General features: G+C 68.6%; 115 protein-coding genes (1 of these 115 cut by a window edge). 62 read left to right on the top strand and 53 right to left on the bottom strand.

Features of this window, described 5'->3' with window-relative positions:
* Positions 1-218: the beginning of a hypothetical protein gene (locus AB0F86_RS08430; RefSeq protein WP_356982940.1), read on the bottom strand. 229 nt of this gene lie to the left of the window's left edge; only the first 218 of its 447 coding nucleotides appear in the window; the start codon lies at positions 216-218; the stop codon falls past the left edge of the window.
* 60 nt (positions 219-278) lie between these two features.
* On the opposite strand from AB0F86_RS08430, the gene AB0F86_RS08425 reads away from it, so the two are divergent.
* Positions 279-1067 (top strand): SDR family oxidoreductase, encoded by a 789-nt coding sequence (locus AB0F86_RS08425; protein ID WP_225279771.1) that lies wholly within the window; start codon positions 279-281, stop codon positions 1065-1067.
* Here AB0F86_RS08425 and AB0F86_RS08420 read toward each other — a convergent pair.
* From AB0F86_RS08420 to AB0F86_RS08400, 5 genes are all read right to left on the bottom strand, one after another.
* The gene (locus AB0F86_RS08420; RefSeq protein ID WP_225279772.1) at positions 1043-1435 is read right to left on the bottom strand and encodes a hypothetical protein; all 393 of its coding nucleotides are present in this window, start codon (positions 1433-1435) and stop codon (positions 1043-1045) included. The two genes, AB0F86_RS08425 and AB0F86_RS08420, sit on opposite strands and share 25 nt — an antisense overlap.
* Positions 1436-1634: 199 nt before the next feature.
* On the bottom strand, positions 1635-2525 hold the full coding sequence (locus AB0F86_RS08415; RefSeq protein ID WP_356982939.1) for an RNA polymerase sigma-70 factor: 891 nt from the start codon (positions 2523-2525) through the stop codon (positions 1635-1637).
* A 22-nt stretch (positions 2526-2547) separates the two neighbouring features.
* The gene (locus tag AB0F86_RS08410) at positions 2548-3729 is read right to left on the bottom strand and encodes an FAD-dependent oxidoreductase (protein ID WP_356982938.1); all 1182 of its coding nucleotides are present in this window, start codon (positions 3727-3729) and stop codon (positions 2548-2550) included.
* An 87-nt stretch (positions 3730-3816) separates the two neighbouring features.
* Positions 3817-4755, bottom strand: coding sequence for a sigma-70 family RNA polymerase sigma factor (locus AB0F86_RS08405; protein WP_356982937.1), 939 nt, complete (start codon positions 4753-4755; stop codon positions 3817-3819).
* A gap of 10 nt (positions 4756-4765) precedes the next feature.
* A complete protein-coding gene (locus tag AB0F86_RS08400) occupies positions 4766-5944 on the bottom strand; it encodes an FAD-dependent oxidoreductase (RefSeq protein ID WP_356982935.1) in 1179 nt (392 codons plus the stop codon).
* Positions 5945-6055: 111 nt separating this feature from the next.
* On the opposite strand from AB0F86_RS08400, the gene AB0F86_RS08395 reads away from it, so the two are divergent.
* The 5 genes from AB0F86_RS08395 to AB0F86_RS08375 all read left to right on the top strand — a co-directional run bounded on the left by AB0F86_RS08395 (position 6056) and on the right by AB0F86_RS08375 (position 10325).
* Positions 6056-7141, top strand: a complete 1086-nt coding sequence (locus AB0F86_RS08395) for a saccharopine dehydrogenase NADP-binding domain-containing protein (protein ID WP_356982933.1) — start codon at positions 6056-6058, stop codon at positions 7139-7141.
* 60 nt (positions 7142-7201) lie between these two features.
* Positions 7202-7429, top strand: coding sequence for a DUF6480 family protein (locus AB0F86_RS08390; protein WP_067638667.1), 228 nt, complete (start codon positions 7202-7204; stop codon positions 7427-7429).
* A gap of 77 nt (positions 7430-7506) precedes the next feature.
* Complete coding sequence (locus AB0F86_RS08385; RefSeq protein ID WP_356982931.1) at positions 7507-8403, top strand: D-alanyl-D-alanine carboxypeptidase; 897 nt, start codon at positions 7507-7509, stop codon at positions 8401-8403.
* 50 nt (positions 8404-8453) lie between these two features.
* Positions 8454-10001 carry an MFS transporter gene (locus AB0F86_RS08380; RefSeq protein WP_356982929.1) on the top strand — a complete coding sequence of 516 codons (1548 nt, stop codon included), beginning with the start codon at positions 8454-8456 and terminating at the stop codon, positions 9999-10001.
* A 162-nt stretch (positions 10002-10163) separates the two neighbouring features.
* Positions 10164-10325, top strand: coding sequence for a hypothetical protein (locus AB0F86_RS08375; RefSeq protein ID WP_181697111.1), 162 nt, complete (start codon positions 10164-10166; stop codon positions 10323-10325).
* A 4-nt stretch (positions 10326-10329) separates the two neighbouring features.
* On the opposite strand, the gene AB0F86_RS08370 is transcribed toward AB0F86_RS08375, so the two are convergent.
* Positions 10330-10698, bottom strand: coding sequence for a cupin domain-containing protein (locus tag AB0F86_RS08370; RefSeq protein WP_356982927.1), 369 nt, complete (start codon positions 10696-10698; stop codon positions 10330-10332).
* A gap of 92 nt (positions 10699-10790) precedes the next feature.
* Between AB0F86_RS08370 and AB0F86_RS08365 the strand changes: the two genes are divergently transcribed.
* A complete protein-coding gene (locus AB0F86_RS08365; protein ID WP_356982926.1) occupies positions 10791-11393 on the top strand; it encodes a hypothetical protein in 603 nt (200 codons plus the stop codon).
* A 4-nt stretch (positions 11394-11397) separates the two neighbouring features.
* Here the strand turns inward: AB0F86_RS08365 and AB0F86_RS08360 are convergent, their stop codons facing one another.
* From AB0F86_RS08360 to AB0F86_RS08350, 3 genes are all read right to left on the bottom strand, one after another.
* A complete protein-coding gene (locus AB0F86_RS08360; RefSeq protein WP_356982925.1) occupies positions 11398-12669 on the bottom strand; it encodes a hypothetical protein in 1272 nt (423 codons plus the stop codon).
* A 76-nt stretch (positions 12670-12745) separates the two neighbouring features.
* Positions 12746-13930, bottom strand: a complete 1185-nt coding sequence (locus tag AB0F86_RS08355; protein WP_356982923.1) for a glycoside hydrolase family 76 protein — start codon at positions 13928-13930, stop codon at positions 12746-12748.
* A 187-nt stretch (positions 13931-14117) separates the two neighbouring features.
* Complete coding sequence (locus tag AB0F86_RS08350; protein ID WP_181697116.1) at positions 14118-14321, bottom strand: hypothetical protein; 204 nt, start codon at positions 14319-14321, stop codon at positions 14118-14120.
* A 138-nt stretch (positions 14322-14459) separates the two neighbouring features.
* Here AB0F86_RS08350 and AB0F86_RS08345 point away from each other — a divergent pair, with 138 nt between their 5' ends.
* Both AB0F86_RS08345 and AB0F86_RS08340 read left to right on the top strand, forming a co-directional pair.
* Positions 14460-14798, top strand: coding sequence for a hypothetical protein (locus AB0F86_RS08345; RefSeq protein WP_067489573.1), 339 nt, complete (start codon positions 14460-14462; stop codon positions 14796-14798).
* 141 nt (positions 14799-14939) lie between these two features.
* A complete protein-coding gene (locus AB0F86_RS08340) occupies positions 14940-15560 on the top strand; it encodes a hypothetical protein (RefSeq protein ID WP_356982921.1) in 621 nt (206 codons plus the stop codon).
* A gap of 4 nt (positions 15561-15564) precedes the next feature.
* Here AB0F86_RS08340 and AB0F86_RS08335 read toward each other — a convergent pair whose 3' ends face one another.
* Positions 15565-15825: a hypothetical protein gene (locus AB0F86_RS08335; protein WP_181697118.1), complete on the bottom strand. Its 261-nt coding sequence runs from the start codon at positions 15823-15825 to the stop codon at positions 15565-15567.
* Between the two features lie 209 nt (positions 15826-16034).
* On the opposite strand from AB0F86_RS08335, the gene AB0F86_RS08330 reads away from it, so the two are divergent.
* The 4 genes from AB0F86_RS08330 to AB0F86_RS08315 all read left to right on the top strand — a co-directional run bounded on the left by AB0F86_RS08330 (position 16035) and on the right by AB0F86_RS08315 (position 21536).
* Positions 16035-17261, top strand: coding sequence for a glycosyltransferase (locus tag AB0F86_RS08330; RefSeq protein ID WP_356982919.1), 1227 nt, complete (start codon positions 16035-16037; stop codon positions 17259-17261).
* Complete coding sequence (locus AB0F86_RS08325; RefSeq protein WP_356982917.1) at positions 17258-19291, top strand: glycosyltransferase family 39 protein; 2034 nt, start codon at positions 17258-17260, stop codon at positions 19289-19291. Before AB0F86_RS08330 ends, AB0F86_RS08325 begins: the two co-directional genes overlap by 4 nt.
* A 68-nt stretch (positions 19292-19359) precedes the next feature.
* A complete protein-coding gene (locus AB0F86_RS08320) occupies positions 19360-20061 on the top strand; it encodes a response regulator transcription factor (RefSeq protein WP_356982915.1) in 702 nt (233 codons plus the stop codon).
* Positions 20058-21536, top strand: coding sequence for a HAMP domain-containing sensor histidine kinase (locus AB0F86_RS08315; protein ID WP_356982913.1), 1479 nt, complete (start codon positions 20058-20060; stop codon positions 21534-21536). The genes AB0F86_RS08320 and AB0F86_RS08315 overlap by 4 nt, the downstream gene beginning before the upstream one ends.
* Here the strand turns inward: AB0F86_RS08315 and AB0F86_RS08310 are convergent, their stop codons facing one another.
* Complete coding sequence (locus AB0F86_RS08310; protein ID WP_356982911.1) at positions 21537-22421, bottom strand: bile acid:sodium symporter family protein; 885 nt, start codon at positions 22419-22421, stop codon at positions 21537-21539.
* A 123-nt stretch (positions 22422-22544) separates the two neighbouring features.
* Positions 22545-23909: an MFS transporter gene (locus tag AB0F86_RS08305; RefSeq protein WP_356982909.1), complete on the bottom strand. Its 1365-nt coding sequence runs from the start codon at positions 23907-23909 to the stop codon at positions 22545-22547.
* Positions 23910-24025: 116 nt separating this feature from the next.
* Between AB0F86_RS08305 and AB0F86_RS08300 the strand changes: the two genes are divergently transcribed.
* From AB0F86_RS08300 to AB0F86_RS08265, 8 genes are all read left to right on the top strand, one after another.
* On the top strand, positions 24026-24709 hold the full coding sequence (locus AB0F86_RS08300; RefSeq protein WP_225279788.1) for a PAS and ANTAR domain-containing protein: 684 nt from the start codon (positions 24026-24028) through the stop codon (positions 24707-24709).
* A 132-nt stretch (positions 24710-24841) separates the two neighbouring features.
* A complete protein-coding gene (locus tag AB0F86_RS08295; RefSeq protein WP_067489596.1) occupies positions 24842-25417 on the top strand; it encodes a TerD family protein in 576 nt (191 codons plus the stop codon).
* 97 nt (positions 25418-25514) lie between these two features.
* A complete protein-coding gene (locus AB0F86_RS08290) occupies positions 25515-26294 on the top strand; it encodes a M12 family metallopeptidase (protein ID WP_356982907.1) in 780 nt (259 codons plus the stop codon).
* 105 nt (positions 26295-26399) lie between these two features.
* Entirely contained in the window at positions 26400-28364 is a 1965-nt protein-coding gene (locus AB0F86_RS08285; RefSeq protein ID WP_356982905.1) for a serine protease, read from the top strand.
* A gap of 22 nt (positions 28365-28386) precedes the next feature.
* Entirely contained in the window at positions 28387-29610 is a 1224-nt protein-coding gene (locus AB0F86_RS08280; RefSeq protein ID WP_356982904.1) for a peptidoglycan DD-metalloendopeptidase family protein, read from the top strand.
* A 26-nt stretch (positions 29611-29636) separates the two neighbouring features.
* Positions 29637-32507: a hypothetical protein gene (locus tag AB0F86_RS08275; protein ID WP_356982902.1), complete on the top strand. Its 2871-nt coding sequence runs from the start codon at positions 29637-29639 to the stop codon at positions 32505-32507.
* Entirely contained in the window at positions 32504-34591 is a 2088-nt protein-coding gene (locus tag AB0F86_RS08270) for a WD40 repeat domain-containing protein (protein ID WP_356982900.1), read from the top strand. The genes AB0F86_RS08275 and AB0F86_RS08270 overlap by 4 nt, the downstream gene beginning before the upstream one ends.
* A complete protein-coding gene (locus AB0F86_RS08265) occupies positions 34584-38027 on the top strand; it encodes a hypothetical protein (protein WP_356982898.1) in 3444 nt (1147 codons plus the stop codon). Before AB0F86_RS08270 ends, AB0F86_RS08265 begins: the two co-directional genes overlap by 8 nt.
* Positions 38028-38062: 35 nt before the next feature.
* On the opposite strand, the gene AB0F86_RS08260 is transcribed toward AB0F86_RS08265, so the two are convergent.
* Complete coding sequence (locus AB0F86_RS08260) at positions 38063-38926, bottom strand: caspase family protein (protein WP_181697129.1); 864 nt, start codon at positions 38924-38926, stop codon at positions 38063-38065.
* Positions 38927-39135: 209 nt separating this feature from the next.
* Between AB0F86_RS08260 and AB0F86_RS08255 the strand changes: the two genes are divergently transcribed.
* Entirely contained in the window at positions 39136-39540 is a 405-nt protein-coding gene (locus AB0F86_RS08255; RefSeq protein WP_181697130.1) for a hypothetical protein, read from the top strand.
* Between the two features lie 138 nt (positions 39541-39678).
* Here the strand turns inward: AB0F86_RS08255 and AB0F86_RS08250 are convergent, their stop codons facing one another.
* Positions 39679-40419 (bottom strand): hypothetical protein, encoded by a 741-nt coding sequence (locus AB0F86_RS08250; RefSeq protein ID WP_356982896.1) that lies wholly within the window; start codon positions 40417-40419, stop codon positions 39679-39681.
* 219 nt (positions 40420-40638) lie between these two features.
* On the opposite strand from AB0F86_RS08250, the gene AB0F86_RS08245 reads away from it, so the two are divergent.
* The 3 genes from AB0F86_RS08245 to AB0F86_RS08235 all read left to right on the top strand — a co-directional run bounded on the left by AB0F86_RS08245 (position 40639) and on the right by AB0F86_RS08235 (position 46219).
* Positions 40639-42450 (top strand): peroxidase family protein, encoded by a 1812-nt coding sequence (locus tag AB0F86_RS08245; RefSeq protein WP_356982894.1) that lies wholly within the window; start codon positions 40639-40641, stop codon positions 42448-42450.
* Entirely contained in the window at positions 42447-43544 is a 1098-nt protein-coding gene (locus AB0F86_RS08240) for a catalase family protein (RefSeq protein ID WP_181697133.1), read from the top strand. The genes AB0F86_RS08245 and AB0F86_RS08240 overlap by 4 nt, the downstream gene beginning before the upstream one ends.
* Before the next feature lie 83 nt (positions 43545-43627).
* Entirely contained in the window at positions 43628-46219 is a 2592-nt protein-coding gene (locus tag AB0F86_RS08235) for a LuxR C-terminal-related transcriptional regulator (protein ID WP_356982892.1), read from the top strand.
* Positions 46220-46368: 149 nt separating this feature from the next.
* On the opposite strand, the gene AB0F86_RS08230 is transcribed toward AB0F86_RS08235, so the two are convergent.
* Positions 46369-46836, bottom strand: a complete 468-nt coding sequence (locus AB0F86_RS08230; RefSeq protein WP_356982890.1) for a hypothetical protein — start codon at positions 46834-46836, stop codon at positions 46369-46371.
* 140 nt (positions 46837-46976) lie between these two features.
* Positions 46977-47678 (bottom strand): TetR family transcriptional regulator, encoded by a 702-nt coding sequence (locus AB0F86_RS08225; RefSeq protein WP_356982888.1) that lies wholly within the window; start codon positions 47676-47678, stop codon positions 46977-46979.
* A 78-nt stretch (positions 47679-47756) separates the two neighbouring features.
* On the opposite strand from AB0F86_RS08225, the gene AB0F86_RS08220 reads away from it, so the two are divergent.
* Both AB0F86_RS08220 and AB0F86_RS08215 read left to right on the top strand, forming a co-directional pair.
* Positions 47757-48644, top strand: a complete 888-nt coding sequence (locus tag AB0F86_RS08220; protein ID WP_356982886.1) for an alpha/beta fold hydrolase — start codon at positions 47757-47759, stop codon at positions 48642-48644.
* 156 nt (positions 48645-48800) lie between these two features.
* Positions 48801-48995 (top strand): hypothetical protein, encoded by a 195-nt coding sequence (locus AB0F86_RS08215; protein WP_067490330.1) that lies wholly within the window; start codon positions 48801-48803, stop codon positions 48993-48995.
* A gap of 5 nt (positions 48996-49000) precedes the next feature.
* On the opposite strand, the gene AB0F86_RS08210 is transcribed toward AB0F86_RS08215, so the two are convergent.
* Positions 49001-50647, bottom strand: coding sequence for a bifunctional 3'-5' exonuclease/DNA polymerase (locus AB0F86_RS08210; protein ID WP_356982884.1), 1647 nt, complete (start codon positions 50645-50647; stop codon positions 49001-49003).
* A 99-nt stretch (positions 50648-50746) separates the two neighbouring features.
* Between AB0F86_RS08210 and AB0F86_RS08205 the strand changes: the two genes are divergently transcribed.
* From AB0F86_RS08205 to AB0F86_RS08190, 4 genes are read left to right on the top strand one after another with little or no spacing between them, the layout of a single operon-like run.
* Positions 50747-51163, top strand: coding sequence for a phage holin family protein (locus AB0F86_RS08205; RefSeq protein ID WP_356982883.1), 417 nt, complete (start codon positions 50747-50749; stop codon positions 51161-51163).
* On the top strand, positions 51160-51531 hold the full coding sequence (locus AB0F86_RS08200; protein WP_225279803.1) for a DUF3618 domain-containing protein: 372 nt from the start codon (positions 51160-51162) through the stop codon (positions 51529-51531). The genes AB0F86_RS08205 and AB0F86_RS08200 overlap by 4 nt, the downstream gene beginning before the upstream one ends.
* Complete coding sequence (locus AB0F86_RS08195) at positions 51528-51785, top strand: DUF4235 domain-containing protein (protein WP_225279804.1); 258 nt, start codon at positions 51528-51530, stop codon at positions 51783-51785. The genes AB0F86_RS08200 and AB0F86_RS08195 overlap by 4 nt, the downstream gene beginning before the upstream one ends.
* A gap of 16 nt (positions 51786-51801) precedes the next feature.
* Entirely contained in the window at positions 51802-53583 is a 1782-nt protein-coding gene (locus AB0F86_RS08190; RefSeq protein ID WP_356982881.1) for a thiamine pyrophosphate-requiring protein, read from the top strand.
* Positions 53584-53622: 39 nt separating this feature from the next.
* Here AB0F86_RS08190 and AB0F86_RS08185 read toward each other — a convergent pair whose 3' ends face one another.
* Positions 53623-54168, bottom strand: a complete 546-nt coding sequence (locus AB0F86_RS08185; protein ID WP_225279806.1) for a hypothetical protein — start codon at positions 54166-54168, stop codon at positions 53623-53625.
* 259 nt (positions 54169-54427) lie between these two features.
* Here AB0F86_RS08185 and AB0F86_RS08180 point away from each other — a divergent pair, with 259 nt between their 5' ends.
* Positions 54428-55243, top strand: a complete 816-nt coding sequence (locus AB0F86_RS08180) for an NAD(P)H-binding protein (protein ID WP_356982879.1) — start codon at positions 54428-54430, stop codon at positions 55241-55243.
* 68 nt (positions 55244-55311) lie between these two features.
* Here the strand turns inward: AB0F86_RS08180 and pepN are convergent, their stop codons facing one another.
* A complete protein-coding gene (pepN, locus tag AB0F86_RS08175) occupies positions 55312-57786 on the bottom strand; it encodes an aminopeptidase N (protein WP_356982878.1) in 2475 nt (824 codons plus the stop codon).
* Positions 57787-58140: 354 nt separating this feature from the next.
* On the opposite strand from pepN, the gene AB0F86_RS08170 reads away from it, so the two are divergent.
* From AB0F86_RS08170 to AB0F86_RS08150, 5 genes are all read left to right on the top strand, one after another.
* Positions 58141-59055 (top strand): TauD/TfdA family dioxygenase, encoded by a 915-nt coding sequence (locus AB0F86_RS08170; RefSeq protein WP_356982877.1) that lies wholly within the window; start codon positions 58141-58143, stop codon positions 59053-59055.
* Between the two features lie 99 nt (positions 59056-59154).
* Positions 59155-59799 (top strand): ABC transporter permease, encoded by a 645-nt coding sequence (locus tag AB0F86_RS08165; protein ID WP_181697146.1) that lies wholly within the window; start codon positions 59155-59157, stop codon positions 59797-59799.
* Positions 59796-61049: an ATP-binding cassette domain-containing protein gene (locus tag AB0F86_RS08160; protein WP_181697147.1), complete on the top strand. Its 1254-nt coding sequence runs from the start codon at positions 59796-59798 to the stop codon at positions 61047-61049. The genes AB0F86_RS08165 and AB0F86_RS08160 overlap by 4 nt, the downstream gene beginning before the upstream one ends.
* Positions 61046-61783 (top strand): ABC transporter permease, encoded by a 738-nt coding sequence (locus tag AB0F86_RS08155; RefSeq protein ID WP_181697148.1) that lies wholly within the window; start codon positions 61046-61048, stop codon positions 61781-61783. Before AB0F86_RS08160 ends, AB0F86_RS08155 begins: the two co-directional genes overlap by 4 nt.
* The gene (locus AB0F86_RS08150) at positions 61780-62745 is read left to right on the top strand and encodes a glycine betaine ABC transporter substrate-binding protein (RefSeq protein ID WP_181697149.1); all 966 of its coding nucleotides are present in this window, start codon (positions 61780-61782) and stop codon (positions 62743-62745) included. Before AB0F86_RS08155 ends, AB0F86_RS08150 begins: the two co-directional genes overlap by 4 nt.
* 7 nt (positions 62746-62752) lie before the next feature.
* Here the strand turns inward: AB0F86_RS08150 and AB0F86_RS08145 are convergent, their stop codons facing one another.
* Positions 62753-62953 (bottom strand): hypothetical protein, encoded by a 201-nt coding sequence (locus tag AB0F86_RS08145; RefSeq protein WP_181697150.1) that lies wholly within the window; start codon positions 62951-62953, stop codon positions 62753-62755.
* A gap of 117 nt (positions 62954-63070) precedes the next feature.
* Between AB0F86_RS08145 and AB0F86_RS08140 the strand changes: the two genes are divergently transcribed.
* Both AB0F86_RS08140 and AB0F86_RS08135 read left to right on the top strand, forming a co-directional pair.
* Positions 63071-63493 carry a ChaB family protein gene (locus AB0F86_RS08140; protein ID WP_181697151.1) on the top strand — a complete coding sequence of 141 codons (423 nt, stop codon included), beginning with the start codon at positions 63071-63073 and terminating at the stop codon, positions 63491-63493.
* 1 nt (position 63494) lies between these two features.
* Complete coding sequence (locus AB0F86_RS08135) at positions 63495-63842, top strand: hypothetical protein (protein WP_356982873.1); 348 nt, start codon at positions 63495-63497, stop codon at positions 63840-63842.
* Positions 63843-63891: 49 nt separating this feature from the next.
* Here AB0F86_RS08135 and AB0F86_RS08130 read toward each other — a convergent pair whose 3' ends face one another.
* Positions 63892-64074 (bottom strand): hypothetical protein, encoded by a 183-nt coding sequence (locus AB0F86_RS08130; RefSeq protein ID WP_225279811.1) that lies wholly within the window; start codon positions 64072-64074, stop codon positions 63892-63894.
* Positions 64075-64108: 34 nt separating this feature from the next.
* Positions 64109-64594 carry an anti-sigma factor antagonist gene (locus AB0F86_RS08125; RefSeq protein ID WP_356982871.1) on the bottom strand — a complete coding sequence of 162 codons (486 nt, stop codon included), beginning with the start codon at positions 64592-64594 and terminating at the stop codon, positions 64109-64111.
* A 110-nt stretch (positions 64595-64704) separates the two neighbouring features.
* Here AB0F86_RS08125 and AB0F86_RS08120 point away from each other — a divergent pair, with 110 nt between their 5' ends.
* Entirely contained in the window at positions 64705-65172 is a 468-nt protein-coding gene (locus AB0F86_RS08120; protein ID WP_356982869.1) for an ANTAR domain-containing protein, read from the top strand.
* Between the two features lie 5 nt (positions 65173-65177).
* Here AB0F86_RS08120 and AB0F86_RS08115 read toward each other — a convergent pair whose 3' ends face one another.
* The 11 genes from AB0F86_RS08115 to AB0F86_RS08065 all read right to left on the bottom strand — a co-directional run bounded on the left by AB0F86_RS08115 (position 65178) and on the right by AB0F86_RS08065 (position 74507).
* Positions 65178-65732 carry a type 1 glutamine amidotransferase domain-containing protein gene (locus tag AB0F86_RS08115; RefSeq protein WP_067638597.1) on the bottom strand — a complete coding sequence of 185 codons (555 nt, stop codon included), beginning with the start codon at positions 65730-65732 and terminating at the stop codon, positions 65178-65180.
* Complete coding sequence (locus tag AB0F86_RS08110; protein ID WP_356982867.1) at positions 65714-67045, bottom strand: aldehyde dehydrogenase family protein; 1332 nt, start codon at positions 67043-67045, stop codon at positions 65714-65716. Before AB0F86_RS08110 ends, AB0F86_RS08115 begins: the two co-directional genes overlap by 19 nt.
* A gap of 38 nt (positions 67046-67083) precedes the next feature.
* Positions 67084-67797, bottom strand: coding sequence for a phosphodiesterase (locus AB0F86_RS08105; RefSeq protein WP_356982866.1), 714 nt, complete (start codon positions 67795-67797; stop codon positions 67084-67086).
* Positions 67794-68255 (bottom strand): DUF4383 domain-containing protein, encoded by a 462-nt coding sequence (locus tag AB0F86_RS08100; protein WP_181697159.1) that lies wholly within the window; start codon positions 68253-68255, stop codon positions 67794-67796. Before AB0F86_RS08100 ends, AB0F86_RS08105 begins: the two co-directional genes overlap by 4 nt.
* A gap of 148 nt (positions 68256-68403) precedes the next feature.
* On the bottom strand, positions 68404-69369 hold the full coding sequence (locus AB0F86_RS08095) for a PfkB family carbohydrate kinase (protein ID WP_356982865.1): 966 nt from the start codon (positions 69367-69369) through the stop codon (positions 68404-68406).
* Entirely contained in the window at positions 69366-69977 is a 612-nt protein-coding gene (locus tag AB0F86_RS08090; RefSeq protein ID WP_356982863.1) for an SIS domain-containing protein, read from the bottom strand. The genes AB0F86_RS08095 and AB0F86_RS08090 overlap by 4 nt, the downstream gene beginning before the upstream one ends.
* Entirely contained in the window at positions 69974-70507 is a 534-nt protein-coding gene (locus tag AB0F86_RS08085; protein WP_356982862.1) for an HAD family hydrolase, read from the bottom strand. The genes AB0F86_RS08090 and AB0F86_RS08085 overlap by 4 nt, the downstream gene beginning before the upstream one ends.
* Positions 70508-70584: 77 nt before the next feature.
* The gene (locus AB0F86_RS08080; protein ID WP_181697163.1) at positions 70585-71601 is read right to left on the bottom strand and encodes a glycosyltransferase family 9 protein; all 1017 of its coding nucleotides are present in this window, start codon (positions 71599-71601) and stop codon (positions 70585-70587) included.
* Positions 71598-72575: a glycosyltransferase gene (locus AB0F86_RS08075; protein WP_356983756.1), complete on the bottom strand. Its 978-nt coding sequence runs from the start codon at positions 72573-72575 to the stop codon at positions 71598-71600. The genes AB0F86_RS08080 and AB0F86_RS08075 overlap by 4 nt, the downstream gene beginning before the upstream one ends.
* A complete protein-coding gene (locus AB0F86_RS08070; RefSeq protein WP_181697165.1) occupies positions 72572-73273 on the bottom strand; it encodes an SDR family oxidoreductase in 702 nt (233 codons plus the stop codon). Before AB0F86_RS08070 ends, AB0F86_RS08075 begins: the two co-directional genes overlap by 4 nt.
* Positions 73274-73298: 25 nt before the next feature.
* A complete protein-coding gene (locus tag AB0F86_RS08065; RefSeq protein ID WP_356982861.1) occupies positions 73299-74507 on the bottom strand; it encodes a glycosyltransferase in 1209 nt (402 codons plus the stop codon).
* A 204-nt stretch (positions 74508-74711) separates the two neighbouring features.
* On the opposite strand from AB0F86_RS08065, the gene AB0F86_RS08060 reads away from it, so the two are divergent.
* Positions 74712-75872, top strand: a complete 1161-nt coding sequence (locus AB0F86_RS08060) for a glycosyltransferase family 9 protein (RefSeq protein ID WP_356982859.1) — start codon at positions 74712-74714, stop codon at positions 75870-75872.
* A 125-nt stretch (positions 75873-75997) separates the two neighbouring features.
* On the opposite strand, the gene rfaE2 is transcribed toward AB0F86_RS08060, so the two are convergent.
* The gene (gene rfaE2 / locus AB0F86_RS08055) at positions 75998-77482 is read right to left on the bottom strand and encodes a D-glycero-beta-D-manno-heptose 1-phosphate adenylyltransferase (protein WP_356982857.1); all 1485 of its coding nucleotides are present in this window, start codon (positions 77480-77482) and stop codon (positions 75998-76000) included.
* A 137-nt stretch (positions 77483-77619) separates the two neighbouring features.
* On the opposite strand from rfaE2, the gene AB0F86_RS08050 reads away from it, so the two are divergent.
* A complete protein-coding gene (locus AB0F86_RS08050) occupies positions 77620-78702 on the top strand; it encodes an NAD-dependent epimerase/dehydratase family protein (RefSeq protein ID WP_356982855.1) in 1083 nt (360 codons plus the stop codon).
* 3 nt (positions 78703-78705) lie between these two features.
* Here the strand turns inward: AB0F86_RS08050 and AB0F86_RS08045 are convergent, their stop codons facing one another.
* The 5 genes from AB0F86_RS08045 to AB0F86_RS08025 all read right to left on the bottom strand — a co-directional run bounded on the left by AB0F86_RS08045 (position 78706) and on the right by AB0F86_RS08025 (position 82471).
* Positions 78706-79875: a zinc-dependent alcohol dehydrogenase gene (locus AB0F86_RS08045; RefSeq protein ID WP_356982853.1), complete on the bottom strand. Its 1170-nt coding sequence runs from the start codon at positions 79873-79875 to the stop codon at positions 78706-78708.
* On the bottom strand, positions 79875-80369 hold the full coding sequence (locus tag AB0F86_RS08040) for a hypothetical protein (protein WP_356982851.1): 495 nt from the start codon (positions 80367-80369) through the stop codon (positions 79875-79877). The genes AB0F86_RS08045 and AB0F86_RS08040 overlap by 1 nt, the downstream gene beginning before the upstream one ends.
* On the bottom strand, positions 80366-80545 hold the full coding sequence (locus tag AB0F86_RS08035) for a hypothetical protein (RefSeq protein WP_181697276.1): 180 nt from the start codon (positions 80543-80545) through the stop codon (positions 80366-80368). Before AB0F86_RS08035 ends, AB0F86_RS08040 begins: the two co-directional genes overlap by 4 nt.
* A gap of 18 nt (positions 80546-80563) precedes the next feature.
* Complete coding sequence (locus AB0F86_RS08030) at positions 80564-81658, bottom strand: Vms1/Ankzf1 family peptidyl-tRNA hydrolase (RefSeq protein WP_356982849.1); 1095 nt, start codon at positions 81656-81658, stop codon at positions 80564-80566.
* Between the two features lie 63 nt (positions 81659-81721).
* The gene (locus AB0F86_RS08025; protein WP_356982847.1) at positions 81722-82471 is read right to left on the bottom strand and encodes a uracil-DNA glycosylase; all 750 of its coding nucleotides are present in this window, start codon (positions 82469-82471) and stop codon (positions 81722-81724) included.
* 86 nt (positions 82472-82557) lie between these two features.
* Here AB0F86_RS08025 and AB0F86_RS08020 point away from each other — a divergent pair, with 86 nt between their 5' ends.
* Positions 82558-84090, top strand: a complete 1533-nt coding sequence (locus AB0F86_RS08020; RefSeq protein WP_356982846.1) for a carboxylesterase/lipase family protein — start codon at positions 82558-82560, stop codon at positions 84088-84090.
* Complete coding sequence (gene car / locus AB0F86_RS08015; RefSeq protein ID WP_356982844.1) at positions 84087-87509, top strand: carboxylic acid reductase; 3423 nt, start codon at positions 84087-84089, stop codon at positions 87507-87509. Before AB0F86_RS08020 ends, car begins: the two co-directional genes overlap by 4 nt.
* On the opposite strand, the gene AB0F86_RS08010 is transcribed toward car, so the two are convergent.
* On the bottom strand, positions 87470-88444 hold the full coding sequence (locus AB0F86_RS08010) for an oxygenase MpaB family protein (protein ID WP_356982842.1): 975 nt from the start codon (positions 88442-88444) through the stop codon (positions 87470-87472). The genes car and AB0F86_RS08010 overlap by 40 nt on opposite strands.
* Positions 88445-88563: 119 nt before the next feature.
* Here AB0F86_RS08010 and AB0F86_RS08005 point away from each other — a divergent pair, with 119 nt between their 5' ends.
* The gene (locus AB0F86_RS08005) at positions 88564-89205 is read left to right on the top strand and encodes a TetR family transcriptional regulator (protein ID WP_356982840.1); all 642 of its coding nucleotides are present in this window, start codon (positions 88564-88566) and stop codon (positions 89203-89205) included.
* Here AB0F86_RS08005 and AB0F86_RS08000 read toward each other — a convergent pair.
* Positions 89202-89753, bottom strand: coding sequence for a TetR family transcriptional regulator (locus AB0F86_RS08000; protein WP_181697178.1), 552 nt, complete (start codon positions 89751-89753; stop codon positions 89202-89204). The genes AB0F86_RS08005 and AB0F86_RS08000 overlap by 4 nt on opposite strands.
* A gap of 93 nt (positions 89754-89846) precedes the next feature.
* Between AB0F86_RS08000 and AB0F86_RS07995 the strand changes: the two genes are divergently transcribed.
* Genes AB0F86_RS07995 through AB0F86_RS07985 form a run of 3 tightly spaced genes read left to right on the top strand, consistent with a single transcriptional unit; the run spans position 89847 to position 92087 of the window.
* Positions 89847-90314, top strand: coding sequence for a DUF4334 domain-containing protein (locus AB0F86_RS07995; RefSeq protein ID WP_067489764.1), 468 nt, complete (start codon positions 89847-89849; stop codon positions 90312-90314).
* Entirely contained in the window at positions 90314-91402 is a 1089-nt protein-coding gene (locus AB0F86_RS07990) for an NAD(P)-dependent alcohol dehydrogenase (RefSeq protein WP_356982837.1), read from the top strand. The genes AB0F86_RS07995 and AB0F86_RS07990 overlap by 1 nt, the downstream gene beginning before the upstream one ends.
* A 31-nt stretch (positions 91403-91433) precedes the next feature.
* A complete protein-coding gene (locus tag AB0F86_RS07985) occupies positions 91434-92087 on the top strand; it encodes a TetR/AcrR family transcriptional regulator (protein WP_181697180.1) in 654 nt (217 codons plus the stop codon).
* Here AB0F86_RS07985 and AB0F86_RS07980 read toward each other — a convergent pair.
* Entirely contained in the window at positions 92076-92741 is a 666-nt protein-coding gene (locus tag AB0F86_RS07980) for a TetR/AcrR family transcriptional regulator (protein ID WP_067489773.1), read from the bottom strand. The two genes, AB0F86_RS07985 and AB0F86_RS07980, sit on opposite strands and share 12 nt — an antisense overlap.
* Positions 92742-92893: 152 nt before the next feature.
* Between AB0F86_RS07980 and AB0F86_RS07975 the strand changes: the two genes are divergently transcribed.
* Genes AB0F86_RS07975 through AB0F86_RS07960 form a run of 4 tightly spaced genes read left to right on the top strand, consistent with a single transcriptional unit; the run spans position 92894 to position 97339 of the window.
* Positions 92894-93688: an alpha/beta fold hydrolase gene (locus AB0F86_RS07975; protein ID WP_356982835.1), complete on the top strand. Its 795-nt coding sequence runs from the start codon at positions 92894-92896 to the stop codon at positions 93686-93688.
* Positions 93685-95133 carry an NAD(P)/FAD-dependent oxidoreductase gene (locus AB0F86_RS07970; RefSeq protein ID WP_356982833.1) on the top strand — a complete coding sequence of 483 codons (1449 nt, stop codon included), beginning with the start codon at positions 93685-93687 and terminating at the stop codon, positions 95131-95133. The genes AB0F86_RS07975 and AB0F86_RS07970 overlap by 4 nt, the downstream gene beginning before the upstream one ends.
* Positions 95130-96794 (top strand): GMC family oxidoreductase, encoded by a 1665-nt coding sequence (locus AB0F86_RS07965; protein WP_356982831.1) that lies wholly within the window; start codon positions 95130-95132, stop codon positions 96792-96794. Before AB0F86_RS07970 ends, AB0F86_RS07965 begins: the two co-directional genes overlap by 4 nt.
* Positions 96795-96805: 11 nt before the next feature.
* Positions 96806-97339, top strand: coding sequence for a DUF4334 domain-containing protein (locus tag AB0F86_RS07960; protein ID WP_181697184.1), 534 nt, complete (start codon positions 96806-96808; stop codon positions 97337-97339).
* Positions 97340-97348: 9 nt separating this feature from the next.
* On the opposite strand, the gene AB0F86_RS07955 is transcribed toward AB0F86_RS07960, so the two are convergent.
* Complete coding sequence (locus AB0F86_RS07955; RefSeq protein ID WP_181697269.1) at positions 97349-97966, bottom strand: LysE family translocator; 618 nt, start codon at positions 97964-97966, stop codon at positions 97349-97351.
* Positions 97967-98073: 107 nt separating this feature from the next.
* Between AB0F86_RS07955 and AB0F86_RS07950 the strand changes: the two genes are divergently transcribed.
* Entirely contained in the window at positions 98074-98421 is a 348-nt protein-coding gene (locus tag AB0F86_RS07950) for a DUF6766 family protein (protein ID WP_067638546.1), read from the top strand.
* Between the two features lie 43 nt (positions 98422-98464).
* Here the strand turns inward: AB0F86_RS07950 and AB0F86_RS07945 are convergent, their stop codons facing one another.
* Complete coding sequence (locus AB0F86_RS07945) at positions 98465-100615, bottom strand: catalase (protein WP_305082680.1); 2151 nt, start codon at positions 100613-100615, stop codon at positions 98465-98467.
* A 155-nt stretch (positions 100616-100770) separates the two neighbouring features.
* Between AB0F86_RS07945 and AB0F86_RS07940 the strand changes: the two genes are divergently transcribed.
* On the top strand, positions 100771-101073 hold the full coding sequence (locus tag AB0F86_RS07940) for a hypothetical protein (RefSeq protein ID WP_181697186.1): 303 nt from the start codon (positions 100771-100773) through the stop codon (positions 101071-101073).
* A gap of 69 nt (positions 101074-101142) precedes the next feature.
* Positions 101143-101982 carry an SDR family oxidoreductase gene (locus tag AB0F86_RS07935; protein ID WP_181697187.1) on the top strand — a complete coding sequence of 280 codons (840 nt, stop codon included), beginning with the start codon at positions 101143-101145 and terminating at the stop codon, positions 101980-101982.
* 24 nt (positions 101983-102006) lie between these two features.
* Here the strand turns inward: AB0F86_RS07935 and AB0F86_RS07930 are convergent, their stop codons facing one another.
* Together AB0F86_RS07930 and AB0F86_RS07925 are read right to left on the bottom strand one after the other, a co-directional pair.
* The gene (locus AB0F86_RS07930; protein WP_356982830.1) at positions 102007-102624 is read right to left on the bottom strand and encodes an NAD(P)H-dependent oxidoreductase; all 618 of its coding nucleotides are present in this window, start codon (positions 102622-102624) and stop codon (positions 102007-102009) included.
* Between the two features lie 25 nt (positions 102625-102649).
* On the bottom strand, positions 102650-104113 hold the full coding sequence (locus AB0F86_RS07925) for an ornithine decarboxylase (protein ID WP_356982828.1): 1464 nt from the start codon (positions 104111-104113) through the stop codon (positions 102650-102652).
* Between the two features lie 107 nt (positions 104114-104220).
* Here AB0F86_RS07925 and AB0F86_RS07920 point away from each other — a divergent pair, with 107 nt between their 5' ends.
* The 6 genes from AB0F86_RS07920 (at position 104221) to AB0F86_RS07895 (ending at position 107732) form a co-directional block, all read left to right on the top strand.
* The gene (locus tag AB0F86_RS07920) at positions 104221-104475 is read left to right on the top strand and encodes a hypothetical protein (protein ID WP_181697190.1); all 255 of its coding nucleotides are present in this window, start codon (positions 104221-104223) and stop codon (positions 104473-104475) included.
* 74 nt (positions 104476-104549) lie between these two features.
* Positions 104550-105248, top strand: coding sequence for a PAS and ANTAR domain-containing protein (locus tag AB0F86_RS07915; RefSeq protein ID WP_356982826.1), 699 nt, complete (start codon positions 104550-104552; stop codon positions 105246-105248).
* Between the two features lie 54 nt (positions 105249-105302).
* Positions 105303-105740, top strand: coding sequence for an anti-sigma factor (locus AB0F86_RS07910; protein WP_181697192.1), 438 nt, complete (start codon positions 105303-105305; stop codon positions 105738-105740).
* Positions 105741-105832: 92 nt separating this feature from the next.
* Entirely contained in the window at positions 105833-106669 is an 837-nt protein-coding gene (locus AB0F86_RS07905; RefSeq protein WP_181697193.1) for an RNA polymerase sigma factor SigF, read from the top strand.
* A gap of 134 nt (positions 106670-106803) precedes the next feature.
* Positions 106804-107220, top strand: a complete 417-nt coding sequence (locus tag AB0F86_RS07900; protein ID WP_356982824.1) for an STAS domain-containing protein — start codon at positions 106804-106806, stop codon at positions 107218-107220.
* A 74-nt stretch (positions 107221-107294) separates the two neighbouring features.
* The gene (locus AB0F86_RS07895; RefSeq protein WP_181697195.1) at positions 107295-107732 is read left to right on the top strand and encodes an ATP-binding protein; all 438 of its coding nucleotides are present in this window, start codon (positions 107295-107297) and stop codon (positions 107730-107732) included.
* Here the strand turns inward: AB0F86_RS07895 and AB0F86_RS07890 are convergent.
* The 5 genes from AB0F86_RS07890 to AB0F86_RS07870 form a co-directional block, all read right to left on the bottom strand.
* Positions 107698-108705 (bottom strand): iron-containing redox enzyme family protein, encoded by a 1008-nt coding sequence (locus tag AB0F86_RS07890; RefSeq protein ID WP_356982823.1) that lies wholly within the window; start codon positions 108703-108705, stop codon positions 107698-107700. The two genes, AB0F86_RS07895 and AB0F86_RS07890, sit on opposite strands and share 35 nt — an antisense overlap.
* Positions 108705-108890 carry a CDGSH iron-sulfur domain-containing protein gene (locus tag AB0F86_RS07885; RefSeq protein ID WP_225279844.1) on the bottom strand — a complete coding sequence of 62 codons (186 nt, stop codon included), beginning with the start codon at positions 108888-108890 and terminating at the stop codon, positions 108705-108707. Before AB0F86_RS07885 ends, AB0F86_RS07890 begins: the two co-directional genes overlap by 1 nt.
* A 10-nt stretch (positions 108891-108900) precedes the next feature.
* A complete protein-coding gene (locus AB0F86_RS07880) occupies positions 108901-109575 on the bottom strand; it encodes a HemK2/MTQ2 family protein methyltransferase (protein ID WP_356982822.1) in 675 nt (224 codons plus the stop codon).
* Positions 109572-109841 (bottom strand): hypothetical protein, encoded by a 270-nt coding sequence (locus AB0F86_RS07875; RefSeq protein WP_356982820.1) that lies wholly within the window; start codon positions 109839-109841, stop codon positions 109572-109574. Before AB0F86_RS07875 ends, AB0F86_RS07880 begins: the two co-directional genes overlap by 4 nt.
* Positions 109842-110066: 225 nt before the next feature.
* Positions 110067-110645 (bottom strand): dihydrofolate reductase family protein, encoded by a 579-nt coding sequence (locus AB0F86_RS07870; protein WP_356982819.1) that lies wholly within the window; start codon positions 110643-110645, stop codon positions 110067-110069.
* A gap of 142 nt (positions 110646-110787) precedes the next feature.
* Here AB0F86_RS07870 and AB0F86_RS07865 point away from each other — a divergent pair, with 142 nt between their 5' ends.
* Complete coding sequence (locus AB0F86_RS07865) at positions 110788-111519, top strand: hypothetical protein (protein WP_181697200.1); 732 nt, start codon at positions 110788-110790, stop codon at positions 111517-111519.
* Positions 111520-111601: 82 nt separating this feature from the next.
* Here the strand turns inward: AB0F86_RS07865 and AB0F86_RS07860 are convergent, their stop codons facing one another.
* Positions 111602-112186: a TetR/AcrR family transcriptional regulator gene (locus AB0F86_RS07860; protein ID WP_356982818.1), complete on the bottom strand. Its 585-nt coding sequence runs from the start codon at positions 112184-112186 to the stop codon at positions 111602-111604.
* Between the last annotated feature and the right edge of the window lie 38 nt (positions 112187-112224).

The raw sequence follows: 112224 nt of genomic DNA, 5'->3' as shown, positions 1-112224 counted from the left end.
CCGATATCGATGCCGATGCCCTCCACCGCGATCCAGATCTCGGCCGGTCTGCGCCTGCGGAAGACCGGTGAGTCGCTGAAGCCGGAGGTGTGTCCCGCGATGGCGTCCCACACCGTTTCTACCCGGGCGTCGGTGATGCCGTGTCGTTCGAGGAACTCGGCCGCGAAATCGGCGCCGGTGCTGTCGGGTGGCGACGCCGATACGGGGATAAGGTGCACACGGCGTTCTTTCTTGTCGGAGTCCGGTGGCCGCCGGACCGTTCTGAGGAAGTGGTGCGCGTGCGAATCGATCTGACCGGGAAGACAGCGTTGGTCACCGGCTCCACCCAGGGCATCGGCGCGGCCATCGCACAGGGTCTCGCCGACGCGGGTGCCCGCGTGGTGGTCAACGGGCGCACCGCCGACCGGGTGGACGCGGCGGTCGCCGACATACGCGCTACCGGTGGGGACGCGCTCGGTGTCGCCGCCGATGTCACCACCGAGGAGGGAGTCGAGCAGCTGCTGCGCGAACTGCCCGACGTCGACATTCTGGTGAACAACCTCGGCATCTTCGAGGCGGTGCCCGCGCGCGAGATCACCGACGCGCAGTGGCGGTCGTTCTTCGAGGTGAATGTGTTGTCGGCGGTGCGGCTGATCCGGGCGTACCTGCCCGGCATGACCGAGCGCGGGTGGGGTCGCGCCCTGCAGATCGCCAGCGATTCCGCCGTGGTCACTCCCGCCGAGATGATCCACTACGGCGTATCCAAGACCGCGCTGCTCGCGGTGACCCGTGGCTTCGCCAAAGATGCTGCGGGGACGGGCGTCACGGTGAATTCGGTGATCGCCGGACCCACCCACACCGGTGGCGTGGAGGAGTTCGTGTACCAGCTGGTCGACCGGTCGTTGCCGTGGGACCAGGCGCAGCGCGAGTTCATGCGCGTGCACCGCCCGCAGTCCCTGATCCAGCGGCTGATCGAACCGTCGGAAATCGCGAACATGGTCGTGTACCTGAGTTCGCCGCTGGCATCGGCGACGACCGGCGGAGCCCTGCGCGTCGACGGCGGCTACGTCGATTCGATCCTGCCGTAACGCCCTTGCCAGGCGGCGAGCCAGCCGATCTCCATCGCCGCGTCGATGAGGTAGGTCTTGCGGATGGTCCCCTTGGGGACATAGATCAAGTCGATCGTCAGCAACCATCCCGCTGTGGTGAGACCGAGCCGACGTGCGCTTGCCAGACCTGCCGGTGTGCGCGCTGCCGTCAGCTGCACGAGGCCGTTGCCCGCGAGCAGTCCGGCGACGGTGAACTGCAGCCAGCGGTCGTACTTCTGGCCGAAGATCGCCTCGAAGCTGCGTCTGCTGAGGAGCGGCCATACGCCGCCGACAACGTTGAAGGCGCCGTGCGCGCGGGCGAGAGCCGCGGCTGGAGCCGGCCTGGTCGAACGATCGTCGGCGGACATCGCACTCCTCACAGAGAAGGGCTGGATGTTCGCCGCGTACCCCCACGGCGAGTGCGAAAACACGCGAGAACTAAAGCGGGCGGGCCGGCTCCAGGGAGTGGGTGGTGCGGGTAGTGCGGTGCCGACCCGCCCGCACACTATTCGTGCGTGGGGGAGTCGTGGATGGGTGCAGGTGGCTGCAGGAACGCCTACGTGCATCTCATCTCAGAGTGAGCGGGGTCGCCGCGTCGATGTGAGTCAGCTTCTGCGGGTTGCGCACGTAGTAGATGCCGGTGATCCGGTCGTCCTCGACGCGGACGGCGAGCACACCGTCGCGCTCGCCGTCGATGGACACCGCGAGCGCGGGTCCGCCGTTGACCAGCGTCGGCTCGACGACGAGGTCGACAGCGTGCTTGGTGAGGCCGCCGACGATGAAGCGCGACACCTTGTCGGCGCCGACAACCGGGCGCGGGTTTGCCTGCTTGATTCCGCCTCCGTCGCTGACGGCAACCACGTCCGGGGCGAGGACATCGAGCAATCCTTGCAGGTCACGGGTCTCCAGCGCTCGCTGGAACGCTTCGATCGTCGCTTCGGCCTGCTGTGCGCTCACCGTGCGCCGTGGCCTGCGTTCCTCCACGTGCCGGCGGGCGCGACTGGCGATCTGGTGCACGGCGGCGGGCGACTTGTCGACCGCCGCCGCGATCTCGGCGTAGCTGATGCCGAACGCCTCGTGCAGCACGAACACCGCGCGTTCGGTCGGGGTCAACGTCTCGAGCACCAGCATCAATCCCATCGACACGCTGTCGGCGAGTTCGACATCGGCGGCGACGTCCGGTGCGGTGAGCAGCGGTTCCGGCAGCCACGAACCGACATAGGACTCCCGTCGCCGCTTGAGCGAGCGCAACCGGTTCAGCGCCTGGCGGGTGGTGATGCGCACCAGATACGCGCGCCGGTCCGTCACCTGCTCCAGGTCGGCCTTCACCCACCGCAGCCAGGTCTCCTGCAGTACGTCCTCGGCGTCGGCCGCCGAGCCGAGCATCTCGTAGGCCACCGTGAACAGCAGATTGCGATGCTGCACAAAGGTTTCCGTCGCGTCGAGGGGAGTGGTCATCGTCGGTTCTCCTGTCCGTGGCTCAGGCTGTGGTGATCGTGGCGCGGCGGTCGCGCAACACCTGTGGACGGCGTTTGCCGTCCTTCGGCCAGGAGTGCGAACCGGGCTTGTTCGCCTCGGTGACCAGGTGCTTCACACTGGCCGCGCACGAGAACTCCTTGAGCGCGCGACCGGCCGGGCCGGTGAAGTACAGGCCCATCGCGGTGTCGTCCTTGTGGCCGAGCTGGAAGATTCCCGCTCGGCGGCCGAAGCTGATGCACATGGCCTGGAAAGCCAGGTCGATCGAGGTGGGTTCGGTCCCGTCGATGCGGTGCGCGATGGTGTCGGCGGCGTGCGCGCCGAGGCAACCGGCCACATAGGCGCTCATCCGGAACGGGAGGTCCGAGGGTGCCGACGAGTCACCGGCCGCGACGATCCGATCGTCGTCGACGCTGGTCAGAGTCTCGTCGGTGAGCAGCCGCCCGGCGGCGTCGGTACGCAGTCCACTGTGCGCCGCCAGTTGCGGTATCCCGAAACCCGCTGCCCAGATGGTGATCTCGCTGGGCAGCGCCGTTCCGGTCGCCAGCCGCACCGACGTCTGCGTCACCTCGGTGACGACCGATTCGGGGCCTTCGAGCAACCCGACACCCAGTTTCGTCAGGTACTTGCGGGCGGTTCGCCGAGCCCGGGGATGCAGGTACGGGCCGAGCGTGCCGCCGCAGACCAGGGTGACCGATCGGCCCTGTTCGGCGAGTTCGGTCGCGGTCTCGATCCCGGTGGGGCCGCCGCCGACCACGGTCACCGGCGCCGACATGGCCCGGTCGAACAGGATCGACCGCAACCGCTGCGCTGCCTCCAAAGTGGCGACCGGATAGGCGAATTCGGCGGCACCGGGCACCTGCGGTTCCGCGGCGCCGCTACCGGCGGCGTAGACGAGGTAGTCGAAGTCGAGGTCCGCGCCGTCGGCCAGGGCGACGCGGCGGGCGCCCGCGTCGATCCCGGTGACACTGTCGACGACCAGCGAGACACCCTCGGCCAGCACGTCGCGGTAGTCGACGATCGCGTCGTGGGTTCCACCGACCAGCTGATGCAGGCGCAGCCGGGGCACGAAGACGGGGCGCGGGTTGATCACGGTGATCCGCACATCCTGGCGCGCGCTGAGCCGATTGGCCGCCATCACCCCGGCGTATCCGCCGCCGATCACGACCACGTGGTTGGTGTTCATGGTGTCTCCTTCGCTCCGAGGGGTTCGAGCACAAGACACCGCACGGGCGAAGATCCTGACACGATGTGACTCAGATCACCAGCGGGTCTACCAAGCCTCGATGAGTGGGCTGTCGTGGTCGGTGCGCTGCCACCGCTGGGCGAAACGGGCCAACCGGACCGGGTTGGCGATGGCGCGCAGACCCGCGATCCGGCCGTCGCGTACCTCCATGATCGCCACGCCGAGGACCCGGTCGTCGAGCGTGAACACGAGGGCCGGGCAGCCGTTGACCAGGGCGGCGTGGAGATCGGGCACGCGATCGTCGAGGTGGCGTCTGATCGTGTCGGGCCGCAAACCCGCCCGCATGGCGATCGCCAGCCGCGACGGGCCGGTGAACCGCACGAGCTTGCGGGCGGTTCCGCCCACACCGTCGGAAGTACCGGTGGCGTCGGCGGTGAGCAGGGCGACGAGCTGTTCGGTGCGCCCCGACGACGCGGCCGCGACGAACGCCTCCACGATGCGTCGCGCCGCTACGTGGTCGGTGCCGGTTCCGTTGCGGGCGGCGGTGATCCGGCGCTTGGCGCGATGCGCGTGCTGCTGACTGGCCGATTCGCTGATGCCGAGAATGTCGGCGATCTCGGCATGGCTGTAGGAGAACGCTTCGCGCAGAACATAAACGGCGCGTTCCACCGGTGTCAGCTGTTCGAGCAGCATGAGCACCGCCAGCGTCACCGACTCCCGTTGTTCGGCGGTGTCGGCGGGCCCGAGCATGGGGTCGCCGTCGAGCAGCGGTTCGGGCATCCACGCGCCCACCGCCCGTTCGCGGCGCACTTTGGCGGAGCGCAGACGGTCGAGAGCCAGATTGGTGACGATCTTGGTGAGCCAGGCCTCGGGTACCTCGACATGGTCGCGATCCGCGGCCTGCCACCGCAGAAAGGCGTCCTGCACCGTGTCCTCGGCATCGGCGGCCGACCCGAGCAGGCGGTACGCGAGCGAGGCCAACCGGTCGCGGTTGGCCTCGAAACGCGCGACGGTCGCGGTGTCCATGAGCACGACTCTAGGCGGCGAGGACCCCGCGCGACGGTGCGCCCGCGGCCGCACGGTAGTGGTGGTCGAGCTTGCCGAACGTCGGGTGGCTGATCGCCCAGCCGCTGGTCCCCACGATGGCCGACTTCACCCAGGCGGCGGGTCTGCCGCACAGGGCGCCCGGCTTGGCGCGGGCATCGCCGTCGACGAACTGGAAGATCGCGTCCTTGCGCCCGAGGCTCACATGGTTGCCGACGTAGCTCAGCGAGGTTCGCTTGATCGCGCGTCCGGTGAGCTCGCCGATGATCGTCGCCGTGGCCTGCTGTCCGGTGAACCCGGCCGACGCGCACGACATCGGCAGCGGCTGACCGTTCCCGCCGATGACGAATCCGCTGTCGCCCGCGACGAACACATTCGGGTGCGACACCGACCGCAGCTCGCGATCCGCGGTGATCTGCCCGTCGGGTTCCACCGCGAGCCCACTGGCGGCGGCGATCGGGTGGACGGCGAATCCGGCCGCCCACACCGTCGCGTCGGAGACGAAGGCGGTGCCGTCGGCCGCGAACGCCGCACTTTGTTCGACGCGCTCGACCGTGGTGTGCTCGTGCACGGCGATGCCGAGCCGGTCGAAGGCTCGCAGCAGATGCCTGCGCGCTTTCGGCCCGAGCCAACCGCCCACCTCGCCGCTGGTGGCGAGAGTGACCCGCAGGCCGGGACGGGCCTCGGCGATCTCCGTCGCGGCCTCGATGGCGGTGAGATTTCCGCCGACGACCAGCACGTCACCGTGCGCCCCCAAGTCGTCGAGGCGGGCACGTAGCCGCAGCGCCGAGGGGCGTCCGGCCACGTTGTAGGCGTGTTCGGCGACGCCGGGGACACCGTGGTCGGCGATGGTGCTGCCGAGCGTGTAGAGCAGGGTGTCGTAGCCCAGGTGGCCGCCTTCGTCGAGGGTGACCCGACGCCGGTCGACGTCGAGGGCGGTCACCCTGGCCACCCGCAACCGGATGCCGGTGCCGGCGAAGACCTCGGCCAGCGGGCGATGCGGCAGGTCGTGTCCGGCGGCGAGCTGATGCAGCCGCAACCGCTCCACGAAGTCCGGTTCGGCATTGACGACGGTGATCTCGACGTCGTCGCCGTGCAACTGGCGGGCAAGGAAACCGGCGCTGAAGGCCCCGGCGTATCCGGCCCCGAGAACAACGATGCGGTGCTTCATGATTCGCTCCTGTCTGGTTCGCGTACACCCTGAACGAGACAGCTCCCGAATTCCTGACAGCGCGATCGAGTGAACTGGACCACACGCTGATCGAGCGCTTAGTGTTCCCCTATGTCACACCTGGACGGCGCGCCGACTGTGCTCATCTACGGCGCCTACGGATACACCGGTGAACTCGTTGTCGCCGAAGCACTCTCGCGCGGATTGCGGCCGCTGATCTCGGGTCGCTCGGCCGAGCGGGTCGGTGAAGTCGCCGCCCGGCACGGCCTGACCGCGCGCCCGTTCGACCTCGCCGACCCCGACAACGCCGCCGCGCAACTCGCCGACGTCGACATCGTGCTGCACTGCGCCGGGCCGTTCGTCCACACCTACGCACCGATGCTCGAGGCCTGTCTGGCCAGCGGAACCAACTATCTCGACGTGACCGGCGAGACGCAGGTATTCGCCGCGATCTACGCCCGCCACGACGACGCGGTGCGTGCCGGGATCACCGTGATCCCCGGCGTCGGCTTCGATATCGTCCCGACCGACCATCTCGTGGCTCGCCTGGTCGGCGACGTGCCCGACGCGGTCGGCGCCGACGTGGCGATGATCAGCCGCGGTGGTTTCAGCCGGGGCACGTTGCGTACGGCGGTCGACGGCATCGCCCGCGGCAATCTGGTGCGTTCCGGCGGTGACCTGGTCGCGGTGCCGCACGCGCACCGTGCCCTGACGATCGATGTGGGCCGAGGTCGTCCGGTCGGTGTCGCGAGTACGCCACTGGGCGATGTGTGCAGCGCGGGCCACGGCTACGGGCTCACCGAGGTGGCCACGTTCACCGCCGTTCCGTTGTCGCCGGTGGTGCGGGCGCTGAGCACGCCGCTGCGGTTCGTCACGGCCAGCGGGGTCGGTCGGACCGTCACCGACCTGGTGATCGACCGTATTCCGGTTCCCGATCAGGCGACCCGCGACGCCACTCGCAGCACCGGTTGGGCCCGCGTCTACCGCGCCGACGGCAGCGGCCTTTCGCTCGCCGTCGACGTGTCCAACACCTACGCCTTCACCGCGCGTTCGATGGTGCATGCGGCGATCACCCTGCACTCCCGGCCCGCTCCACCCGGCGCGCACACCCCCGCGAACGCGCTCGGCGCCGACTTCCTGCTGTCGATCCCCGGTGGGGACATCAGTTGGCCCTTCCCGGAGCCACGGCCCGCCTGAGCGGCGATTGAGGACGCCGACCCAGGGTAAGCGCGCCGTGTCAGGAAGGCAGGTGACCCCATGACCTCGATGGATCCCGACCCGCGCAATACCCCCGACCTCGAGCCGGGTGGGGGCGTACCGCCCGGCTCCACCCCGCCGGAATCGCCGCAGACCTCCGGTTTGTCGGCGCCGGAACCGAGCACCCGCCACCACTTCCCGCTCACCGGGATCGCTGCCGTGGTCGTCACGCTGGTGCTCGTCGCCGTGTTCGCGGCCGTGATCGTCGGGGTGATCGCCGCGATGTAGAGACACCGCGACGCGCGGAAATCCCGCAGGCCGCGGGATTTGTGCGCCAGACTGTGCGCATGCCGACATTTGCCAGGGTGTTGCACACAGTTGTGGCCGGGGCGCTGGTCGTCGCGGCTGGTCACGGCGTCGCGGGCGCCGCACCGTCCGGGAGTGCCGAGGCGCCGTGGGCGGGCGGACCCGAGGGCGTGCAGGCCGCGGGAGCGGCGCTCGCCGACGGATTCACCGGCACGGTGCTGTGGGGTCGCGAGGCGAACACCCCGGTCCCGATCGCCAGTATCGCCAAGGTGATGACCGCCGTGGTCGCGATCAGCACCGGTGACCTCGAACGACCGGTCACCGTGCCGGCCGAGTCGGGCGCCTACTGCGCCCAGCACAACGGCAGCACCGCCGGACTCACCGCGGGTGAGGTGCTCACCGCCCGCCAGCTCCTCTACGCGCTGCTGCTGCCCTCGGGTTGCGATGCCGCCTATGCCATCGCCGAGTCCTTCGGGCCCGGCCAGGCCGGTTTCATCGGCCGCATGAACGACGCCGCCCGGGTGATGGGCTTGGGCGCCACTCAGTTCACCGATCCCAGCGGGTTGCCCAACCCGACGGACAATTCCACGCACTCCACCCCGGCCGCGCTGGTCGCGCTCGGCGTGCGCGCGATGGCACTGCCCGCCTTCCGTGAGATCGTCGCCGCGCGCGACCACCACGTCCCCGCCGACCACGACAACCGTGAACACCATTGGGAGACAACGAACAAGCTGCTGCACGAATACCCCGGGGCCATCGGCCTGAAGACCGGCAACACCAATGCGGCCGGGCACTGCCTGCTGTTCGAGACGGTGCGCGCGGGCATCCCGCTGATCGGGGTGGTGCTGCACAGTTCCGACACCAGCAGCGCGGTCGCCCGCGAAGACGCCACCCGAATCCTGAACTGGGCCTACGACCCCGTCCTGAGTGTGTTGGAGCCCATCGGCGTGCGCTGAGGGCCGAGCGAGGGTCGGCGCGGTCGCACGATCGCCAGTAACCTTTGCCCGTGATCACGTTGGGCAAAGGCGCGGCTCGGCCGAAGACGGCATTGGCCGCGGTCGTGGCGGTGGTGTTCGTAACCTTCCTCGATACGACGGTGGTGAGTGTCGCGCTCGGCGCGATCCGGACCGAACTCGGCACCGATGTGACACTGCTGCAGTGGGTGGTCAACTCCTACACGGTGGTTTTCGCCGGGCTGATGCTCGCCGGTGGATCGCTCGGTGACCGGTTCGGGCGCAAGAAGGTGATGATCGCCGGTCTGGTGATCTTCTGTGCGGGATCGGTGGTTTCGGCGATGGCGAGTACCGTCGGCATGCTCATCGCCGGGCGGGCGATCATGGGACTCGGCGCGGCGGCCTCGGAGCCGGGGACCCTGTCGGTGCTGCGCCACATCTTCCCCGACGACCGGGCCCGGGCGAAGGCGATCGGTGTGTGGGCCGCGGTCTCGGGCTTGGCGTTGGCGGCCGGGCCGGTGCTCGGCGGTGTGCTCGTGCACGCGTACGGGTGGCGGTCGATCTTCTGGTTCAACCTGGTGATCGGCGCGGTGGCGCTCGGCGCGGCGCTGTGGTCGGTGCCCGAGAGCTCCGACCCGAGTCCCGAACCCATCGATTGGGCGGGTGCCGTGCTCGGTGCCACCGCGTTCGGTGCGGTGATCTACGCCGCGACCGTCGGTCAGGACCGTGGGTACACATCCCCGCCGGTGCTGGGCTTCTTCGCGCTCGGTGCCGTGGCGCTGGTGGCGTTCGTCCTCGTCGAAACCCGCGCTCGCGCACCGATGCTCGACCTGAAGTATCTGCGGATGCCCGTGGTGCGCAGCGCGCTCGTCGTCGCGTTCGCCGTGTACTTCGGGATCTTCTCGATCTTCTTCTTCACCGCGATGTATCTGCAGGTGACGCAGTCGTATTCGGCCGCGCGCACGGCCGCGATCTTCGCGCCGATGGCCGGGACCATCGTGATCGGGTCGCTGGCCGCCGGGTACTGGGTGTCGCGCCGGGGTGCCCGCGTGCCGATGATCCTCGGCTGTGTGGTCGGTGCCGGTGGCATCCTGCTCACCCGTCAGGCGATGAGCGGAACACTGCACGATCCGACGATCGCGGCGGCGATGGCGGTGGCGGGCATCGGGTTCGGAATCGCCGTCGTGCCGTTGACCTCGGCGGTGATGACGGGCGTGCCACCGCAGCACTCGGGAATGGCTGCGGCCGTGACGAATACGATGCGCCAGGTCGGTTCCGCGTTCGGGGTGGCGATCCTCGGCGCGGTCGTGAGCTCGTTCCTCTCCGCGGACCTCAAGGCCAAGATGACCGAACTGGGCGTGCCGACGACCCTGCAGCCCGATGCCGTGGAGGCCGTCGAACGCGGTCGCCTGCCCGAGGGTGCCAACCCGTTCAAGTACCTGCCCTACATCAGGGATGTGATGGACGCGGGCAAGGCGGCCTTCCACCAAGGCCTCGACGCGGCCCTGCTCGCCTCGGCGATCCTCATCCTCGCCGCCGCAGCCTTCACCGCCGTCGACGAACGACCCCGCAAACGACAGCAGCTGGCCGAGACCGTCTGAGCACATCACCGGTGGGAATGGGCGCCAACCCCTAGTCCCCTTAACTCCGTGCCGAGGCACCCCCAATCCTCGCGCCGACCCATGACCTGCGCAAATCCGTCCCATACAGTGATCTCAGACCCGGTCGCACCGCATCATTCCCCGCCCCGAAAGGACGAGGCCATGACCGCCCACCGAGCTCCGAGCACCCCTCTCCAGCGCAACTTCGGCCAGATGCGCCGCGCCCTGCCCACCCCTTGGACAGCCGCCCTGTCCGATCGCCCCGCTCCCGGCACAACAACCCGCGCCCGCCCGGTGCTCCGCATCCACGCACTCGAGGGCTGACTCCTCAGAGGAACGAGTCGTCCATCTGAGCGGTGAGGGGCCCTGCTGTATCACCGGTATTGCGAACACCCGCAGGCTCGATCAGCATCGCGTGCACCTCACCGTCCGCAACCGGACAGTGCTCGACCCCTCGCGGCACCACGAACATCTGCCCCGACCGCAGCACGACGTCACCGTCTCGCATCCGAATAGTCAGTTCGCCCGCGACGACGAAGAACAGCTCATCGGTCTCGTCGTGTTTGTGCCACACGAACTCACCCACGAGCTTCACCAGCTTGATCTCATAATCGTTGACTCGTGCGACCACTTTCGGCGACCACCGCTCCGAAAACGCCGACAGAGTGGCCGCAACGTCGACTACTTTGTTCGCCATACACCGATCCTGGCACTCGACGGACCTGGATTCGCAACGGATCGCTACATTCTCCCCATGTTTTCGGCGGATCGGCCGGATAGGTTTCCGGTGTGAGCGAGCGGAAACGGGTGTGGGTGTGGCCGGTGGTGAGCGGCGGCGTCATGATCGCGGCGGTGGTGACGAGCCTGCATTCGGGATGGGTCGTGACCGTGCTGTGGATTATGGCGCTGCCGTTGCTCGCCGCGTTCTGGTTGGCGGTGGTGGTTGTCGCGGTGACCGCGGTGTGGCGCACGATGAGGGGTGGACGGCGATGGCCACAGGTCGTCACCGGTGTCGCGGCCGTCGTGAGTATCGGTGTGCCGGTGATGTTCTACCTCTGGCCGCAAGCGCGGGTGTGGACACGGTTTCAGCTCGAGCGTCCCGCATTCGACGCGGCGGTGGCCAGGGATCTGAGTGTGCGGGACTACTACGGGACCGACCTGCCGACGCATCTTTGCTGGGTGTCGGCCAATTGCAAGGTGGCCGTGGTGCGGACCGCCGACGACCACACGGCGCGCTTCGTGCCCGACTATGTCGGGATTCCCGACGGCGCAGTCGGTTACGCGCACCTGGACGGTGAACCACCCGCCGAGCCGTTCGAGGTGTTCGGGGACCAGCTGTGTCCGGTCATCGAATTGGGTGACGGGTGGTGGTGGCTGGGCCGGTGCGGATAACGGCTCAGCCGAAGAAGGAACTGCGGACAGGGCCGGGGGAGCGGACGGGGGTGCGGGGGCCGAGGAGCCAGGTGTCGGCGGTGGTGGTGACGAAGGTGGTGAAGGTGGGGTCGAGGTCGGGCGGGGCTTCGCCGTCTCCGGCGTCGGGGGTGGGGTCGGCGGCCGCGATCTCGGCGGCGATCTCCGATTCGGGCCGGGAGTCCGCAGGGACCGGTTCGAGGCCGTTCTCGCCGACACGCTGGGTGGGTGCCCAGGGCGCGATGACGGTCTGGTGGAGCAGGCCGCTGATGTCGGCCGTCACCGGCGGAGGCTGAGTCCAGCAGGTGGCGTGTTCGAACAGGATCTGACCGGGGGCGCGCTCGTGCAGGGTGACGACGAGGTCGGGGTCGACGGTGCGCAGGTCGTAGGCGACGACGAGGGTGTCTTCGGCGCCGGGCTCGTACTCCTGGGTGGGGAGGTCGAGGACGCGGGCCGTGGCGAGACCGAGGATGCGATCCGCCCGATCGGGGAGCAACGACACCGTACGTGGCGCACGGCCGGCCGCCGACAGTGCGAGACCCACGCGGTGGATGCTGTATCGGCACAGGGCGGCGTTGTCGCCCAGATACGCCCAGCGCCCGGTCATTCCGGCGTCGAACCCGTACGGCGACATCGTCGCGAGGTAGCCGCCGGTCAGGGTGAACTGCCAGCCACGCAAGTCCCGATGGTCCAGGGCGCTCACGGCGGCCGCACGATCGGCGCGAATCAGCATGCGGCTCACCCGATCACGGGCGAACACCCAGTCGTCGTCGGGTTCGGGCAGGTCGGCGAACTCGGCGCGGGCGGTGGCCGGATCACCCGCCAGGATCGAGTTGTACACCAGCAGATAGTGTTCCGCCCACTCGCGCGGACTCGAGGCATACCGCCCCAACACCTCGACGGCTTCGGCATGACGGTGTTCGTCCTCCAGCGCGGCGACCAGCTCCGCGAGCGCCTGGCGCACAGTGGAATCCACCCGCAACGCTTCGTGCAGAACCGGGACCGCGGCGAACGACAGGCCGTACTCCACACAGTCGTAGCCGAGCATCGTGAGCGCGCGTGCATCGGTGGCGTCGGGGAGTGCCGCCCGTGCGCTGGTGGCCAGCGGTTCCAGCTCGGCGGCGTCGGCCAGCTCGATCAGGAAGGTCACGAGTTCGGGGAGCGGAAGCTGCTCGGCGACCGGCCGCAGAGAACGCACGGACCCGCCTAGATGCCCCTGGGCGAGCAACTCGCGAGCTTCGTTCAATTCGATTGTCATCGCCACCATCCTGGGTGAGAAGCGGGTCGGCGGCAACTGGGATTCGCCTCCGAACGGTGTCGCGCCCGATGGATTCTCAGACCCCGACAGCTGTCAACCGGCAATCCGCTTCCAGCACCATCCATGCGCTCAACTGGATCGAGAGGTCCTGGGGCGGCTCGGTCCCGTAGTCACCGAGCCGGTTCAGCCTGGCAGGCACCGCGACCGGACGAGACCAGTCCGATCCGAACAGCGGCAGTCCGTCGACCTCGGCCCGATGCTCCCACGCCGCCCGTGCGGAGGCATGCACGATCCCCGCTGCGGTCGTATCGCCGAGCACCAGCGCGGTTTCGGTGAGATAGCGCGCGAGGATACCCATGAACAACCCGGAGTCGTCATCGGTGGCACCACTGATCACTCCGTCGTCGGTGAGGAGTTCGCCGACGGCACGCACCAGGTCCCGCGCACGCTCGCGGTACCCGGATTCACCTGTCCGCGCGAACAATTCGGTATCGAGGCCGATCGCGACACCCTGGCAGTAGGTGTGCACCGTGCGGTCCATCGAGCCGCCCGGCTCGTGCACACCGTCGAGAATCAGCCCGCTGGCGGTATCGCGCAGCCGGGTGTGCAGGAACTCCGCGAGCCGCACAGCGCGGGGAAGATCGCCGAGCCGGGCCAACGCGATACCTGTCGGCCCGATCGCGGGTGTGTTGTAGAAGTCGTCGCCGGAGCGCCACGGCACCGCGCCGAGCACCGGATTCCAGCCGTCGACCACCGCGGAGCGCAGGTCGGCGAGCGCGTCGTCGAACCGCACATCGAGCAACCGTTGCGCACGTTCGAGCGCGATCAGCAACCACGCCATGTCGTCGTAGTACCGGTTCGTCCACCCGGTGACATTGCGGGTCCGGATGCCGCGTGCCAGCGCGACCACCCGGTCGACCCGCTCGGGGGTGCGGGCGCGGTGGGCGGCGTCGATCGCACAATCGACCAGGTGGGCCTGCCACCAATAGCACCAGCGGCCGAACGACTGATCGGTGAGCGAGGCGGGCCAGACCAGCGTGCCGAGCCGGCGCTGCGGCAGTCCCCACAGCGACCGCACATGCCGCGCGACGATCGCGCGCTCGGCCAGATCCGCGCGCCGCTCACACTCCCCGGGCACGGCCGCGGCGCCGCGCGTGATCGCCGCGGTCCTGGTCGGCTGGGCCAGGGCGGTGAGCGCCACCGCCGCGCCCGCACCCCACAGCACCCGACGTCGGCTGATCCCGTCGCCACGCCGTTCCACTCGACTCCCTCGCTGGACACCGTCTCCGGGTCCGGCACCGTATCGCCGCTGTCCGGCGTCGGCATGGCGAGCAGCTGAACCGCGCGGGTAGCGCACGAATCGATCGGTTGAACACCGTGACAGCCCGCCTGGGGAGGCGTCGATACGCGACACGAGAAATGTTCAGCCGCAAGATGTCTCACCATTTTCAGGCCACGGCGGCTACGGTGGTGCCGTGGCAGGGACGAGATGTCCCACCGGCCCGCTGATCGTGCGGGTGCTCGAAGGCCACGGCGTCGAAGAACCATCGCAGCGATACCGAGCTCGACAGTGCGGATACACCGGCGTATTCGTCCTGATCGGCAGCGGTAGCGTGCTGATGTCGTTGGGGTAGCCAGGATGTGACGAGCACGATGCTGACAAGTAGCCGACAGCAGCAGTTTTCGTGTCGAAGTCGTGTCTTCGTACGAGTCTTCCCCAAAAACGTCCGCGATGCGGTAACTTAGCGGCTGCTTTGCCAATGATTGTCTGTGTGAAAGGAATTGGATTCATGGGATTCGAGGCCACGGGAGCGATCGGCGACCACTACAACGAGGCCGGTGGCGCGTCGAGCCCCCTCGGTGAGCCGATCTCGGCCGAACTGGACGCCCCGGGCGGCGGCAAGTACCAGGAGTTCACCGGCGGCGTCATCTACTTCAAGCTCCCCACCGGAGCCAAGACCGTCTACGGCGCGATCCGTCAGGCGTGGGAGGCCGAGGGCGGCGCGGGCGGCCGTCTCGGCTACCCGACCTCCGACGAGCAGGACATCGAGGGTGGCAAGATCAGCCACTTCGAGAACGGTTCGATCAGCTACTCGATCGCCGACGACGCAGTGACGATCAACGCCTAGCGTGTGATCTGCACAGGTGGGCACCGATCCGACGGGTCGGTGCCCACCGTCGTCTCCGGGTAGTGATTGCCCGGTGCCTGCGTATTCGGTCCGGCGCGGGGTACACGCCACCCACCTCTGTTGTCGATGATGGGAGGCGTCATGGTGAATGTCGACGAGAAAGGCGCGGCCGGGCGCGGCGGTAAGCTGCACATCCCGCGTAGCCGAGGCGCGCTGGGCGGTCTGGCGGTGCTGCTGCTCGGTATCTGGGGCGCGCTCATACCGTTCATCGGTCCGTACTTCGATTTCGCCTACACCCCGGACGAACCGTGGGTCTGGACGACGGCGCGCGGCTGGCTGCAGGTGCTGCCCGGCGTGGTCGCCATCGTGGGCGGCCTGCTCATGCTGATGAGCCGCAATCGGGTGGTCGCCAGCTTCGGCGCCTGGCTCGGTGTCGCGGCGGGCGCCTGGTTCGTGATCGGACCGTTCCTGGCCGCCTGGTTCCGGCTCGGGGACATGGGTGAACCCGTGGCCGGATCGGACGTCAAGCGCGCACTGCTGCAGCTGACGTTCTTCTACGGGCTCGGCGCGCTGATCCTGTTCTTCGCCGCGAGCTCGCTTGGCAGGCTGTCGGTGCGCAGCACACGTGACATCGCCTTCGCCGAACGCACCCGCGTCGTCGGCGACGATCGGGCTCGCGTCGTGGAGGAAGAAGTCGTCCCCACCGAGGGAACGCACACCCGAGGGTTCGGAACGCGCGGTATCCGGCACCGCCCGGTGTGAGCGGTCAGGCGGTCTTGACCGTGACCACCGTATCGGCGCTGGGGTAGTCGAGGACGCGCAGCCGCCCGGTGACCAGGTCGACGGTATCGGCGACCACGCGACCGGCGCGGCGCGCGTCGTCGGCGAAGCTGGTGCTCACCACCCGGTAGCTGCGTTTGGCGGTGAGCACGATGTCACCCGCGCGCAGGTGCCCGGCGGACCGGGGTGCTCCTTCGGCGTCCTCGGCCGCGCCGGTTCCCCTGATGAGCTCGATCAACTTCAGCACTGTGTTCTCCCAGTATGTGAAAACGCCGTCTGACGTCCCGCGCGCCGGGTCGGCGAGCGGTATCCAGCTCTCTGTACCCCGAATCGTGATGGTTGAACCCTCCGATTCCGGGCACTCCTCGCCATTCGGCAGACCCGTGATCGAGGCTTCCAGGAAATTCCCAGGTCAGACGCAGGTCTGCTCCAGTCTCGCCGGTCACCGTCGGTGTCATGACCGACACAGAGACCGCCACCTGCGCGGCAACCGTGGCCGAGGTGATCACCACCCCCGGGGTGGACGTGGTCGTCCCGGTGCACAACGAGGAAAACGACCTGGCCGACTGCGTGCGCAGGCTGCACGCCTTCCTGCATGACGGGTTCCCGTTCAGCGCGCGCATCACCATCGCCGACAACGCTTCCACCGACAACACGCTGGTGATCGCCGAACACCTCGCCACGGAACTGGACGGTGTGCGGGTGGTGCACCTGGACCGCAAGGGCCGCGGGCGGGCACTGCACGCGGTGTGGAGCGGCTCCGATGCCCGGGTGGTCGCCTACATGGACGTCGACCTGTCGACCGACCTCAACGCCCTGTTGCCGCTCGTCGCACCGCTGATGTCGGGGCATTCCGATCTCGCGATCGGTTCCCGGCTCGCCACGTCGGCCCGGGTGGTGCGCGGGCCCAAACGGGAGCTGATCTCCCGCGGCTACAACCTGCTGCTGCGCACCTGCCTGCAGGTGCGGTTCTCCGATGCTCAATGCGGCTTCAAGGCGATGCGCGCCGAGGTGGCCCGCGAGCTGCTGCCGCTGGTGCGCGATCGGGAGTGGTTCTTCGACACAGAAGTGCTCGTGCTGGCCGAGCGGGCGGGGCTGCGCATCCACGAGGTGCCCGTCGACTGGATCGATGATCCCGACAGCCGTGTCGACATCCTCGACACCGCGCGCAAAGATCTGCTGGGGATGTGGCGGGTCGGCCGGGAACTGGTGAGTGGGCGCCTGCCGGTCGCGGAGCTGCGGGCCGCCATCGGGCGAGAACCACTGGTCCCCGGTGTGCCGGTGGGCATGGTCGGGCAGCTGGTGCGTTTCGCCCTCGTCGGTGTGTTGTCGACGCTGGCCTATGTGGCGCTGTATCTGCTGATGCAACCGGCCGTCGGTGCGCAGGCGGCGAATCTGCTCGCCCTGCTGGTGACAGCGGTGGCGAACACCGCGACCAACCGCGCCTTCACCTTCGGCATCCGTGGCCCGGAAAGGCTTGCGGCGCACCATGTTCAGGGGCTGCTGATCTTCCTGTTCGGTCTCCTGATCACCAGTGGGTCGCTGTTCGCGTTGCATCGGTGGGCGTCGGGCGCGTCGGTGCAGGTGGAGCTGGCTGTGCTGGTCGTCGCGAATTGTGTTGCCACGCTCGCCCGTTTCGTCGGGCTGCGCTGGGTTTTCCGTGGTGCGGGTGATCGCCGATGACCGCGCTGACGACGAAGCCGGAGGCCGAATCGGTAGTCGAGAACTCGTTGATACGACCACGATGGGAGTTTCCCGCTCTTGCCGCGCTGCTGATCGGCACGGCGGTGGCCTATCTGTGCAACCTGACCGCAAACGGCTGGGCCAACTCGTTCTACGCGGCCGCCGTGCAGGCCGGCTCGGTATCGTGGAAGGCGTTCTTCTTCGGATCGTCGGACGCGGCGAACGCGATCACGGTCGACAAGACCCCGGCCGCACTGTGGCCGATGGAGTTGTCGGCGCGAGTATTCGGATTCGGCAGCTGGAGCATGCTGGCACCGCAGGTACTGCTCGGCGTCGCGTCGGTGGCGCTGTTGTGGGCGACGGTTCGCCGCTACCACGGTGCGGCGGCCGGTCTGCTCGCCGGTCTCGCCCTTGCCCTGACTCCGGTGGCGGCGTTGATGTTCCGCTTCAACAACCCAGACGCACTGCTGGTGTTCCTGATGATCGCTGGGGCTTGGGCGATGTTGCGCGCCACCGAATCCGGGCACTGGCGCTGGCTGGTGCTGTGCGGGCTGTTCATGGGATTCGGGTTCCTGGCCAAACAGCTGCAGGTGTTGCTCGTTCTCCCGGCGCTGGTCCTGGTGTACCTGTTCGCGGGGCCGCCGAAGGTGGGTACCCGGCTGCTGCAACTGTTCGCCGGCGGTGCGGCGATGGTCGTGGGTGCGGGCTGGTGGGTGCTGATCGCGCAGCTGTGGCCGATCGACTCGAGACCGTATTTCGGTGGTTCCCAGAACAATTCGATCATCGAGCTGACCCTCGGCTACAACGGTCTCGGTCGGCTCAGCGGTGACGAGACGGGCAGCGTCGGTCCCGGTGGTGAACTTCCCGCCGGTGGCAACGGAATGTGGGGGCAGACCGGTATCACCCGCTTGTTCGACTCCGCTCAGGGCGGGCAGATCGCGTGGCTGCTGCCTGCGGCGCTGATCCTCACCGTGGTGGCACTGGTCTTCTACGGCCGTGCACCACGCACCGACCGCCGACGGGCATCGGTAATGCTCTGGGGCGGTTGGCTGCTCGTGACCGGGCTGGTCTTCAGCTTCATGAAGGGGATCTTCCACCAGTACTACACGGTCGCCCTCGCGCCTGCGGTCGCCGCGCTGACCGCGATCGGCGCCGTCCTGCTCTGGCAGCACCGCGACCGGATGGCGGCTCGTGTGTGCGCCGCCGCGACGATGGGCGTGACCACGGCCACGGCCTGGGTATTGCTGTCGCGCACCAGCGATTTCGTGCCTTGGCTGCGATGGATGATCCTGGTCGGCGGTCTCGGTGCGGTGCTCGCGCTGCTGCTTCCGCCCACACCGAAGCGGTCGGCGTTCGCGGCCGTGCTCGCCGGGATCCTCGCGCTGAGCGGGCCCGCCGCCTACACCGCCGAGACCATCGCCTCGGTCAATGCTGGATCCATTCCCAGTGCGGGCCCGGAAGTCCGTGGCGGACGGGGTATGCCAGGACCTGGTGGCGAAATGCCGGACGGGCGAGGCGGAATGGGAGGTCGCGACAACGCACCGATGGGCGGCACAGTGCCCGCAGATGGAGCTCCCGGCAACGGTTCCGGTCGGGGCGGCGCACCGAGCGGGACGGCTGAGACAACTGCGCCCGATGGGGGTGCTGGTGGAAGTGCTGGGCCGAACGGCGGGGCCGACGGCGGCGGCTTCCTCGGTGGGGCGAGCCAGGTGAGCGACAAGGTGATCGCGCTGCTCACCGCCGACGCGGACAACTACACCTGGATCGCGGCGGCCACCGGCTCGAACTCGGCCGCCACCTACCAACTGGCCACCGAACTGCCGGTGATGTCGCTGGGCGGGTTCAACGGCAGCGACCCGTTCCCTACGCTCGCTCAGTTCGAGCAGTACGTGGCCGACGGCCGGATCCACTACTTCATCGCGGGAGGCGGTCCCGGGGCGCGGGGCGACGATGCGATCGCCGCCTGGGTGGCGGCGAACTTCACCGCCGTGCAGGTCGACGGCGTCACCGTTTACGACCTGATCAGCTGAAAGCTGTTCACAGGAAACCCCCAGTTTCCTTCCAGGTCCGTGTGCGGTGGGCCAGCCATGCTGAATCCATGACCGTCGAACCACCCGAAGCCCGCATCCTCGTCGTCGACGACGAGCCGATGATCGTCGAGCTGCTGAGCACCAGCCTGCGATTCCAGGGCTTCGAGGTGGCGACGGCCGCCGACGGTGCGGCCGCGCTCGACACCGTGCGCCGCTTCCGCCCCGATGCCCTGGTCGTGGACGTGATGATGCCCGGCATGGACGGCTTCACCCTGCTGCGCAGGTTGCGTGCCGACGGCGTCCAGGCGCCCGTGCTGTTTTTGACCGCCCGCGACCAGACCGAGGCCAAATTGACCGGCCTCGGTCTCGGCGCCGACGACTACGTGACCAAACCGTTCAGCCTCGAGGAGGTGATCGCCCGCATCAGGGTGATCCTGCGGCGTGCGGGCGCGGGCGCTCCGCAACGCAACCCCCGGCTGCGTGTCGCCGACATCGAGCTCGACGACGAGAGCCACGAAGTGTGGAAGGCGGGGGAGCCGGTGAGCTTGTCGCCGACCGAATTCACCCTCCTGCGCTACTTCATGGTCAACGCGGGCAAGGTGCTGAGCAAACCGATGATCCTGGATCACGTGTGGCACTACGACTTCGGCGGTGACGCGAATATCGTCGAGTCCTACGTGTCGTATCTGCGGCGCAAGATCGACACCGCCGAACCCAAACTCATCCACACGCTGCGCAGCGTCGGTTACGTGCTGCGGGAACCGAGGTGAGCGTGTCGGCCTGGGCCGCACGGCGTTTCGCCGCCGTGCCGCTGCGCGTCGGGCTGGTGCTCGTGCTGCTCGCGCTCGCGGCGGTGGTGCTCACCGCGGTGGGGGCAGTGGTGACCTCGGTGATGTCGAACTCGCTCACCGACCGGGTCGACGAACAGCTCATCGACGCCTCGCGGACCTGGGCACAGCCGAGAGCGATGAAACAGGTCACCGACTCGGCGGGCAACACCCGCTGGGTGCCCGCCGACGCACCGAACGCCATCCCGATGGAAGGGGAACAGCCGCGCCGGTTCGCCGAGATCCGCACCGGACCCGACGGCGAGGTCTATCTCGAGTCACCCGGCGCCACCGACGGCTCGTCCGGGCTGCCGGACGTCACCGGTGACGAGCGCAGCCCGCGCACAGTCGGATCCCGCAGCGGTCCCGACACCGACTGGCGGGTGCTGACCACCACGAACGGCCACGGCTCGGTCACCGTCGGCCTGTCGCTGTCGGAAACCAGGCAGACGATCATGGGCCTGCTTCTGGTGCAGGTCGTCGCGGGTGTCGCCGCATTGCTGCTGCTCGGCATCGTCGGCTATCTGGTGGTGCGGTGGAGTCTTCGCCCGTTGCGGGCGGTGGAGGAGACAGCGGCCGCCATCGCCGACGGTGATCTGCACCGCCGTGTTCCGGTGCGCGATGTCGACACCGAGGTCGACCATCTCGCCCGCTCACTGAACGTGATGCTCACCCGGATCCAGGACGGTGTCGCCGCGACCGAGGCCTCCGAGGCGGCGGCGCGGCGTTCCGAGGCGAGGATGCGTGAGTTCGTCGCCGACGCCAGCCACGAATTGCGCACCCCGCTCACCACCATCCGGGGATTCGCCGAGCTGTACCGGCACGGGCATCGCACCGACCCCGAGACCCTGTTCGGCCGGATCGAGGCCGAGTCGATCCGCATGGGCGGACTGGTCGGTGACCTGCTGACGCTGGCCGATCTCGACGCCAACCGACCCCTCGAGCGGACACCCGTCGACCTGCTGGCCCTGGCGCGGGACGCGGTCGGCGACGCCCACGCCCGCGAGGCCGGGCAGCCCGTCGCTCGCGCGATCGAGCTGGAAGTCGCCGGTGACGGAGCGATGGTCGTGGTCGGGGACGAGGCACGACTGCGACAGGTCATGGCGAACCTGGTGGGCAACGCGCTCACCCATACCCCGCCCGGGACCCCGGTCACCGTGCGTCTGCGCCCGGGTGAGGACGAGGTGGCCTTCGATGTCGTCGACGAGGGGCCCGGCCTGCCGGCGGAAGCCGCGTCGCGGGTGTTCGAACGGTTCTATCGCACCGACAACTCCCGCACCCGGTCCAGCGGCGGCTCCGGCCTCGGGCTGTCCATCGTCGCGGCACTGGTGGCGGCCCACGGCGGGCACGTCGGTGTCGAGAGCACACCCGGTCGCGGCGCCACATTCACCGTGGTGCTGCCCAACGACATGCGCTGACTACGCCGTGACCGAGGCAGGCTCCCGGTGCACCGCGCGGCGGCTGATGAGCGCGCCGAACAGCGTGGCCAGCGGCGTCATCAGCACGGCGTACACAGCGGCGGGCACCGCGATGCGCGCACTGTCGAGGACGGTGATCGCCAGGGTGATGGCGATCGCGCTGTTGTGCACGCCGACCTCCATCGACGACGCGATCGCCTGCGGCGGGCTCACCCCGAACGCGAGCGGCACCAGATAACCGGTGGTGAGGCTGATGACGCAGAACACCATGGTGATCGCGCCGACATCGAGGAAGTAGCCGCCGATCGCCGTCCGGTCCGCGATCATCGTGACCGCCACGATCACCGCGAGGATCAGCACCGACGCGATCCGCACCGGCAAATCCATCCGGCCCGCGAATTCCGGGGCCCGGCGCCGCACCTGCATGCCGATCAGGACCGGGATCAGCACGATAGCGATCACCTGCACGGTCTTGCCGAACTGCAACCCCAGCTGACCGGTCTCGTTGTCGGCGAACTGGTGGATGGCCAGATTGGTGACCACCGGCACGGTCACCACACACAGCATCGAATTGACCGCGGTGAGCGTCACATTCAGTGCCACGTCACCACGGAACAGGTGACTGAACAGATTCGCGGTCGCCCCACCCGGCGAGGCGGCGAGCAGCATCATCCCCACCGCGAGCAACGGCTCGAGGTCGAACAGCATCACCAACCCGAACGCCACCGCGGGCAACACGATCACCTGACACACCAGGGCCACCGCGACGGCCTTCGGCGCCCGGGCGACCCGGGTGAAATCGGCCCCGGTCAACGACAGGCCGAGACCGAACATGATGACGGCCAGCGCGGGCGGCAGCGCCGTGGAAAGAAACGAGGAGTTCATGCACCACCGATCGTCGCGGAACCCCTACCTTATGCGGCAAGAGCTTTCGCCACACCGCTGTTCGAGCGAACCCTGGTCCGGGCAGCGTCGGGCAGCGATGTGGCGAAGGTCCGTGAGCAGGTCTCAGGCGGCGAGGGCGTGGGCGTCGCGCGGCCACCGCTGATGTGCTGCGTCGATGACGTAGGGATGGGTGTGCTGGTAGAGTCGGTCGGTGATGCGAACGGCGTCGGCCAGGCGGGCCGGATCGATGGTTCCGATCTCGTGCAGGTGGGTGATCTCGGCCGGGTCGTGGCGGGGCCAGGACCGCAGCGCGACGGTGGTTCCGAGGGCGGCCAGACCGAGCAGCACCAGCCAGGTGGTCGTGAAACCGGCTGCGGTGGTGAGCCATCCGGCGATCGGATAGGTGAGCAGCCACGCCAGGTGCGACAGCGAGAACTGCGCGGCGAACAACGCGGCCCGGTCGGCGGGTTGCGAGGACCGCCGCAGAATCTGCCCGGTCGGGGTCAGGACGGCGGCAGTGCCCGCCCCGATCACCGCCCACACGGCGCCCGCCGCGATCCAGCGCCACTGTCCCGCAGCGGCATTCGACAGCGCGACGGCCGCGCCGAGTCCGGTCATCAGGGTCGTGGCACCGCTCAGCATCACCGGCCGGGGGCCGACCCGGTCGAGCACCCGCGGCAACGACAGCGCCACCACCATGGTGCCGAAACCGTTGGCGGCCAGCAGGATCGCGACACCGATCTGCGAACCGCCGAGCGTGTCACGCACATAGTTGACGGTGTTGACCATGATGACCGACCCTGCTGCCGCGACCACCAGGTTCAAGCCGAGCAGGCCACGTAGCCTGGGCGTCGCGGCGAAGATCCGCATTCCCACCGCGATCCGCTGCCGGAAACGGCCACCGGTGGTCGCGCCCGCGTCGGGAATCCTGGTGGAGACCACGAGGACGGCCGAGACCACGAAGCCGATGGCAGTGCCGACGAACAGCCAGTGGAAGCTGATCAGGGTGAGCGCCGCCGCTGCGAGCATCGGGCTCAGCAGCGTCTCCATGGTCGCGGCCAGCTGGGCCGCCGACAGCGCCCGGGTGTAGTCGCGTTCGTCGGGCAGGATGTCGGGGATCACCGCCTGATACGTGGGAGTGAAGGCCGCTGATGCGGTCTGCAGTACGGCGATGAGTACGTAGATGTGCCAGATCTGGTCGATGAAGGGCAGCGCGAGCACCACGGCACCGCGCACCGCGTTGAGCGAGACGAGGAAGAGCCTGCGCGGGAAACGATCGGCATAGGCGGCGACGATCGGGGCGACGGTCACGTACACCAGCATCTTGATGGTGAGCGCTGTGCCGAGCACGGCCCCTGCCTCGGCGCCCGCCAGTTCGTAGGCGAGCAGACCCAGTGCGACCGTGGTCAATCCGGTGCCGAACAGCGCCGTCATCTGTGCGGTGAACAGCCGGAGGTAGTCGCGGTTGGCGAACAGCGAGGTGATCATGCTCCGAAGGTACGACTTCGCGGCCTGAAAGTAAACCCCTAGGGGGTATAGGTATCGAATCTGCGGAATCGGGCCCGATAGCTCCCTGACCGGGTGCGATAGGGGATACTTCGTAGGTGACGTTGAGTGAACAATCAGTACCGGACGCGGTCACCGCGATCAGCCAGGTGATCGGCGCCGAGGCCTGCTCGGGCATCGGTTCGTTCCAGTTCTGGTTCGCCGACGGGCGCTGGGAATGGTCCGACGAGCTCGCCGAGATCTACGGCTACGGCCCCGGTGAGGTCGAGCCGACCACCGAGCTGCTGCTGTCGCACAAGCACCCCGACGACCAGCAGGACCTCGGCACCGCGATCACCTGCGCCATCGACGCGGGCGAACCGGTGTGCGGCAGGCACCGCATCATCGACACCCGAGGCACCGAGCACGAGGTGATCATCGTCGGCGACCACCTCACCGACGACGACGGCACGGTGATCGGCACCACCGGCTACTACATCGACGTCACTCAGCGCCTGGAAGAGGAACGCAAGGAAACCCTCGACGAGACCCTGCCCGAACTGATCGAGGCGCGCGCCGCCATCGAGCAAGCCAAGGGCGTACTCGTCCTCATGTACGGCGTCGGCCCCGACCAGGCGTTCAAAGTGCTGCGCTGGCGCTCCCAAGAGACGAACACCAAACTCCGCGATCTCGCCGCCCAGCTCGTCGAGGACGCCCGCGGCCTCGAACCCCAGGTGCCGGGTTGCCGCACCCGCTTCGACCACCTGCTGCTGACCGCGCACGAACGGGTCGATCAGGCCTGATCCGGTAGCGGAATCCGGCTGTATACCAGACTTTTTCGGGTGCTCGGCGAGCCGTCGTCGCGTCGCTACTCAGTGCTAGTGTGCGAATCGTCGGCGCCCTCTGTGCCGCGTTGATCGATGGGAGTAATCGGTATGGGTGTCAGTTTGTCCAAGGGTGGCAACGTTTCGCTGACCAAGGCGGCGCCGAACCTCACCGCTGTCGCGGTCGGTCTCGGCTGGGATCTGCGGACCACCACCGGCACGGACTTCGACCTCGACGCCAGCGCCATCGCGCTCGGCGCCGACAAGAAGGTCGTGTCCGACAAGCACTTCGTGTTCTTCAACAACCTGAAGTCCCCCGAGGGCGCGATCGAGCACATCGGTGACAACCGCACCGGTGAGGGCGAGGGCGATGACGAGGTCGTCAACGTCGACCTGGCCAACACCCCGCCGACCATCGAGAGCATCGTCTTCCCGGTCTCGATCTACGACGGCCTCACCCGCAACCAGTCCTTCGGTCAGGTCCGCAACGCCTACATTCGCGTGGTCGACCAGGCCAACGGCGAGGAACTGGCCCGCTACGACCTGTCCGAGGACGCCTCGACCGAAACCGCGATGGTCTTCGGTGAGCTGTACCGCAACGGCGCCGAATGGAAGTTCCGCGCCATCGGCCAGGGCTACGCCTCCGGCCTCGAGGGCATCGCCCGCGATTTCGGCGTCAACCTCTGATTCCTCCCGCACGGGGCCGCACGGCGCGGCCCCGGGCGGTTGATCGGGTAGTGCGCTACGCGCGCGAGGGCGGTGACTCCGCCGCACGCTGAAGTGCATGACTATCGAGAACTCTTTCACCCATACCGAGGCCACCGGCGAATTCCGCTCGGGCCCGGAGGCAGGCGCCAGCCCGATCGGCAGTGTCGGACACGGTGTGCGCGAACTGCGCTACGCGGCGGTCGACGAGCTGGCCGTCTTCGAGGGCGACATCGTCCTCGGCACCCTCGCCGAGATCGACGAACGCCGCAGACTCGAAGGCATCGTCGTCACCGGCGGGTTCTTCCGCTGGCCGGGCGCGGTGGTGCCGTTCGAGATAGATCCGGGTCTGCCCGCCCCGCACCGCGTGCACGACGCGGTCGCGCAGTGGCACGAGCGAACCAGGATCCGCTTCGTCCCACGCACCGCGCAGCACCCGGACTTCGTACGCTTCGTCCCGAGCACCGCGAGCCGTTCGGCAGTGGGCAGGCAGGGCGGTCCGCAGACGATCGAGCTCGCCGACACCGCCCCGGTGGGCACCGTCGTGCACGAGATGGCCCACGCGCTCGGACTCTGGCACGAACAGAGCCGACAGGACCGCGACGCCTTCGTGGAGGTGCGCCTCGCGCATGTCGACCCCGCTCATCGCCACAATTTCGCCCAGCACATCACCGACGGTGACGATGTCGGCGGCTACGACTTCGGCTCCATCATGCATTATCCCCCAACGGCTTTCAGCGTCGACGGCAGCCCGACGATCGTCGCGCGCGTGCCGTTGCCGCCCGGAACCGGTATGGGCCAGCGCACCGCGCTTTCACCGGGCGACGTCGCGGCCGTCCACGCCATCTATCCCGGCTGAGCCGCAGGCGCGCGGAATTCGAGTGGTGCACTACTCGTGTCCACCACCACCTTCGGCGCCCACGCTGACAACACCAGCACACACTCCCCGGGCGAGGTGACCCCCATGGATACCGAGAGCGAACGCACCGACGCATGGCGCGAACAGATGGACGCCGCATCGCGGCGGTTCGCCGACACTGCCGAGCAACGCGAAGAGGTGGAACGCAGACGTGCCGCCACCGAGTCGGTGGTCGTCGACACGAAAGAGCAGATCGTGGCCCGCGCCGACCGATTGCTCGTCACCGGGGAGGTGCCCGCCACCGCGGTGATCGAACTGGGCAGGCACGACCCGGTCGACGGCATCGGCTCCCTCGAGCGGGTGATCGGCTTCGCCAACGAGTTACAGGCGGTGAACTTCCTGACCCGTGGGGCCCGCGCGGCGCAGGCGGTGGCCCGGATCTCGCTGAACGACAACGGCCGCCAGATCCCCGTCGGCACCGGCTCGATGGTGTCGCCGCAGCTGTTGCTCACCAACAACCACGTGTTGCCGACGGTGGCGGATGCCGCGTCGGTGGTGGTCGAGTTCGGGGCCGAGGTGGCCGCGAACAACGTGCCGGGCCCCACGGTGCACTACCGGCTGGCGCCCGAGGACCTGTTCGTCACGAGCGAGCACCTGGACTACACCCTGGTGCGGGTCGCACCGAATGCCGACGGTTCGTTCGCGGGTGGGGAGTTCGGCTGGAACAAGTTGATCGCCGAGCCGGGCAAGATCGTGATCGGTGAGGCGATGAACGTCGTCGGGCATCCCTCGGGCAGGCTCAAGGAGATCTCGATCCGCGACAACCGCCTCGACCTGCAGCTCGAGCACTTCCTGCACTACCACTCCGACACCGAACCGGGTAATTCCGGTTCGCCGGTCTTCAACGACCAGTGGGAGATCGTCGCCCTGCATCACGCCGGCGTGCCGAAGAAGGACGACAAGGGCCGCGTGCTGCGCAAGGACGGCAAGCTGTGGCAGCGCGGCGACGGTGACGACGCCATCGAGTGGATCGCCAACGAGGGCACCCGGGTGAGCGTGCTGCTGCGCGACCTGGGCTCCCGCAGCTTCGACCCCGCGCAGCGCGCCCTCCTCGACGAACTCGGGCCGACCGCCGCTCTGCCTGTCGTCGAGACCGTGACAAGGTCTGTGCCACAGCCTGTTCCGGTACGGGAGAGCACCGTTCGCGGGCTGCGCGGACGACCGGTCGGGGCGGCCGGCCGCAGCGTGCTGTTCCTGCACGGTCGCGGTCAGCAGGGTCGTGACCCGGCCGAACTGCGCCGCACCTGGACCGCCGGGCTGAACAAGGGACTCACCCTCGCCGGCCTCGGCCCGCTCGACCCCGCCGACGCGTACTTTCCGTTCTACGGTGACCGGCTCGTCGAGAGCATGGACACCCGCGAAGCCGTCGACACCGGCCCCGCTCTCTACGAAGAACTGGTCGCCGAGGCCGCCCAGCGGGCGGGGATGCCGACCGACCTGCCCGCCGACCCGCAGACCCGTGAACTGTTCGGCGGTTTCGGTGCGGTACTGCTGGACCGCTTGCACGACCAGCTCGGCTGGATCGCCGCCCGCAGCGGACTCGATTCGGCGCTCATCGGCGCCATCTTCAAGGACGTCGCCGCCTATCTCGACGACGAACGGGTCCGCAAGAGTGTGCTCGACGCGGTGCTGGCCGACGTGCCGAGCGGTGGTGAGCTGGTCCTGGTGAGCCACAGCCTCGGTACCGTGGTCGCCCTCGATCTGCTCACCCAGCTGCCGCAGGAAGTGAACGTGCGCATGCTGGTCACCGCGGGCAGCCCGCTCGGCCTCGACGGGGTGTACCGCAAGCTGCTCACCGGTGGGGCGAACCGGCCCGAGCGCGTCGGCGAGTGGCTCAACACCTGGTACGCGGGCGACCCCATCGCCATCGGCTGCCCGCTGAGCCGGGCGTGGGGAGCCGGGCTGCGCGAGGTTCCGGTCGAGAACCCCAAGGAACGCGCGCACGACATCGCGGAATATCTCGCGCACGCCGCCGTCGCCGCCACCATCGGCGGCGCGCTGTCCGCATAACTCTCACGAAGGCAGGTGCACCATGACACTCGAACTCGGCGACCACGTCTGGTACTGGAACGGCCGGATGTCGACGGACAAGAACATTCCGCGGGCGCAATGGTTTCCCGGCACGAACCCGCACGACCCCACCGACTACGGCGGGCACGGCAAGGAGATCTTCCACTACGTGATCCATGCCGACGAAATCGCCCGTGGCCGACCACATATGCGTAATCACGAGGGCAGTTTCGCTTGGCTGAACAACAATCCCGGCAATATCACCGGTGTGCCGGGCGGCCCCGACTACGGCCAGTATCCCGGCAAGTTCAACTGGCACAATTTCCTGGTCTTCCCCTCCTGGGGCGCCGGGTATTTCGCGATCGCGCAGCTGCTGCGATCGGCGTCGTATCGCGACCTGTCGATCCTCGACGGTTTCGCCCGCTATGCTCCCGCCTCCGACGGCAACGATCCCGCCACCTACGCCCAAGCGGTCGCGAACGCGCTCGGCATCTCCGTCGACACCCGCCTCGGAGATCTCGACGACGATCAGATGCGGGTGGTGCAGGACAAGATCCAGGAGATCGAGGGCGCGGTGCCCGGTGCCAGCCTGGCCTGGGATTCGGAAGAGGTACCACCCGAGATCGCCGCCGAGTTGCCGGAGTTCCGGCGGGTCCGCCGTCCCCGTGCGCTCGCCCGCGGGGCGTTCACCGTCGACATCTCCGCCCCGGTCGACCCGTCGGGGTACACGCAGGCGCACGGCGGCCCCCATCAGGGCGGGCATCAGGGACCGAACTGGTACATCGAGTACGGCATGGACCTCGGTGGCGTGGCAGGCACGCCGGTGTTCGCGGCCTTCGACGGTCACATCACCCGCTTCACCCCGCACAACCCGGCCGCCGACAGCGGAAAGGTCTACGGCGCACAGATTTTCGTGCGTGCGCCCAACGACATGATGGGTGGTTTCTACACCCACCTCACCGATGTGCCAGCGGGTCTCGGACCGGGTTCGACGGTCTCGCGCGGCGACTTCCTCGGCACGGTGCTCGGATTCGGCGGTATTCCGCCGCATCTGCATCTCGCGCTGGTGGAGATCATCGGCGGTGCGCCCGGCGGCCAGTATGTCGGCGTCGATCTGTACCAGACCTTTCTCGCGCTCGAGACTTCCGAGCCGGGGTCGGTGGTGACGGTGACCTTCGCGCAGAACGGGTCGGCACCGGGCGAGGGTCTGCGTGCCGGGCCCACCGAATCCGTGCCGGTCGGTTAGCGCACAGGTCAGCGGAGGGACGACCGATGCGCTACGTGCTGCTGATCCGCCCCGAGGACCACCTGGTGCTCGGGGTGCGCTGGACCGGGTGCGCCACCGACGGCACCGGCATGCTCACCGCTGGTGACAACGCCCAGCTCACGGTGCTGTTCCCGCCGCAACACGTGGGGGAGGAGTGCTCGCCACCGTTCTCGGACGCACCACTGGTGCTGGCGGCGGGGACGACCGGGGCATCGGTACCCGGTTGGCGCGGGGTGCTCGCCGGTCCGAGCCGGATCGTCGTGGGGGTGCCATCGGGGCAACGAATCCCCTTGACTGTCCAGGGGATTCTGGATGCGGTGGCCACCGTGCCCTTGGTCGTCGACCTGGGCGCAACCGCCATAGAGATTCCCTGGCGCACCGTCCTCGTGCCTGGTGGCAGGATGGCGCGAGAGGTTTCGCGCAGCCGTGCGACCCCAGCTGATGGGGCGCTACCCAGTGCGGGGTCACTGCCGGAAACTTCCCCGACCGCTCCAGACAGAGGCAGCGCCGGGCTCGCCGGTCGTGGCCCGAGTAGGTCAGGTGACGACTCGGTCGTCTGCAGACACACCGGTGCCACCGCGCCGAACGGAGTGCGTGGGCTCTGGCGCACCAGGCTGGTAGCCGCGGAAGCAACAGAGGCAGTGACTCCTTCGGATGCCCGGTTGTCGGTGCGCGTGGTCGACCACGACATCGCGAACACCCTCGATCCCGACTTCGGGCCCGACAACTCCCTCGGCACCCCGCGCGCGACGCGCACCCGCCTGGTGGCCGAGACCGCGACCAGCCCAGCCGACGCCTCCCGCCTGGAGCTGAGCTCCCTCGGTGCCACCCTGCACGTCAAGGGCACCTGGGCGGCGTTCGAATGGGAGCAGCGCGCGGTGCTCGGCCGGGACATGCTGGTGCGCACCCGATTCGAAGGAGCGCTGTACCCGCTGGGGCATCGTGCCGAGTACCTCGAGATCGTGACCAGGGAGTTCGACGCGTCGACCGGTGGGGCGGCGGTGCTGCGGCGGATCGGTGTGCTCACCGTTCTCGAACCGGTACGTCACCCGCCCGACGACCCTGCCCTGCGCCGCCGGTTCCCGCTCGGCGCCGTGGAGATAGCACAGACGACCTTCACCGACCTCGAATCGCCGAATGCCGGGGGCTGGCAGTTCACGGGTCTGCCCGGGGTGGGTGAACAGGCCACGCACTTCCTGCCGACCACGATGGCCGGGTTGCCGGTGCGGTTCCCGATCCGGTGTGTCACCGCGACGGGGGTGGTGACGTTCGGGGTACCGCTGCTGTTCGTCGCCGAGATCGACCTGGGTACCGGCACCTCGCTCACCGATCCCGGTCTCGCGCAACGGCTTCATGACGACTACGGCACCGTCTCGGTGTCGATCGCACCGACACCGCTGGATCTGGCCGGGGCCGGTGGCCGTGGTCGCGGCGACATCCACGAGGTTCACGGCTTGACCCTCGCAGGCCTGGCCGAGCATTCCCCGTCCGCCGGGTACCGCGCCGGGCTCACCCAGCTCGACATCGCGCTGCCTGCCCTGCGGGTGCTGCGCGGAGACGACCGCCGCACGTCGGTTCGCCTGGCGGAGAACTACCTACGCGACGGCACCGCCGACGTGCTCATGGAAATGCTGCCGGACCAGGCCCGCGATATCGACTTCGCCGGCGACGCCGCACGCTCGGGTGGTCTGCTCACCCCCAAGTACGTCGCCGACGCTATCTCTCGCACGCTCGGCCCGGTGAACCTGCGGGCACTGCCCAACCCGGCGACCGGACTCATCGACCCGGTTGCCCTGTTCCCCTCGGATCAGGCCCAGCTGCTGGGCTTTCCGTTACGCACCCTGGTGACCCAGCTGCGACTACCACCAGAGATCACCGCCGTACCACGGGTCGGCGCACCACCGGAAGTCCACATGAACTGGCGCGATATCGCCCTCCGGTCGGTCGGCACGTTCGTCGCCGGACTGGGCACCCGGCTTGACCTGACCATCGTCGCAGCGCCCGATCGAAACGAAACCCGGTGCACGGTCAAGGAATTCGCCCTCGAACTACCGCCGGGCCCCAAGCGGGTGCTGCGCCTGAGCTTCGCGGCTCTGACCTTCACCCAGCGCGGCGGCGCCGCACCCGAGGTCACCGTCGACGGCCTCCGGGTCGAGTTCGTCGGCGCCCTGAATCTGCTGAAGGAACTCCAGGATCTGGTTCAGCTGGGGGACACCGGCAAGATGCTCGACGTCAGCGCCCGTGGCATCACCGTCCGCTACGCCCTGCCGTTGCCACCGGTCACCGCCGGGGCGTTCGTGATGCGCAATATCGCCCTCACCTCGGCCGTCGATATCCCGTTCGACGGCAGACCGGTCGGTTTCACCTTCGGTTTCGCCAGCCGGGCGAACCCCTTCCAGCTCGCGGTGATGATGTTCGGTGGTGGCGGCTACCTCGAGATGCAGCTCGACGGCGACGGGCTGCGCCGCTTCGAGGCGGCCCTGGAATTCGGGGCGTTCGTCGCCGTCGACTTCGTCGTCGCCTCCGGTGAGGTGCACGCGCTCGGCGGCGTGCGGTTCACCCTCGAATCCGACGGCGCGGTCACCCTGTGCGGGTACCTGCGCATCGGCGGCTGTGTCGAGGTCCTCGGGCTGATCAGCGTCTCGATCGAACTGTGCCTGTCGCTGACCTACCGATCCGAACGCAACGCCCTCGTCGGCCACGCCACCCTGGTGATCGAGGTCGACCTCACCCTCTGGTCCGACAGCGTGGAAATCGACAGCGGCGAATGGGTGCTCGCGGGCGGGGCGGCTCGTAGGCCTGCACTGCGCGACCGTGACACCGCACTGGCTCAGTGGCTCGAATACCGGGCCGCCTTCGCAGGAGTAGGGCAATGAACGAAGCCGAGCACTTCCGGGTCGTCGCCGATGTGGCATTGAACCACCCCGTGAGCCGGGTTGCGGTGAGCCGCGACGGCCGGCGGGTATTCGCGGGCACAGGGTGGTCGCTGTTCGGGAACGACGGCGGCGGCACACCGGGATCGAGCATGGTCGACGGAACCAGGGGACAGGTGCTCTGGAGCAATGCAGGGGCCAGATGCTTCGATGTGGTCTTCACACCCGACGGCGAGTCCTTCGTGTTCGCGGGTGTGAACGACGCCGAGGAACGGTGGGTGTCGCTGTTGCGCACCGCGAGCGGCGAGGAGGTGTGGTCGCACCGGGGTGGCGGTTTCCTCGAACTCAGTCCGGACGGCACCCGACTCGCCCTCATCGGGATACTCGACGACGGCGCGGGCGGCGAGTTCGCACAGAACATCGTGTTCGACGCGGCGAGCGGCGCGGTGCTCTACCGGCAGGGAAACTCCATGACTCGGCCCCGATTCCGGTCCGATTCGACGCTGCTGTGCACAGGATGCCCCTCGCTGGTCGACCTGGCGACGGCAACACCGCGGTGGCAGCTCGGCGATCACACGAACATCCCGTCGGCCGCCGACTTCACCCCCGGCGGTGACGGCGTGATCTTCGCGAGCGCCACCTGGGGCACCATCACCACCTACGAACTCGAGGTCGACGCGACCGGCGCCGCTGTCGCGCGCGGCGCCGTCGACGCACCGGAACTGGCGAACATCAACACCTGGTTCGAGAGCCTGTTCTACAGCCCCGGTCGCGAAACCCTTGTGCGCGTGGGCAACAACGACATCGCTCTGCTGTCGGTGATCGACGGTGGCGTGCGCAGGACGCTGCCGGTTCCGGGGAACGGTCCGTTCGCCGGTGCGTTCCTGCCGCGCGGCGAGCGGCTCGCGGTGAACGTCGCGATCCCGCCCGCGACGGACCCGGCCGGGGTGAGCGTCATCGAGACCACCGGCGAGTCGGTGATCTGGTCGGATCCGGGGCGCACCGTGTGGCACCTCGCGGTCACCGGTGACGGCACCGGGCTCGTCACCGGCGGTGAGAGTTCGGTCCGCGTCTACGAATTGGGCACCCCGGCGCGGTCCCGGCGTGACTGCGGCGCCCGCATCGGCGTCGTGGCCGCCAGTGCGGGTGCGGCCGGAATCGTCGCCGCCGCGGCCGAAGCGAAACTCGTCGTCTTCCGCGCCGCGACCGGTGAGCTGATGCTCGAACGGGTCCACCCCGGTCCGATCGGCGCCGTGGCGGTGAGTCCCGACGGACACGGTGTAGTCACCGGCAGCAGCGACGGCCGGTGCAGACACTTCGACACCCTGACCGGCGCCCGGTGGACCGCGCGCCACAACGGGGCGGTCAACGCGGTGGCCTTCAGCGACGACGGAACCCGAATCGCCACCGCGAGCGCCGACCGCACGGCCCGCTTGTTCGACCGGGTACCGGGTGCCGATCCGGAGAATGTCACCGAGCTGTGGTCGCATCAGCATCCACTCGCCGTCACCCATGTGGTGATCGGTCCGGCGGCCGCCTGGGTCGCCACGGTGGCCCTGGATCGCAAAGTGCGACTCCTGGCCGGGACCACCGGAACCGAAGCGCATCCACCGTTCGAACACGACGCCAAGATCCGGGGGTTGTGTGCCCGCGCGAACACGCTCGTCACCGCGAGCGAGGACGGCAGCACCCTGGTGATCGATGCGACGACCGGGATCCGGCGCCTGCGGATCGAGCACCCGGGACCGGTGACGGTGCTCGCCCTCGCACCCGATGCCGGTCTTCTCGCCACGGCGCGCGGGCAAGTCCTCGACCTGTGGCGTATCGACGGTGAGCGGGAGGTCCTGGTGCACCGGCTCACCGCGCGGGCCACCGTCAACGACCTGGTCTTCGCGGCGAACGGCACCCTGATCGTGTCCGCCGACGACCCGGTCGTCGCCGTGATCGACCCGGTCGGTGGACAAGAAATCGACCGTTTCCTGCAGCCCATGCCGATGAGCCGGCTGGCCGCAGGTGCCGACGGCCGGGTGGTCGTCGGCGCCTGTACCGACAACGTCGCGCGCGTGTACGAGGTGGACCATGAGTGAAATGCTCTGGGTGGCAGTACCTTCCGGACGGGGCAGCGCCGAACTGTCCTTGCGGGTACTGGTCGTCCCGAGGCTCGCCGAAGGCACCCTGGTCGACTTCGGGCTCGCGGACTGGCCGTCACTGCTCAACGACCAGACCGGTTTCGAACTGCGCGTGCGCACCGATGCGGGGGAGCGGGTCGTCGCCGCGACGCCGCGCCTGGTCGTGCGGGCCCGTTCGGAGCTGTGGCACGAATTCTTCGGTGGCGAAGCGGGTTTCGTGCGCCAGTGGGAGGAGCGCACGGTGCGCCCGCCCCGGGTGTCCGACACGGCGGCGACCGCGACGAAGGTCGCCGCGACCTTGCGCACCGTCACCCGCGCCGGCGCCGAACGCCCACCGGAGGAGACCGAGGCGGCGGTGCGCGAGCAGATCGCCACCTGGGACGGCACCGCCACCCCACCCGTCCCCGACGACAACGAACCGCCCCCGCCGCTCGTCGCCGACTTCCACCGCACGGTCGCCAACTTGCGCGAACACCCGGCGGTACTGCTCGAGCTCGGCCTCGTCTTCGAACTTCGCTGTTCCGCGACCGACCTGCCCGAGGGCAGCGCGCTGCTGAGTGTGCGCTGCGTCGACCCGCCGTTCCTGCGCAACCTGGTCACCGCGCCGTGGACCCGATACGAGCTCACCGCGACCGACTTCCGGCCCGCGCCCGATCCCGTGGCGTCCTCCGGCATCCGCGCGGGCATGCTCGACCTGTCGGACTCGGTCTCGCTCACCGACCCCGCCGCGCCCGCCACGCAGCGTGGCTGGGCCATCGCGACTTTCGACATCGACGGTGGTGCCGACGGTTTCCGCCAGGCCGCCCACGACTTCGCCGCCAACACCCCGGCGAATCCGGTGTTGCCCCCGGTCCGCTCCAGCGGCATCACCCTGCTCCAGCCCGGCCGCGGCCGGGCGTACCGCGCTCGTAGCGGCGCCGGTGCGCGACGATCCCGCGACCTCGGTGACGCCGTGTTCACCGCCGAGGACCTCGTGCTCGGCTACCGCGTCGACATCCGGCGCGAGGGCGCCCCGTGGCTGTCGGTATGCGCCCGCGATGCCGGCTACCGCGTGAACGGTGTCGATATCGTCGCGGGCCGCGAGGAGGGGCATGTGAAACCGTTCGCCGCCGTTCGCGGCGCGGACGGGCAGCTGCGCGCCGACGAGGTGGTGTTGCGTTGGGACGGATGGAGCCTCGCGCTTCCGTCGCCGAACCTGCGCGGCGATACGAGCGGGCCCGCGCGTAACCCCGCGCAGCCCTTGCCTTTCGACTTCACCTGGAACTACACGGTGCCGCCGCGCAGCATGCCCGCGCTGCGTTTCGCCGACCTGTACCAGGTGCGGGTGCGCATCGCCGACATGGCCGGTGGCGGGCTGACCACCGCCGAACTGGACGACGCCACCGTGGCGAGCACGGCGGTGAGCTATCTGCGGCACGACCCGGTGCCGCCGCCTCAGGTGCACGGGCCCGCCGCGCTCGCGGCAGGCGCGGCGGTCACCCGGCTGGTCATCCGCAGCGATGCGGATCGCGGCGTCGCCGACCTGCACGCCGAGAACCCGGACTACCCGGTCCGCGACACGCGTGTCCTGCACGCACCCACCGCCGCGCTGTCGCTGGTCGAACAGCACCGCATGCTCGACGAACGCACCGACGAGGAGTCCTTCCAGCTCGCCCAGCGGGCCATGGACACCGACGGTAGCGGCGCGGGCCTGCCCGACCCGGTCGCCAGCGGGGTGCGTGCCCAGGTCCGGGCAGGCGAGGCGGGACTGGTCGCAACCATCGGCGACCACAGCGCCTGGTCGCCCGCCTGGCCACAGTACGCACCCAAAACAGTGGAACTGCACGACAACCCGGGTGCCGAACCGATCACCGTGCGCTGGAACGGTGACGTGCTGAGTGTCGGGCTCGCCCAAGGCAAACAGGCCAGGATCGAGCTGAGCTCCACTCTGGACGGCGAACTGTCCAATCATCTGGCCATCAGCGACGCCCTCGCCGGCGGTGCGGGGGAACCGACGATCTCGCCCGACAGCACCAAGCTCGGCCGCAATCCCGCCGTCACGCCCCCGGTGCGCATCGAAGTGGTACACGCGGTGAAACGTCCACTGCGCGAGCCTGTCTGGGAGCTGCCGGAGGAGGCGGTCCATCGGGAACCGAACGACCCGACAGCGTTGCTCACCCCGATGTTCACCGACACCGGTCTCGATCCGCACAGCACCGGCCGCCTCCGGTTCTCCGCCGCCTGGACCGACGTCACCGACGCCGGAACCCTCGCAACCACCGCACACACCCCGACCACACTCACCGATGTCCACAGCCAGGTCGTCGAGCCCGGTGAGATGCCGACGGTGCGGTTCCGGCACGAATTCGGCGACACGCGCCACCGCACCATCACCTACACCCTCGAGGCGGTGAGCCGTTACCGGCAGTACTTCGCGGCCACCGATCCCGAAGCCGACTTCGCCGTCGCCCGCGCGCAGGCCCCGATCGTCGTCGCCTCCAGCGCCCGACCGACGGCACCGGTGGTGCTCGGGGTCGTCCCCGCCTTCGCGACGCGCGTCGCCAGGACCGGCGCCGATCGACTCGAATTCAGCCGGGACAGCGGCCGCATCCGGGTCGAGCTCGCTCGCCCCTGGTACGAAACCGGCGAGGGGGAACAAGTGGCAGTGGTGCTCGCGCCGACCACGGATCCGACTCCGACGGTGGCCGCCACCGTGAGCCGGGCCGGGCGCGACCCGCTGTTCGGTACACCGGATCTGCCCTCGTTCCCGCAGCTCTCGTGGTTCCCGGCGGCCGTCGAACCGGGGGAGGTGATCATTCCCGAGCTCGGTGAGTTCGTCGCTGTCGCACCACATTCGGTGTCACCCGGAGGTGACCGGTGGTTTGCCGACGTGGAGATCGCTGTGCCACAGGAACATCAGTCCTATCACCCGTTCATCCGGCTCGCGGTCGCCCGCTACCAGCGACACAGCCTCGACGGAATGAGCTTGTCACCGGTCGTGATCACCGACACGGTGCCGTTGCTGCCCGACCGGCATGTGGTCGTCGATCGGTCGGGGAACGAATTACGCGTCGGTGTGGCGGGTACGTCACCGAATCCGCTGAACCGGTTGGAGCTGCGCCTGGAATCCTGCCCGGCGGGCCTCACACCGGAGGCGGTCGACCTCGTCGTCGACGATCCGGCCGACCAGCAGGGCCTGGCGGTGTGGCGGCCGGTCGGCTCGTCGGTCGAACGGGCCGAGGACGGCGGCATCGCGGCCCTTATGCTGCCCCCGACCGCCGATCATCTGCGCCTTCGCCTGTGGGAGACCGAGAACCTCGTGGGACCGGAAGCCGCGGAAGTGCCCGCTGAATTGCGGATGCGCACAGTCTTCGTCGCCACGATGATGATCCCCCCGGAGTGGTATCGAGTGTGAGAGAGGTGCGGACGCCACCCCGCACCTCCCACTTCTCACGGCGTGAACGGCCGCTGTTCGAGGAAATCGGCACCCGCGTTGAGCGGGTACAGGTTCGGCACCTGATCCGGCGGCATGATGTTCATGATCTGCCGATGGAACTGGGTGTACCCGCCGGCGAAAGCACCGTTGGCCCACACCTCGAGCAGCGACCCCGTGAACTGGCCGTTGACCGGCCCGTCGTAGGACAGCTGCGAATCCTGGCAGCCCGACAACAGCACCACGCTCGCGCGCAGGTCCGAGCGTGACTGCGGGCCGCTCAAACGCTGCACGAACGAGTACAGCTGCCTGCGCCGCTTGTTGTCCTCGGACTGCACCTCTCGCGGCATCGCCTTCGGACTGCCCTGCACCACCGTGGGCGCGGCCGGTGCGTCGGCGTAAGCGCGCTCGGCCACGTCGGCGATGGCCGCGCGGCTGTCACGGGTGAAGGCGTCGCGCACCACGGTGCCGCTGTGACAGCTGTCCGAGCACACCACCACCCGCACACCCGCCGTGAACTGACGCCACATCTGGAACAGTTCGTCGTCGACGATCTGGCGGTCGAAGGCCACCCAGGTCTCGTCCTGATTGTCGTCCTCCTCGCCGTCGACGTCCCACGCCTGACCGCCGTGCCCGGAATAGGTGATCAGCACGAGATCACCCGGCTGCGCGTTGGTCGCGAGCTGACCGATCTCGCCGATGATCGCGAACGAGGTGGCCGCGCTGTCGAGCAAGGTCACCGAAGTGGCGAAGCCTTGTGCGGCGGCCAGTGCCGCCATGGAATTCGCGTCGTTCACGCAACCCGCGAGTGCGCCGTCCCAACCGCCATAGGCGGCGGGATCGACCCGATTCAAACCGATGTGCAACGAATATCCGCTCACTGCCGTTCCTCCATCCGAGCCGGAATTGTCGAAAGTCGCCGAATTATTCGGCGCTTCTCATCCTCGGGATGCGGCGCCGCCACCGATAGCGTGGCGGACTACCCGAATGCGGCGGGACGCAGTGGGGTAGTGGATTACGCATTCGGCGGGCCGGGTCCGCGCGCGACCATTGAGGCACAGAGATTTTCCCGCCGAGAAAGGGCAGAGAAATGTTGCAGGAAGACAGCAGTGACGCGGTCGTCGCGGCGAGCGCGGACACCGTGGAAGACGCGGATTTCGAGTCGACCAAAGCGGGATATTCCGCCGTCGAGGCGATGGGCACCCGGGCCATCGGGGAAACGAACATCACCTCGATCTTCTGGGCGCAGCAGGGGTTGCTCACCCACGGCACCGGCGCCTGGGTATTCGGTTTCCCGAATGCGACGGTACGGGCCGACAGTCAGGTCTCGGTGAGCCTCACCGAGCGGGACAACAACGGCACCCCGTTTCTCGGATTGGCGACCACACAGGTGCTGAATGTGGTCCCGCACGCCGACGGCACCATTTCGGTGCGATATCACGTCGGCTGGAGCAGCAATATCAGGGTGCTGTTCAATTTCATCATCGTGAATTGAACACCCGGCAGTGTCGCGGTACACCGGGCCGGGCCGACAGCGTGGTCGGTTTCGGGTCACCGGTGTTCTGCGGCAGTCGCGGCAGCGCTTGTAGCCGACAACGAGGTCGATCGCAGGCGGGCCACGACGTCCTGCCGTCTAGGACCTCGGTCGTGTTCGGGCCGATGCGGCAAGAACCTGCTCGGTCTTGGTGGCGCCGGTCGCGATCGCCAGACCGAGCCCGTGTACGGCGTCCTCGAGTGCCTGTTGCGCGGCGGCGGCGCGCAGATGCAGGTCGACGGGCGAATCTCCGGGTGCCGCGCTGATTTTCATCGCGAGCTCGAGCAGGTCGAGGTCACCCGTCTGCCAACGCTCGACATCGGCGTGCAGGGCGCCCAACGCGATACCGGTCCACCGCAGGGCGGTCACCGGGCCCCGCGCACGCAGCCGGTCGACCGCGACACCCGGTGGCGTGCAACTCACCAGAAACTGTCGCTGCGCGGAGGCGAGGGCCTCGGTGACATCCACCCCGCGATCCACGAAAGCACCGACCGAACCGGCAGGCCACCCACTGATCGCCGACGCCGACAACATGCGCCGGGTACCGCACCAATCGCGTTCGATGCGGTACCGCACCCCGTCGTCGAGGAACGGGCGTGCCCAGCGGCCGGTCAACTGGGCGGGCGTACACGGGCGCAGCTTCACGGTGAGGTCGTCGTCGGCGCCGCTGCGCAATCGGATGACCATCCGCCCTGTCAACAGGTCCGGTGAGCCGGCCAGGGTGGGTTCGGCGAACCAGATGTCGCGGACAGCGGCCGCCGCCGAATCACAGCCGAGGTGTCGCAGCGCAAGCGCGACATCGGTGTCGAGGTTGACCTTGATTTCGATCGGCGTGATCACCCGGAGCCCCTTCGGTCGCTGGTAGCGGACACGACGCGATGTCCACGGATCAGCCTCGCCCACCCCGGCCGGGCCGCGCGCGCGTAGTCCGCTACCCCATCACGGCGCGCTCCGCTCACCCATAACGCTGAAGTAGTCGACTACTCGTGACAGCCCGGTGGGTGCGGCGGACACTGGGTCGATCCGGTCCCGTACGCGTGGAGTTCGTGGAGGTTCCCGATGGTCGACGCCACTCACCAGACCAGCGCGCGTGACACCGCGCTCGGCCGGTCACGCATCACGAACGCCCTGGTCGCGGCGGCAGAAGCCCTCGATCGCCGCGTCGGCTGGTCCCGTTTGCCGACACCACTCGGTCTTGCCGTGCTCGTCGGATTACGGGCCGGACTGCGGGCTCGCAACCTCTTCGACACCGGCCCGCACCCCGACGGTCCCCTCCCACCCGGCAGGCCCGACGAGCACCGCACGCGCACCCTGGACGGCACCTACAACACCCCTGGCGACCCGCGCGCGGGTTCGATCGGCTGCCGATTCGGCCGCAACATTCCCCTCGATCACACCCGCCCCGAGGACAGCGCCCGGATCCTCGACCCCAACCCCCGCACGGTCAGCACCGCGCTGCTCGCCCGCGACGAGTTCCGGCCCGCAACTACCTTGAACCTGCTTGCCGCGGCGTGGATACAGTTCGAAGTACACGACTGGTTCAGCCACCGACCCGCCGATGCCGAACCGTTCACGGTCACTGTGGCCGACGGTGATCGGCCCGAACCCACGATGACCATCGCGCGCACCGCAACCGTGCCCGCACCCGATCCCACCGGCCCACCGACCTTCGTCACCGGCGAATCGCACTGGTGGGACGCCTCCCAGATCTACGGCGGCACAGCCGAAGCGGCGGGCCGTCTGCGCTCGGGCAAACTCGGTCAGGTCATCATCGACGAACTCGGACTGCCACCGCTGGACGCGGAGAACCTGGTGGCCAGATCGCCCGCCGCCGCCAATGCCTGGGTGGGGCTCGCGCTGCTGCATTCGCTGTTCCTGCGCGAGCACAACGCGATCTGTGAGCGCCTGGTCGCCCGCTATCCGGACCGCCGCGACGACCAGTGGCTCTACGACACGGCCCGTCTCATCAATGCCGCCCTGATCGCCAAGATCCACACCGTCGACTGGACACCGGCCGTGATCGCCCACCCCACCACGGTCGCGGCCCTGCGCGCCAACTGGTTCGGATTGCTCGGGGAACGGATAGCGCGCCGCTTCGGCAGGCTCGTCGACAACGAAGTCCTCTGCGGCATACCGGGTTCGGCCTGCGAGGACCACGGCGTCCCGTACTCGCTGACCGAGGAATTCGTCGCCGTGTACCGGATGCATCCGCTGATCCCCGACGAACTGACCGTGCGCAGCCTCGCCGACGACAGGGAACTCGCCCGCTTTCCCTTCCCCGCACTCGGAGTGCGCCACATCCGTCAGCGCCTCGCGGAAACCCCGATGGACACGTTGCTGTATTCCTTCGGCCGGGCCAACCCGGGTGCGCTCACCCTGCACAACTACCCCGAGCACCTGCGACGCCTCGATCGGGGCGAGGACCAGCCACTGGACCTGGCGACCATCGACATCCTCCGTATCCGGGAACGAGGCGTGCCGCGCTACAACGAGTTCCGGCGCCACCTGCGCCTGACCCCCGCGCGCTCGTTCGACGATCTCACCGATGATCCGCGCTGGGTGCGTGAACTCGCCGAGGTGTACGACACCGTCGACGATGTCGACCTGCTGATCGGCCTCTACGCCGAGCCCAAACCACCCGGCTTCGGCTTCGGCGACACCGCGTTCCGGATCTTCGTGCTGATGGCCTCGCGCAGGCTCTCGGCCGACCGGTTCTTCACCACCGACTTCCGGCCCGAGATCTACACCGAGGCAGGTATGACCTGGGTGCGCGACAACACGATGCGCACCGTGCTGCTGCGCCATTTCCCCACCCTCGCCCCTGCCCTGTCCGGCGTCGCGAATCCCTTCGCCCCGTGGAGGTCCCGATGACGACCTACCTGCGCTACCGCGACGATCTCGAACACCCACGTGCCGACGAGGAACGCGATATCGACCGGATCATCGCGGTACTGCGCACGAACAACGAACGCGCTTTCCGCAAGTACAAGCGGGGCCTGCGCGACGCGCACGCCAAAAGCCACGGCATCCTGCGCGGCGAACTCACCGTCCATGCCGGCCTGCGATCCGAACTGGCCCAGGGCATGTTCGCCCGACCCGCCACCTATCCGGTGATCGCCCGGTTGTCGAGCACCTCCGGAGCCATCCGCAGCGACCAGTTGCGCGGCGTACGCGGGCTCGGCATCAAGGTGCTCGGTGTGCACGGCCCACGCGCACTGCCCGACGACGATGCCACCACCCAGGATTTCATCATGGTCACCCATCGGGAGTTCCTCTTCGCCGACGCGCACGCCTACCTCACCAAGGGAATGCCGACGGCCTGGGTGCTCGCCCGGCTGCCCGATACCGCTCTGCGGGCGGGCAGCGACCTGATGGCCGCGCTCGACACCCACGTGCTGCGCCGCGTCGGCAAGGGCGTGCCGCCCAACCTCGCCGTCTTCGTCGCCCCGAACACCCATATCCTCGGCGAGACGTTCTACACCTCGGCACCGCTGCGTCACGGCGACTACGTCGCCAAACTGCTCTACACTCCGGTGTCGCCGGAAGTCGTTGCACTGCAAGGCCGCCCGATCGCGACATCGGCGGGCGTGAATGCCCACCAGAACTCGGTGATCGACTTCTTCGCCAACCACGGCGCCACCTACGAACTACGCGCCCAGCTGTGCACGAACATCACCAGCATGCCCATCGAAGACGCCACCGTCGACTGGCCCGAAACCGAATCCGCGCACGAAACGGTGGCGACTCTGCGCTTCGATCGACAGGATCCCTACACACCGCAACGCCGCGCCTACGGCGACGAGGTGCTCTCGTTCAACTCCTGGCGCGGGCTCGACGCGCACCGGCCCCTCGGCTCGATCAACCGGCTCAAGAAGCGGGTATACGAGGCATCGAGCAACTACCGCCACGACGTGGGCAACGCACCACGCATCGAACCACGCGACGCCACCGAGCTGCCGCCGTGAGCAGCGCCGCTCCCACCCGATCCGCGTCACCGCCCGGCGCGTTTCGTTGTGGCGTCGTCGCAGGACAACTACACTTTTCGCCCATGGGCGGACTGTGGCAGCTGCTCGATCGCCCCAACGAGTACGAGGCTGTCCACCGCGCGCTGACGAGCGGCGAAACCGGTGGCGTGGTTCTCGTCGGCGCGGCGGGCGTCGGCAAGACCACCCTCGCCCGGCTCGTCACCGCCGCTCTTCCCGACCCCGTGCGCTGGGCGGCGTGCACCGCCTCCTCACAAGCCATCCCACTCGGCGCCTTCGCGCCCTGGATCGCCGCCTCGGCGTCACGCGACCCGCTCGCACTCCTGCATTCCGCGCGCGAGAACCTGCTGACCAGGCCCGGCACCGTGCTCGGCGTGGACGACGCCCACCTGCTCGACACGTTGTCGGCCACCCTCGTGCACCAGATCGCCGTCGACCGGGGTGCGCGCGTCGTCGCCACGGTCCGCAGCGGCGAACCGGTACCCGACGCGATCACCTCGCTGTGGAAAGACGGCTACCTCGAGCGAATCGAGCTGACGCCGTTCACCAAACAGCAGTGCACCGACCTCGTGCAGACCGTGCTCGGCGGAACACTCGAGGGGCTCAGCGCCGATGTGATGTGGGAGTCGTCCGGCGGCAATCCGCTGTTCCTGCGCAATATGGTCGAGGGCGCGGTCGAGGCGAGCACCCTCACCGACGTCAACGGGGTCTGGCAGCTGCGCGGGCCGACCGCGGTGCCCTCCGGGCTCGTCGCGTTGCTCGACGAACGACTCACCAGGGCAGGCAAACCGGTGCTCGACGTGTTGGAGATGCTGGCCGTCTACGAGCCGCTCGACATCGACATCCTCAGCGAACTGGTGGGTGTCGAGGCGGTCGACGCGGCCGAATCGACCGCGCTGATCCGGGTGTGCAGGCACAACGGTGCCGTCGATGTGCGGTTCAGTCACCCCCTGCTCGGCGAGGTGGTGCGCCGCCGCGTCGGCACCGCGGCCGCGCGTGCCCGCCGCGGACGCCTCGTCGATACGCTGCGCGACCGGGATCTGAGCACACCCGCGCATCGCATCCGGTTGGCCAGATTGTGTGTCGACAGCGACCGGCCCATCGACGTCGACCTGCTCGTCGACGCGGCCAAAGACGCTGTGGCCCTGGCGAATCTGCCGCTCGGCGAGCAGCTCGCCCGGGCCGCCTGTGAACGCGGCGGCGGGCTGCGCGCCGCTGAACTGCACTCGCGTGCGCTGCTGTGGGAGGGCAGGCCACGCGAGGCCGATCGGATCCTGGCCCGCTTCGACCCCGACCGGCTCGACCCCCTGCAACTGGTCCAATGGGGAGTGCTGCGAGCGAGCCTGCGCTTCTGGTCGCTCGGCGATGTCGAACACGCCCGCGAACTCGTCGACCTGCTGCGAACCCGGGTCGAATACCCCGCGCTGCGATTGACCGTCGACGCCGCGGCGGCGGCGATGGCCGTCCACGAGAACCACATCGCCGAAGGCATCGACGCCGCGCAGCGGGTACTCGCCGATCCCGAATCACCGCGCCAGGCGGTCGATTTCGCTGCCTTCGCGCTCGGCCTCGCCCTGCCGGTCGCCGGTCGGGGCGCCGACTTCGCGCCCATCGCGGCTCGGAGCCGCGCTCAGCAGAAGGCGACCGACGGGCTCATCCGGGTGATGGTCCGCTACGGCGACGTGCTCGCCCTCACCACCATCGGCGACCTCGATCTCGCCGAACAGCGGGCCACCGAATACCGGGAGTTCTCCTCGGCCGGGCAATTCGCCGGCTGGGCGGTGGCCCGCATCGCCGCCGGGGTGGTCGCCACCTATCGCGGCCGGTTCCGGGACGCGATCACCGCCTTCGAACAGGCATTGGCCGCGCTCAATGCCGAGGCTTCGCTGCCGTGGAAACTGCCCGCGCGATTGCTGCTGGCCCGCGCCTATGCGGCACTGGGGGAGGTGGAGAACGCCGAGCGCGTGCTCGGTGACGCCGATGAACACCGGGGGCCACATATGGCCTTGCACGAACCGCAGCGCGTCATCGCCCGCGCCTGGCTCGCGGCCGGCGAACACCGACCCCACGCGGCGGTAGAGCTGGCCCGCACGGCGGCCGATATCGCCCATAGCGCAGGCCAATTCGCCGTGGAGGCCGAGGCACTGCACCACGCGGCGCGCTTCGGTGACCGTACGGTGGCCACCCGGCTCACGGCTCTAGCCGCCCGCGTCCAGGGCCCGATCGCCGGCATCTACGCGCGGCACGCGACGGCGCTGGCCAAGGCCGACCCGGGCGCCCTCGCCGAGGTGAGCGAGGAACTCGAGGCCGCCGGCCTGTTGTTGTCGGCCGCCGACGCCGCCGCCCAAGCCGTCCCCATCTACGACCACGCCGGACGACGCCACCCCAGCGCCGAGGCCGCCGCTCGCGCCTCGGCTCTCGCCGCCCGCTGCGACGACGCGGGAACCCCCGCCGTCACCGCCGCCGCGCGCCCGCTCCCCATCACCGAACGCGAACGCGAAATCGCCGCCCTGATCGCCCGAGGCCTGTCGAACCGAGCCATCGCCGAACGCCTGTGCGTCTCCATCCGCACCGTCGAAGGCCACATCTACCGCGCCTGCATAAAACTCGACGTAGCCGACCGAGACCAACTCGCCCGCCTGATCCGCAGCCGCTGAGACCGCTACGACTCGACCCGGATGATCGACGGGAGCCGCAGCGTCACCGAACGATTCGGCGGCCGGCACCGCACTGCGGTGATGATGTCGAGGTGGGGCACCGCCCGGCTGTGGGCTATCAACTCGGCGCCGCCCGGATCTACCAGGGCTCAGGGCATTTCGATGGTCTCTGCTCGAGCTATTTCGTTGATGGAGCGAGTGATGCTGTCCTCGGTGGGGATCCGGGTTGCTTCGGCCAGGTGGGCGATCAGGAGGACGGCGGCAGGGTGGGGATCGGTCGGTGGGTGGTCGGGGTGCTCGTCGATGCCGAGGGCGCCGGTGAGTGCGGTGGCTACGGCGGTCGGGTCGAGGGTGGGGACCCAGGGGAGCGAGTGGCGGAGGACGTCGTTAAGGACGGTGCGGATGTCGTCGGCGGCGAGGCCGTCGGGGTGGGCGGCCTCGAGGAGTTCGCGGATAACGGCCGACGCGACGATGGTCACCTGGTCGGTCGGGAGGTCTGCCAGGTCACCGAGGTGTTCGCGGAAAGCGGGTTCGTCTCCTGCTCGCGCGGCCTCGACGGATGCCGCGACCGTGGTCGCGATGGCACGGGCCGACCTGGGCCAATCGGACGGCCACATGGTGCTCCTCACAGGGTGGGTCGCGCACGGCACGGCGCGGGTTGCCCCAAGCCTACGTACCCACGCCACCACCCTCGCCGCGAGCACCGAGGAGGAAGCGCACCGCCGAACCCGCAGTCTCAAAATCAAATCTCAGAACATCAGATTTTGAGAATCCGGTAGATCGTCGCCCGCGAAACACCGAACTGGTCGGCGAGTTGCTCGGCGCCGACTCCGGATCGGTGGAGTTCGCGCGCCTGCCCGGCCTGTTCCGTCGTGAGGGCCGCAGGTCGCCCACCATTACGCCGCCGAGCCGGGCCGCGAGCTCGCCCGACGCCCGGTTCTCCGAGGAGTGCTCGCGCACCGTCCAGGATCAGGGTGCGCAGCCGCTCGATCGGTGCGTCGCGGAACAGCACCACCGGATCGGCGAGCCCGGCGACCACCTGACACGCCCGCACACGCTGTTCCAGCCCGGCTCCTGGTCCCGCCACGAGGTCGTTGGCCAGCGCGATCGCAGCCCGGAAACGGTCGGCGATCGGCGCCTGGACGAGCAGGCTCATGTCTTTGACGAGCATGGTGAGTGTCTGGCGGTGCCGCAGATGCACATCGACATACCCCTCGATGGTCCGCCACCGTACGTCCTCGGCACCGGTGCCTGCCTCCGCCTGGGCCAGGGTCGCTTCCAACTCGTCCAGCAGGGGAACGGTGAGCTGGTGCAGGATCGCCTCTTTGGAGTCGAAGTGGTAGTAGAGGGCGGCCTTGGTGATGCCGACCTCGTCGGCGATGGCCTGCATCGAGGTCGCCCGGTAACCGCGCGCGGCGAACAGGGAACGCGCGGCAGCCAGAATTCGCTCGGATGTCATCGCACCACTTACCTCGGGTCAGTCCGGACGCTACGATTACTTACCGAGAGTCAGTCTAGCGAGGCGGGAGCAAGTCCTGTGCGAACCCGAGTGTCGTTCCCATCCGGAAACAGCCGGTGCGCCGGCTACCTGGAGCTCCCCGAGGGCGGGAGATCGCTGCCCTGTGTCGTCCTGTGTCACGGTTTCAGTGGGACGATGGACCGCCTGTTCGACCACGCGCGACAATTCGCCGAAGCGGGATGGGCCACACTGGTTTTCGACTACCGCAGCTTCGGCGAGAGCGAGGGTGAGCCGCGGCAGGTCCCCGACATCGGCGGACAACTCGATGATCTGCGCGCCGCGGTCGCCTTCGCCCGCGCACACGACCGCGTCGACCCCGATCGCATCCTGCTGTGGGGCAACTCGCTCGGCGGCGCCCACGCGATCACCGTCGCCGCCACCGACCCGCGCATCGCCGCGGTCGTCGCCCAGATCCCGTTCAACGGATTTCCCGAGAAGGTCGAGGGCCGCACGGTCGCCGACAACCTGGCACTGCTCGCCGCCATCATCTGGGACACCGTGCGCGGCAAACTCCGCATGCGGCCCTACTACATCCGGATGGTCGGCGCACCGGGCGAACTCGCCGTCACCGCCTCCGCCGACGCCGAGCGGCACATCGCCACCCTCACCGGCGGCGGCGAAACGCTCTGGCGCAACAGCATCGCCCCGCGCGCCCTGCTGTCGATGATGCGATACCGCCCGGCCGAGTCCGCCGCGCGCCTCACCTGCCCGCTGCTCGTGTGCGCCGCCGCCGACGACCGGGAGACACCCCTCGACACCAGCCGCGAGCTGGCAGAACGAGCACCCGACGGCCGGTTGCGCGTCTACCCTGGTACTCACTTCACCTTCTACACCGAACCGGCGCTGCGCACCCGCGTCGTCGCCGATCAGATCGAGTTCTTCCGTCAGGCCTGCGATCGGGTGTGACGTGCAGGGTTGGCGCTGATCACACCGGGTATCCGCGTGGTACCCCTGAGTGGGAAGGATGCGATGACGATGCGCGGACGACGTAACCGCCGTGATCGAGAAGTACGCGAAGTACGAGAAATCCAGGCCCGACCACCTCATCAGACCGTCAAGTCACTGTTCTCGCTGCTGGTACTCGCCTGGCTGCTGGCCGGGCTGGTCGCGGCGTTCCAGCGGGACTACTTCACCGACACACCCACCAACTGCGGCGACTGGGGGACCATCGCGCTCACCGTGGCGGCGGGTCCGCTGAACTATCTCGGCATGAACCCCAAGGTCGGCGAATGCCAACTGCCCGAACCGAGCCAATGACCTGACTATTTGGCATCCCCGTAGCACTGCACCACCGCCGTGGTGAAGGGGAACCGCACCGGAGTCTCCCCGAACGTGAGCCTGCCCGCGAGGTCGGCCGCCGCCGCGATCGCCTCGGCCACCACCGGCGCCTCCTCGGCTGGGCAGTGCACGATCACCTCGTCGTGCTGGAAGAACACCAGCTCGGCGCGCATCTGCGCGATCGCCTGCCGTAACGCGGCCAGCACGAGCAGGGCCCAGTCGGCCGCGCTGCCCTGCACCACGAAATTGCGGGTGAAACGGCCCCTGGCGCGCGCCGCCGAACCGCTGCGCTCGGCAGGTGGCACATCGACCTCTTCCGGAGTGGCCGACACCGGCGGGCAGGTCCGGCCCAACCAGGTACGGACCAGCCGACCCTCTTCCCCGGCGTAGGCCGCGTCGTCCACATAGGCCACCGCGGCCGGATATCGGCGCCGCAGACCGGCGAGATGGGTGAGCGCGTCGCCGGAGGTCTGGCCGTAGATGGCGCCGAGCAGCGCGAGCTTGGCCTGGGCCCGGTCGCCACCGAAACCACGCGCCGCCAGATCCGCGTACAGGTCCTCGCCGCGACCGGCCACCTCCATCAGGCCGCGATCACGGGAGATGGCGGCCAGCACGCGCGGCTCCATCTGATCGGCGTCGGCCACGACCAGACACCAACCGGGATCGGCGCGGATCGCCTGCCGGATCACCTTCGGAATCTGCAGGGCGCCACCACCATTGGTTGTCCATCGGCCCGACACCGTTCCACCCGGCAGATACTCGGGCCGGAATCGGCCACCGTGCACCCACTGCTCGAGCCAGGCCCAACCGTGCGCGGTGTGCAGGCGGTAGAGCGTCTTGTACGTCAGCAGGGGTGCGACAGCCGGATGGTCGACGCGCTGCAATTCCCATTTGCGCGTGGAGGACAGTGCGACTCCCGCCCGCGCGAACGCCCGGATGATGTCCTGGGGAAGATCGGGCCGCACACGGGTGCCGAAGGCGCGCGACACTTCGTCGGCGAGTTCTGCCATCCGCCGGGGTTCCGCCCCACCGGGGAAACGTTCACCGAGCATGGTGTCGAGCAGTTCGCGGTGCACGTCGGCTCGCCAGGGAATGCCGGCGCGCGACATCTCGCTGGCCACCAGCATGCCCGCCGATTCCGCTGCGATCAGCAAGCGCATTCGATCGGGATGTTCGGTCCGCTCGGTCCTTGCGAGCTGTCCCGCGTACACCTCGACCAGCGCGGTGAGCTCGTCGGTGCCGGGCGGCAACGGCACCGGACCCGAATCGAACAGCGAGGGTTGCGTCTCGGCGCTCCGCGCGGGTGCGTCGGGTGGGACGGGCAGGTTCCGCAACCGCGCCCAAGCCGCCGCCAACGACCGAGGCTGACCGGATTGCCCCTGCTCGTGCCCGATCAGCAATGCCTCGGCCGCCTGCACGTCGTAGCAGCGTTCCACGCGCACGCCGGCGGCGAGCAGCGGCCGGTAGATCTCGGCGGTGGACCGCCACACCCACCGCCCCACGCGCGGACGTGCGCGGATCGCCTCGACCAGCGACGGCTCCGTGACCACCGGACCGGCCGGATGCCCGTCCTGGTCGAGCGGGCACAGGCGAGCGCCACCGTCACCCGTCTCCACCACCGCCCACCGCATGCGAAGAGTCTGTCAGCAGGGTCCGACAACCACTGTTTACCGGCTCCGGTGCCGGGTAAGCGGCCCACGATCGGGAGAACCCGGACAGGAGGTAACGCGATGGCGCACACGCAGACCGGCCCGCCCACGCAGCACACCCGGTCGGTCGCCGAACTCGTCGACGACGCCACGAAACAGATCACCCGCCTGGTGCGCGACGAACTGCAGCTGGCCCGCGTCGAAATGCAGGACCGCACAAAAGGAATCGCCCGCGGAGCCGGTATCGCCGGAGCGGGTGGACTCGTCGCGTTCTACGGCGGCATCGCGCTGACCGTCGCGGCGATCTTCGCGCTGGCGCTGGTACTGCCCGAATGGGCGGCGGCGCTGATCGTCGGCGCCGCACTGCTCGTGATCGGCGCGATCCTGGCGCTCGTCGGGAAGAAGAACGTCAGTTCGGCCGCCCCGCCCGTACCGCAGGAAGCCGTGCACGGCATCAAGGACGACATCGACATCATCAAGGACGGGAGCAGACGATGACCGACGACCCGGAGGCATTGCGCCGGGACCGTGACCAGGCCCGCCGGGAGCTCGGCGAGACCGTCGCCGAGCTGACCGACAAATTCGACGTCCCCGCCCGCACCAAGGACAAGGTCCACGAGACGACCGAAGCGGCCAAACACCGCGTCACCGACGCCAAATACCAGGCGCTCTACACCGCCGACAAGGCCCGGGACAAAGCGGGACAGGTGGTCGGCAAGGTCGAGTCCTCGGTCCCCGACCCCGTGGTCGACCGAGGCAGGCAGGCCGCGGACCTGGCCGCCCGCAAACCCCAGGTTCCGGTCGCGGCGGCCGCGGTGTTCGCCGCGCTGCTGGTCTGGTTCCTCGCCCGGCGGCGGCGCGCATGAAGACGCTGTACAAACCGCTCGGCATGGTCGTCGGCGTGGTCGGCGGGATCGCCGCGAGCGCGGTGTTCAATCGGGTCTGGGGTGCGGTGGCCGACGGTGGCGATCCGCCGACCTCGACCACCCGCAACGCGACCTGGCGGGAAGTGCTGCTGGCAGCCGCGCTCCAGGGCGCCATCTTCGGCCTCGTGAAAGCCGCCGTCGACCGGGCAGGCGCCACGGGCTACAAGTCGCTCACCGGAACGTGGCCCGACTGACGAGGACAGGAGAACCATGTCGGAACAGGTGGGCGACTACTTGCTGCGCCGACTGCGGGAATGGGGCGTCGAACAGGTCTTCGGATACCCCGGCGACGGCATCAACGGCCTGATCGCCGCCTTCGGACGGGCCGACAACACACCGCGTTTCGTGCAGAGCAGGCACGAGGAGATGTCGGCGTTCCAGGCGGTGGGTTATGCCAAGTTCAGCGGCCGGGTCGGCGTATGCGCGGCGACGTCGGGCCCCGGCGCCATCCATCTGCTCAACGGTCTCTACGACGCCAAGCTCGACCACGTGCCGGTGGTGGCGATCGTCGGGCAGACCGCGCGCAGCGCCATGGGCGGCAACTATCAGCAGGAAGTCGATCTGCAGGCGCTGTTCAAGGACGTGGCATCCGAATACCTGGTCGAGGTCAATGTCGCCGACCAGCTGCCCAACGCCCTGGATCGAGCATTTCGCACTGCCCTCGCCCGCCGCGCGCCGACAGCGGTCATCATTCCGGCCGATCTGCAGGAGGAACCCTACGAACCACCCGCGCATGCCTTCAAGGAGGTGCCGTCCAGCCCACCGAGCGCACCGCTGACCAGCTCGGTACCGGTGCGATCCGAGCTGGAACGGGCGGCGGCCGTGCTCGATGCGGGCACCAAGGTGGCCATGCTGATCGGGCAGGGTGCGCGCGACGCGGCGGACGAGGTACTCGAGATCGCGGAACTGACCGGTGCGGGCATCGCCAAGGCACTGCTCGGCAAAGACGTACTCAGCGACGAATTGCCGTTCGTCACCGGCTCGATCGGCTTGCTCGGCACCCGCCCCAGCTACGAACTGATGCGCGACTGCGACACCCTGCTCATCGTCGGCTCCAACTTCCCCTACAGCCAGTTCCTGCCCGAATACGATCAGGCCCGCGCGGTGCAGATCGACCTCGACGGTGCCCTGATCGGAATGCGGTACCCGACCGAGGTGAACCTGGTCGGCGATGCGAAAGCCACACTGCGCCAGCTCATTCCACTGCTACATCGCAAGGACGACCGCTCCTGGCGCGAGACGGTCGAAGCGAATGTGGCGCAGTGGTGGCAGACCGTGGAGAACCAGTCGATGCTCGATGCCGAACCGGCCAATCCCATGCGGATCGTGTGGGAACTCTCGCAGCGCATCCCCGACGACGCGATCGTCACCGCCGACTCGGGTTCCTCCACCACCTGGTACGCCCGTTGCCTTCGCATGCGCGGCACCATGCGGGGATCGCTGTCGGGCACGCTGGCGAGCATGGGCGCGGGCGTGCCGTACGCGATCGGCGCGAAATTCGCGCACCCGAACCGGCCGGTGATCGCCATCGTCGGTGACGGTGCCATGCAGATGAACGGCCTGAACGAACTGCTCACCATCCAGCGCTACCAGGATCTGTGGCCCGATCAGCGGCTGATCGTGTGCGTGTTCCACAACAACGACCTCAATATGGTCACCTGGGAACTTCGCGCCATGGGTGGTGCGCCGAAATTCGAGGAATCGCAAACACTTCCGGACGTCTCCTACGCCGATATCGCGCGCTGCGCGGGCATGGTCGGCATCAGCGTGGACAGGTCCGAGGACATCGGCCCGGCCTGGGACCGTGCGCTGGCGGCGGATCGCCCGGTGCTGCTCGACATCCGCTGCGATCCGGAGGTGCCGCCCCTGCCGCCGCACGCGACCGCCGACCAGGTCAAGGACCTGGGACGCGCGGTGCTGCAAGGTGATCCGGGCGCGTGGCGGCTGCTCGTGCAGGGAGTGAAGTCGAAGGCGCAGGAACTGCGCCGCTGAGCGTGGTGGCCGACCCGCCGGCCGGCCACCACCGCCTCGCTACGGCGTCGAGTAGCCGATCAGCGCGCCGATGCCCGCACCGATCGGGATGGTCACCAGCGCACCGACACCGCCGAGGAAGAAGCCGAGAACAGCACCGATTCCGGCGCCGATGAGCGCGCCGATCCCCGCATTGTGCTGCTTACGGGCCTGGGTCTCGGCGGCCTCGTCGACGAACTCGGCCGTATTGGCGGTGACGGCGGCCGGTGCGCCCACCGGAGTCAGGGTGAGCGAGCGGCCGTCGGCCGCGATCGCCGCTGCCAGGTCGAAGGTGCCCGCGGTCGAGGCGATTCGGGTCGGAATGGACGCGACCGCACGGCCCTCGCGATCGGTAAGGGTCACGGTGCCGCCCGCGAGGGTGAAGGTGCCGTCGACCACCGAGGTGGTGAGCCCTGCACCGTCGGCCGAGGGGCCCGCGGTGAACGCCACCCCGTTCTCGGTGCCCTGGACGACCGGGGCCGCCGTCGGTGCGGCGTGAGCGTTGGTGGTGGCGGTGAGGCCTACGGCCCCGACCGCGAGGACAGCGACCGCGCAGAATTTCTTCATCTTGCCCCTCCAGTCTGCCCGCCGGAGTCCGGCGGAACATCCTCTGCCGGACCGGATCTCGGCCCGAGATCATCTTCACACTGTCCCCACCGGATGTGAACCCACCAGCGGTCATACCGGAAAAACATCACCGAATGGACGCATTCACCGAATGAGATTGCGACACCGTAGGTTTCGCTATGCCGTCGAAATTCCTATATGCCGGATCCGGATTTTCTCGGCAGGATGAGGATTCAGGGAATCGAGCGGAAGGAACGTCATGACGATCCTGGTGACAGGAGCAACGGGCAGTGTCGGACGCAAGGTCGTGGACCAACTGGTCGCGCGCGGGGTCTCCGATATCCGGGCGTTGACGGTGAATCCGGACCGGGCGGCGCTGCCCGCCGGGGTGGTGCCGGTGCGCGGCAATCTGCGTAAGCCGGACAGCCTGGACGGGGTATTCGACGGCGTGGACCGGATCTATCTTGCCCCGGCACCCGAAGTTGTCGGCGAGGTACTCGAGCGCGCGGCAGCGGCCGGCGTCCGCCACATCGTCGATCTGTCCGGCGAACCCGACAGCTGGTGGGGAACCGTGAGCAACGCCGTCGAGGAAAGCGGGCTGGCGTGGACGCATCTGTGGCCCGCCGACTTCATGGAGAACAGCGTCAGCTGGTCCCAGCAGATCCGCGCGACGAGTACGGTTCGCGAACCTCGACCCGAGATGGCCACCGCACCCGTCGCGATGGACGATATCGCCGCGGTAGCCGCTACCGCCCTGCTCGACGACGACCACCTCGGGCGTGCCTACCCACTGGCAGGACCCGAAGTCCTCACCCGCGCCGAGCAGGTCGCCCAGATCGCCGACGCCATCGGCCGCGAGATCACCTTCCTCCGCTCCGATCGGGCCGAAACCATTGCCGCTCTCGCGCCGAGCATGGGCGACAACACCGAGTGGTACGTCGACAACGTCCTGCTCGGCTACAGCCCGCCGACCGATTCCCTCCCGATCACCAGCGTCCAGGACATCACCGGCCGCCCGGCCACCACCTTCCGCGATTGGTTGAAAGCCAACGCCGACCAGTTCCTCGACGGCTAGCTGTGCCGTATACCGACGACTTCGCTGCGCGGGCGGGTTCGGCCACACGGCAATCCCGACGGTCGATCTCACCCGAGGTTGCGGACCCGCAGTGCGCGGGCGAGATGATCGCGTTGCTCGACGACCAGGCGGCGCAGGGCGGCGGGGGCGTCGGTGTTCGTCGCGAGCCAGTTGTCCACCGCTGCCAGGGAATCAGTGGCGGGAAAGAGACCGACGACGATGCGGCGGGCGAGCTCGATGCTGCGCTGCTCCCAGGTCGGGCGCAGTCGGGTGAAGTACTCGTCGTCGTAGGAGCCGATCAGATCGCGGCGCTCGCCTGCGCGGAAGCCGTCGATCACAGCGTCGAGGTGGTCGTTGGTGAGCGCGGTGTCGTCGAAGATGCGCGTCCACGCGGCGGCTTTCACGTCCCGGTCCGGGCGGGCGGCCAGCGCGTGTAGGTGGGCAGTGCGGCCCGAGGCGGTGTCGTCGCGGGTGAGTTCGGCGTCCAGGTCGTCGGCGGTCGCGGCGCCGGTCGCGGCCAGCGCCGTCCAGAAGGCCCACCGCAGATCAGGGTCGAGGGCCAAGCCCTTCGGAGCGGGAGTTTCGCCGAGCAACAGGGCACGGATATCGGCGGTCCGTGCCGCATCGGCGGTGGCGGCGGCCGCGGTCGCGCGGGCGAACGCCAGCTGCTCGCCGGAACCAGGCGCAGCGGAATACATTGCCGTCCAGCATGATTCGAGCCATTCCCGTCGCCACCTGTCGCGCTCGGCGGTCGGCAGGTAGTTGCCGATGGCGAAGGAGGCGTTCGCGAGCACCGCCGTGAGCAGCGCCATGTTGGACTCGGTGGGGGCGAAGTCGCGGGCCATGGTCAGGTAGCGGCCGACGGCGAGCTCGCCGTCGCGCGTGGCATTCCACAGGGCCGACCAGATCAGCCCGCGCGCCAGCGGATCGACCACACGGTCGAGTGATCGCTGCACGGTTTCCAGGGAATCGGCGTCGAGACGCACCTTCGCATAGGTGAGATCGCCGTCGTTGAGCAGCCGCAGGGGAGCGGGGGAGAGGGTGACGGGAGTGCGTGCCTCGACGATATCGACTTCCACCCGGTCACGGCGGACGAGGCCGCCGTCGGCGTCGAAGTCGTAGAGACCGATCGCGAGCCGGTGCGGACGCGGGTCGGTCTGCACGATGTGACCGTCGTCGAGGGTCACGGTGGAGACGCCGGTCGTCTGCAACCAGGCCCGCGCCCACTCGTTCAGGTCACGGCCGGACTCGGCGGACAACTCCGTCAGCAGGTCGTCCAGTGTCGTGTTGCCGAACGCGTGGGCCCGGAAATAGCGGCGCGAGCCCGCGAAGAACGCCTCCCGGCCGACATAGGCGACGAGCTGCTTGAGCACGCTCGCGCCCTTGGCGTAGGTGATGCCGTCGAAATTGAGTTTGGCCGCCTCGAGATCGGTGATGTCGGCGACGATCGGATGCGTGGTCGGCAACTGATCCTGCAGATATGCCCACGCCTTACGGCGGTTGGCGAACGCCACCCAGGCGTCGGTCCACTCGGTGGCCTCCGCGCTGGCCAGCGCGCCCATGTAGTCGGCGAAGGACTCCTTGAGCCACAGGTCGTCCCACCACACCATGGTGACGAGATCGCCGAACCACATGTGCGCCATCTCGTGCAGGATCGTGTTCGCACGGCCCTCGTACTGCGCCGCTGTCGCCGCACCACGAAACACGTAGGCCTCCGTGAAGGTGACCAGCCCCGGGTTCTCCATGGCGCCGAGGTTGTATTCGGGTACGAACACCTGGTCGTACTTGCCCCACGCGTACGGGTAGGCGAAATGTTCGGCGAAGAAGTCGAGCCCCTGGTGGGTCACCTCGAGAATTGTGTCCGCGTCCAGGTGGTGAGCCAGCGACGCGCGGCACAGGACACCGAGCGGGATCGTGAGTTCCCCACGGCTCCAGGAGGATTCGACGCGGTGATATGGACCGGCTGCGACCGCGGTGATGTAGGTGGAAATCGGCAGGGTCGGTGAGAACGCCACCGTCTGATTCGAGCCGTCGACCGTCACGGTATCGGCGGGCCGGTTCGACACCACCTCCCAGCGGTCGGGTGCCGTGACGGCAAAGGTGAACGGCGCCTTCATATCGGGCTGCTCGAAGCAGGCGAAAACCCGGCGCGCGTCTGCCGGCTCGTACTGGGTGTAGAGGTAGGTGTTGCCGTCGACCGGATCGAGGAACCGGTGCAGACCCTCACCCGACCGGCTGTACTCCCCGACAGCCCGCACAACGACGACGTTCGATGCCGACAGCCCGGTCACGGCAATCCGTGCGCCGTCGTAGTCGACCGCCACCTCCTGGCCGTTCACGGTGACTGATTCGACTGCGAGACCGATGAAATCGAGCCACGTCTCGTTCGCCGTAGCGTCGAAGGTGACCGTCGTCGTGGTGGTGAACCCCGGGCGAGTGTGGTCGGGTGCGCCGGACAGATCGAGTTCGACACGGTAGTCACGCACGGTGACCGTGGCGGATCGCGCGGCGGTCTCGGAGCGGGTCAGGTTGGCGGTAGTCACGTCCCGATCCTGCCAGTCATGCGGTGGGGGAGGGGAGTGGTTATCGCGGCCCCGATCTATTCGTCTGGGAGGCAAGTTGATTCGGGCGGCCGAGGCCGACGGTCGATGTGCTTGCCGGAGCGGTGCACGCCTCGGACCAGGCTTGGGTTCGGTAATAACATGCCGATAGCGAGATATGCGCATCTATTTATGAACCACCCTACTGTCCTAACAAAACGACCGGCTACGCCGGCCTTCTCAGGACGAGAGGGGCGCAAGCCACCTTCGGCTCAGCATGAACAGAATGCTGTTCGCTGTATCCGCCGACTGGTTTCGTAGGTCCTGTTCGCGCAGGTTCGATCGAAAGGCCCTCGAATGTCTGTTCCAGCCGACGCCGTGCGTGTGGTGAAGCTCGGCGCCCACATCGGTGCCCGCGTCGACGGCATCCGCCTCGGTGGTGACCTCGACGTGCGTTCGGTCGACACCATTCGCGCCGCGCTCGCCGAACACAAGGTGATCTTCTTCCGTGGTCAGGAGCATCTGAGCGAGGACGGGCAGTACGAATTCGCCGAGCTCCTCGGTACGCCGACCACCCCGCACCCCACGGTGACCTCGGCGGGGGCGAAGAGCCTGGCGATCGACTCGCATCAGACCAGATCGAATGTGTGGCACACCGATGTCACGTTCGTCGACCGGGTACCGAAGGCCTCGATCCTGCGGGCGGTGACGCTGCCCGAGTACGGCGGCACGACCACCTGGGCGTCCACCGTCGCGGCGTACAACTCACTGCCTGCCTCGCTGAAATTGCTCGCGGAGAATCTGCGCGCCAGGCACACCAATCGTTACGACTACGCGGCCGACGTCGTGGACCGATCCGATGATTTCGAACGCGCGTATCGGCGCGAATTCGAGTCGACGTATTTCGAGACCGAGCATCCGGTGGTGGAGGTGCACCCGGAGACCGGCGAGCGTGCCCTGCTGCTCGGTTGCTTCGTGAAGGAGATCGTCGGCCTTTCCAGTAGCGAATCGCGGGCGTTGTTCCGGCTGTTCCAGGATCGGGTGACGCGCCTCGAGCACACGACACGCTGGGATTGGTCGCTCGGTGATGTCGCGATCTGGGACAACCGGGCCACCCAGCACTACGCCGTGGACGATTACGACGGCGCCCGCCGCAGGCTCACCCGGATAACGCTCGGCGGGCCGGTTCCGGTCGGTGTCGACGGGCGGGCGAGCACGGTGATCGCGGGCGACGCGCGCGACTATGTCACTGCGTCACACCGTGCGGCCTGACGCGAATCCGCCGTCGAGCGAGCGGTATCGGTTAGTCTGCGACCGCAGGTATATCCGGCGATCGCGCGCGAATCGGTCCAGCCCGACGATGGGAATGCCGTGAATTTGTGGAGCTATGTCCAGGGTCGGGGCGAGGTGCTGACCTTTCTCACCTATCAGCACGCGTCGCTGGCTTTCCAGACCGTGCTGGTGGGAACCGTGGTCGCGGTGCTGATCGCGGTGGCGGTGTACCGGCTGCCGCTGGCGTCGGCATTGACGCTCACGTCGAGCCGGGTGGCGTTGACGATTCCGTCGCTGGCGCTGTTGGCCCTGCTGCTCGTGCCGTTCGGGCTCGGTGTCGTTCCGTCGTTTCTGATGCTGGCGTTCTTCGCGGCGCTGCCGGTGATCGGCAATGCGATCGTCGGCCTGCGCTCGGTGCCTGCCTCGGTGGTGGAGTCGGCGCGGGGGATCGGGTTGTCGCGGTGGCGGATTCTGCTCACCGTCGAGTTGCCGATCGCCTGGCCGGTAATCCTCACCGGCATCAGGGTGTCCACGCAGATGATCGTGGGCGTCGCCGCCATCGTCGCCTATGTGCTCGGTCCGGGACTCGGGTCGCTCATCTTCAACGGGCTGTCGCGGCTCGGCGGTGCGAACGCGCTCGAAATGGCGCTCACCGGAACCATTCTCATCGTTGTCGTCGCGTTGGTGTTCGACGCGCTCCTCGTCCTGCTCGGACGACTCACCATTGCCAAGGGGCTCTCATGACCACGGTGACCACCCCGTCCGAACGTGACGTGACCGGCGCGTCCATCGTCCTCGACTCGGTCGTGAAACGGTACAAGGGGCAGGACAAGCCGGCCGTCGAGCGGCTGGACCTCGAGATCGAGGCGGGCGAGATCGTCGCGTTCGTCGGGCCGTCGGGATGCGGGAAGACGACGACCCTGAAGATGATCAACCGGTTGATCGAGCCGACGGAGGGCCGGATCTTCATCGGTGGACGCGATGTGACCAGGGAGGACCCGGACAAGCTCCGTCAGTCCATCGGTTACGTCATCCAGTCCGGTGGGTTGTTCCCGCACTGGTCGGTGGCCAAGAACATCGGGGCGATTCCCCGGGTGCTCGGCTGGGACAAGAAGCGCATCGCCGAGCGCACCGAATATCTGCTGGATCTGGTGGGTTTGGACTCGGCGACCTTCGCCGACCGGCTGCCCAAGGACATGTCCGGCGGCCAGCAGCAGCGTGTGGGTGTGGCACGGGCGCTGGCCGCGGATCCGCCGGTGCTGCTGATGGACGAACCGTTCGGTGCCGTCGACCCGATCACGCGGGTTCGCCTGCAGGACAGCCTGATCGCGATCCAGCACGAGCTGGGTAAGACCATCGTCGTCGTCACCCACGATTTCGAGGAGGCGACCAAGCTCGGTGACCGGGTGCTGATCCTGTCCGAGGGCGGCCATGTGGAGCAGTACGCGCGGCCCGAGGAGATCCTCACCGATCCGGCGACACCGTTCGTGGAGGAGTTCGTCGGATCGGGCGCGAAACTGGCGTACCTGACGGTGTCCCGGGTGGGTGATGTGGAGGTCGATCCGGTGACGACCGCGCGGATCGGTGAGCCTGCCAAAGAGGTGATCGGCCGCGCGACCCGTGCCGGCCATACCTGGGTGGTCGTGGTCGATTCGGCGGGGCGGCCCCGTTCGTGGCCGTCGCTGCGTGAGGTGTCGAGCAAGCCGGAGGTGTCGGACTACCTGGATCGGCGGTTGCCGGTGGTCGCGCAGTCTTCCACGCTCAACGACGCCCTCGATGCGATGCTCGCGGCGAGCCAGGGCGCCACGTTGGTGACCGACGGGCGGGGGCGGGTGGTCGGTTCGCTCAGTATCGGTGCGGTGACCGACGTGATCCAGACCAAGCTGGCCGAGGCGCACAATGCCGAGACCTCCTACGAGACCTACGTCGACGGGTCGGACCCGACGCCGACACCGGTGGTCGCCGCCGAGCCGGGGCCGGGTGATCCGGCGTGAAGCGGCTGCGCGCGTTGCCGATCGACGTGTGGTTCGAACCGCTGATCATCGCGGTGATCGGCATCGGGTACCTGCTGTGGTACCGGGCGTCGACGTTCACCGCGACCGAGCAGGCGTCGCTGGGCTGGGCGAATCTGCGGACGACGATCGTCGAACACGTGCGGCTCACCGTGGTGGCGACGCTGATCGTGGTCGTGGTCGCGATTCCGCTCGGCATCGCGCTGACCCGGCCTGCGTTGCGCAGGCTCGAGCCGTTGGCGGTGAACATCGCCAATATCGGGCAGGCCGCCCCGGCGGTGGGTCTGCTCGTGCTCTTCACGTTCTGGTTGGGGACCGGGTTCCGCACGGCGGTGGTCGGTTTGGTGGTCTACGCGATCCTGCCGATTCTGCAGAACACGATCGTCGGGTTGCGGCAGGTGGATCAGCGCACGATCGAGGCGTCGCGGGGGATCGGGTTCTCCGGGCTGCGGACATTGGTGCAGGTGGAGTTACCACTCGCGGTGCCGGTGATCCTGAACGGGGTGCGCACGGCGCTGGTGATCCTGGTCGGTACCGCGACCTTGAGCACGTTCATCGGTGCGACCAGTCTCGGGACGCTCATCACGACCGGCGTCACCTTGTTCCTGCCGAAATTGCTCATCTCCGGTGCGGTGCTCGTCGGGTTGCTCGCCTTGATCATCGACTGGCTCGGTCGGCTCGTGGAGCTGGCCGCGACCCCGCGAGGTATCTCATGAGACGGCTGGTGTGCGCGCTGGTGGCGAGTGTTTCGCTGCTCACCGGGTGTGGGCTGGTGAGCTCGTCGGGGACGTTCCACGACGCGAGCCTGCCCGGTGGCGATCGGCCGCTCGAGGGTGCGAAGCTGACGGTGACGTCGAAGAGTTTCACCGAGGGTGTGCTGCTGGGCAAGATCACCGCCACGTATCTGGCCGCGGCGGGCGCGTCGATCACGGATCTGACGGGTGCGCCGGGGTCGGCGTCGTCTCGGCAGGCGCAGCTCAACGGCGACGCGGACGTGCTGTGGGAGTACACGGGTACGGGGTGGGTGAACTACCACAACGAGACCGAGACGATCGTCGACCCGCAGGAGTTGTGGCAGCGGGTACACGATGTGGAGAAGCGCGACCACGATCTGGAGTGGTTGGCGCCTGCGAATTTCAACGACACCTATGCTTTCGCGGCCTCGACACCGACGGCCGAACGGCTCGGAGTGCGGTCGTTGTCGGAGGTGGCGCAGCTGCCGGTGGCGGAGCGGACATTCTGTGTCGACGACGAGTTCTTCAGTCGCTCGGACGGTTTCATTCCGATGCTGGCGAAGTACGGCATTCCCTACAACGATCCCAACGGGGTGCCCGCGGGCAATGTCACCAGGATGGACGCGGGGGTGGTCTACACCGCGACCGCCAAGGGTGAGCCGTGCCGGTTCGGCATGGTCTACACCACTGACGGTCGGGTGAAGAACCTGAATCTGGTGGTGCTGGAAGACGACAAGAAGTTCTTTCTGCCCTACAGCGGGACCGCTGTGGTGCGTGGTGCGGTGATCGAGGCGCATCCGCAGCTTCGTCCGCTGCTCGGCGCCATCTCCGAGCGCCTGACCGACGATCTGATGCGTGAGCTCAACGGTCGCGTGGACATCGACGGGGAAGACCCGGCCGATGTCGCCTACGAGTGGTTGAAGAGCGCGAACCTGATCGAGTAGACGTCGGTCAGAGGTGGTTGAGGCCGACCATCTTGGTCGCGGTGGCCATGGCGGCGGCCAGGCCGAGCGCGCCGAGGACAGCGATGGCTAGGGATCCGGTGAGGGTCGTGAGACCGAACAAGAAGAACACGCAGGTGGCCAACATGATGGCGGTGCTGGTCAGATCCGTACTCGTCGTATTCGGTGTCCGATTACGTGAGTGGGTCATATCTTCATAGTTGCCAGGAACCGCGGTTACTAAACCGTTATTTTCGGTTCGATGTGCGGGTTTGGGCTGCTCCGGCCTGGGTAGCGCGACAGTGACCGCGAGAGAAAGGCTGTCGAGATGCCGAAGACCACGAGCTCGGGCCGGGCGCGGACATCGGAGCTGCCGAGTACGTTGCAGCGTTCCAGCGCCAAGGCACAGCGGACGTTCGCCAAGGCGCACGACGCGGCACTGGACGAGTACGGCACCGAGGAACGCGCCAATCGTGTCGCCTACAGCGCTTTGAAGCACAGTTTCGAGAAGGTCGGTGATCACTGGGAGCCGAAAGGTACCCGGGGGCCGTCGGATTCGCGGGCTGCTTCCGGCGGGCGGTCGCCGCGCGGCGAGAGCGCCGAAGGGGTGAACGCGAATGCGACCAAGAGTCACCTCATCGATGTCGCCGGACGGTTGTCGATCACCGGTAGGTGGCGGATGACCAAGGAGGAATTGGTCGAGGCGATCGAGAAGGCGAACCGCCGTGCGACCGCGCGGGCTCGATCCTGAGATGACCGCCGGCGGCGGGGACGACCGCGCGAACAGCCGCGCTGTGCTCTACGGCGTGTGCGTGATCGGCGTCTCGGCGCTCGTGTTCGCCGCGGTGAATTTCTGGGCCGCGACGCGCACGAATTGCGCGGGCGCGCAGACACATCTGTGTGACACCCCGGCACAGGCTGCCGTGATGATCGGTCCGTCGCTGGTGCTGCTGGCCGGTGGGATCGGTGCTTTCGTGCACACCTATCAGCGTTATCGTGACGGGCGATCGTGGCGGGTGTGGCAGGGGGCCGGGTGGTTCCTGTTCATCCTCATGACCGCGTATCTGATGATTTCCGCCGGTACCACGGTGACGGGGTGACCAGTCCGGACGGCACCGCAGGGCGGATGGCCCTGCGGCACCGATCGGGCTAGTTCTGTGGCAGACGTGAGGATTTCTGGCCGCCGGTTCGGGTGCGCGGCGGCTTCACGCCCTGCATGATGTCGTTCCACCACGACTGCAGTGGGCTGGGTTCGGGCCAGCTGACAACGGTGGTGTCCGGCTCGGTCGCCGGTTCGGTGGTGTCGAAGACAGGATGATCGGAATAGCGCATTGCACAACTTCCTCGAGAGAACTGAACTGCTTCTTCACTGATGTGTTGGGGTGCCCCGGTCGGGTTCGCGGTGTGTCCACACGCGCAGGTGCGGTCGGGGCGGATCGGTCGTCGTCGGGATGACGTCGGCCAGGTCTGTGTGCAGGGTCAGCCACTTGGCGAGTCCGGCGGCGGTGATGATGCGGTCGACGACCGAGGGGGCGGCTTTGACCACGCTGACCCGGATGGTGTCGTGCTGCTGGGCGCGAGACGCCAGATCGAGGATCGATCGGCACGACATGAAGGTGACTTCGTCGAGGTCGACGACCAGTTGCCTGCCACCCGATGCTCGCTGGAAGGCGTCGTCGAGGACGCGGCGCCAGCGGGTGATGGTGTAGGCGTCGATGTCGCCGCGCACGTACAGGACGATCGCGTTCGATCGGGTCTCGAGGTCGGCACTCACGCGCGCCGACACATCGGGTGGTTCGCCGTCGAAGGCGGGTAGTTCGTATCGTCCTACGTGGCTGGAATGGGTGTTCACGAGTACTCGATTTCCTCGGCACCGGCAGGCCTCGCGCGCTGCGCCGACCGGTCCTGGATCCTCAAGATCGGCTGGTACTACCCATTTGAGCACGTCGGTACGCCGCTGTCATGGACTGTGACCGACTCGATGCCGAAATGTGGGACGCAGCCGCGTACTCGAGTCATCACCGCATCGTCGACACTCACGGTCAGGTCAGGGATGTGCTCGTGGTGTCCGAACCGTGGCGCGACGAGCGCGGGGCGGTGATCGGTACCTCGGGCTATTACATCGATGTCACCGAGACTGCCGAGGTGTTCCGGCGGGAAGCTCTCGACACGACGTTGCCGGGTGTGCTCGAAGCGCGGACGGTGATCGAGCAGGCCAAGGGCGCGTTGATGCTGGTGTACGCGATCAGTGCCGACCAGGCGTTCAGGGTGTTGCGGTGGCGGTCGCAGGAAACCAATGTCAAGTTGCGCACGATCGCCGAGCGGGTGGTCGCCGAGCTGCCGAAAGTGGCCGGTGACGAGGTGAAGCTGCGCAGCAGGCTGGATTATGTGCTGCTCACCGCGCACATGCCCGACTCTCTGAAGGACTAGACGGGTCAGTGTCTTCCTTCGGCGAATTCCTCGACGATTTTGGCGCAGAAGGCGGGCAGGTCGTCGGGGTTGCGGCTCGAAACGAGTCCGTTGTCGGTGACGACCTCCTCGTCGACGACGGTGCCGCCCGCGTTGCGGATGTCGGTGCGCACACTGGGGTAGCCCGTGAGGGTGCGGCCGCGTACCGCGTCGGCTTCGACGAGGGTCCAGGGGCCGTGGCAGATGACGCCGATCGGTTTGCCGGTCGCGGCGAACTGTTTCACGAAGCCGACGGCCGAGGAGTCCTGGCGGAGTTTGTCGGGATTGGTGGTGCCGCCGGGCAAGATGAGGGCGTCGTAGTCGTCGGGGCTGGCCTGGCTCACGACCTGGTCCACGGTGAAGGTGTCGCCCTTCTCGACGTCGTGGTTCATGGCCTGGATGCTGCCCGATTCCAGGGAGAGCAGGGTGGTGGTCGCGCCCGCGTCTTCGACGGCGGCGCGGGGTTGCACGAGTTCGACCTGTTCGACGCCGTCGGTGGCCAGGATGGCGACGCGCTTACCGGTCAGTGGCTGCTGGGGCATGGTGCACTCCTCACGTGGACGACTTTCACGGTGGTCATTTCGTCGAGCAGTTCGGGGCCGTAGCCGAAGCCGTTGCCGGAACGGCCGCGAGGTTGGGCGGCGCCGCCGGGCGCGCCGCCGAAGACGGCGTTGATCTTCACGGTCGCGACAGGCAAAGTGCGCCAGGCTCTTTGGGCGTGGTCCATGGAATCTGTCAGGACGGTGGCCGCGAGGCCGTATTCACCGGTGGCGGCTTCGTCGAGGCCGGTGTCGAAGTCGGGAACCACCCGGACCGGGGCGACCGGGCCGAAGGTTTCCTCGCGCAGCACTCGCATCTGGGGCAGGCAGTCGGTGAGGACGGTCGCCGGGTAGGTCGCGCCGGGCCCGTCGGGGATGTGCCCGCCGACGAGGACGCGCGCACCGTGGTCGACGGCGTCGGCGACGTGATCGTGCACATGGGCGCGTTGGCGGGCGTCGACGAGTGGTTGCGGGTTTTCGTTCCACGCGGCGGCGCGGGCGCACAGTGCCTCGAGGAAGCGGGGGGCGACGGCGGTGTGGACGTAGATGCGTTCGACCGAGGTGCAGATCTGGCCCGCGTTGGCGAAGGCACCGAGCGCGGCCTGTTCGGCGGCCCATTCGGGGTCGACGTCGGCGTCGATGAGCAGTGGGTCGTTGCCGCCGTTCTCGAGCAGCACCTTGGCGCCGGTGCGGGCGGCCGCGGCGGCGATGCGCTGCCCGGTCTCGCTGCTACCGACATGGGCGATCACGTCGGCCTCGGGGGAGGACGCGAGCAGGGCACCGATGTCGGCGCCGCCGGTGATCGTGGCGAGGACCGCGTCGGGGAAGTGGGGCGACATGATCTGCCCGAGGAGTTCGCCGGTGCGGGGACACCGTTCGCTCGGCTTGTGCAGCACCGTGTTTCCGGTGACGACGGCGGCGCCGAGCAGCCCGCAGGCGATGGCGACCGGGTCGTTCCACGGGGTGAGAGCGACGACCACACCGCGTGGTTCCGGGATCATGAAGTCGGTGGCCTCGGGGGATCCCTGCAGCGATTTGCCGCGATGCAGGGGGCCCAGTTCGGCGTACTGGTCGAGGGTGGAGGCACCCGCGAGGACTCCCTCGCGTCCGGAGGCGGCGGGGCGCCCGGTTTCGGACTGGAGGGTGGTGGCGAGGTCGTCGGCATGGGCGCGCACGGCCGCCGCCGCGGCGCGGAGCATCTCGGCGCGGTCGGCGGGTGGGACGCTTGCCCAGCCGAGTTGGGCGGCGCGCGCGCAGCGCACCGCATCGGCAATGTCCTCGGGGGAAGTGGTGGGGGGTGCGGTGGTTGTGGTCATGTGGTCGGCATACCCGGTAGGTGGCGGGGAAACAGGAATCATGTTGGGGGATGGTTTGTTTCGTCGGTTCGGCCGCGCCGGCTTCCGGCGTAGGCGCTTTCGCGGAACCGGTCGAGCGCGTGCGGGACCAGGGCGACACCGGACGGGCGGTTGAGGATCGGATCGAAGAAGTCGGTGCGGTATTCGCCGGGTTCGGCGCGGCGCAGGTCGAGTTCGCCGACGGGGATCGGTTCGCCGCCGAGGGGTTCGGCGGTGAGGGAGAACCGCAGGAGGTGATCGCTGTCGAGGTGGTCGCGCAGTGCTTGCAGGGAAGCGGTGCCGGGCAGGTCGTCGAGGGGTTCGGCGAACAACCAGACCGGGGAGTCGTCGCCGAAGCGGTAGGGCATCAGCGAACCGAAGCAGGCGCGGTCCCAGCCGCGTGCGGCGGTGATGACGAATCGGCCGAGTGTGCCGCGTCCGGTGGTGGCGAGGGCGAAGTCCCAGGGGTGATCGTCGCGGTCGAGGACACGGAAGGCCAGGCCGAGTACGTCGGGGATGCCGGTCGGGGTGCCGATACCTTTGGACAGTCTGCCGATGACGGCGCGTTCGCCCGGCCCGAACCAGGGCACGAAGTCGGCGGCGGCGTGGAAGCGTCCGGCCAGGCGCAGGCCGCGCGGATGGAACACCCGCGCGTGCCTGACCTTGGCACCGGCCTGGAAAGCGGTGCGTACCACGGTGTTCGGGATGTCGGTGAGGGTCGCTTTGTCGATCATCGGCGGCGGTCCACGGTGGTCGCGACAGTGCGGGGCAGCAGGGCGCCCAGGGCGATCATGCCGAGCCCGAGGCCCAGGTGCAGCCAGTTGTCGGCGTCGTTGAGCGGGACGAAGTTGGCGTCGCTGTGCTCGTCGACCAGCAACCCGTAGAGCCACAGGACCAGATAGACGACACCGCCGCCGATCAGGAACGTCCGCGCGGTCGCGGCGCTCGCGGCGGCGAGCAGGCCGAGGACACCGAAGACGAGGTGCACGATGTTGTGCAGAACCGACACGGCGAACACGCCGAACAGCTTCGCGTGCGATTCGTGGCCTGCCCACTGCAGGTGGTCGTAGTCGGTGGTGATGCCGGGGATGAAGCCGAGGACACCGACCAGCAGGAAGACCGCGCCGACGGCCAGCGAAGCCAGCTGGATCGGTGACCGGGCCGAACCCGTTCTGCCTACACGTGTGGACACGGCGTGCTCCTTTCGGATGAGCCGGGTGTCCCCGGCCCGCTTGCCTGGACGACGGGCGCATGCCCGCTGGTGTCGGTGGTAAACCCGCGTTGAGGTTTCGGTGAGTTGCGGGTCGAGGGCCTCGATGACCTGAGCGGTGGGGGGAGGGTCACCGCCACCCGACCACATCCGCCATCGCGCCGGCCACGGCCGGTTCGGACTCGGCGAGCGAGGACGCCGCACCGTTGCACACGAATTCGGCGGCCGCGCTCACGGCGTGGCGTACCGCGGGCTCGGTCGACTCGCCTTCGGCCAGCACCACGGTGACTGCCGCGGCGAATCGGTCACCGGCGCCGCAGATATCGGCGCCCTCGGGTGCGCGGCGCCCCGGCGGCACCTGGATCCGCATCCCGGCCGGGAATTCCGTACCGCACAGGTAGGCGCCCTCGGGCCCGAGGGTGACCGCGACCGCGCGCGCCGACCACAGGCGGGCCAGGGTGCTCGTGTCGCGGATCGATGATGCCGAATCGAGCAACCGCAATGCCTCGCTGCGGTTCGGGGTGACGATGGCGGTGTCGGGAATCGGCAGCGAGCCCAGTGGGTGCGGGTCCCACACCACCGGGATCCGTGGGGCGAGAGTGCGCAGCAGACCACGGATCTGCGGGTGCGAGGTCATGCCGCGGCCGTAGTCAGACACCAGCACGCCCGAGGCGCGAGCGAGCACGCTGTCGATATCGGTGGGGATCGGTCCCGGTGCCACCTTGCCGGTGCCCGAATCACAGCGGGCGATCACGACGGGATCCTCACCGTCGGTGCAGCGTCCGTCGGCGCGCACCCGCTGCTTGCACACCGTCGACCCGTGCAACGGCACACCGATGACCTGCACGTACGGTTCGAGCAGCGCGCGCAACTGCTGCCCGGCGTGGTCGTTGGCGAAACCGCCGACGAGGACGACCTCGTCGGCGTCGCCCGCGGCGAGGCGGGCGGCCAGACCCGCACCGCCGGGGCGGTAGCGGGTGGTGGTGACGTCGACGATCGGGGCGTCGTCCTGGCTGTAGCGTTCGCAGTGACCGTCGACGTCGATGTCGAGGAAGACGTCACCGAGCACGACGATCGGTCCTGGATGGGCGGTCACAGTGCCTCCAATGCGGCATCGAGGGCGGTGCACAGGGCGTGGACGAGCACGAGATGCATTTCCTGCACGGTCGCGACGCTGTCGGCTTCGACGGCGATCGCGTCGTCGCAGACCGAGGCGAGGGTGTTCGGTGGTGGGCCGGTCAGCGCCCAGGTGGTGATGCCCATTTCGTGGGCGGCTTTGGCGGTGGCGACGACGTTGAGGCTGCTGCCGCTGGTGGAGAGCACGACGAGGGCGTCGCCGGGGCGGCCGTGGGCGCGCAGCTGGCGGGCGAACATCTCCTCGATGCCGTAGTCGTTGACGATGGCGGTGGTCGCGGAGGTGTCGCAGTGCAGGGCGATCGCGGCCAACGGTCGGCGTTCGGTGCGGAACCGGCCGGTGAGTTCGGCGCTGAGATGCTGGGCTTCGGCGGCGCTGCCACCGTTTCCGCAGGTGAACAGTCGACCGTTGCGTTGGTAGATGTCGGCGAGTTGTTCGCCCCAGGACCAGATGCGCCGGATCGAGGCGGTCCGGTTGCGTTCCAGGGCGGCGCCGAGCGCACCGAAGTGGTGTTCCAGGTTCGCACCGGTCTCGGCGACCAGGTGCTGGGTGCCGGGTGGATTGTTCATGGCGCGAATTCCTTTCGTGCGGCGCCCGTCATGGCGAGGGCGACGGCGGTCGGCAGGTCCCGGGCGAGGAGGGCGGTGGCGCGGGCGTGGTCGATCTCCGCACGCCGGGTGATGGGGGTCGGCACCAGGATCGCGGCGCATCCGGCGGCCTGAGCGGCCTCGATATCGGCGCCGATATCACCGATCAGGACACAGTCGGCGGGCGCGACGCCGAGTTCTTCGGTGGCGCGAAAGACCATGCCCGGGGCCGGTTTGCGGCAGGCGCAGCCGTCGTCGGGTCCGTGCGGGCAGATCTGCCAGGTGCCGAACGGGCCGAGTAGCTGTTCGACGGCGGCGTTGACCGCACGGACCTGGGCGCGGGTGATGAGGCCACGGGCGATGCCGGACTGATTGCTCACCACACCGATCGGGATCCCTTCGGCGCGTAGCCGAGCCAGTGCGTCGGCGGCACCGGGCACGGGGCGCACCAGTGCCGGGTCGCCGAGGTAGGGGACGTCCTCGATCAGCGTCGCATCGCGATCGAAGAGCACCGCTGCAGGAGCGCAGGAACGCGATCGACCGTTTCGACCGGATCCGTTCGTTCGTGTGGTGGGTAGCGACCGAGTGTTCATGCGGGCCGCCTCGTGTCGGCGGGTCGGGCGCACAGTGTGTCCACCGCGTCGACGATCTCCTCGGAGGTGATGGTGTCGAGGCACGGGTGTCCCGGTACCGGGCAGGTGCGGGCTCTGGTGCCCTCGCACGCCGCAGGCCGGCCGAGCACCACGACCGGCACACCGTGGGGCGCCCACCGCGCGGCCGGGACGACCGGTGCGAACAACGAGACCACGGGCGTGCCGACCGCGACGGCCAGGTGCGCGGGCCCGGTGTTGGGGGCGACGACGACATCGGCGTCGCGCAGGATCGCCGCCAGCGTGGCGAGGTCGGTGCGGCCGCCGAGGTCGGTGGCCAGCCCGTCGGCGACGAAGGCGGTGTGCTCGTCGGGACCACCGGTGACCAGCACCCGGTATCCGGCCCGGACCAGGGCTGCCACATGGGTTCTCATACGTTCCGGTGCCGGGCGGCGGGCGGGTACGGCGGCGCCGGGGTGGACGACGATATAGCCGGGTCCGCCGGTGCGGGTACCGACATCGGGCAGCAGGTCCTCGCGGATCCGGAGCCCGTCGGAGTCACCGGGGAACCCGGCGGCTTCGGCCAGGGCCAGATTGCGGATCTGTTCGGGCCGGTCCTCGTCGCGGGTGTCGCGCAGATCGAGCAGTGAGCCCGGGTAGTCGATGCTGATGCCCGCGATACGACCGACCCCGGCCATGCGCAGCACCAGCGCCAACGGCAGCGGCGACTGGTGGAACGAGGTGAAGATGACGGCCTCGGTCGGTGCCAGGGCGCGCAGAGTTTCGAGCAGTGCGTCGATGGCGTCCTGGGTGACCGGTGGTGCGTCGAAATCGACCCACCCGGCGTGGAATTCGACGACCTCGTCCACCCCTGGCAGCAGGCGGGCCGCTGCCGCACCGCGTGGCCCGGCGAGAAAGGTGACCTTGTCGGACCCCGCCGCGACCGCCCGGACGGCGGGCCCGGTGAGCAGCACGTCGCCCGCGCTGTCGAGTCGGGCCACCAGCACATGCCTCACCGCCGCCCACCGTCCACGGTGTCGGTGAGCAGTTCGTTCCAGCGTTCGACGAACTGGTCGATGCCGAAATTGGTCTGCGCCCACTGCCGTGCGGCCTTGCCGGCGAGCTGGGCCAGATCGGGTTCGGCCACGAAACGCTGCAGTGCTCGGGCCAGGACCGACACATCGGTGGACACCACTCCGGCCTCCGGCGGGATCGCGGCCGCCGCCTCGGTGGTGGCGACGGCGACAACCGGCATCCCCAGATGCATGGCCTCGAGCACCGACAGGCCGAGCGAGGTCCAGCGTGGGGTATGGACGAATACCCGCCGCCGCGCGACTTCGGCGTGCAGGCGGTCCTGGCGCAGGTCGCCGTGCCCGCACACACGATCTTTCGGCCGGTCGACGGCGGTGTGGACGTGGTCGGTTTCCATCCCGAACACATCGATCGGGGTGGTATCGCAGAGTTCGGCGAGCAGGTCGGTGCCGGTGACGCGCCAGCGGCGCACCGGTTCGTTGACGATGGTGGCGGCCCGCTCGAGTTCGCCGGTGTAGAGGGGGCCGGGATCGAGGACTCCGTGGGGGACGACGCGCACCCTGGTGTGCCCGTTGTCCCACATCAACCGGTTGAACTCGGTGACGTGGACCAGGGCGAGGTCGTCGCGGTCGGCCATGGGGTGCCGGGTGGTCGCGGCGTGCCCGGACGGGGTGTTGTGTTCGACATAGATCAGGGGGACGTCGACACCGGGGGTGCGACCGAGCCAGCGTTGGGCCAGTTCCAGTTCGCGGGGGCGTTGGGCCACAACGACATCCACGTGTTCGTCGGCGAGCGCCTCGGGGGCGATCTCCTCGGCGCCTGCCGGCCACGGTCGCCCGCACCGGCCGAGCGCCCACCCGCCCCAGCGTGGGTCGTGCGGGATCAGGTAGCGGTGGGGTCCCTGCACGAACGAACTCATCCAGGACCCGTGCACATGCCAGGCGAGGATCGTCGTCATGGCCACGACGGCTCCGTCGACGGGCACACCATCAGTTCGCGTACCTGGCAGCCCGGTGGTTGGGAGAGCGCGAAAACGACCGCGGCGGCGACGTCTTCGGGCCGGTTGAGTTTCGCGTCGGCCGGCGGCTGGTACTGCGGGGTCCGGTCGTCGAAGAACGCGGTGTCCATGCCGCCGGGCACCAGCAGGGTCACCCCGACCTCGCCCGCTGTCTCGGCGGCCAAGGCGCGGGTGAAGCCGACGACGCCGAATTTCGACGCGCAGTAGGCGGTGGCGTCGGGCAGCGCGCGCATGCCGAGGGTGGAGGCGCAGGTGACGACAGTGCCCTTGCTCGCGCGCAGGGCGGGCAGTGCCGCGCGGACGACGGCGGCGGTGCCGAACAGATTCACCTTGACCACGTTTTCCCACTTCTCGGCCGACACGCCGTCGAGCGGGCCGCAGGCGTCGGTACCCGCGGCGGTGAACACCGCGTCGAGGTGACCACCGGTGCGGTCGAGTACCCGTTCGACCGCGGCCGTCGCGGCGGCGGTGTCGGCGAGATCTGTTTGCTCCCAGTCGATTCCGTCGGCTGGGGTATTGCGGTCGAGCACCACGGGTGTGCCGCCCGCGGCGCGGATCGCGGCGACGGTCGCGGCGCCGAGACCTGAGGATCCGCCGGTGACGAGGACGGTGCCGAGCGGGCGTGTTGACGGGTTCACGGGGATGGGACTCCTTTCAGCGGGGTCATGCCGACATCGCGGCCCGGTCGACGCGGCGCGCGGATACCTTGCGGTAGGCGGTGAGGGTTCGGGTGCCGACCCGCTCCCAGGAGTAGGAGTTCTCGGCTCGACGTCGCCCGGCCGCGCCTCGGGCGGCGGCCAGGTGCGGGTTGTCGAGCAGCGGGCGGATCGCGGCGGCCAGCGCCTCGGGGGAGTTCGGTGGCACCAGGGCGCCGGTGACACCGTCGACGACGGTGTCGAGCATGCCGCCGACAGCGGTGGCGACCACGGGTCGCGCGCAGCCCATCGCCTCGAGCGGCACGATGCCGAACGGCTCGTACCAGGGTGTGCAGGCCACGACATCGGCGGAGCGGATCAATTCGGGCATGGCGGTGTGCTCGACCGACCCGAGCAGGTGCACCCGGTCGCCTACGCCGATGCGTTGCGCACAACCGCGCAGCCGTCGCGCCTCGGCGTGGGTTTTGCCCTTGTCGTCGGCGCCGCCCGCGATGACCAGTTCGGTGCCGGGTAACTCGCGTAGTGCGGCGATGGCCAGGTCGTAGCCTTTGCGTGGCACCATCCGCCCGACCGACAGGATGCGGTGCGGTGCGCCGCGTTCGGCGGCCGGGCCGTCGGGGGTGAACAGGTCGAGGTCCACACCGCACGGAACCACCGACACGTGATGCGGTGGCACCCCCATCTTGGTGAGTTCGCCGACTTCGTCGGAGCAGGTGGCGATGACCCGCGCCGCCCGCGACGCGACCAGGCGTTCGATGCGGATGCGGGCGGGTGGGCTGGTGTCGGCGCGACCCTGGTATCGGTGTTTGACGGTGCCGAGCGCGTGGAAGGTGACCAGGACGGGTATGCCGGTGCCGTGGGCGGCCAGCTCGGCGGCCATGCCCGACATCCAGAAGTGCGCGTGTACCACGTCGGGGTGCTCGCGGGCCCAGTCGTCGCGCAGGAACGCGGCGAATTCGCCCAGGTGAGGGAGGATTTCGTCCTTGGGGATGGGGCGCGGTGGGCCGGCGGGGACGTGCACGACGCGGTAGCCGTCGTCGGTGTGGATCGTGCGTTCGGAGTGGGTTCCGTCGTGTCTGGTGTAGACGATCACCTCGTGCCCGCGCTGGGCGAGGGTGGCCGAGAGGGCTGCGACGTGGACGTTCTGTCCCCCGGCGTCGGTGCCTCCGAGCGGGGCCAGCGGGCTCGCGTGTTCGGAAACCATAGCGATCTTCACGGCTGACTCCGTTCGTCGTGACAAGCGGTGGCCAGTGGAACGCACCGCTGCGGGCGGACCGGTTCTCGCTGGGCGCTATGCCCGGGGAGAAGTGGGTCAAACAGCGGCGTGCCGGTTTCGCCCGACTGTTTCGGTGTGCGCCGGTGGGGTACTGCGGCGGTGCCGATCACCGCAACCACAGAACATCGGGTAAGGAGTGCCGAGATGACGACCGCGTCCGGCGACAGTGTTTTCGGGCCGATCGCGCGGCCGTTCCCCGATGTCGAACGCATCGTGGTGTTGCGCGGTGGTGGCCTGGGCGACTTGTTGCTCGCCCTGCCGGCGATCGAGGCGCTGGCCGCGACCTACCCGACGGCGCGGATCACCCTGTTCGGTTCGGCACTGCATGCCGCGCTGCTCCGATCACGGCCGGGACCGGTGCGCGACGTGCGGGTGCTCCCACCGAAGAACTCACCTGCCGAGGATGCGTTGCTCGACGAAACAACAAGGGAGCGTGTCGATCTGGGTATCCAACTGCACGGGGGTGGCGCCTGGTCGAACCGGTTCCTGCGCCGCACGGGAGCTCGGTGGACGGTCGGTTCCCGCGCCGACGGCGCCATCGAGCTCACCAGGACCACCCCGTTCCGGTACTACCAGCACGAGATGATCCGTGCGCTCGAGGTGGTCGGGTTGGCCGGGGCGGCACCGGTCACTCTCGAACCGAGGATCACCGTCACCCCCGACGACGAGGCCGCCGCCGAACGGCTCGTCGGGCAGGCGACGAGGCCCGTTGTGACGGTTCACCCCTCGGCGACCGATCCCCGAAGGCGGTGGCCCGTGCGCAAATTCGCGGAGGTCATCGAGCATTGTGTGCGCGGCGGGGCCACCGTTCATGTGATCGGCACCCACGACGACCGTCCGCTGCTGCGCGAAATCCTCGACCGGGTGGGCGGTTGCGACACCCGCCACGTGCACTGCCTCGTCGATGCCGACATGACCGAGCTGTGCGGGTTACTCACGCGGACAACGGTTTTCGTGGGCAACGACAGCGGACCACGGCATCTGGCCAAAGCGCTCGGCATCCCGACGGTCGGGATCTTCTGGATCGGCAACCTCGTCAACGCCGGACCACTCAACCGCGCCAACGACCGGGTGCTGACCGCGTGGACCACGCGCTGCCAGCTCTGCGGTGCCACCCTCACCGACGAGGGCGCCCCACGCTGCGAACACGACAACTCGATCGTCGCCTCGGTCACCGTCGAGGAGGTGTGCCGTGAGATCGACGAATTCCTCGGCCCCGCCGGCATTGTCACCGCACTGCGGCCGGAACGGCGGTGGCACGACACCGTAGGCCTCGACGCCCCGGTCGGGGACCGTCGTCGATGACTGCGGATACACCGCGCCGCTGGGCAACATCGCGGCACCGGCGAAGCGTGCCATGACTCGCACCTGAGCCGGCACGTCCTCCCCGCAATGGCGTGGTGGCCGGCTTCGGTCGGAATCGGCATCGCTCATCGTTCTCCCACGCGGCCGCGGATGCGGTCGATCATCGTCGTCGTGGAGTGGTCGGCGAGGTAGTTCAGAACCCGGACCTGACCGCCGTATTCGGTGACGACAGCGGTCTCGGGCAGCATGTCGGGGCTGTAGTCGCCGCCTTTGACATACAGCTGGGGCTCGGTGGCGCGCAGCAACTCGGCGGGGGTGTCCTCGTCGAAGACGGTCACATGGTCCACACAGCTCAGGGCGGCCAGCACCGCGCACCGGTCGCCCGCGGTGTTCACGGGCCGCTCGGGGCCCTTGAGGCGGCGCACACTGCTGTCGGAGTTCACGGCGACCACCAGGATGTCGCCCAGGCTCTTGGCCTCGTTGAGGCAGGCGATGTGACCGGCGTGCAGCACATCGAAGCAGCCGTTGGTGAACACCACCCGCGCGCCCTCGGCTCGCTCGCGGCGCACGGTCGCGATGAACCGGTCGCGCGAAAGGACTCCGGAGCCCTCGCCGCCGAGGCGGGCACGCAGATCGGGACACCGGCACACCGAGGTACCGGGGCTGCGCAACACCACATCGGCGGCGGCCTGGGCGAATTCGACCGCACCCGTCAGCGGCATCGCGTCGAGTACGGCGGCGGTGAGGGCGGCGACGAAGGTGTCACCGGCACCGGCCGACCGGTTCTCCGGCACCGCCACCGCCCAGGTCCGGTGCGCGGGCTTGCCGTCCACCAGCAGGACGGTGCCGTCCTTGTCGAGGGTGACCACCACCGCGGCCGCTCCGGTGCGGGCCATCAGTTCGTCGCGGTGGTCGATGAACAGTTGCGCGTGATCGGTGTGTGCCGTCGTGTCGAGCAGGGCCGCGGCCTCCTCGGCGTTGGGTGTCACCAGGTCGGGCCGCAGTGCCTGCCAGCGGGCCGGTTCGTGCGCGTCGAGGACCAGCAGCGGGAGACTGTCGCGGCGCGCGCACAGGGCGTCGCGGATCGCGTCGTCGAGGGTGACGCCGTAATCGCAGATCAGCAGCGCGTCGACATCGGCGAGGGCGGTGTCGAGCGCGGCGAGCAGCGCGGTCGTGTCGGTGGGCACCGGGGCACAGTCCTCGTCGTAGCGCAGCAGGATCTGCTCGTCGGCCATCACCCGCACCTTCACCTCGGTGTTCCGGGTCGGGTCGGCGACCACGGTGTCGGTTCCCACTCCCGCGCGGCGCAACGAGTCGCGCAGGTCGTGGCCGGCGTCGTCGTCACCGACCGTGGCGACCATCTGCACCTGCGCGCCGAGTGCGGCCAGGTTGGCCGCCGTATTCGCCGCCGCCCCAGGCACTTTCGCGGTATCGGCCACATCGACCACCGGCACCGGGCCCTCCCGGCACAACCGGTGGCAGCGTCCCCATTTCCACACGTCGAGGACGGCATCACCCAGGACGACGACACGCGGGCGGCGCGCGGCGACGTGATCGACGGATTCGGGGCCTGGTCCGCGGAAGCCTGGATCGGTCCGGTCGAACGGCATGGGCGTCCTCCCTCGGGCGGTGGTCGTCGTCGAAGCGATTCCACGTGCGCGGCGGGTCAAACAGATCCGGGCGGATCGGTGTCGGCGGCACCGGCGCGGGTATGGCGAGGATGCGAACCGAGCCGAGGAGGTGTGCGATGCGTGTGGTCGTGGTGGGAGCGACAGGCAATGTCGGCACGGCGGTGGTCGACGCACTGACCACCACACCGGCGGTGACGTCGGTGCTGGGAGTGGCGCGGCGCAGACCCGACCGTGGACTCGCCGGGGTCGACTGGGTCGGCGCCGACGTGCGCGACGCCGATCTGGTCTCGTTGTTCCGCGGGGCCGACGCGGTGGTGCACCTGGCCTGGGTGTTCCAGCCCACGCACCGGCCGCTCGACACCTGGCACACCAATGTCGACGGCACCGAACGGGTGCTGGCCGCTGTCGCCGAGGCGGAGGTGCCCGCGCTGATCTACGCGTCCTCGGTCGGAGCGTACGCACCGCGCGAGGACGACGAACCCGTCACCGAGAGCTGGCCGACCGAGGGCTGGCCCGCCGCCGCCTATATGGCCGAGAAGTCCTATGTGGAGCGGCTTCTCGACATCTTCGAACGCGACAATCCCGATATCCGGGTGGTGCGGATGCGTCCGGCGTTCACCTTCCAGTACGACTCGGCCAGCGAACAGCGCCGCCTGTTCGCTGGACCGCTGCTGCCCAACCGGTTGATCCGGCCCGGAGTGCTGCCCGTGCTGCCGTATCCGTGGGGAATGCGGTTCCAGGCGTTGCACAGCAGCGATGTGGGACGCGCCTACGCGCTGGCGGTGACCAAGCAGGTGCGCGGTGCGTTCAATCTGGCCGCCGACGACGTCATCGACCGCGACGCCATCACCCGCATCCTGCGGACCAGGACGTTTCCCGTCCCGCCCCGCGCGGTGAAAGCCGCGCTCACGGTGGGCTGGTGGTTGCGGCTGGTCCCGGCCACTCCGGAACTGTTCGACGCGATGATGCATCTACCGCTGCTCGACACCACCCGCGCCCGTACCGAACTCGGCTGGACGCCGAGGATCAGCGCCGCCGACGCGCTCACCGAGGTGCTGCACGGATTCGGCGACGGCGCGGGCGGTGACACCCCACCGCTGGCCGCCGACGCCGGCGGCGCCTTGCGCTACCGCGAATTCGCCTCCGGCGTCGGCGGACACGACCCGGTCGACCAGCTCACCCGCCACGCCCACCGCTGAACGTCACGGCCGGAAGACCGCGCGCACGCATTCGCTCTTGTCGTTCTTGAAGATGTCGTATCCGGCGACCGCGTCCGACAGCGGCAGATCATGGGTGATCAGATACGACGGGTCGAGTTGCCCGGTGGTGATGAACTCGAACATGCGTGAGACATCGCGCTGACCGGACTGCTGGGCGGTGCGCAGGGTCAGCCCCTTGTTGGTGAGCACACCCATCGGGAATTTGTCGGTCACGCCGTACACGCCGAGCACCGACACCACCCCGGTCTTGCGGCACGACATGATCGCCTCGCGCAACGCGGTGGCCCGATCGGTTTCCAGTCGCAGCAACTGCTTGGCCCGGTCGTAGAGGTGCTGCACGCCGGTGCCGTGCGCTTCCATCCCGACCGCGTCGATGCAGGCGTCGGGTCCGCGCCCGCCCGTCATCTCGCGCAGGGTCGCGGGGACGCTGTCGACACTGGTGTAGTCGATGGTGTCGGCGCCCGCGTGCCGGCGCGCCAGCTCGAGGCGTTCGGGGACGCGGTCGATCACGATCACCCGGCCCGCGCCGAGCAGACGGCTGGTGTGAGCGGCCATCAACCCGACGCCGCCGCTGCCCCAGACCGCGACGGTGTCACCGGGGGAGATGTCGCAGAATTCGGCGCCCATCAGCCCGGTCGGCAGCGCGTCGGAACAGAACAGGGCCTGCTCGTCGGTGATCGACTCCGGAATCGGGAAACAGTTCACATCGCCGAAAGGCACACGGATGTATTCGGCGTGCGAGCCCTGATAGCCGCCGAAGGGATGGGTGTAGCCGTAGATCCCGCCGGACGGGAAACCCAGGATCGGTTGTTGCACCGCGGCATTCGGGTTGGTGGTGTCACAGGCCGAATACCGCCCGGCCCCGCAGTACCAGCACGCGCCGCACCCGATGAACGACGGCACGACCACCCGGTCACCGACGGCGATCCGCTCCACCGCGCCGCCGACCTCGAGCACCTCACCCATGAATTCGTGCCCGATCACGTCACCTTCGCGCATACCGGGCAGGTAGCCGTCGATGAAATGCAGATCCGAACCGCAGGTGGTGCTCAACCGGACCGCGACGATCACATCGCGCGGGTTGACCAAGCGCGGATCGGGCACCGTCTCCACGGCCAGATCGTTCACGCCGTTCCAGCACAGTGCTCGCATCAGTCCTCCTGCTCGCGTCCGCTCGGATTGTGGGTCAGGGTCGGCGCCTCCCCGGTCTGCAGAATCGCGCGCGCCCGGTAGAGGGCGGTGAACGCGGCATGCCCGGTGAGCTGTTTTGGCAGTGGACTGGTGACCCGGATCGTCACCTCCGTGCCCAGATCGCCCGGGGCGTCGGCGAAGGTCAGCCGGATCTGGGACCGGCCGGCCGGGTCGCGGCCGCCGACGAAGCGGATCTCGCCGGGGGCGCGCACGGTGCGGCTCACCCATTGCGCGGCAGCGGCGGTGTTTTCGACGAACGACCACGTCAACCGGTCCGGGGCGGTCGATTCCACGTGGGCGATGCCGTCCAGCGCCGCGGACAGGTTCGCCGGATCGAGCCAGAACTGTTCGACGTCCGCGCGGGGGCGCGCGATCGTCACCGCGTGCACGCTGGCCCCCGCCGTGGGTGCGACCTTGTGCAGCAGCTGCCCGATCCGGTCCTCGACCCAGGTCACGGGGTTCGGGTGTCGGGGCGGATGCCGGTTTCGGGGTCGTCGTCGGCGGGTGGCTCGGGGTCGCGCCACTCCTCGGCCCGGCTCGACCGGTTGCCCTTGATCGTGCCGTCCAGCTCGTGCGCGAGTTCCTCGTCGTGGGCCGGACCGTGCTTGGTGTTGCCTCGTTCGATGACCATCGTGCCTCCTTGTGCGTTTCAGCGGTGCCGGACCAGGGCGGCGACACCGTCCTCGGACGGCACACCGCCGGTGACGATGACCTCGGCACCGGTCAGGATCGCCGCGACGGGCAGTGCCTCGTCGGCGCGGCAGGACTGTCGTGGGGCGGTGCTGCCGGTCCAGCCGGCCGGGGCGTGCAGGTCCACGCTCACCTGTGCCCGGTCGGCGCCGACCAGCACGGTGCGGTCACCGAGCCGGTCCGGGTCGATGAGCAACCGGTCCACGCGCGCCATCCGCAACGCCTCGGCGGTCGCGTCCAGACCGGACACCGCCAGGCCTTCGGGGCGGGCGATCTCGGCGGCGACGGTGTCGAGGACCTCCTCGATGTCGTGGCGGGCCTGTTCGGCGACCACCCGGTGGACGGCGGTCTCCAGTTCGCCCGGGTCGCTGCCCCGTGCGCGGGCGCCCGCCTCGACCTCGACCACCGTCGGCCCGTGTTCGGGCAGCGCGTGATGCAGGGCGTTGCGCGCGCTCACCTCACCGGCGACCACGATCACCTCGGCGTGCACCTGTTCGGCCTCGGTGCTCACCTGCTCGGCGAGTTCGTCGATGGTCCGCCGGGTCGTTTCCTCGACGCGCTGCTGCATGGACCGGTGTGCCCATGCCCCACCACCGGTTTTGTGCACCGGATACGGGTCCTGGTCGACGCTGCGTTCGGTGACCGACCCGTTCTCGTCGACGACGGTCAGGTCGCAGCCGACCTTGTCGACCACGGCGACCACATGCGGGACCAGTTCCTCGTGGTGGCGCAGCAACGGCAGCAGATAGGGCAGCGGTGACACCCGAACGACCTCTCGAGCCGGCGGTTCGGGCAGCAGCTCGTCGGCATGGACGGTGTGATCGTCGATGATCAACACCCGTCCGGCCCGCCCACGCCCGGGCGGACCCTCGGCGACGGCCCGGTCGAACAGCGCGATCATCTCCGCGCTGGCTCCCGCTTCCCGCAGGCGACCGCTGATGGACCGTCGTCGCAGCTCCAGTTGATGCGCGGCGTCCTCGGTGTCGTGTGAGGCATCCATGTTCACGACAGCGAAGGGCCCGCGCCTTTCCGCGATCTCTCGAATGCTGTTCACACCGCGCGCATACCCGAGCTTCCCCACCCGAACCACCCCGCCCGGATTTCGCGTCGTGTCCGGTCAGGAGCCGGCTATCGACTTGGCCTGCCGCAGCACGTCCCGCACCATGGCGGGGGTGAGCATGCCGGTGAAGGTGTTGCGCTGGCTCACGTGGTAGCAGCCGAGTACTGTCACCGTTCGCCCGTCCGGGTGGGTGAGGACCACCTGGGCGCCGTGGCCGAAGCGGGGGCGCGGGCGGGGGATGGCCCAGCCGCCTTCGGCGAGGACGGTGAACAACGCCTGCCATCCGAAGGCGCCGAGGACCACGATCACCTTCAAGGTGGTGGCGAGCAGTTCCATCTCCCGGCTCAGATACGGTGCGCAGCGCAGCGTTTCGTCGCGGGTCGGCTTGTTCTGCGGCGGCGCGCAGTGCACGGGCGCGGTGACGCGCAGATCGATGAGTTCGATGCCGTCGTCGGCGCGGACCGGGTGCGAACCGGTCGACAGGCCGACCGCGTGCAGGGCCGCGAACAGGACATTGCCGCTCTCGTCGCCGGTGAACATGCGCCCGGTCCGGTTGCCGCCGTGCGCGGCCGGGGCCAACCCGACCACCAGGATCCGGGCGTCGTCGGGGCCGAAACCGGGCACCGGTCTGCCCCAGTAGTCCTCGTCGCGGAACGCGGCCCGTTTCTCGCGCGCCACCTGCTCACGCCAGGCGACCAGACGGGGACAAGCCCGGCACGAGGACACCAGCACATCGAGTTCGGCGAGGGTGCCCGCATTGCCCGCCGCGAGCGGCGCCTGCTCCGGGTCGCTCGGTTCGGCGGCCATCACCCCATCCTAGGTCGTGGGAAATCCGGTAACCCGTCGTACCGAACCACCCACGTGGTACCGGCGGTACCACGTACTGTGAAGGGATGATGCCCATCGAGATCGTGACCGCCGACGGAGTCGTGCGCGGTCGAGCGGGCCGCAGCGTCGTGCGCTGGCGCGCCCTACCGTACGCGGCCCCTCCTGTCGGCGACCTGCGCCTGCGCGCACCCCAGCCGGTGCGTCCCTGGACCGGCGTGCGCGCGGCCGACCGCTTCCGTTTCGCGGCGACCCAGCACCCCAGCGGTGCCCGCATCGGCCCGCGCACCTGGCAACCGGTGGGCGAGGACTGCCTCACCCTGAACGTCACCGCCCCGGCGGCATCGTCGGGCACGCCGCGTCCGGTGATGGTGTTCATCCACGGCGGCGGATATGTCATCGGCACCTCGAGCATGTACTCCGGCGCCCGCCTCGCGGTCCGTGGCGACGTGATCGTGGTGTCGGTGAACTACCGGCTCGGTGGTCTCGGCTATGTCGACTTCAGTGAATTCTCCACGCCGGAGCGCCCTTTCGACGCGAACCTCGGACTCCGCGACCAGGTGGCCGCGCTGGAGTGGGTGCAGCGCAATATCGCCGCCTTCGGTGGCGACCCCGGCAATGTGACGATCTTCGGCGAATCGGCGGGTGCGCACGCCGTGGTGAGCCTGATGGCCACCCCCGCCGCGCGCGGGCTGTTCCACCGCGCCATCGCCCAGAGCGCCCCCGCCGACTGGACGATGACCCGTGAGGACGCGGGCCGTTTCGCCCGCCGCTGCCTCGAACGACTGGGTGCCGACCCGGCCGACGCCGTCACCGCCCTCACCACCACCTCGGCGAGCGCGCTGTGCCGGGCCACCGACCGTGCCCTGGGCCGGGCCATGCGCGAGGAACCCGGCAGCTTCGCCTACGCCCCCGTCGCCGACGGCGAGTTTCTGCCCGAGGCGCCGCTGGACGCGATCGTCGCCGGCCGGGCGCACCGGGTGCCGCTGATCGTCGGCACCAACCGCGACGAGGCGACCCTGTTCCAGCGTTTCGTGAAAGCGGTACCGCACACCGAGGACCAGCTGGCCACAACCTTCGCCCGCTGCGAAGCCGGTGCCCTCGAACGTGTCGCCGCCTGCTACCCCGGCTACCCGAGCCCGGCGACCGCCGTCCGCATCGGCGGGGACTTCATGTTCCTGCGCCCCACCCTCGAGGTCCTCGAAGGACACAGTCCCCACGCACCCACCTACGCCTACCGTTTCGACTTCGCCCCGCGCGCACTGCGATTGGCCGGTTTCGGCGCCACCCACGCCCTCGACCTCATTCCCGTCTTCGGCTGGGTGAACACCCCGGTCGGGCGCATGATGACGGCGGCAGGCGGGTACCGGGCGTTCCTCTCGGTCCAGCGCGCCATGCAGGACAACTGGCTCAGCTTCGCCCGCACCGGCAGCCCCCTGCCCGCCTGGCCCGCCTACACCGCCGACCACCGTGCCACCCAGATCTTCGACCACCCCACCCGCGTCCTCATCGATCCCGACCCGGCCATCCGCCGCGCGTGGCAAGGCGTGCGCATCGCCGCCCCGACCGACGGGCAGACCAGGACGGAGAACGCCGGATGACCCTCGACCAGGACACCGGTGCGTGGCGCCTCACCGCACTGCTCACCGAGGACCCGCAGGTCAGGGCCGTGCGCCCCTCCGACGAGGTGCACGCCACCGTCACCACACCCGGATTGCCGCTCGGTGAGATCGTCGAGGCGGCGATGACCGGGTACGCCGACCGGCCCGCGCTCGGGTTCCGCCGCACCGAACTCGTGCCCGAACCCGGGGGAGCGGTGCGGCGGATCGTCCCCGACTTCGAGACGATCACCTATCGCACACTGTGGGACCGGGCGCGGGCGGTGGCGGCGGCCTGGTACGCCGACGGGGTGCGCGCCGGAGACTTCGTGGCGATGCTCGGATTCACCGGGGTCGACTACACGGTGCTCGACCTGGCCGTGATCCACCTCGGAGCGGTGGCCGTGCCACTGCAGTCGGGCGCTAGCTCGACCCAGCTGCGTTCGATTCTCGACGAGACCACACCGAAGGTCCTCGCGGTCGACATCGCGTATCTCGGCACAGCTGTCGAGGTGATTTCCCCGGGTGCCACGACACTCGTGGTGTTCGACTACTTCGCCGACGACCACCGGCATCGCGAGCTACTCGACGAAGCGCGCCACGACTTCCCCGGAATACGCACTCTCGCGGACACTGTCGAACAAGGGCTGGCCGCCGCGCCTGCCCCCCGCGTGGAACCCGACGACGACGCGCTGGCTCTGCTGATCTACACCTCCGGCAGCACCGGAACACCCAAGGGCGCGATGTACACCCGCCGCCTCGTCGCCGCGGGGTGGCAGCCGGTGCGCCCGTACGCGGTCATCAACCTGAACTTCCTGCCGATGAGCCACATCGCGGCCAGGCTCACCCTCAACGCCGCCCTCGCCCGGGGCGGCACCGCCTACTTCACCGCCGCACCGGACACTTCGACACTGTTCGACGACATCGCCCTGGTGCGGCCCACCGAGATCTTCCTCGTCCCGCGCGTGTGCGAGATGATCCAGCAGCACTACCGCCGCACCCGGGAACACCACCCCGAACTCACCGACGACCAGGTGAAAACGTCACTGCGCGAACAACTCCTGGGTGGTCGCCTGCTGACGGTGTCGTGTGGCAGCGCCCCCATCGCACCGGAACTGCGCGCGTTCGTCGAATCGGTGCTCGAGCTGCGTCTGCACGACGGCTACGGGTCGACCGAGACCGGTGGTGGCGTCATCTTCGACACCCGGGTCATGCGCCCGCCGGTGCTGGATTACAAGCTCGTCGACGTCCCCGAACTCGGCTATTTCGGCACCGACAAGCCGTACCCGCGTGGCGAACTGCTGCTCAAGACCACGACCATGATCGCCGGTTACTACCGGCGCCCCGAGGTCACCGCCGAGGTGTTCGACGCCGACGGTTTCTGCCGCACCGGCGACATCGTCGCCGAACTCGGCCCGGACCGGCTGACCTATGTGGACCGGCGCAACAACGTCATCAAGCTGTCGCAGGGTGAGTTCGTGACGGTCTCGCGCCTGGAAGCGGTGTTCGCCGGCGAGGATCCGATCCATCAGATCTATGTGTACGGCAGCAGTGATCGCGCGTTCCTACTCGCCGTCGTCGTCCCCGCCCGCCCGCTGCCCGCCGAACAGGCCAAGGCCGCGATCAGCGACGCACTGCACCGGGCCGCGGTGCGGGCACAGCTGGAACCGTACGAGATTCCGCGCGCCTTCCTCGTCGAACCCGAACCGTTCACCGTCGACAACGGACTGCTCTCCGGGGTGGGAAAGCTGTTGCGCCCCAAGCTGAAACAGCGCTACGGGCAGCGCCTGGAACAGCTCTACGACGAGCTGGTCGGACGCCAGGACGACGAACTGCGCCGGTTACGTGCCGATGCCCCCGGCCTCGCCGTGTCCGAGGTCGTCGCCCGGGCAGCGGGCGCGATACTCGGCTGCGATCCCGCCGACCTGCGCGCCGATACACGATTCTCCGACCTGGGCGGTGATTCGCTTGCGGCGCTGTCGTATTCGACACTGCTGCGCGAACTCCTCGACGTCGACGTCCCCGTCAACGTCCTACTCGGCCCCGACAGCACTCTGGCCGCTCTCACCGGCTACATCACCGCGGGCACCGCGACCCTCGACGCCGAGGCGATCCACGGTCGCGGCGCCACCGAGATCCGGGCGGCGGATCTGACCCTGGACAAATTCCTCGACGCCGGCACCATCGCCGCCGCCCCCGACCTGCCGAGGGCCGCGACGCCCGCGCGGACCGTGCTGCTCACCGGCGCCAACGGCTACCTCGGCCGATTCCTGCTACTGGAACTGCTCGAACGCGTGGCCCCGCTCGGTGGCACCGTGATCTGTGTGGTGCGCGGCGCCGACGCCGATTCGGCGCGCGCCCGCCTCGACGCGGCCTACGACAGCGACCCCACCCTCACCGAACACTTCCGGGCGCTGGCCGACCGCGCCCTCGAGGTACTGCCCGGTGACATCGGTGCACCGGAACTCGGTCTGCCCCAGCAGGTATGGCAGCGGCTGGCCCGCGACGTGGACCTGATCGTGCATTCGGCGGCGCTGGTCAACCACATGCTGCCCTACCACCAGCTGTTCGGACCCAATGTGGTCGGCACCGCCGAGATCATCCGGTTGGCCGCGACCACCACCCGCAAGCCGGTCGGCTACCTGTCGACGGTGGCCGTCGCCGCCCAGATCACCGACTTCACCGAAGACGGTGACGTGCGGACGATGAGCCCTGTGCGCCGCCTCGACACCGGCTACGCCAACGGCTACGGCAACAGCAAATGGGCCGGTGAGGTGCTGCTGCGCGAAGCCGCCGACCGGCTCGGGCTGGCTGTCGCGGTGTTCCGGTCGGACATGATCCTGGCCCACCGCCGCTACCATGGTCAGCTCAACGTGCCCGATGTGTTCACCCGATTGCTGCTCAGTGTGCTCGTCACCGGGCTGGCACCGAAGTCGTTCTACCGCATCGATTCCGAGGGGCGGCGCCGTCGTGCCCACTACGACGGGCTGCCCGCCGACTTCGTCGCCGCCGCCGTCACCGCTCTGGCCCCGACAGCCGGATACCGCACCTACGATGTCGTGAACCCCCACGACGACGGCATCTGCCTCGACGACTTCGTCGACTGGCTGATCGAGGCCGGGCACCACATCGACCGCATCGACGACTACGACGAATGGTTCGACCGCTTCACCACCGCCCTGCGCGCCTTGCCTGAACCGCGACGCAAACACACCCTGCTGCCGTTGCTGCACGCCTACCGGCATCCGGCCCGCCCGCTGGCAGGCTCGGCGCTGCCCGCCGACGGCTTCCGCGCCGCCGTGCGGGCTGCCGAGATCGCCGGAGTCCCGGACATTCCGCAACTGGGACGCGACCTGATCGGCAAGTATGTGCGCGACCTGGCTCAGCTCGGACTGCTCGACACCGGCTCGGTCTCGGCGTAGCCGACAGGGCGCAACGCCGGGTCGGGGGCGAACGAGGTGAGCCCGACCCGGCGGTACTTGCCGACCAGCCGGTCATAGCGACGGCGGTTGCGAGCCATCGGTGAATCGGTGACGGTGGCGGGCAGCCGGTCGAACGCGGTCCGCAGCAGCGCGGTGAGCATCCGGAACTCGGTGTCGTGGCGGGCTGTCCAGGTGATCGGCATGCGGGCCCGCACCCGCGGGTGCATGATGCCGCACCCGAGCAGCATCACCACATGGCTCAGCACCGGCGAACCCACCCGCCACAGCGGACCGGTGAGCGCGGGCAGGAAATCCGGGCGCGGCGCGTGGCGCACCGACGCGGTGGCCGCCTCGAGGGCCGGGGTCACCCGCAGTTCCTCGGCGGCCATCCGTTCGTAGTGGGCGACCAGCTCGCGGTAGTCCTCGATCGGAGCGTTGCGGCCGCGCAGGTGCAGTCCGGTTGTCTTGCGCCGGTAGTGATCCCAGAGGGCCTGGTTCTGCGCGGCCGTCGGCTCGGTGCCGGTCAACGCGATATAGGCGCCGCGCTGAACGAAGAACGTCGAGTACAGAATCCAGTTCCAGGCCTGCGGTTCGAACGCCGAATAACGTTGCCCGTCGGGGCCGACGCCCTTGACCGCACGGTGCAACAGCATCAGGCGCTCGGCCTCGGCGGCCGCGTCGGCCTCGGTGCCGTGGTAGATGAGCTGGTCGGCGGCGGCGGTGCGCACCGCACGCGCCCACGGCTGATACCTGGACCGTCCCGTCGCCTCGAGCGCCGCCGACACCGGTGGCAGCATCGGCTGGTCGAACAGCCCGACGGCGAACAGCCCGAACAGCACCGAACCGCCCACCCGCTCGAATCTCTCGACCGCAGCCGAAACATCGTGCGGCACACCGTCGGTGGACACGGACTGATGAGACACGGGACAGGTCATCGGTGAACTCCTTTGTTCCGGCGCCGCGACCGCATGGGCCCGGTCGGCACCCCTCCGCAATTCTGGTGCCATGCGACACCAGAAAATCGTGTGGTGTCAGCGTGCACCACAATGGGGTCATGGTCAAGAGCGAGGACACCGCGACGTCCCCCCGCGCCTACGGGGGAGTGGCGGCCGACGAACGCCGCGCACGCCGGCGCGCGGCCCTGCTCGACGCCGCCCTCGAGCTGCTCGCCGCCGAGGGTGCGCCCGCCGTCACCAAGCGCGCGGTCTGTGCTCGGGCCAAGCTCAACGACCGCTACTTCTACGAACAATTCGCAGACCGCGACGCCGTGCTCACCACCCTCGTCGAAGAGCTCACCGCCGAGGGCATCGCCGCCGTCGTCGCGGCCACCCACGCGGCCGAACCCGACATCCACAGCCAGGTCCATTCCGCCGCCGATGCCGCGCTCGGCTTCCTGCTCGACGACCCACGCCGCCACGCGCTGCTGCTCAACGCCCACAGCACCGAAGCCCTGCAGCGGGCCCGGCTCGCCACCCAGCACGCCATCGCCCGGGCCATGGCCGCGGTCAGCCGCGAGCTGCACCCGTCACCGATCTCGACGCCGCTGGACACCGACATGGCCGCCTACACGGTGGTCAGCGGCACACTCGAACTCGTCGCGGCTTGGCTGCGCGGGGAATTCGACACCACCCGCGCTCATCTCACCGACCTGATCGCCCGTCAATTGCTGCAGGTCGAAACCGTCCCCGGCGTCTAGGGGGCCACCATGCGCGCGGCCGCCAGGACGGTCGCCGCGCGCTGGGTCGCCACGTGCTCACCACCGGCTTGGGCGGCATGGACGGCGGTGGTGCGGGCCAGGTCGGTGAGCATGCGCAGCAGCAGCGCCGCCGGGATATCGGGGGTCACGAGCCCCTCGCGCTGCCCGCGCCGCAGCTCGGCCAGCTTGCTCGCCACCATCTCGCGCAACGCGCGCGCCACCTCCTCCTCGGCCGGTTCCAGATCCGCCCAGGCCTGCAAGCGGGCATCGTCGGGATTGGCGAGGAAATGGTCGAAGAGGCGTCCGACGTAGCCGGGCAGATCCTCGGCGCGCATGGCGGTGCGGGCGGAGGCTTCGCTGGCCCAGCGTTCGGTGACGGCGGCGTAGAGCTCCTTCTTGCCGGGGAAATAGGCGTAGAGGCGGTCCTTGCTGGCATGCGCGGCCTCGGCGATCCGGTTGATCCGCGCGCCCGCGATGCCGAATTCGGCGAATTCCGCCTTGGCCGCGGCGAGAATTCGCTCCCTGGTTGCCTCACCTGCCGCTCGCATGCGCTGGATGTTACCCCTTGCCGAACCATCTGGTTCGGAACTATGGTCAATCCCGAACCACCTGGTTCGGGTAACGGCGAGACGAGGACACCCATGGCCGAACAGCCACGCTGGCAACAACTCCGGGCACAGAACGAAGGTGTGTCCACCGCCGAACTCGACGAGATCTGGACGCGGCTACGCCCGGCGCGCGCCGAGGACATCCTCGGGCAGTGGCGCGGCGACGCCTTCCAGACCGGTCACCGGCTGTGCAAAGCGCTGCCCGCCAGCCGCTGGTACGGCAAGACCTTCCTGGCCCTCGACGACGCCAAACCACTGATCTGCCGCGCCGAGGACGGCACCCTGTTCTCCAATGTCGAGATGGGGCAGGGCGAAGCGACGCTGTGGAACATCGAGTTCCGCGGTGAGGTCACCGCCACGATGGTCTACGACGGTCGCCCGGTGTTCGACCACTTCAAATGGCTCGACGACAACACCCTGATGGGCATCATGAACGGCCGCCCCGAACTGGTCCTCGCGGGCGGGCAGTACTTCTACTTCCTGCTGGAACGGGACAGCTGATGCGCACCACGGCCGTGCTCTCGCGCGATCCGTCGGCGGACTTCTCCGTCGAGACGGTCGAGATCGACGAGCCGCGCGCCGGGGAGATCCTGGTCCGGATGGCCGCCACCGGCATCTGCCACACCGACCTGGCCACCCGGCGCGCCGGTGCGGCCGACCGGCCGATCCTGCTCGGGCACGAAGGTGCCGGGGTCGTCGAGGCCGTCGGGCCGGGAGTGCGCGCCGTCCGGCCCGGAGACCACGTCGTGCTCACCTTCCGCCACTGCGGCGACTGCGCCAACTGTGGCGCGGGCCGACCCGCCTACTGCCTGCACGCGACCACGCTGAACAACTTCGGTCGCCGCGCGCACGACACCCCTCGGGTACTGGTCGACGGGTCACCGGTGATGTCCGGGTTCTTCGGCCAATCCAGTCTGGCCGGCTACGCGCTGAGCAGCGAGGACAACACCGTGGTCGTCGACCCCGCCGTCGACCCGGCCCTGGCCGCGCCGTTCGGGTGTGGATTCCAGACCGGAGCGGGCGCGGTCCTCAACGTGCTTCGCCCCGAACCCGGCGCCCGCCTCGTCGTCTACGGTGCGGGCGCGGTCGGCATGGCCGCCCTGCTCGCCGCGCGCACGGTGCCCGACGTCGAGGTGGTCGTCGTCGAAACATCCTCCTCGCGCAGGGAACTCGCCCTCGAGCTCGGTGCGCGCGCCGCCGTCGACCCCGCGGGGGAAGCGACGGCGGCGCGGGTGCGTGAGCTCACCGGCGGCGGCGCGACCCACGCCGTGGACACCACGGGAATACCGGCTGTGCTCGGCGACGCGGTCGCCGCCCTCGGTATCGGCGCCACCGTGGTCGCCGTCGGTCTCGGCCGCGGTGCCCCACCCATCGATGTCGGCGATATCGTCTTGCAGGGCAAGACGATTCGCGGCTGTCTGGAAGGCGACAGCGTTGCCGCGACCTTCATTCCCCACCTGCTGGACCTGCACGCGCAGGGCCGGTTCCCGGTCGATCGACTCGTCAGCCGCTACCCCGCTTCCGACATCGCCGCCGCTCTGCACGATCAGCGCACCGGTAAGGTCATCAAGCCGGTGCTGACATGGTGAACGGCCCGACCCGCGAGACCGAGGACAACGCATGACGATTCTCCACAGCGAAGACCTCGCGACCGAACCCGCAGCGAGTGTGGACGCCGCCCGTGCCCAACGGCGCCAGGTGGTGCTCGACGCCGCCCGTGACGTGTTCGTCGCCTACGGTTACCACGGCACGAGCATGGAGGACATCGGCAGCCGCGCGGGCATGAGCAAACCGGTCCTCTACACCCATTACGCGAGCAAACTCGACCTCTACCTGGCGGTCCTGCAGCGCTACCTCGACCGCATGGTCGAGGGTGTGCGCAACGCACTGGCAGGCACCAAGGGCGAACAGAAGGTGCGCCGCGCGGTCGGCGCCTACTTCGATTTCGTCGACGAGGACGCGGGCGGGCACACGCTGGTCTTCGAATCACCGGTGCCGAGCGAACCGTGCGTGCAGTGGCGGGTGCGCGACGCCATGAACACCTGCGCGGTCCTGGTCAGCGCCGAGCTGCGCGCCGCGGGCATGGACGACGTGCGCGCTTTCGCCTGCGCGTTCAGCCTCGTAGGCGCCAGCCACTCCACGGCACGGCACTGGCTCGACGCGGGCCGCCCGATCCCCAAGCACGAGGCCGTCGAGATGACCGTGACCCTGTGCTGGCACGGGTTGTCGTCGGTGGGTGTCGTCAACCGCGACACCAAGGGCTCAGCCCGCTGACGCGGTGAGCGGCAACGGGCTGCCGTCGAGCAGTTCGTCGCTGGGCAGCTGACCGACCAGCACCGCGAGTGCGCGTTTCCAGCGACGGACCACGGCTTCGCGTTCGCCGAGGGTGCCGGTGAGCATGGCCGTCATCGACAGCCCGGTGAGTAGGTCGATGGTGAACTCCACCAGCAGCTCGGCGCGAGGGTCGGCGGCATAGGGCTCGCCGAGTACCTCCAGGTAGAGCCTGCGCATCTCGGTGAACACCCGCTGTTCCTCGTGCACGAGCCGGTCGCGCAGTTCGGCGTCGGTGCGCGCGGCCACCCACAGGTCCAGGGCGGTGAAGAAGGCCGGGCTGTTCAGGTCGCGCCAGGCCAGGTCGACCACCGACTGCAGCCGGTCGCGGCCCGGCGGGAGCAGTTCGGCCTCGCGACGGAACTGCTCGAGCCGCTGGTCGACCACCTGGGTGGTGGCGGCGACGAGCAGCTCGGCGCGGGTGGGGAAGTGGTGCTGCACGGTGCCGCGCGCCAATCCGGCGCGTTCCTGCACGGCGCTCACCGTCGTTGCCGCGTAGCCGCTTTCGAGCAGGCACTCGGCGGTGCAGGCCAGAATGCGGGCCCGGGTCGAGGCGCGGCGTTGCGCCTGGGTGCGGCGGGGGCGTTGCTCGGTCACGCAAGAAATCGTACGCCCTGACGAATAGTTGCGCGATACTGTGAGCGCGGTCTCCGACACACCCGGCGATAACTCGCTATTGACGGGGGAGTCCCGGGCTGGTGAAATCAAGAAACCGTACGCAGTAACTGTTTCCTGCACGAAGGGCTGCGATGACGCAGATCTCCCACCACCGCCGCGGAACCGGCACACCGATCGTGCTGGTGCACGGTCTCGGCAGTCGATGGCAGGTATTCGCCCCGATCATCGACGCGCTGGCCGCCGAACACGAGGTGATCGCGCTCGACCTGCCCGGCTTCGGCGAGTCGCCGCTCGTTCCCGGCGTGGCACCGGGACCACGCGGCTACGCGACCTGGCTCACGCAGTGGCTGTCCGACAACGAGATCGAACGCCCCCACCTGGTGGGCAGTTCGATGGGCGGCGGTATCGCGCTGGAACTGGGTCGCACCGGAATCGCCTCGGCGGTCACCGCGTTCTCCCCGATCGGTTTCTACGACCGAGCCGGACTGCGATGGACCAAGACACTGCTCACCGGCATGCGCGGCGCCGCGCGGGCAGCGGGCCCGGTCCTGGCCCGATCGGTGGATCACCGGGCCGGACGGGTGCTGCTGCTCTCGGCCATGTTCGGCCGCCCGACGCTGGTCACCCCGACCGCCGCGCGGCTCGACCTGGCCGGACTGGCCGGAGCCGACGCGTTCACCGCCGCCCGCGACGACTTCGACAACTACGTGCTGTCACCGGACCAGGACTTCGGCGCACTCACCGACATCCCGGTGACGATCGCCTGGGGTACCCGCGATGTGGTCCTCGTGCACCGCACCCAGAGCGCCCACGCCCGCTCCGTGCTGCCGTTCGCCCGGCACATCGACCTGCCCGGCTGCGGGCACCTGCCGTTCAGCGACGCGCCGCGCGAATGCGCGCGTCTGATCCTCGAGAGGAACGCATGACACCGTCCATCGCGGTCATCGGCAGCGGTTTCGGCGGCCTGGCCGCCGTCATCGAACTGAAGAAGCGGGGCTTCGACGACATCGTCGTCTTCGAGAAAGCCGACGAGGTGGGCGGGGTCTGGCGCGACAACACCTATCCCGGTGCCGCCTGTGACGTGCCCTCGCCGTTCTACTCGTTCTCCTTCGCGCCCAATCCGCGCTGGCCGCACCGGTTCTCGCGCCAACCCGCGATCCTCGACTACATCCGCGGGCTCGTGGACACCTACGATGTGCGCCGCCACCTGCGTCTGGGCACCGAGGTGCTCGGCGCCGCCTACGACGACGCGACCGGCAAATGGACGGTGTCGCTCGCCGACGGTGAGACCGTGGTCGTCGACGTCGTGGTCTCCGCCGTCGGGCAGCTCTCGCGCCCGGCCCTGCCCGACATCCCGGGCCGCGAGACCTTCGCAGGCAGCAGTTTCCACTCCGCCCAGTGGAACCACGACGTTGACCTCACCGGGAAACGAGTCGCGGTGATCGGTACCGGTGCCAGCGCGATCCAATTCGTCCCCGAGATCCAGCCACACGTGGGCACCCTGACCGTCTTCCAGCGCACCGCGCCCTACATCATCCCGCGACCGGACCGCGAATTCGGGCGCCTGCACCACCGGATGTTCGAGAAGGTGCCCGCCACGGAGCTGGCCGAACGCGGCACCTGGTACGGCGTCGTCGAAGGGCTCAGCCTGGCCTGGGTCTACGCCCGGCCCCTGGCCCGCGCCATCCGAGCCTGGTCGAAGTGGCACATGCGCCGCCAGACCAAGGCGGTGCCGGGCTTGTTCGAGAAGGTGTGGCCCGGCTACGACGTCGGATGCAAGCGAATCCTGTTCTCCGACAACTACCTTCCCGCGCTCACCGAGCCGAACGTGGAACTGTGCACCGAGACGATCAGCGAGATCACGCCCACCGGTGTCCGCACCGTCGACGGACGTGAGCACGCGGTGGACGTCATCATCTGGGGGACCGGGTTCAAGACCACCGAGTTCCTCGCACCCATGACGATCACCGGAGCGGGCGGCCGCACGCTCGGCCAGGAGTGGCAGGCGGGGGCGCGCGCCTACTACGGCGTCACCGTGCCCCGCTTCCCGAATCTGTTCATCATGTACGGGCCCAACACCAACACCGGTGGCGGCTCGATCATCTACTTCCTCGAGGCACAGGCGAAATACCTCGGCCGCTACGTCGCCCATCTCGCGGCGACCGGCCGGCCCCTCGCTGTGCGCCCCGAGGTGGAGAAGGCCTACGACGCCCGCATCCAGGAACTCCTGGCAGACAGTGTGTGGAGCCGGTGTTCGTCCTGGTACCGCCAGGCCGACGGCCGCATCACCACCAACTGGCCCCTGCTGGGAGTCCAATACCGCAAACAGGCGCGGTTCGATCCCGCCGATTACGAGGTGATGGTTCCATGACCAGCTACGACTACGACGTGATCGTCGTCGGCTCCGGATTCGGCGGCAGCGTGACCGCCCTGCGCCTGACCGAGAAGGGCTACCGCGTGGGTGTGCTCGAATCCGGTCGCCGCTGGAACGCCGAGGACTACCCGAAGACGAACTGGAATGTGCCCAAAGCGATCTGGGCACCACGCCTGGGGCTGACCGGCCCACAGCGCATCAGTGCGCTCGGCAAGTGCCTGGTGTTCAGCGGTTCCGGTGTGGGCGGTGGGTCGCTCATCTACGGCAACACCCTCTACGAGCCGCTGCCCGAGTTCTACCGCGACCGCGCCTGGTCACACATCACCGACTGGAAATCCGAACTCGCCCCCTACTACGACCAGGCCAAACGGATGCTCGGCGTGGTCGAGAACCCGAAACTGGGCCCCAAGGACGACGTGCTGCTGCAGGTCGCCACCGATCTCGGGGTGGCCGAGACCTTCCACCGCACCCACGTGGGCGTGTTCTTCAACGAAGGTGCTGAAGGGGTCGAGGTCGAGGACCCCTACTTCGGTGGTGCCGGACCGCGCCGCGCGGGCTGCATCCACTGCTCGGAATGCTTCACCGGCTGCAAACACAACGCCAAGAACACCACCACCCTGAACTACCTGCACCTGGCCGAAAGCCAGGGCGCACAGGTACATCCGCTGACGACGGTCACCTCGGTGACCCCCGACGGCACCGGCGGATACCGGGTGGAGACCGTGCGCTCCAACGGCCTGCTGCGCAAGGACCGCCGCACCTTCACCGCCGAACAGGTGGTGTTCGCGGCCGCCGCGCTCGGCACCCAGAAGCTGCTGCACACCCTGCGCCGCAATGGTGCCCTGCCCGAATTGTCTTCGCGGCTCGGTGAATTGACGCGCAGCAATTCCGAGGCGATCATCGGCGTCACCAGCAAGACCCGGCGCGACTTCGCCCAGGGTGTGGCCATCACGTCCTCGATCCACCCCGAACCTCAGACCCACGTGGAGGTCTGCACCTACGGTAAGGGGCAGAACGCGCTGTTCGTGCAGACGGTGCCGATGGTCGACGGCGGGGCATTCCGGTTCCTGCGATTGCTGCTGACCATGCTGCTGCATCCGGTGCAGTTCCTGCGCTCACAGAACGCGCGCGGTGCCTCGGAGCGGTCGGTGATCCTGCTGGTGATGCAATCGCTGGACAACTCGCTCACCTCGTATCTGAAGGGGCGACGGCTGGTCACCAAACAGGGTGCGGGAGAACCCAATCCGGAGTGGATCCCGCTGGCCCATGACATCGCCCGCCGTTACGCCGGCAAATCCGATGCCATCACGGGCAATATCGCCACCGACATCTTCAATATCCCCGCCACCGCCCACTACATCGGCGGGTGCACCATCGGCGATTCCCGCGACACCGGGGTCATCGACCCCTATCAGCGGGTGTACGGGTATCCGGGGTTGCACATCGCCGACGGCAGCGCCATCACCGCCAACCTTGGCGTGAACCCGTCACTGACCATCACCGCCCAGGCCGAACGCGCCATGGCGTTCTGGCCCAACAAGGGTGAGGCCGATCCACGCCCCGAGCTCGGGACCGCCTACCGGCGCATCACCCCCGTGGCGCCGAGCCGTCCCGCCGTCCCGGCGGATGCCCCCGGCGCCCTTCGCCTGCCCGTCTGAGAGGAACCCGCATGTCCGCCGCCGACCGTCTGGCCGCCCTCGAACCCGCCTGCCGCCGCGACGACGCGCTCGCCCTGTTCGACAGCCTCCCACCCGTCGCGCCCACCGACCTCACCGGCCGTTGGCACGGCCGCGAACTGGCCACCGGCCACCGGCTCGACGGCCTGCTCGCGGCCTCCGGTTGGTACGGCAAACAATTCGACGGCCCCGACAACGTTCACCCGCTGCTGTTCGCGACCCCCAAGGGCGACATCTTCCCGGTCGACCCGAAACGCATCCCCCTGGGACTGGTCGACAAGATCCCCACCGCACTCATCGAGCAGACCCGCAAACGCCTCGACCTGTTCGCGCCCACGCTGCGCACCGCCCGGCATCGCGCCCGCCTGCGCGAAATCAACCACCGGGGCACCGTCACCACCGCGATGATCTACGACCATCTGCCCATCATCGACACCTTCCGACGTGTCGACCCCACCACGGTCCTTGGCATCATGGACTACCGGCGCCTCCCCGACCCCTACTTCTTCATCCTCACCCGCGACTGACCGCGCAGGTCAGCGCGCGAACGCGACACCGGCGCCGACACCGACGACCATCGCCCCACCGACACCGCCCACAGCCTCGAGCCGTCGCGGTGACCGCGCGAACCATCCCCGCGCGGTCGCCGCGGCGACGGCCCACACACCGTCGCAGGTCATCTGGATGAGCAGGAAGATCGCGCCGAGAATCAGCATCTGCACCGGCAGCGGTCCCGCCTCGGGGGCGGTGAACTGCGGCAGGACCGCGCCGAAGAACACCGCCGTCTTCGGGTTGGTGGCACCGACGATGAACCCCTGCCGCATAGATCTCCCACCGCTGTCGGTGCTTGCGGTGAGCACCAGCTTCTTGCGGTCACGAATCGCCGTGACGCCCAGGTAGATCAGATAGAGCGCGCCGATCACCTTGACCGCCGTGAACAGGATCGTCGAGGTCATCAGCACAGCGCCGAGCCCGAGCGCCACGACGGCCAGGGGGATGACGGAACCGGCGACCGAGCCGAGAACCGACAGCAGTGCCTGTCTGCGCCCCAGCGTCAGCGCGCGCCCGATCGCGAACAGCACATTCGGGCCGGGGATCACGATGATGAGCAACGCCGCACCGGCGAAGGCGATCACATGGGGGATCGGCACCATCATCCGAACCTAACAGCGCGCAGTCCCTGACGGCGCGGATCGGGAACGACATCCGGGGGCGGACGGCCTGGTTGTGTCGCTACCGGTTTGCCGGGTATCTGCCGTTCATGGCACATTTTCGTCGCTGGGGAGCTGTCTACCTGCTGATGTTGCTGTTCATCGGCTCGTGGGGCGCGCAGTTCGTGTTCCAGCTCATCGAGTATCGCAACACTCAGCAACAGCAGGGGCAACCATTCCAGTGGTCGGGGTATTGGCCGGAGTTCCTGGCCAGCACCTTCGAGAACTGGCAGAGCGAATGGTTCCAGCTGGTCTTCCAGGCCGTGCTACTGCTCGGGGCCAAACATTGGATATTCCGGGTCGACGCCGAGAACGCCGAACGCATCGAATCCAAGATCGACGATCTGCGCGCCTATCTCGTCCCACCCGAGCGGCAGACCGAGGTGCCCGGAGACTGACACCAGCGCGCCCGGCCCGCACCGCGGACCGGGCACGACAGGTTCATCCGCGCGGTTCGATCCGATCCCACGCGCGGTGCTCACCCAGATCGGTGACCACCTGCGTCACGGTCTGCGGCGCCTCGGCCACCGCGACACCCGGCGCATCGGCATCGACACCGTTGCGCTGCAGCAGACTCGCCGCCGCACCGACCGCCGCGATCGCCTTCCCGTGCCGCCACATCTCGTTGACCAGCACATCCACCCGCGGATCGATCGGCGCGCCCAACGCGATCAACCCGTCGAACTCGATCGAGCGCATCGTGGCGAACGTGCGGTCGACCTTGCGGCCCTCCACCTCGCCGCCGTGTGCGGCGACCAGCAACGGCCGCACCTTGGCCTGTTCCAGATCGGCGCACACCTGCTGCACCGCCCCACCGGCACTGGTCTCGTCCACCAGCACCGCCACGGTCCGTCCGTCGACCGGGAATGCACCGCGCTTCTGCGACAACGCCGGACTCGGCGCCAGATCGACGGTGTTCGCCGTCGGCGCGGGCACATCGACACCGAGCTGATTCGCCACATACCCGGCCAGCTGTTCGTCGACATTGACCAGCATCTGCACCGCGCGCTCGCGCACCGTCACCGACGTGCACTTGCCAAGCTCGAACGAGAAGGCATCGGCCAGGCGGTGCTGCTCACCGGGGGTGAGGCTGCGATAGAACATGCGCGGCTGGGAGAAATGATCGGCGAACGACACCTGCGCCTTGTCGGTGTTCGCCGAGGTGCGCAGCTTCGCCTGCGGCGGTGGAATCGGAGTCGGCGATTCGACATACGCCTCACCGGCGAAACTGGCCGCGTACGGGCACCCGCCGTCGAGCGAATTCGGTTTGTAAGGTGCCAGACCGGTGTGCACCGCGGTCTGGTGCATGCCGTCGCGGAACATGTCGTTGACAGCGGTGTGGGGGGTATTGATCGGCAGTTGCGCGAAATTCGGTCCGCCGAGCCTGCTGAGCTGGGTGTCGAGGTAGGAGAACAACCGGCCCTGCAACAGCGGGTCGTCGGTGACCTCGATACCGGGCACCAGATGACTCGGGCAGAACGCCACCTGTTCGGTCTCGGCGAAGAAATTCACCGGATTCGCCGTCAGCCGCAAGGTGCCGATCACCTGCACCGGCACCAATTCCTCCGGCACGAGCTTGGTCGGATCGAGCAGATCGATGTCTTCGAACACCTGCTCGGGGGTGTCGGGAAAGACCTGGACACCCAGATCCCACTCCGGGAAATAGCCCGCCTCGATGGCGTCCGCCAGATCGCGGCGATGGAAATCGGGGTCGAATCCGGCGGTGAGCTGCGTTTCCTCCCACAACATCGAATGCACACCCAGGCGCGGCTTCCAATGGAACTTCACCAGGCTCGTGGCACCGTCGGCGGCGACCAACCGGAAGGTGTGGACACCGAATCCCTCCATCATCCGCAGCGACCGCGGCAACCCACGGTCGGACATATTCCAGAAGGTGTGCGCGGTGGCCTCGGTGTGCAGGGAGACGAAATCCCAGAATGTGTCGTGCGCGGATTGTGCCTGCGGGATCTCCCGGTCCGGATGCGGTTTGGCCGCGTGCACCACATCGGGAAACTTGATCGCCTCCTGGATGAAGAACACCGGAATGTTGTTGCCGACGAGGTCGTATACGCCTTCCTCGGTGTAGAACTTCGTCGCGAAACCGCGCGTATCGCGCACGGTGTCCGCAGAACCACGCGAACCGAGCACCGTGGAGAATCGCACGAACACCGGCGTGCGAACGTCGGCGGCGAGGAACTTGGCCCGGGTCAGCGAGGCAGCGGCACCGTTGGACACGAAGACACCGTGCGCACCGACGCCACGCGCGTGCACGGCCCGCTCCGGAATGCGTTCGTGGTCGAAATGGGTGATCTTCTCGCGCAGGTGGAAATCCTGCAGCAGCACCGGACCACGAGGTCCGGCTTTGAGCTGATGATCGGTATCGGCTTGGCGCAGCCCTTGCGGAGTGGTGAGCGCGTCACCCTGCTGGGCCCGGATATTCGCCTCACCCGCAATGGGTGCGCCGGTGGGACTGCGCAGCTCCGGCCCCTGTTGGTCCGGTTTCGGACCGGGCGGCTCGCACTGCCCGCCGTCTTCGTCCGGCGGCACCGGCGGGCGCGTGAACTCCGGGGGAATGTGCTGCTGCTCTGTCATCTATGCGCAACCCTTCTGTCCTGGATCGACGTGCTCGCATCGGGAAAACACCTACTGGCGGATACCGCCTCGAGGAGTCGGCAAACCACACGATTGGGCTGTCGGATCGGGGGTACGCGCAGACCAGCGGATCCCATCGAAAGGACGGCCCGGCCATGAACGATGCCGCTCTCCCTCATCATCACAAATTTCCCGACACCGAACGCACTACCCGCTCGCATGTCGGCGAATCCATCGAAGACGCTTGGAACTGGCCCGGGTTGATCCTGATCGGCGTCGGCGTCGTGTTGCTGGCGCTCACCCTCACCGCAGCCGGATACGGCTTCGAAGGTTGGGCCGTGATCGCCGGAATTCTGTGCGTGGTGTGCCTGCTCGGCGGCGTGGGTATCGTGCTCGCCGAACACCGCCGGATCAAAGCCCACGAAGGGTTGCGATTACGCGACCCATGCGGGCACTGACCTGTTTGCCGATGCCGATGGGAGGTAGTCCGATCGGAGACCCCGTTCCCGGCGAGGAGGACTTCGATCATGGGATTTCCCGAACAGCAGCAGCAGGTTCCCGGCATCCAATCGAAAATGGACCCCGTGCCCGATTGTGGGGAGAACAGTTACCAGGGATCGGGCAAATTGACGGGCAAAGCCGCTGTCGTCACCGGTGCCGACAGCGGAATCGGCCGTGCGGTCGCCATCGCGTACGCCCGTGAAGGCGCCGATGTCCTCATTTCCTATCTCGACGAACACGACGACGCGAAAGAAGTAGCCGACCTGGTGACCAAGGCCGGCCGCCGTGCCGTGCTGATGGCCGGTGACCTGTCGGACGCCGCGCACTGCCGTGCGGTGATCGACAAGGCCGTCGAGGAATTCGGTCGAGTCGATGTGCTGGTGAGCAATGCCGCCTTCCAGATGTCGCACGACGACATCACCGAGATCAGCGACGAGGAATTCGCCTACACGTTCGCCCTCAATGTCGGTGCCTACTTCCACCTGGTGAAGGCGGCGCTGCCCCATATGGGTCCCGGTTCGTCGATCATCGGCAGCTCGTCGGTGAACTCCGACATGCCCTCCCCGACGCTGGCACCGTATGCCGCCACCAAGGCCGCCATCGCGAATTTCTCGGCCAGCCTGGCGCAGATGCTGGGGGAGAAGGGAATCCGGGTCAACAGCGTGGCTCCGGGCCCGATCTGGACACCGCTGATCCCGTCGACCTTCCCCACGGAGAAGGTGAGCAAGTTCGGTGACGACACCCCACTCGGCCGGGCCGGTCAACCCGCGGAGCTGGCCCCCGCCTATGTGCTGCTCGCCGCCGACGACGGCAGCTACATCTCCGGCGCCCGCCTCGCTGTCACCGGCGGACGCCCGATCCTCTGACCCCTCGCCCGGCCTACCGGTGGCTCACTGGTAGGCCGGGTACTGGTTCGCCCGCAGCAACCGGGCCAGATGCGCGGCATTACGCGCCATCGCCGCCGTGGTCGTGCGCACCGCCTCCGGGGTGTCGGGCAGATCCTTGAAATCGGTGCCGCCCATCGCTTCCCCGTTCCAGTACGTGCAGCCCTGCGCCGGAATGGTGAATCCGATGTCGTCGAGAGCCTGGAAGGTGTCGGCCACGATCTTGTGCGCACCGTCCTCGTTCCCGACAACGGCCGCGATCCCGACCTTGCCCAGCATGACGGGCCTGCCCGCGTCGTCGGTGTCGGACAGCTCGGCATCCAGACGTTCCAGCGCGCGCTGGGCCACCGAGGACAGATGACCCAACCAGGTGGGCGTCGCGATCAGCACGATATCGGCGTCGATGATGCGGCGCCGGATCTGCGGCCACTCGTCGCCCTCGCCCTCGTCGGCACTCACCCCCGGTCGCACCTCGAAATCGGCGATACGCACCGTCGACCCGGCCACATCGTTGGCGGCCAGCTCGGCCAGCACCTGATCGGCCATGAGCTGACTGCTGGATTCGGCGGGCGACGGCTTCAACGTGCAGACCAGCGCCACTGCGCGCAACTGTTCGGCGGCCACGACAACACTTCCTCTCGCTCGACGATCAGGACTGGCGGACAACCCGGATGTTGTGCAACTGCGGATCGCTGGCATCGGGCACATTCATCCCCGCCTCGACACCGGAACGCAGGTACTCCACGACCGTGTCACCGATCCGCTCACCCGGCACGATCGCGGGAATGCCCGGCGGGTACGGCGTGAGCTGTTCGGCCGCGATCCGGCCCGGCGCCTTGTCGATGGGCACCATCTCGGTGAGGGCGAAGAAGGCATCACGCGGCAGCATCACCGTGTCGAGCTGCAGATCCTGCGGGGACGGCAGCGTGATGTGGTGCGGTGCGGGGTCCAGACCGGCCCGGCGCCACAGCGCGAGCGCGTCGATGAGTGCCTCCGCGGAGGTGTCGTCGTCGGCCATCGACATCGTCGCCAGAATCCGGCGGTGATCGCTGAGGCCCACATCGAGGTGGTGATGCTCGCGCAACCAGTCCGCCGCCTCGTACCCGGTGGCGCCGGTCTCGGAGACATCGACGAGCACCTGCAGCAGATCCAGATCGTGCGAGGCCTCCACGCCGAGCAACTCGTCGTGCATCACCGTCAGGCCGCTGATCCGGTCGATCTCGGCGCGGGTGCGTTTGGCCAGGTCGAGTGCCTGCCCCAGCAGGTCGTGCCCGAATTCGACCATCTGCCTTCGCCATCCGTCGAGCGCGGCGTAGATCAAGACGTTCGGGCTGGTGGTCATCAGCAGATCCGCGCAGCGGCGCAAACGGCCCGGATCCACGAGATCGCCCTGCAGGTGGAACACCGAACCCTGTTCGAAACCCATGCCCATCTTGTGCACGCTCACCACGCACACATCGGCGCCCACATCCATCGCCCACGTGGGCAATTCGGGATGGAACGGCAGGTGCGCGCCCCAAGCCTCGTCGACGATGACCGGTTTGCCGCGCGCATGGCACACCTCGGTGATTCCACGCAGATCAGCGCAGGTGCCATACGGACTCGGGCACACGATCACCGCGCCCGCCGCGTCCGGATGCTCCTGCCACGCCTGTTCCACCTGCTCCGGTGACGGCGGATGGGAGAAGTGGCGTTCGGCGTCCCAGCGCGGGCTGATCCAATGCGGCTGGACGCCGGAGAAGATCAGGCCGGCGACGATCGACTTGTGGCTGTCGCGCGCCACCAGCAGGCCGCCGTCGTTGCCGCCCGCCACCGCCATCATCGCGGCCTTGACCGACAGCGAGCTGCCGCAGGTGGAGAAGAACGCCGTCTCGGCGCCGACGGCGTCGGCCATCAGGTCCTCGGCCTCGGTGAGGTAGCCGTTGCGTGCGAGCCGGTCGTCGAGTCCGCCGTTGGCCAGCAGATCGGCGGCGAAGGCATCGGCACCGAGCGCCGCGAGAACCCGGTCGTCCACCCCGCGACCCTGTCGGTGCCCGGGTGGGGTGAACCCGTACCGGTGTTTGTTGCGGTAGTCGGCGACCGCGGCGACGAGCGGGGCTGTGCTGTGGTCCATGCCGGGGTAATAGCCGATCGGTTGCGGCCGAAACGACGCTGTGTAGGTGCCCCGGCACGGGGTACCTGCCCGACGACCGGCGTTTCCGACCCCGTGAGGAGGCTGCGATGACCACCCCGATGTGGACCAGCCCACCCATTCCCGAACCGCGAGACCCGATTCCGCCCACCCCCGATCCGGCACCACCGCCGGATCCCGGTCGGCCACCACCGCCACCGGAGCCGGGCCACCCGCTGCCCGGTGACCCACCACCCGGACCGGGCCCCGGACAGCCACCACCCCCGGATGTTCCCGACCCGTTTCCCCCGATTCCGACACCGGGTGAGCCACTGCCCGAACCGGGCGCGGCGGCGCCGTGTTGAGCGCCGCGCCGGGTGAGCGGACGCGATCGGGCACTGTGTGCGTACCCGGGTCCCGGTCGCGAGATACTTCAGGGATGAAGCACAGTGAGGGTCTATCGACGGGCGGTGCGCAGTCACTGCGGCGCGTGCTCGGCGAGGGCAGGGCGCAGGACGCGGGCGGATTCAAGTTCTGGTTCGCCGATCAGCGCTGGGAATGGTCCGGCGAGGTCGCCCGCATCCACGGATACGAGCCGGGCACCGTCCACCCCACGACCGCACTGTTGTTGTCGCACAAGCACCCCGACGACCGCGCCCACGTCGCCACCATGATCGAGAAGTCGGTCACCGAGGGCGAACCGTTCTGCAGCACCCACCGCATCCTCGACACCGCAGGCGTCGTGCACGACGTGATCGTCGTGGCCGATCAGATGGTCGACGACGCGGGCAGCGTCATCGGCACCACCGGCTACTACATCGATGTCACCGACACCCTCGAGCGGCGCCGCAAGGAAACCCTCGACGACGAACTGCCGAGTCTCTACGCGGCCCGAGCGGTGATCGAACAGGCCAAGGGCGCGGTGATGCTCGTCTACGGGATCAGCGCCGAGCAGGCATTCGACGTACTCACCTGGCGCTCACAGGAGACCAACACCAAGCTCCGTGCGCTGGCCGGGCGCCTGGTCGCCGAACTCGGTTCGCTCACCGATGTGTCCGGCGTTCTGCGCACCCGCTTCGATCATCTGCTGCTCACCGTCCACGAACGGGCCGAACAGCGCGAGAAGGGCACGGACTAGACGACGTCACGGTCGGGTAACCTGCGACCACGACAGGCAACACAGGGAGGCGGCATGCGAGCGGAGGATCGCGAGACCGCGCCCCGGTCGACAACGGTCGGGTTTCAGGTACCGGCGGAGCTCGAGCAGCTCACCATGGTCCACGCGCTGGCCGAAACAGTCCTGCTGGTAGGCGGTTTCGCGCTCGACGAGGTCACTGATCTGCTGCTGGCGCTCGACGAGGTGGTGACCGCCCTCGTCCTCGCCGCCGCACCGGAGGCCCTGATCGATTGCGCGTTCACCGGTGGCGGCGGGGCACTCGGAGCACGGGTCTCGACCGTGGCGCGCAGCGACGAAGCGATCGACGAGGACGCCTTCGGCTGGCATGTCGTGGCCACCCTCACCGACGCGCTGCGCACCGAATACGGCCCGTTCGACGCGGCCCGTAACGGCTATCCGACCACCGTCGAATTCGGCTGGATCCGCCGCTCGCACGGGCCGGTCGGGGGGTGATGCGGACACCGGGATCGAAAGCGTAGGCTTATTTCGCATACAGATCGGGTAATCCAGAAGCATCCGACCCCACGGAATCGGAGGCACATGTGATGACGACTGCTCAAGCGACAACAGCCAACGACTCGACCGTCCGACGCTCCCACTCAAAAGGTGACAGCTACGACAACATCGAACCGTGGTTCGAGAAGCTGCAGGCACTTTCCCCGAACGACCCCCAGCGTGAACCCCTCCGCGAAGAGGTGATCAGGCTGTGCCTTCCCCTGGCCGACCATATCGCCCGCAAATTCGCCGGGCGCGGTGAACTCTTCGACGACCTCGAGCAGACCGCCCGCGTAGGGCTGGTGCTCGCGGTCGACCGCTATGACGTCAGCCGCGGCTCCTCGTTCCTTTCCTTCGCGATCCCCACCATCATGGGCGAGGTTCGCAGGCATTTCCGCGACCACACCTGGGCGGTGCGCGTCCCGCGCAGGCTCAAGGAGATCCAGCTGCGGATCGGTCCGGCCACCGAGGAACTGTCGCAGCGACTCGGCCGCGTGCCCAACGCCCGCGAGCTCGCCGACGAACTCGAGGTCGAACTGGTCGAGGTCACCCGCGCGCTGGTCGCGGGCAACGGCTACCAGACCAACTCCATCGACGGGGTCACCCAGGACGACCGCGACAACTCCTCGCAGCCGATCACCGAGACCCTCGGCGCCGAGGAACACTGCTACGAGCTCACCGAGGACGCGATGGCGGTGCGCCCGCTGATCGCGGCTCTGCCCGAGGAAGAACGCGACGTGCTCATCATGCGGTTCTTCGAGTGCAAGACCCAGAACCAGATCGCCGAGCACCTCGGCGTCTCCCAGATGCAGGTCTCTCGCATCCTGTCGCGCACCTTGAGCTCGCTGCGCGAACAGGCGCTCACCGAGCAGACACCTGTGCCGTGACAGCAGCGGCCGAGCGTGCCAGAATTGCCTTAGGTTGAGACTTCCAGCCGACCCCGGTCTTTGTGCTATCCACACCCGGAACGTCGGTTGCGCGGTGGCATGAAACCGGAATCCCCTGTCGTCCAGGAGGTTCTATGTCTGTCGTCACGGATCCGCGACGCTCGAGCAGGTTGCGTTGGTACCGCGGCTCCGCGGCGCACGACCAAGCCCTGCTTCGCGTCGATCCCGGCAGACAAGGCTGCTGGGTACTGCGGGCGGGAAGCGAACTGGACGCGGCCCGGCAGCCGCAATTCTGCGCACTGCTCGACCGTGCGGTGCGATCGGGAGCTCGAGTGGTGGTGCTCGACTTGCGCGGTACCGATTTCCTCAGTATCCGGCTGGCCGCGCTGCTCGGACCGGCCAAAGCCAATGCCTGGAAACACGGGGTCGAGCTGCGACTGCTCGTCGGCGGGCTGGAGGTGGAACGCGCGCTCGAGCTGGCGGGCGTGCGGCCGTTGTTCCGTCACTACAGCTGCGTCGACGATGCCTCCGACCACCCCGTCGATGTTTGACCGGCCGACCGGCGGGTAGGCGCAGTGGGATCGACCCACCCGGTACCACCCGACATCGGTGAGGAGGCTACGTCGTGGCTTCGAGCGAGCGGACCGTCGCGGATTCGGCCCACGCGACCTCGACCCACCTGCGGATCGACGCCGACCTCGGACAACTGGTCATGGTGCGGGCCGTCGCCGAGACGGCCGCCCACCTGGCCGGGTTCACGCCCGACGAAATCGCCGATATCCGGGTCGCGGTCGACGAAGCGGCGACCAGCCTGATCCTCGCCGCCGTGCCCGACACCCGCCTGCACTGCGATGTCAACGCCGACGGTTTCCGCCTGCGGATCGCCGTGCAGGCACTGTGCGGGGAGCCCGACCCGGTCGACGAGAACGCCTTCGGCTGGAACGTGCTACACAGCATCACCGATCACCTGAGCACCGGCTCGGACCGCGATCGCGGTGAGCTCGACGGGTTCCCGGTCACCATCACCTTCACCCGGGTACGGCGGGTGCCCGCAATTCACTGAGCAGTGAACTGCGCCCGGCTCGCCAGCACTCGAGCACCTGATCGGCGAAACGGTCCTCGAGCAGGTCGGTGGCCTGGATCCCGAAAACGATGCTCGCCGCCGAATCGGGTTCGGTGCGCAGCAATTCGGCGATCACATCGCGCCGCATCACCTGCTCGTGTACGGCGTCGGCTTCGACGTGCTCGGTGTAGAAGCCGATACAGGCGGGGTGGGGGAGCAGGGTGCGGGCCAGCTCGGCCAGGCGGGCCGACGCCGGTGAGGAGGTGATCTCGTTGGCCGCGAAATGGCCCACTGACGCGGCACGCAGACCACGGTGCAGACCGAACAGCGACATCATGTTCACCAGCACCAGCATGGGAGCGGGCACCTCGTCGAGATAGTGCAGATAGCCGGGTTCCAGACCGGCGCCCGCGAGCAGATCCGCGTAGAGGCGCGCGTGCACACGGTCGCCGTGGCCGCTACCGTATTCGTCGAATTCGACAGCGACCAGCGCGGCTTTCGCCTGCCCACGCAGGCGTGGGATCACCCAGGCGTAGGGGTCGGCCTCGATGTGGTGGTAGATCGAGCGGTGCACGAAGTACTCGCGCAACTGCTCGGCAGTGCCCTGCTCGGCGAGGTAGGCCGCGATACCGCCGGGCGCCGACGGCTCGAGCAACCGGTCGATTTCGGCGTCCACGTCGTCGCCGCCGGGCACATCGGCCCGCATGGCAGCGAGGAACCGCTGTTCGAGACCTCGGCGCAGGCCCAACAGCCCCGGATCCCACTCCCAGTCCTCGTCCACACCGGCGAAACCTTGGTAGTGCAGTTCGTAGCAGGTGTGCAATGCCAGCGCGGCGTCCTCACCGTAGGGATCGGTGCCGGGGTCCGGCGGAACAGCCGAACCCGGTGCGTGCGTGAGGGTTTCGACCAGGGCGGCCGACAATTCGCCGCGGGGCGCAGGCAGGGCGCGCCCGAGGGTGACAGTGCTGGGCATCAGGTGCTGCTTTCGTTGTTACGTCGGCGGCGGCGCCGGTGGCTGGTATCGCACAGCGGGTAGGTGGCCGAGCGCTTGCACAGGCACAGCGCGACCTGGAAACGGTCACAGTGCAGCACTGTTCCCTCACGGGTCACCAGGTCGACCGGACCTTCGATCAGGGCCGGCCCGTCGGTGAGGACCACCCGCCTGCGGTCAGGCGGGCTCCCCGACGGCGGGGCAGTAGTTTCGTTCGACACGGATCACCACCAATTCCTCGTCACGCTGGTCCTTCGCGATCAAGCCACGCGCCGCCAACCGCCGCGCCCGCGACCGCAACACCGGTCCGAACGGCACCTTGTCCACCGCCACCACCTGCGCCTCGGCGCCGCCCGCCCGCAACTGGTCGAGGCTGCGGTCGGGGTCGCTGATCGCCGAGTGCACGATCAGGCCGACCCCGTTGTCGGTGAGCAGATCGGGCAGCGTCGTGCACAGCCGGTCCAGCACGCTGCGCCCGGTGGGGCCCGCGTCCCAGGCCAGCGCCCGGCCGCGGCCGACCTCGCGCTCGGCTGGCACGTACGGTGGGTTCGCCAGCACCACGTCGAAGCGCGGCAGTCGTGCCGCGGCCGAGAAGTCACCGTGCAGCAACTGCACGGCCACGCCGCGCAAGCGGCAGTTCAGCCAGGTCGAGATCAGCGCCCGTCGCGACAAGTCGACGGCCGTCACACTCGCGGCCCCCGCTTTCGCCGCGGCCAGCGTGACGACGCCGGTGCCCGCGCACAGTTCGAGTACCCGGCCGTTGCGCAGGTGGGGGATCGCGCGCAGCGCCTCGGCAAGCATCCATGTATCAGCCTGGGGTCGGTACACACCCGGCGCCCGGAGAATCATCATTTCTGCGCCTTCACCCGCCGGTGCTCGGCCACGACCAGCGCGGTCCCCGCGAGCAGGCAGGCCGCGCAGGCCACGCCGCCGATGATCGCCCAACCGCCGAATCCGTAGCCGGCGGCGGTAAGGGTGATGCCGAGCAGTGCCAATCCGACCCCGATCAAGATCAGGCCAGGCCAGTTCCTCGTGTCCTCGATAGATTCGCCCGCGTGCGGCCTGATGGTGCGTGAGTCATCCGGGAACTCGTGGTCTGGCTGGTTCATCGAGCGCATCCTTTCGCAGGGACAACACAGTCCTGAGGGCCGAATGCCCCGTCGGCAGGGAACCAATCAGCAACCGATGAGGGCCTGCTCACATCGGCCGCCGAACTACGAGATGATGACTTCGATCATGAAGCCCACGGCCGCTTCGCACCGCGATTCGGGCAAACTCGTCACCGGACGCCGGTGCTCTCGACGGCGCCGAGCGGCTGCCGGGGCAGCGGTGTCGTGCACCGCTCAGGAGTGCAGGGTCGGCGCGTAGACGAGTTCCTGGGTGTTGCTGTCGAGGGTGCGGCTCTCGAGCAGTTCGAGGTCGAAGTCGGCGGCGTTCTGGAAGATGGGTCGCTGCCCGGTCTTGCCGGTGATGACCGGGAACACGGTCACCTGCACCCGGTCGACCAAGCCCGCTGCCATCAGCGTCCGGTTCAGCGAGAGGCTGCCGTGCGAGCGCAGCGGGATGTCGGATTCGGCTTTGAGCCGGGCGACGATATCGACGGCGTCGCCTGCGGCGACGTTCGCGTCGTGCCAGTCGAGAGGTTCGCGCAGCGTGCTCGACACCACGGTCAGCGGCATGTTCATCATCCGGACGACCCACGGGTCGAAGATCTCCGGGTTCTCCGAGGCCCCGGCCACCAGTTCGGTGAACTCGCGATAGGTGTTGGCGCCGAAGATCATCCGCTGCTCGTCGCGGTAGAGGTCGAGGCGATGATCGAGCAGTTCTGGGCCCTGTTTGCCCCAGTATCCGCCCCAGTCGCCGCTGGTGGAGGCGAAGCCGTCCAGGGTGGAGAACACGTCGTAGGTGTAGGTGGCGCTCATGGTGGGCTCCTCGGGTGGTGTCGGCATTTATCAATGCAGACGGCAGCCGGACGCCGAACTCATCGCACGAAATCCCTTCCCTCGCTGACTATTGCAGACTAAAGTCTGCTGCGATAGCGGAAACAGCGGAAGGTGTCAGATCATGTCGGCAGTCAAGCAGCAGGTCCTCGAACTCGGTGGGGCGTTCATGATGTCGCGCGAGGCGCGCCAGTTCGGGACCGATGTCGGGGTGCCCGGATTCCATGGCCCCTACACGCGCGGCCGCGGCGGGGTGCTCGGGGAGGTCGACGCCGATGTCGTGATCGGCGCGTTCGGCTTCTTCGAACCCGAATGTATCCGTGCCGCATGGAAATCGGTCCCCCTGCCCGCTGCCGAAGCGGCCACCGGCTATCTCGCCGCCTGCCACGAATTCGGCCGCCGCAGACTCGCCGGCTTCGACCGATCCGAACGCCTCGCCGAACTGCTCGGCAAGGTCGCCGATGCGGCCGAGCCCACCGCCGTTCCCCTGTTCGCGGGCTGGCGGGCCATGCCACTGCCCGACGACGGCCGCGCGGCGGTCCTGCAGCTCACCCACGTCCTGCGTGAACTGCGGGGCGGCCTGCACCTGGTCGCCGTCCTCGCCCAGGGCCTCACCCCGCTGCAGGCCGTCCTGATCGCCGGTTCCCCGATCGCCGACGGCCCCACTCACGCGCAGCGGCTCGGCTGGACCGAACCCTTCGAACCGATCACCGACGACATGCGGCAGCGCTGGGCGGCGGCCGAGAAGCTCACCGACGAACTGGTTTCCCCGTTCTTCGCGGTCCTCACCGAGGCCGAGAGTGCCGAGCTGGCCACCCTGATGGGTGAGGCGCACCGAGTCGCGTTGTCGCGCTAGTTGCTCGAAGCCCGTATGGGGCGCCGAATCCGGCGGCCCATACGGGCTTTGTCATGTCTCGGGGCTGCCCGGTGCAACGGGTTCACTCGCGCTGGCGCAATCCAGCGACGATGAGCTCGATGACGCGCCGCGCGTCATAGCGCTGGTCGCTTTCCGCGCCGATGCACACATTGCCGATGCCGCGCAGCAACAGGTAGGGGTCGATGTCGGTGCGGATCTCACCGGCCGCCGCGGCGGCATCGAGCAACTCGCCGCACGCGGGCAGCAGCCGGTCGAGGAAATTGGCGTGCAGGGCCTGGAAGGTCGGGTCGTCGGACTGCAATGCCGCGGCGAGACCGTGCTTGGTGACGAGGAAGTCGGTGAACAGGTCGATCCACCTGGTCAACGCGTCATAGGGCTCGGTGCTCGCCAGCAGTTGCGGTGCGGCCTCTGCGCAGGCCTCGACCTGATGTCGATAGACCGCGACGATGAGGTCGGCTCGGGTCGGGAAGTGCCGATAGATCGTGCCGACCCCGACACCGGCCGCGGCGGCGATCTCGCGCACCGGGGCGTCGACTCCGGAGGCGACGAAGGTCGCGGCGGCCGCGTCGAGCAGGGTTCGTTCGTTCCGCTCGGCATCGGCGCGCTTGCGCGGAGTCTTCGCCGTTCCGGTGCCCTTGCCTGCCACTTGGCGTTCCCTCCATCGAATCGCTTGAAAAACGGAAC

Source organism: Nocardia sp. NPDC023733 (assembly GCF_040639775.1).
GTDB lineage: Bacteria > Actinomycetota > Actinomycetes > Mycobacteriales > Mycobacteriaceae > Nocardia > Nocardia rosealba.
This window is presented reverse-complemented; position numbering and strand designations above follow the sequence as displayed.

Coding starts and splice junctions, on each gene's coding strand:
- AB0F86_RS08420 (WP_225279772.1), bottom strand. CDS start 1,435: ATGTCCGCCGACGATCGTTCGACCAGGCCGGCTCCAGCCGCGGCTCTC.
- AB0F86_RS08415 (WP_356982939.1), bottom strand. CDS start 2,525: ATGACCACTCCCCTCGACGCGACGGAAACCTTTGTGCAGCATCGCAAT.
- AB0F86_RS08410 (WP_356982938.1), bottom strand. CDS start 3,729: ATGAACACCAACCACGTGGTCGTGATCGGCGGCGGATACGCCGGGGTG.
- AB0F86_RS08405 (WP_356982937.1), bottom strand. CDS start 4,755: ATGGACACCGCGACCGTCGCGCGTTTCGAGGCCAACCGCGACCGGTTG.
- AB0F86_RS08400 (WP_356982935.1), bottom strand. CDS start 5,944: ATGAAGCACCGCATCGTTGTTCTCGGGGCCGGATACGCCGGGGCCTTC.
- AB0F86_RS08395 (WP_356982933.1), top strand. CDS start 6,056: ATGTCACACCTGGACGGCGCGCCGACTGTGCTCATCTACGGCGCCTAC.
- AB0F86_RS08390 (WP_067638667.1), top strand. CDS start 7,202: ATGACCTCGATGGATCCCGACCCGCGCAATACCCCCGACCTCGAGCCG.
- AB0F86_RS08375 (WP_181697111.1), top strand. CDS start 10,164: ATGACCGCCCACCGAGCTCCGAGCACCCCTCTCCAGCGCAACTTCGGC.
- AB0F86_RS08370 (WP_356982927.1), bottom strand. CDS start 10,698: ATGGCGAACAAAGTAGTCGACGTTGCGGCCACTCTGTCGGCGTTTTCG.
- AB0F86_RS08360 (WP_356982925.1), bottom strand. CDS start 12,669: ATGACAATCGAATTGAACGAAGCTCGCGAGTTGCTCGCCCAGGGGCAT.
- AB0F86_RS08345 (WP_067489573.1), top strand. CDS start 14,460: ATGGGATTCGAGGCCACGGGAGCGATCGGCGACCACTACAACGAGGCC.
- AB0F86_RS08340 (WP_356982921.1), top strand. CDS start 14,940: ATGGTGAATGTCGACGAGAAAGGCGCGGCCGGGCGCGGCGGTAAGCTG.
- AB0F86_RS08330 (WP_356982919.1), top strand. CDS start 16,035: ATGACCGACACAGAGACCGCCACCTGCGCGGCAACCGTGGCCGAGGTG.
- AB0F86_RS08325 (WP_356982917.1), top strand. CDS start 17,258: ATGACCGCGCTGACGACGAAGCCGGAGGCCGAATCGGTAGTCGAGAAC.
- AB0F86_RS08320 (WP_356982915.1), top strand. CDS start 19,360: ATGACCGTCGAACCACCCGAAGCCCGCATCCTCGTCGTCGACGACGAG.
- AB0F86_RS08310 (WP_356982911.1), bottom strand. CDS start 22,421: ATGAACTCCTCGTTTCTTTCCACGGCGCTGCCGCCCGCGCTGGCCGTC.
- AB0F86_RS08305 (WP_356982909.1), bottom strand. CDS start 23,909: ATGATCACCTCGCTGTTCGCCAACCGCGACTACCTCCGGCTGTTCACC.
- AB0F86_RS08295 (WP_067489596.1), top strand. CDS start 24,842: ATGGGTGTCAGTTTGTCCAAGGGTGGCAACGTTTCGCTGACCAAGGCG.
- AB0F86_RS08290 (WP_356982907.1), top strand. CDS start 25,515: ATGACTATCGAGAACTCTTTCACCCATACCGAGGCCACCGGCGAATTC.
- AB0F86_RS08285 (WP_356982905.1), top strand. CDS start 26,400: ATGGATACCGAGAGCGAACGCACCGACGCATGGCGCGAACAGATGGAC.
- AB0F86_RS08280 (WP_356982904.1), top strand. CDS start 28,387: ATGACACTCGAACTCGGCGACCACGTCTGGTACTGGAACGGCCGGATG.
- AB0F86_RS08275 (WP_356982902.1), top strand. CDS start 29,637: ATGCGCTACGTGCTGCTGATCCGCCCCGAGGACCACCTGGTGCTCGGG.
- AB0F86_RS08270 (WP_356982900.1), top strand. CDS start 32,504: ATGAACGAAGCCGAGCACTTCCGGGTCGTCGCCGATGTGGCATTGAAC.
- AB0F86_RS08265 (WP_356982898.1), top strand. CDS start 34,584: ATGAGTGAAATGCTCTGGGTGGCAGTACCTTCCGGACGGGGCAGCGCC.
- AB0F86_RS08255 (WP_181697130.1), top strand. CDS start 39,136: ATGTTGCAGGAAGACAGCAGTGACGCGGTCGTCGCGGCGAGCGCGGAC.
- AB0F86_RS08245 (WP_356982894.1), top strand. CDS start 40,639: ATGGTCGACGCCACTCACCAGACCAGCGCGCGTGACACCGCGCTCGGC.
- AB0F86_RS08240 (WP_181697133.1), top strand. CDS start 42,447: ATGACGACCTACCTGCGCTACCGCGACGATCTCGAACACCCACGTGCC.
- AB0F86_RS08235 (WP_356982892.1), top strand. CDS start 43,628: ATGGGCGGACTGTGGCAGCTGCTCGATCGCCCCAACGAGTACGAGGCT.
- AB0F86_RS08230 (WP_356982890.1), bottom strand. CDS start 46,836: ATGTGGCCGTCCGATTGGCCCAGGTCGGCCCGTGCCATCGCGACCACG.
- AB0F86_RS08225 (WP_356982888.1), bottom strand. CDS start 47,678: ATGACATCCGAGCGAATTCTGGCTGCCGCGCGTTCCCTGTTCGCCGCG.
- AB0F86_RS08210 (WP_356982884.1), bottom strand. CDS start 50,647: ATGCGGTGGGCGGTGGTGGAGACGGGTGACGGTGGCGCTCGCCTGTGC.
- AB0F86_RS08205 (WP_356982883.1), top strand. CDS start 50,747: ATGGCGCACACGCAGACCGGCCCGCCCACGCAGCACACCCGGTCGGTC.
- AB0F86_RS08200 (WP_225279803.1), top strand. CDS start 51,160: ATGACCGACGACCCGGAGGCATTGCGCCGGGACCGTGACCAGGCCCGC.
- AB0F86_RS08195 (WP_225279804.1), top strand. CDS start 51,528: ATGAAGACGCTGTACAAACCGCTCGGCATGGTCGTCGGCGTGGTCGGC.
- AB0F86_RS08190 (WP_356982881.1), top strand. CDS start 51,802: ATGTCGGAACAGGTGGGCGACTACTTGCTGCGCCGACTGCGGGAATGG.
- AB0F86_RS08185 (WP_225279806.1), bottom strand. CDS start 54,168: ATGAAGAAATTCTGCGCGGTCGCTGTCCTCGCGGTCGGGGCCGTAGGC.
- AB0F86_RS08180 (WP_356982879.1), top strand. CDS start 54,428: ATGACGATCCTGGTGACAGGAGCAACGGGCAGTGTCGGACGCAAGGTC.
- AB0F86_RS08170 (WP_356982877.1), top strand. CDS start 58,141: ATGTCTGTTCCAGCCGACGCCGTGCGTGTGGTGAAGCTCGGCGCCCAC.
- AB0F86_RS08160 (WP_181697147.1), top strand. CDS start 59,796: ATGACCACGGTGACCACCCCGTCCGAACGTGACGTGACCGGCGCGTCC.
- AB0F86_RS08150 (WP_181697149.1), top strand. CDS start 61,780: ATGAGACGGCTGGTGTGCGCGCTGGTGGCGAGTGTTTCGCTGCTCACC.
- AB0F86_RS08145 (WP_181697150.1), bottom strand. CDS start 62,953: ATGACCCACTCACGTAATCGGACACCGAATACGACGAGTACGGATCTG.
- AB0F86_RS08140 (WP_181697151.1), top strand. CDS start 63,071: ATGCCGAAGACCACGAGCTCGGGCCGGGCGCGGACATCGGAGCTGCCG.
- AB0F86_RS08135 (WP_356982873.1), top strand. CDS start 63,495: ATGACCGCCGGCGGCGGGGACGACCGCGCGAACAGCCGCGCTGTGCTC.
- AB0F86_RS08130 (WP_225279811.1), bottom strand. CDS start 64,074: ATGCGCTATTCCGATCATCCTGTCTTCGACACCACCGAACCGGCGACC.
- AB0F86_RS08120 (WP_356982869.1), top strand. CDS start 64,705: ATGGACTGTGACCGACTCGATGCCGAAATGTGGGACGCAGCCGCGTAC.
- AB0F86_RS08115 (WP_067638597.1), bottom strand. CDS start 65,732: ATGCCCCAGCAGCCACTGACCGGTAAGCGCGTCGCCATCCTGGCCACC.
- AB0F86_RS08110 (WP_356982867.1), bottom strand. CDS start 67,045: ATGACCACAACCACCGCACCCCCCACCACTTCCCCCGAGGACATTGCC.
- AB0F86_RS08105 (WP_356982866.1), bottom strand. CDS start 67,797: ATGATCGACAAAGCGACCCTCACCGACATCCCGAACACCGTGGTACGC.
- AB0F86_RS08090 (WP_356982863.1), bottom strand. CDS start 69,977: ATGAACAATCCACCCGGCACCCAGCACCTGGTCGCCGAGACCGGTGCG.
- AB0F86_RS08075 (WP_356983756.1), bottom strand. CDS start 72,575: ATGACGACGATCCTCGCCTGGCATGTGCACGGGTCCTGGATGAGTTCG.
- AB0F86_RS08060 (WP_356982859.1), top strand. CDS start 74,712: ATGACGACCGCGTCCGGCGACAGTGTTTTCGGGCCGATCGCGCGGCCG.
- rfaE2 (WP_356982857.1), bottom strand. CDS start 77,482: ATGCCGTTCGACCGGACCGATCCAGGCTTCCGCGGACCAGGCCCCGAA.
- AB0F86_RS08050 (WP_356982855.1), top strand. CDS start 77,620: ATGCGTGTGGTCGTGGTGGGAGCGACAGGCAATGTCGGCACGGCGGTG.
- AB0F86_RS08045 (WP_356982853.1), bottom strand. CDS start 79,875: ATGCGAGCACTGTGCTGGAACGGCGTGAACGATCTGGCCGTGGAGACG.
- AB0F86_RS08035 (WP_181697276.1), bottom strand. CDS start 80,545: ATGGTCATCGAACGAGGCAACACCAAGCACGGTCCGGCCCACGACGAG.
- AB0F86_RS08025 (WP_356982847.1), bottom strand. CDS start 82,471: ATGGCCGCCGAACCGAGCGACCCGGAGCAGGCGCCGCTCGCGGCGGGC.
- AB0F86_RS08020 (WP_356982846.1), top strand. CDS start 82,558: ATGATGCCCATCGAGATCGTGACCGCCGACGGAGTCGTGCGCGGTCGA.
- car (WP_356982844.1), top strand. CDS start 84,087: ATGACCCTCGACCAGGACACCGGTGCGTGGCGCCTCACCGCACTGCTC.
- AB0F86_RS08010 (WP_356982842.1), bottom strand. CDS start 88,444: ATGACCTGTCCCGTGTCTCATCAGTCCGTGTCCACCGACGGTGTGCCG.
- AB0F86_RS08005 (WP_356982840.1), top strand. CDS start 88,564: ATGGTCAAGAGCGAGGACACCGCGACGTCCCCCCGCGCCTACGGGGGA.
- AB0F86_RS08000 (WP_181697178.1), bottom strand. CDS start 89,753: ATGCGAGCGGCAGGTGAGGCAACCAGGGAGCGAATTCTCGCCGCGGCC.
- AB0F86_RS07995 (WP_067489764.1), top strand. CDS start 89,847: ATGGCCGAACAGCCACGCTGGCAACAACTCCGGGCACAGAACGAAGGT.
- AB0F86_RS07990 (WP_356982837.1), top strand. CDS start 90,314: ATGCGCACCACGGCCGTGCTCTCGCGCGATCCGTCGGCGGACTTCTCC.
- AB0F86_RS07985 (WP_181697180.1), top strand. CDS start 91,434: ATGACGATTCTCCACAGCGAAGACCTCGCGACCGAACCCGCAGCGAGT.
- AB0F86_RS07975 (WP_356982835.1), top strand. CDS start 92,894: ATGACGCAGATCTCCCACCACCGCCGCGGAACCGGCACACCGATCGTG.
- AB0F86_RS07970 (WP_356982833.1), top strand. CDS start 93,685: ATGACACCGTCCATCGCGGTCATCGGCAGCGGTTTCGGCGGCCTGGCC.
- AB0F86_RS07965 (WP_356982831.1), top strand. CDS start 95,130: ATGACCAGCTACGACTACGACGTGATCGTCGTCGGCTCCGGATTCGGC.
- AB0F86_RS07960 (WP_181697184.1), top strand. CDS start 96,806: ATGTCCGCCGCCGACCGTCTGGCCGCCCTCGAACCCGCCTGCCGCCGC.
- AB0F86_RS07955 (WP_181697269.1), bottom strand. CDS start 97,966: ATGGTGCCGATCCCCCATGTGATCGCCTTCGCCGGTGCGGCGTTGCTC.
- AB0F86_RS07950 (WP_067638546.1), top strand. CDS start 98,074: ATGGCACATTTTCGTCGCTGGGGAGCTGTCTACCTGCTGATGTTGCTG.
- AB0F86_RS07945 (WP_305082680.1), bottom strand. CDS start 100,615: ATGACAGAGCAGCAGCACATTCCCCCGGAGTTCACGCGCCCGCCGGTG.
- AB0F86_RS07940 (WP_181697186.1), top strand. CDS start 100,771: ATGAACGATGCCGCTCTCCCTCATCATCACAAATTTCCCGACACCGAA.
- AB0F86_RS07935 (WP_181697187.1), top strand. CDS start 101,143: ATGGGATTTCCCGAACAGCAGCAGCAGGTTCCCGGCATCCAATCGAAA.
- AB0F86_RS07925 (WP_356982828.1), bottom strand. CDS start 104,113: ATGGACCACAGCACAGCCCCGCTCGTCGCCGCGGTCGCCGACTACCGC.
- AB0F86_RS07920 (WP_181697190.1), top strand. CDS start 104,221: ATGACCACCCCGATGTGGACCAGCCCACCCATTCCCGAACCGCGAGAC.
- AB0F86_RS07915 (WP_356982826.1), top strand. CDS start 104,550: ATGAAGCACAGTGAGGGTCTATCGACGGGCGGTGCGCAGTCACTGCGG.
- AB0F86_RS07910 (WP_181697192.1), top strand. CDS start 105,303: ATGCGAGCGGAGGATCGCGAGACCGCGCCCCGGTCGACAACGGTCGGG.
- AB0F86_RS07905 (WP_181697193.1), top strand. CDS start 105,833: ATGACGACTGCTCAAGCGACAACAGCCAACGACTCGACCGTCCGACGC.
- AB0F86_RS07900 (WP_356982824.1), top strand. CDS start 106,804: ATGTCTGTCGTCACGGATCCGCGACGCTCGAGCAGGTTGCGTTGGTAC.
- AB0F86_RS07890 (WP_356982823.1), bottom strand. CDS start 108,705: ATGCCCAGCACTGTCACCCTCGGGCGCGCCCTGCCTGCGCCCCGCGGC.
- AB0F86_RS07880 (WP_356982822.1), bottom strand. CDS start 109,575: ATGATGATTCTCCGGGCGCCGGGTGTGTACCGACCCCAGGCTGATACA.
- AB0F86_RS07875 (WP_356982820.1), bottom strand. CDS start 109,841: ATGCGCTCGATGAACCAGCCAGACCACGAGTTCCCGGATGACTCACGC.
- AB0F86_RS07870 (WP_356982819.1), bottom strand. CDS start 110,645: ATGAGCGCCACCTACACCTACGACGTGTTCTCCACCCTGGACGGCTTC.
- AB0F86_RS07865 (WP_181697200.1), top strand. CDS start 110,788: ATGTCGGCAGTCAAGCAGCAGGTCCTCGAACTCGGTGGGGCGTTCATG.